The sequence below is a fragment of the Paractinoplanes ovalisporus genome (genome assembly GCF_016834655.1).
GTDB lineage: Bacteria > Actinomycetota > Actinomycetes > Mycobacteriales > Micromonosporaceae > Actinoplanes > Actinoplanes ovalisporus.
In genome coordinates this window covers 55,742-170,584 of record NZ_JAENHP010000003.1, presented here as the reverse complement: position 1 = coordinate 170,584, position 114,843 = coordinate 55,742, and the positions used below count along the sequence as shown (strand labels likewise).

Sequence of the window (114,843 nt, the reverse complement as noted above, 5' to 3'; positions counted from 1 at the left end):
AGGTACAGCGTGTAGATGAAGAAGATCGTGGTGAAGCCGGCGAAGTAGAGCAGGCCGATCAGCGACCCCAGGGCGTACGAGCGCACCCGGAACAGCCCCAGCTCGACCAGGGCCGTCCGGGTACGGCCGTAGTGCCGCTCCCAGGCCCAGAACGCGGCCAGCACCGCGACGCCCGCGACCACCAGCAGCCACTTGCCCGAACCGGGCCAGGAGCGCTCCTGCACCAACGGGAGCAGCACCAGGACCACGCCCAGGCCGAGCAGGCCCACCCCGGCCGGGTCCAGGCTCTCGCGCCGCTTCGCCTCGGTGGCGGCCGGGATCCAGCGGTGACCGAGCCAGACCGCGGCGATGCCGATCGGCACGTTCAGATAGAAGATCCAGCGCCAGCCCTCCTCCGGGCCGATCGCCGCGATCAGCACGCCGCCCAGCAGCGGCCCGACGGCGGTGGAGACGCCGATGGTGGTGCCGAGCAGCCCGAACGGACGTCCGCGCTCCTTCGGTTCGAACATCTGCTGGATCAGGCCGGAGACCTGCGGGTTGACGATGCCGGCGGCCGCGCCCTGCACGAGGCGGGCCACGATCAGCCACAGCGCCGACTGGGCCAGGCCGGCCGCCGCGCTGGCCAGGGTGAACAGGATCAGGCCGACGACGAAGGCGTTGCGCCGGCCCCGCGCGTCGCCGAACCGGCCGGCGGGAACCAGCAACAGGCCGAACGTCAGGGCGTAGCCGGAGAGCACCCACTGCAGCTCGGCCGGGCTCAGATCGAGCTGGTCGCGGATCGAGGGCAGGGCGACGTTGACGATGCTCACATCGAGCAAGGTCATGAAGCCCGCTACCAGGGCAACGGTGAGCGCTTTCCAGCGCATGGACGACTCGGTTGTCACGAGTGACCGATTCCCCGGTCGATAGGGCGGCAACCGGAGTTCTAGTGTGTGCCGCATGACGTCGTTCCGTGCCGGGTGACGAAACGACTGATACCCGTCCGTACGGTGAGATTTCGCGCGCTCACCGGCGGAGAGAACCGACCATTCACTCAGGCCGGGGCCCGGCCGCCCGATCAAGTTCGGGAGACAGGTGGACCAACCGGCGGAGGAGGGCCGATGACGACGCGAGCAGTTCGCGCCGCTTTCGGTGCGTGGATCGTGGTGCTCACCGCGATCTACTACGCCTTCCCCGACGCCCACCTGGTCACCTGGGCCCTGCTCGGCTACTCCAGCGCGGCAATGGTGCTGGTGGGGGTCCGTCTCAACCGGCCCTCCCGCCGCCTGCCGTGGTACCTGATCTCGGCCGCCCTGATCTTCTTCACCACCGGCGACTCGCTCTACAACTTCATCCTCTTCCTGGGCCAGGAACCGACCTTCCCCGGCCCCACCGACCTGCTCTACCTGGCCGTCTACGTGCTGCTCACCGGCGGCTTCCTGCTGTTCGTGCGCACCCGCGGCGGCGCCAGCAACCGGGCCGCCCTGCTCGACGCGCTCGTGCCCACGGTCGGCCTCGGCCTGCTCTCCTGGGTCTACTGGATCGCCCCGTTCACCCGCTCGCACGAGCTCAGCTTCCTCGAGAAGCTGGTCTCGATCGGCTACCCGTTCGGCGACGTCCTCACGCTCGCGCTGACGCTGCGCATGCTCACCAGCCCCGGCCGCAAGCCGCGGGCGCTGATGGCGATCGTGGTCGCCATGACCGGCCTGCTGATCAGCGACATCTTCTACGGCCAGAGCCAGCTCAACAGCGCCTGGTCGCTGGGCGGCCCGGTCGACCTCGGCTGGATCATCTTCTACGCCGTCATGGGCTGGACCGCGCTCATGCCCTCGATGACCCTGCTCACCGAGAAGCTCCCGCAGGCCGCCGCCACCGACCTGCGCACCGGCCGCCTGGCCCTGATGGCGACGGCCGCCCTGATCGCCCCGGCCGTCCTCTACGTCGAGTGGATCAACGGCCGCGAGGTCGAGGCGATCCGCGGCGGCGTGGTCGACGCCCCGGTCATCGCGGGCGCGGCAGCCCTGATGTTCCTGCTCGTGCTGGGCCGGGTCAACGGCCTGGCGGTCGCCCAGCGGCGGGCCCGGGCCCGCGAGCGCGCGCTGCACCAGGCCGGCGCGGCCGTGTTCGCCGCGACCACCGAGGCCGAGGCCGCGCAGGCCGTGCGCGAGGCCGTCGAGACGCTGATGCCCCCGGGCAAGCCGTTCCGCATGACCGTCACCACCCGGCCCGGCCTCGTCCACGAGCCCGGACTCCGCCTGCTCACCGCGGCCGAGCTGCCCGAGGGCGCCCCGGCCGGCGAGTTCGAGCATTTCCTGTACGTCACCATGCCCCTGCCCGGCCACGGTCGGGTCGGCGCCGGGCTGCTCGCCGGCGACGCCGCGGTGCTGCGCGAGATGCGGCCCACCCTCGAGGCGCTGCTCGGCCAGCTCGAGGTGGTGCTCCAGCGCATCGGGCTGACCGGTGAGGTCAACCGCCGCAACAGCGAGGCCTACTTCCGCACGCTCATCCAGAACGCGTCCGACGTCATCCTGATCGTCGACGGCGACGACGCCATCACCTACGCGTCCCCCTCGGCCGACACCGTGCTCGGCCACCCCGACCTGACCGGCACCCCGCTCTCGGCGCTGATCGCCATCAGCCACCACACCGCCCTGCTCGAGACCCTGACCGCGGTGCGGACCGGCCGCGACCAGGCCGAGGCGACCGACCTCGCGGTGCTCTGCGGCGACGGCCGGCTGCTGCAGATCGAGTGCACCGGCCGCGACCTGCGCGACGACCCGACCGTCCGCGGCCTGGTGCTGACCATGCGGGACGTGACCGAGCGCCGCCGCCTCGAGGACGACCTGTCCCACCTGGCCTTCCACGACGGCCTGACCGGGCTGGCCAACCGCGTGCTGTTCCGCAACCGGCTCGAGCAGGCGTTCTCGGTGGCCGAGCGCGACGACGCCACCATCGCCGTCCTCTTCGTCGACCTCGACGACTTCAAGGAGGTCAACGACACCCTCGGGCACGCCGTCGGCGACCAGCTGCTGGTCAGCGTCGGCGAACGGATCTCCGAGATCATCGGGCTGGCCGACACGGCCGCGCGCATGGGCGGCGACGAGTTCGCCATCCTGATCGAGCAGAGCAACGACGCCGCCCGGGCCGAGGAGCTGGCCGAGCGCATCGTCAAGGCCCTGGCCGTGCCGGTCGAGGTGTCCGACGGCCTCGGCGGCAGCCAGATCGTCAGCGGCGCGGCCAGCATCGGCGTCGCCACCAACCGCGACGCCGGCTCCGCCACCGAGATGCTGCGCCACGCCGACCTGGCTCTTTACCAGGCCAAGGGCGACGCCAAGGGCACCTGGCAGCGCTATCAGAGCGACCTGCACACGGCGATGGTGCAGCGCCTCGAGACCCGGGCCGCGCTGCACGAGGCGATCGACGGCGAGCAGTTCGCGGTCATGTACCAGCCGATCGTCGACCTCGGCACGGCCGAGACCGTCGGCGTCGAGGCCCTGGTCCGCTGGCAGCACCCGGCCCGGGGCCTGCTCGGCCCCTACCACTTCATCGAGGTGGCCGAGGAGAGCGGCGCCATCGTCGAGATCGGCCGGTGGGTGCTGCGGGCCGCGCTGACCGAGTTCGCCCGCCTGCGCGACCAGGAGCCGCAGAGCACGCTGCGCTACGTCAGCGTCAACGTCTCGGCCCGCCAGTTCCGCACGCCCGGCTTCGTCGACCAGGTGCGCCAGGCGCTCGCCGACAGTGGCGCCCGTCCGGAGTGGCTTCTGCTCGAGATCACCGAGAGCCTGCTGCTGCGCGACGCCGAGCAGGTGTGGAGCGACCTCGGCGAGCTGCGGGCCCTCGGCGTGCGGATCGCGATCGACGACTTCGGCACCGGTTATTCCTCGCTGAGCTACCTGCGGCAGATGCCGGTCGACGTGCTCAAGGTCGACAAGTCCTTCATCGACGACATCCTCGGCAGCGAGCAGCAGCGCGCGCTGGTCGACGCGATCGTCACGCTGGCCCGCAACCTCGACCTGGCCGTGGTGGCCGAGGGCATCGAGGACGAGGGTCAGCGGGCCGAACTGGCCGGGATGGGCTGCCCGTACGGGCAGGGTTACCTCTTCTCGAAGCCGGTGTGGCCGCACGAGATCGTCGCCCGGCCGCGCGCCGACGTATCGCTGCCCGATCTCTCCGCGGCCTGAATTTCGGCTTAATCACTAGCGGTCATGGGCGCCACACGGCAGGGTCTTAGGGGTGCTGGAGAATCCCGTGTGGGCCGCCCTCTCCGGGCCACAGGCCTGCTTCGCCGAGGCGTCCGGTGACGCCGCCCGTTTCCACTCCGACCTCGGTCCCTGGTGCGCCGTCGCCGACTTCGGCGACCGGCAGGCCTGGGCCGACCTGGCCGAGCTGACCGATCACGCGGTGCTCACGGCCCCGGCGATCCATCCGCCGGCGGGCTGGGAGACGGTGGTGGTGACGCCCGGGGTGCAGATGGCCGGGCACACCATGACCGGCGTGCGCGACCCCGAGACGGTCCGGCTCACCGAGACCGACGTGCCCGAGATGCTCGACCTGGTCGAGCGGTCCCAGCCCGGCCCGTTCGGCAAGCGCACGGTCGAGCTCGGGAACTACCTGGGCATCCGCCACGAGGGGCGGCTGGTCGCGATGGCCGGCGAGCGCTTCCGCATGCCGGGGTGGACGGAGGTCAGCGCGGTCTGCACCGACCCCGACTTCCGCGGCCAGGGTTATGCGGCCCGTCTGACCATGGCGGTCGCAGCCGGCATCCTGGAACGCGGCGATCTGCCGTTCCTGCACGTCGCGGCCGAAAATGCGGCGGCCATCCGGCTCTACGAGCGGCTCGGTTTCCAGATCGACCACGAAGTGGTGTTCGGCGCCTACCGCCGCACCGCCTGACCCTAGTCCCCCGGTGCCGTCGCGGCGCCGGGGGCCGACGCGCCGACCGCGGTGCGATCCGGAACGCGCATCCCCCGCCGTACGGCCGGGGTGCTCGCCAGCGCGACGATGGCCACCAGCATGACCAGCAGGCCCTGCCAGCCGCTCAGGCCCGTCGTCCAGGCGTTGCGCTGGGCGTCGGCGTCGGCTGCCACCAGGTCGAGGAAGCCGAAGACGATCGTGTTGTTGACGGCGTGGGCGGCGACCGCGGGCCAGATCGAGCCGCCGGCGAAGCGGAGCAGGCCGAGCAGCACCCCGAAGAAGACGCAGTAGATGACGAACGGCACGAACGACTGCCGCTCGTCGGCGCCCATCGAGAACCACGGTCCGAGGTAGAACGGCAGGTGCCAGACGCCGGCCACCGCCCCGATGAGGACCATGGCGGGCCACGGGCCGAGCCGGGAGCTCAAGCGGGTGAGCAGATAGCCCCGCCAGCCCCACTCCTCGCAGAACGCCAACGGCAGGATGAGGACGAGCTGGACCAGGCTGAAGCCGAGGGCCCGCAGCGCGAGGGCGCCGACACTTCCGTCCGGGCCGTAGGCCTCGCGAAGGGCCGAGAAGTCGGTGAGGTCGACCGGGAAGACACCGGTGGCCGCGTTCAGCGCGATCGCCACGACCTCCATGAGGATGAAGAGGCCCGCGGCGAGCAGGCAGAGTTTCCACCGGACGGGACCGATCGCCGTCGCTTGGCGGATGTTGCCCGGCCGCCACACGTAGCGCACGGCCACCCAGGTCGAGATCGCCACGCAGATCATCGCGACGAAGAAGAGCACCTGGCTGCCGGTCAGCTGCTCGACGACCCATACCGGCCACGGCAGGAGGAACACGAGCACGAGGAAGACGGTGACATCTCGGCGTGCGGGCATGCGGACCATTCTGACCGAACGCGATCGGTCGCAGGGGGATGGCATGCTACGGCCCATGGTTGACGCCGCCGAGTTCAAAGCCGATCTGCTCCGCTACCTGCAATACGCCCGCGACGCCCTGGTGTGGAAGCTGGACGAACTGTCCGACTACGACATCCGGCGGCCGCTGGTTCCCACCGGCACCAACCTGCTGGGGCTCGTCAAACACTGCGCGGCGCTCGAGGCGGGCTACTTCGGGGCCACGTTCGGGCGGCCGTTCCCCGAGCCGCTGCCGTGGATCGAGGAGGACGCCGAGCCGAACTCCGACATGTACGCCACCGAGGCCGAGTCCCGCGACGAGATCGTCGCGCTCTACCGGCGGGCGATCACGCACGCCGACGCGACCATCGAGGCCGTGCCGCTCGACGAGCTGGGCCGCGTCCCGTGGTGGCCGGACGGGCGGGCCGAGGCTTCGCTGCACCGGATCCTCGTGCACATGACGGCCGAGACGCAGCGGCACGCGGGGCACGCCGATCTCGTCCGCGAGCTGATCGACGGGGAGGCCGGGCTGAGCCCCACGGCCAGCAACATGCCGGAGGGTGATCAGCAGTGGTGGGTGGCCTACCGCGAACGGGTCGAACGGGTGGCTCAGGGCTTCCGCAAGGCCTGAGCCACGTCTTATTTGGCGGGCCGGTTCGACGGGCGCGGGCGGCGGGCCCGGCGCGGCAGCTGGACGCCGGCCAGCGTGCGCATCGCAGCCGGGCCCCGGGAACGCCTCGGCGCGGGGCCCGCGGCCGGGCGGCGGCGGAAGGCGTGCAGGTCGATCGTGTCCCGGGTCCGGGCGGGGTCGGGTTCGTCGCCGAGCCCGGCCGGGCGGGCGTAGACCGACTCGTCCTCCGCGTAGACCAGCTCCGGCTCCACTTCCTCCTCGTCGTCCACGACCGGCGGTTCGGCGGGACGGAAGACGGTGAACCGCTCGGCCATCGCCACCGCCCGCTCGGGGCTGGCCAGCACGAGCGCAGCGGCCACGTTGGCGACGAGGAACGGCAGGCTGATCAGCACGAGGCTGGGCGAGTTGCGCAGCGAGACGACGACCAGCACCGCGGCGACGACCGCGATGCCCACGGCCGCGGCGGTGCCGACGCGCCGGATCGACCAGCGGCCGAAACCGCAGAGCCGCAGCACGGCGGCCGCGCAGACCACGGCCAGCACGACGGCGACCAGCCAGGCGACCGCGTACGGCCAGAGGCGCTGCCAGGTGCCGTCCTCGTCACCGAAGACGAACATCAGGAACGGCACTCCGATGACCGCGACGACGAGCAGCACGACGGCATCGACGGTGAGCACGATGGCGGCCGCCGCGATCGTGTCGAGGCGGTGACCCCGCGCCTGCTCACCCATTTCCAGATCGACCATCGCCGTGCCCTCCCCAGGTCCGCCGCGATCACGGCGCCGCTGCACGGTAACGCATGGCCGGGCTCAGGGGCGCAGGGCCTCGAAGTAGTTCTTCATCGATGGGTAGTAGTCGTCGAACACCGGCTGGACCGAGCCGTCGCGGGCGGCGACCAGCATGTCGAGGTAGTACTCCCAGCCGGGGCCGACCTCGCCGACGCCCTCGGTGGTGTCGAGGTGATGGATCAGCCGCAGCTCGGTGCGGTCACCGGCGGCGGTCAGCAGTACCTCCAGGCGCCACCCGGCGGCGCCGGTGTCGTCGATGCCGGTGACGGCCAGGCGGTGCGGCGGCTCGCAGGCGTCGATCCGCATCTCCGTCCACGGGGCGCCTTCCTCGTACGCCAATTGGACCTTGATGATGTTGCCGGGGCCCGCCTCGCCGGTCCAGCGGCCGTACCAGCGGGCGCTGCGCTCGGGTTCGGTGACACTGGCCCACACGTCGTCCAGGCCGGCCTTGAACTCGCGGGTCAGGATCAGGTCGGGTCCGGTGGGCGTGGGGACGAGCCGTCCGGTGGGTGGGTTGGTCATGCGATGTCCTCCTGTCGGGTGGCGGCTTCGTGGCCGCGGTCGCTTTCCTGGCGGCGGTCCCGGCGGGTCCGGTGCACCTCGGTCTCGAGGGCGTCGAGGTGGCGGTTCCACCGGGCGGCCGCGGGTGGCTCGGCCGGGAAGCCGGCGAGCCAGGTGGTCAGCGCGGTCAGCGGCGTGACGTCGAGGCGGTAAAGACGTTCACGGCCGGTGAGGGTGTCGTGGACCAGGCCGCACTCGCGCAGGACACGCAGGTGCCGGCTCACGGCGGGGCGGCTGATCGGGAAACGCCCGGCGATGCGGCGCGCCGGCATCGGCCCGTCCCGGAGCAGCTCCAGGATCTCCCGCCGTACGGGGTCGGCGATCGCTGCCGCAACGTCGTCCACGCCGGGAAGCGTAACTCAGTGGTTACGCTTTAGCCAGGCCACCTCGTCGAAGGTGGCCGTCCCCGGGAGCACGCGCGGGGCCTAGGCTCGGCTGATGCTCGAGATGCGCGCACGGTTCCGGACCATGCACGAGGCGGGGCTGTTCGTGATGCCCAACCCGTGGGACGCGGGCTCGGCCCGGGTGCTCGAAGGGCTCGGCTTCCCGGCGCTGGCCACGACCTCGTCCGGGCTGGCGGCCACCCTCGGCAAGAAGGACCAGCAGGTCACCCGGGACGAGCTGGTGGCGCACGTGGCGGCGCTGACGGCGGTGATCGGGGTGCCGCTCAACGTGGACGCCGAACGGTGCTACGACGACGTGGCCGAGACCGTCTCGCTGCTCGCCGCGGCGGGGGCTTCGGGAATCTCGATCGAGGACTACGACCCGGGCCGGGAGAGCGTCGAGGCGCTGGAGGACGCGGCGGCCCGGGTGGCGGTGGCGAAGGAGGCCTGCGCGCGGCACGGGATCGTGTTGACGGCGCGGGCCGAGAACCTGCTCTACGGGCACGACGACCTCGACGACACGGTCGGGCGGCTGCGGGCCTATCGGGAGGCCGGGGCCGACGTCGTGTACGCCCCGGGGCTGCGGGCGCCGCAGGACATCGCGCGGGTCGTGGCGGAGGTGGCGGCGCCGGTCAACGTCCTGGCCGTCGAGGGGGCGCCGGCCATCGACGCCCTGGCGAAACTGGGGGTGCGGCGGGTGTCGACCGGCGGGGCGCTGGCCTGGGCCGCGTACGGCGGTCTGCGTGACGCCGCCCGCGAACTGCTGGAGAGCGGCACCACGACGTTCCGGGCGCGGTCACTGACGGGTGGCGAGATCGAGGCCATCGCCGACCGGCCTTAGAGCTGGCCGTGGTTCGGGGGCCGGGTGTCGTTGAGCTCCCAGGCCGCGAGGTGGTGGTACTTCCAGTCGACCGGGTCGTGGACGCTGTGGGTGCGGGCGTTGCGCCAGTGGCGGTCCAGGTTGTACTTGGACGCGGCGGAACTGGTACCGCACAGGGCGAACAACTCCGACCCGGCTTCCACGGCGACTTCGCTGCCGAACGCCTTCGCGGCGGCCACGGCCAGCGAGCCCTCGGCGGCGGTGGCGGCGTCGGCGGGCACGCGGCCGATGGTGTCCAGTGTGCGGGCGGCGTCGGCGAGCAGGGCCTCGGCGGCACGGACGCGGGTGGCCAGGCGGCCGTAGCGGTACATGACGTGCGGGTCCTCGGTGGCGCGGGTGGCTCCGGCCCGGACCGCCTCGGTCGACGGGCGGGCCTTCTCGCGCAGGTAGGCGCGGGTGTCGGCCAGGGCGCCGCCGGCGATGCCGACCTCGATGGCCGCGTGCACGAGCTGGGCCCGGGCGCCGAGCTGCTGCGGGACCTCGTACGCGCCGGCGTAGTCGAGCGCGAACTCGACCGGCACGCCGGTGAACGTGGCGGTACCGCTGATCGTGGCCCGCTGGCCGATGACGTCCCAGTCGGTGTCGACGGCCACTCCGGGCGCGTCACGCGGCACGAACGCCAGGACCAGGCGGCCGTCCTCACCGAGGGCGCTCACGGCGATCCAGGCGCTGGTCAGGGCGCCGGTCGTGTAGTACTTCGTGCCGGTGAGCACGCCGCCGGCGACCCGGGTCCGGAGGTCCTGGGCGTGTTGCCCGCCCCGCTCGGCCAGGGCGTTGCCGATACGGCGGCCGGCCAGCACGTCGGCGTAGAGGCGTTTGCGCAGGCCGTCGTCGCCGTGCACGGCCAGGATGTCGATCAGCAGGTAGTGGGCCTGCGGGACCTGGGCGATCGCGGGGTCGGCGGCGGCGATCAGGCGGGTCACCTCGGCCAGGGTGGACGGGCCGAGGCCGGGACCGCCGTCGGCGGACGGGATCGTGACGGCGAGCAGGCCGGAGGCGTCGAGCAGGGCGAGGGCGTCGGCCGGGATCACGGTGGCGCCGTTGCGGTCGCGTTCGGACGCTCCGGGAGCCAGGGCGGCGGCGAGTTCGGTGGCGGCGGCGACGGCGGCGTCATGTGTCGTGAGGAGGGGCACCTGGCCGAGCCTAGTGACACGTCCAGGGTGAGTTGCAATCGCGCGAACAGCCGCCCGTTCGGCCCGGACCACCGACTGGGTCGCGAGGCGCGGCGGGACCCGCTGGTGCTTCCGGGGGATTTCTGTCTCCGTACGAAATGGGGTCAGGCTTTCAGGAGATCGAGCGTGCGCTGGTCGGGACCGTCGTAGAAGTGGTCGATGACCTGCTGGAACGGCGCCGGGTCGTCGGCCGCGGCGGCGAACAGGGTCATCGAGGAGCGCAGCTTGAGATCGTCCGGGTAGCCGAACACGTCCGCGGCCGGCCGGTCGGTCTTCACCAGGATCCGGGTCAGTTCGACCAGGCGCGGGCCGAGAACGGGATGCGCGAGATATTCCTGGGCCTCGGCCAGGTCGCGCAGGGCGTAGTGCTGGGCGGTGGGGCTGGAACCGAGGCCGGCGAGCTGCGGGAAGACGAACCACATCCAGTGGGTGCGCTTCCGGCCGGCGGTCAGCTCGGCCTTCACATCGTCGTGGATGCCGTCCTGGGCCTGGACGAACCGGTCGAGACTCATGACGTTGCGCGTTCCCGGTCCGGCCTGTCGCAAACGCGCCTACTGTGAGTCGACCCCCCGCCGAATCCTGTGGAAAGAAGGCTCTCATGCGCGGGGTCACCACCAAACTCGCCACGGCGTCGCTGATCGCGATCGCCGCTCTCACCGTTCCGGCCGGGCCCGCCCAGGCCGCCCCGACCGGCCTGTTCATCAGCAGCCACGACGGCCGCTGCCTGGACGCCGACATCTCCACGCCGACCCACGACGGCACCAAGGTCCAGGCCTGGCAGTGCATCGGCGGCAACCGCAACCAGCAGTGGACGCACTACAGCGACGGCACGATCCGCAGTTCGTGGGACGGTCGCTGCCTCGACGAGGACATCGCCGGTGGCGTCCGCAACGGCACGAAGGTGCAGCTCTGGGCGTGCAACGGCTGGCTCAACCAGAAGTGGAACGTCAACGCGGACGGCACCATCACCAACCGGCACGACGGCCGCTGCCTCGACGAGGACATCGCGGGCGGCACCCGGAACGGGACGAAGGTGCAGGTTTGGGACTGCAACGGGTGGCTGAACCAGAAATGGCACCGATAACCGGCCGAAACGGTTGAGAATGACCTGGTGTCGGACGCCGAGTTTCTCGGGTACGCCGGGTCGCTAGCGGCCGGTGGCCTGCTGTTCCTGATCCTGGCCGTGTTCGGGCTCGGCCAGGGCATCATCCTGCGCGTCACCGACGTGCTGCTGGGGCTCGCGTTCCTCGGGTACGCCGGCTATCTGATGGTGGTCGCGCCCGAGTCGCCGTTCATGTCGTGGCTGGTCTTCATCACGCCCGCGGCCGGGCTGGCCGTCGCTCTGACCGCCCGGCGGCGGGCCCGCCGCAAGATCAAGCGCCTCGAGGAGGAGCACAGCGCCAAGCCGTACGCGGGCCAGGAGGCGGCCGTGAACGCGGAGAGGCTGCCGTATCCGTCGCCTCCCCCGCCGCTCGACCCGTCGTCGCCCGCGCCGCAGAAGCAGGCCAAGCCGGCCGGCAAGGCGGAGGGGCTGCCGTCGGGGCTGCCGTCCAGTCCTCCCCCGTCCGGGCTGGGTGCGCATCCGCTCGAAGCGTCACCGCGACCCGCTCGCCCCTCCGGGTTGCCGCAGCCGCACGCGGAGCCCCGGCCGTCGCCCTCGCCCTCACCGCATGCCGACCCGGGGTACCGGGCGCGGCACGGGGTGCAGAACGACGAGACCGCGCACCATGACTACTCGGGCGGGCGGCACCGCGCCGACGGGGAGTCCTGACTAGATTGGCCGGGTGGACTACCGCCGTACGTACCGATCCGCCGCCGTCACCCTCGTCGACCTGCTGAGCCGGGTGCCGGCCGACCGCCTCGACGGGGCCGGGATCGGCGACTGGAGCCTGCGTTCCCTCATCGGTCACACGATCAGCTCCGCGCTCGTGCAGGTGCCGTCGGTGCTCGCCAACCGCGCCGGGTCGGTCAACGTGGCCGCCGCGGAGGGCTATTTCGCTTTCGTACGGGATGTTCCGGCCGATGTCTACGCGGCCGCGCTCGCGGTGTCGGACGCCGACGCGCAGGAGTCCGCATCCTCCCTGGACGAGGCCGGTTCGCTGGCCGCCCGCGCCACCCAGGCCCTGGCCGCGGTCGAGGACGACGACGTGGTCGCGACGCCGGTCGGGGGCATGCGGGTCCGCGACTGGCTGCCGACCCGCACGTTCGAGCTGGTGGTGCACGGGACCGATGTGGCCGCCGCGGCCGGTGTGCCGGTGGAGTTCGAGCCGGCGGTGGTGGCGGAGGCGACGTTGCTGGCGGCCCGCATCGCGGTGGCGATCGGCGAGGGTCCGGTGCTGCTGCGGGCGCTGACGGGGCGTACGTCCCTTCCCAAGAAGTTTTCGGTGGTTCAGACCTGAGGATTTCCGGGCGGTCTCACCGAACTGCAACCGGACTGCACTTCTTCTCGTCACGTCCCGCCCGAAGAGGGGGATATGACCGACACGATGATTGTCGAGCTGGGCCTCGGTGCCATGACCATCGCGGCCAAGATGTGTGCCCCGGTGCTGCTGACGTCGCTCGCGGTTGGTTTCGCCATCTCGCTGTTCCAGTCGGTGACCCAGATCCAGGAAGCGACGTTGTCGTTCGTCCCCAAGGCGGCGGCGGTGTGCGCGGCGCTGCTGTTCTCGGGCAACTGGATGCTGCACGAGATGGTGAATTACACGACGCAGTTGTTCGGGCGCATCCCTGAGCTGATCGCGGCTTAGGCCCGCCGCGTCGCACCCTCTCAACGTGCGGCGCCCTGCCTTGCGCGGCGTCCCGTCTCGTTTCCTCAGGCCTCGGTTCTTCTCGTCCCTCAGGCGTCGGTTCTTCTCGTTCCTCAGGCCTCGGTTCTGATGATGAGCTCGCGCAGGCGCTGGAGGGCGTCGGCGCGAGCACCGGTCAGGGACGGCTCGTTTTCCACAGCGGCTTGCCGCACTCGTACGGGCCGGGGGTGTTGTGCGCTCTCGGCGGCGATCTCGTCGACCAGTTCCGTACCCCAGCGGCCGCCGATGACGATCAGCTCGGGGTCGATCAGCGTGGTGACGGCCGCGATCAGGCCACCGACCGCCGTGACGACCGCCGGTGGGCGCTGGTCACGCAGGCGGTCGACGTCGATCGCGGTGGAACCGGCGCGGCGCAGACCCAACACCCCGAAGACCTCGATGAGCGGCATCGCCTGCCCCTGCGGTCCCACGGTGATCAGGTGGGCGACCTCGCCCGACAGGCCGTGGTGGCCGCGCCGCACCTCGCCGTCGCTGACGATCGCGCAGCCCAGGCCCTCGTCGAGGAACACGTAGGCGAAGTCGTCGAGCGGGTTCGCCGCCCGCTCGGCCTCGGCCGCCCAGTTGACGTCGTTGTCCACATGGACGGGCCCGTCAACATGTCCACCCAGAACCGCGACCGGGTCGATCTCGCCCAGCAGGAACGGGGCGTCCGGCAGTTGGAGCAGGCGCCCGGTGTGGCGGTCCACCGGATCGGCCGCGCTCACCACAGCCAGCCGCGGCCGCCCCTCGATCATGCCGCCGGCCTTGACCAGCGCCTCGATGTTTTCCACAGCCTCGACCAGGGCCGCGGCCACGTCGTCGGGGCGGGCCGGGCGGCCCACGTCGGCCTGGGCGCGCGCTACCAGGTCGCCGTACGCGTCGACGCACTCGGCGACCACCCCCTCGGGGGCGATGCTGACCGCGAGGGCGGTGCCGACCTGGGGGGCGAGCGAGTAGTAAGAGCCGACACGCCCCTTGCCGCGGCCGCCGGGGGTGCGCTCCCCCGTGTCCACAACCAGGCCGGCCTCGGTCAGGCGGCGCACGCTCTCGCCGGCTGTGGGTTTCGAAACGCCGGTCTCGGTGGACAACTCGGCGCGGGTCAGCCGGCGGTGCCGCATCAACGCCCGCAACACGTGTTCGTCGGTCAGCGAGCGCAGCAGCACCTGGGAGGGCTTGGCCGGATCCACGGTGCCATTCTAGTCAGGGCCCTTGCCTAGAAGGGGGCCGGGGGCTTACGGTCGTTTCCAGTAAAGGGACATGACTAGAAGGAGGCCCGCCATGCCGCTCCCCCACTGGGAGGAGACGCCGACCGACCTGCCCGGCGCCGTCCGCGAGATCAAGGCCGCTCTGCGTGCGCAGATCGCGGCCTCCGGCCGTACGGTGGAAGAGGTTTTCGCCGTTGTCGAGCGTGACGTCGCCGCCGAGGTGGCCGAGATCGCGGCCGCCAAGGCCCGGGGCGAAGAGGTGTGGCCGGTCATCGCCTACGACGACATCGAGTCGGGGCGGGTCAGCGCGGCCGACGTCGCCCGGCTCCGCAAGCGGGGCTGCCTCGTCGTGCGCGGACATTTCCCTCGCGAACAGGCCCTCGGGTGGGACGCCGGGATCGTGCGCTACGTCGAGGAGAACAAGTTCTTCGAGAACTACCGGGGTCCGGGCGACGACTTCTTCGGCAGTGTCGGCTCCAAGCCCGAGATCTACCCGATCTATTGGTCGCACGCGCAGATGGAGGCCCGGCAGAGCGATCGGATGGCCCGGGTGCAGGCGTTCCTCAACAGCCAGTGGAAGCACACGTCGGACGACGGCACCCAGTGGTTCGACCCGGAGCGCGACTCGCTCTACCCCGACCGCATCCGCCGCCGGCCCGAGGGCGCCGACTCGGCCGGGCTGGGCACACACCTCGACCCCGGCACGCTCGACCTGTGGATGACACAGGCTTATCAACAGGCGTTCCGGCACCTGTTCGACGGCTCGGTGGAGCAGTACGACCCGTGGGACGCGGCGTACCGCACGTCGGGCCCGCAATATCCGGGGTCGACGATGTGCTCGGCGTTCCGCACGTTCCAGGGGTGGACGGCGTTGTCCGACATGAACCACGACCAGGGTGTGCTGCACACGGTGCCGATCCCCGGAGCGATGGCCTATCTGATGCTGCGGCCGTTGCTCAACGACGTGCCCGACGACGACATGTGCGGCGTGACGGTCAACCAGGTCTTCCCGGCCACCCACAAGTGGCACGACATGCTGATGGAGGCCCTGGCCGGCATCCCCGACGTGCGGGCGGGCGACTCGGTGTGGTGGCACTGCGACATGATCCACAGCGTGGCGCCGGTGCAGGACCAGCAAGGCTGGGGCAACGTCATGTACATCCCGGCCGCACCGTGGTGCCCACGCAACGAGACGTACGCGGCGTCGGTGCGCGAGGCGTTCCGGTCGGGTTCGAGCCCGTCCGACTTCCCGGCCGAACACTACGAGCGCGACTGGACGAACCGCTTCACCGAGGCCGATCTGAACGAGACCGGCCGCCGTGGCCTGGGCCTGGCGTCCTGACCGCGGCCATCTTCTCGCGCCCGCCCGACCAGCTGTCCATTCACCATGCCACTCTGATCGCGGCCCTGACCCAACGCCCGGCCGGCGAGACTTTGAACGCGCCTGCCCGCGTGACCGCGCCCCGGCGGGCGGGGGCGGGGGCGGGGCCGGCAGCTCCGCCAGCATGTCGGCCGCGAGCGCCGAGATCCCTGAGCACCAGCGGATGCGACACGACGATCGCGTCCTCGACCCGATCGGCCGCCTGGTCGGCGCCGCACCGGCGGCCGAACGGCCAATGCCTATCGGGCAGATAGGAATGCTATGCTCCTGCGGTTCCCGGCCGGACCGCACTGGAGCGAGGCGACCTGTGACACCCCCGAACGAGCGGGCTGCGGCCCTGATGCTGGCCGAACACGCCTTCGCGCCGGCCACGCCCGGCTTTGTCGGCGCCGCAGTCGATGTGCCGATGGCCCGGCCCCTCGAAGAGGGTACGCGTCTGCGGCACGGCTTCCTGGCCCCGCGGTCACCAGGGCCGGGGCTGGGGACCGTCAGCGGGCCACCCTCGCCGGGGCTCGAGGTGTGCATCGACCGCATGGCCGACGACCTCGCGGCCGCCGGGCCGGTGCTGGACGGTGTCGGGGACTACGGCGTGCGCGTCGCACTGGAGGCCGGGCTGGAGGGCGGCGGCCCGCTGGGACTCACCCGCCGGTGGGCGCTGGCCCATACGCTCGCGCCCGTTCTGGCCGCCGCCTTCGCCAACTCGCCCACGCTGGACGGCTGGCGCAGCGGCCGCCAGGCCCGCCACCGCCACCTGCCGGTGCTGCGGGCGGTGGCCGATCCGCGGCGGTCGTGGGCGGCGTACGTGCTGGAGCAGCCGGGCCCGTTCCGCGGCGCCCGCCACGATCACGAGCGCCCCGGGCTCGACGACCTGGCCCGGCATGTCGAGGCGCTCACCCCGCCCGTCGCGGCCCGTGGGCATCTGGAGATCGACGTGGCCGACCGGCCGCCCCGCGACGGCTGGAAGGTGGTCGTGGCGGTGACGGCGGTGCTGCTGGACGATCCGCGGGCGGCCGCGGCGACCGAGGAGATCACGGCGCCGCTGGCCGCCGAGGCGGGACTGTGGGAGCGGGCGGCCCGCGACGGGCTCAGCGACCCGGCGCTGGCCGTTGCCGCCCGGGAGTGCTTCCTGCAGGCGTACGGAACCCTGGCCCGGCACGGCACGGGCCGCGACCTGAGGGATCAGGTCGCGGAGTTCACCGAGCAATACGTGATGCGCGGCCGCTGCCCGGCCGACGACGTGCTGGAACGGACGGTCAGGCCCGCTCGCCGGTGATGTACTCCTCCAGGCTGGTGCGTTCAGCCTGGAGCTCGTCGATGCGGAACTTCACCACGTCGCCGATGCTGACCACGCCGTGCAGCTCGCCGGCCTCGATCACCGGCACGTGGCGGAAGCGCCGCTCGGTCATCAGCCGTTCGACGTCCTCGACGGCCGCGTCGCGTTCCACCGACCGCACCTGGGTGGTCGCGATCGCCGCCACCGGTTCCATGAGCACGGCGGCACCCCGGGCGGCCAGCGCGCGCACGACGTCGCGCTCACTGACGATGCCCTCGACCCGGGTGCCGTCCCTCGAGACGATCACCGCCCCGATCTTGTTCTCGGCCAGGACGGCCAGAAGCTCCGTCACGTCCGCCTCGGGTGACACCGTCACCACCCGCCCGCCCTTGACCCGCAGAATGTCACTGATTCGCATGACGCCGCCTCTCCCGTCCGAGATCCGCCGTAGCAAACCCCCACGGGACCTCGCAGCGCCGCGGGGCATATGCCTACTTGGCGTCATTCACGGCGTGATGTCAAGAGCCCGGCGGACGCGATGGCGACGGACGGCATCACGGTTGCCGCAGGCCGGGGAGCAGTACGCCTGTTTGCCGGTGCGGCTGAAATCCCCGTACGGGCGGTCGCAGCCCTCGGCGGCGCAGCGTCCGAGCCGGTGCATGCCGCGGCCGGCCAGGTGCAGGGCGGTGCCGACGCTGATCAGGGTGCGCAGCACCGAGGCGAGCGGCTGCCCGGGGTCGCGGTAGTGGATGTGCCAGCCGTCGTCGGCGTGGTTCGTGAGCCGGGGGTAGGCCGAGGCGAACCGGAGCAGGTCGTTGAGGCGCCGCGCCCGTTCCTCGGGATCGGTGGCGTCGATCACGGTCAGCCACTCCGCCAGGAACTCGGCCGTCGCCGCCCGGTCATACTTCGTCACCGGCAACTCGATGACCAGGTCATATTCCAGGCAGCGGGCGACCATCGCCTCGTCGGTGGCCGGTGGCTCGGTCACCAGCGAGAGAGCGAGCCGCACGGCATCCTCGCCGTAAGGGTTTAGATGCATAAAGGCATTACAGCAAGATCGGCGGCAATCGTGAAGGGGTTGTCGCCTTGGAATGGCTCTATGGGTTGGAATGGCAGCACGTCGCGCTGCTCCTGCTGGTCGCGGCCGCGGCGGGCTGGGTCGACGCGGTGGTCGGCGGGGGCGGGCTGGTCCTCGTCCCGGCGCTGATGCTGGGGCTGCCGGGCATGTCGCCGGTGACCGCACTCGGCACCAACAAGGTGGCCAGCATCTGCGGCACGACGTCGGCGGCCATCACGTACGCCCGCCGGACGACGATCGACTGGCGACTGGCCCTGCCGGCGGCGTTGCTGGCCGTGCTCTTCTCCGGCACGGGCGCGCTGGCCGCCTCGCACATCCCGGCCGAGTACTTCCGGCCGATCATCATGGTGCTGTTGTTGCTGGTGCTCGCGTTCGTGGTGGCCCGCCCCTCGTTCGGCGTGGTGGTGACCGAACCGAACCGCACGTGGCGCCGCCGCCTGGCCGCCGTGCTGCTGGCCGGCACCGCGATCGCGTTCTACGACGGCATCCTCGGGCCCGGCACCGGCACCTTCCTGATCATCGCGTTCACCGCCCTGCTCGGCCTCGACTTCGTCTCCAGCTCGGCCACCGCCAAGATTCTGAACGCCGGTACGAACCTGGGCGCCCTGCTCGTCTTCGCCTCGGGCGGCCACGTGCTGTGGAAGCTGGGCCTGGCCATGGCCGTGTGCAACATCGTCGGCGCCCGGTTCGGGGCGCATACCGCTCTCAAGCGCGGCGCCGGATTCGTACGGGTGGTGCTGGTGGTCGTGGTGGTGGCGATGGTGGCCCGGCTGGGGTCGCTCTACCTCTGAGCAACTTGGCGATAACGTCCCTTTCGCGAGGACTGTTCGCAATAGTGGGGGGACGGGTACCGCACGAGACGGAGTGGCGAAATGAGCACGCTGGCCCTGACCGAGCCGATCTCCCAGACCGCGGGCGGCCGGCGCACCTTCGACGACCTGAGCGTCAAGGTCAAGGTGCTCGCCGCGGTGGGCGCGGCCGCCCTGGTCGCACTCGTCGTCGGGATCATGGGGCTGTCGTCGCTGAACAAGGCGAGCGCCGCGGCCCAGCAGATCTATGTCAGCAACGTCGCGGGCGTCAAGGCCATCGGCGAGATCCGGACCTCGATCAGCTCCACCCGCAACGACCTGGCCCAGCAGGCGCTGTCGATCGACGCGGCCGGGACGCAGAAGTTCACCGAGGCCTTCCAGGACGACATCACCGCCTTCGACACCGCCTTGACCTCCTACCGCAGCACCGTCCCGGCCGCCGACGCCGCGGTGCTCAACCAGCTCCAGACGGACTGGAGCGCCTTCGTCGAGCTCGCCCGGACCCGCATGCTGCCGCTCGGCGAACGCAACGCCCTCTCCGACTGGGCCAAGCTGCGCGACAGCGAGGTGATCCCGATCCTCGACAAGGTGTTCGCGAGCGTCAGCGCCATGGAACAGGCCGAGAACGCGGACGCCGCCGCCAGCGCGGCCGCCGCCCACTCCAGCTTCACCAGGAACCGGGCCTGGTCGATCGCCGTCCTGGCGGTCGGCCTGACCCTGGCTCTCGGCCTCGGCGTCTGGGTCGCGCGGCGGATCGTCGGGTCGCTCACCCGGGTCACCGTCGTCTGCGACGGCCTGGCCGACGGCGACCTGACCCTCACTTCCGGCCTGACCAGCGCCGACGAGCCGGGCCGGATGGGCCGCTCGCTCGACACCGCGATGGCCCGGCTGCGGGCCACGGTCAGCACGATCGAGGCGTCCGCGGCGTCGCTGGCCGGCGCGTCCGACCGGATGACCGACACCGCCACCCACATCGCCTCCTCCGCCGAGGAGACCTCGGTGCAGGCCCAGGCCGTCTCGGCCGCGGCCGAGCAGGTCTCGCGCAGCGTCGACAGCGTGTCGGCCGGCGGTGAGCAGATGGGCGCCTCGATCCGCGAGATCTCGCAGAACGCGACCGAGGCGGCCCGGGTCGCCGCCGAGGCGGTCACCGTCACCGCCACCACGTCGGCCACCATGGGCAAGCTGGGCGAGTCGTCGGCCGAGATCGGCAACGTCATCAAGACCATCACCTCGATCGCCGAGCAGACCAACCTGCTGGCCCTGAACGCCACCATCGAGGCGGCCCGCGCGGGCGACGCCGGCAAGGGCTTCGCCGTGGTCGCCTCCGAGGTGAAGGACCTGGCCCAGGAGACGGCCCGCGCCACCGAGGACATCTCGGCCCGGGTCGAGGCCATCCAGGCCGACACCAGCGGCGCGGTCCTCGCGATCGAGGAGATCTCGCTGGTCATCGAGCGGATCAGCGACTTCCAGACCACGATCGCCTCGGCCGTCGAGGAACAGACGGCCACGACCGCCGAGATGAACCGCAGCGTCACCGAGGCCGCGCACGGCACGGGCGAGATCGCCAACAACATCACCGGCGTGGCCGAGGCGGCCCAGCTGACGAGCCAGGGCGTCAGCGAGACCCAGGAGGCCACGGCCGAACTGGCCCGTATGTCGTCCGAGCTGCGCAGCGTCGTCTCGGCGTTCCGGGTCTGAACGGCCGGCCCTTGCCGCCCGCGAATTCGCGCGGGACAATAACAAAAGGCGTCAAGCGAATACCGCGGAATGCCAACCGCCGGACAAAGAACAAGTGATTTCCCGACAGTTCCGGCGGGCATCTTTACCAGTTCAGACCCGTAATTCTTCCTGCGGCCGGAGCCTGTCCGGCTGCGAAGGTTTCCCGGTGTCCGGCACACCGGATGCGAACCTTCAAGGGGGGAAAACGCAGATGAGCAACAACGAGGCCCGTCGGCGCCGGCTGCTCCGATTCGCCACGCTCGCCGCGGCGGGCACGGCACCCGCGCTGATCCTGGCCGCCCCGGCCTACGCCGCCACCGGCGTCAACAAGGTCGGGAACACCATCACCGTCAACGCTCAGGTCAACCGGGCCAACAACATCACGGTCACCCGTACGGGCAATTTCTTCTTCGTCCGGGACGCCGGTGACCCGCCGGTCGCGGGTGCGGGCTGTGTCCAGGTGAACGCGGCGGTCGTGGCCTGCAACGCCAACAACGTCACCCTGATCCGGGTCAACGCCCGGGACCGCAACGACCGGGTCTTCAACAACACCGGCACCAACTCGGAGCTCAACGGTGGAGACGGTGTGGACACCCTGCTCGGGGGGAGCGGGGCCGACCGGATCAACGGCAACAGCGGCAGCGACCGGATGTCCGGTGGCGCCGGGAACGACCGCCTCGACGGCGCCCTGGGAGCCGACACCCAGACCGGCGGGCCCGGCAACGACATCATCATCGGTGGTCCGGGCAACGACCGGCAGCTCGGCGAGGCCGGCAACGACCGGCTGATCGGGCAGGACGGCAACGACGTCCAGTCCGGCGGGCTGGGCAACGACAGTCTGAGCGGCGACAACGGCAACGACACGCAGAACGGGGACGCCGGCAACGACACCCTCCTCGGCGGCAACGGCAACGACACGCAGAACGGTGGCGCCGGGAACGACATCGTCAACGGTGGCGGCGGGAACGACCGGCAGGACGGTGGACTCGGTAACGACCGGGTGGCCGGGCTGACCGGGGTCGACTTCGGCCGTGGCGGCGCCGGCAACGACACGGTCACCGGTGACGCCGGGAACGACCGGCTCCTCGGCGAGGCCGGCAACGACGTGCTGCGTGGCGGCGTCGGCAACGACGCGATCGTCGGCGGGGCCGGGGCCGACCTGCTGTTCGGCGACGCGGGCAACGACAACCTGAACAGCGTCGACGGCGTGCGGGGGAACGACCGCAACTTCGGCGGGCTGGGCACCGACCGCTGCGTCGCCGACCCGGTCGACTTCAAGAACAGCTGCGAGCTGTAGCTTTCCTGGTGACACGGGGTGGGGTGCCGGTCGGCGCTCCACCCCTCACTATTTGGCGCGGGCGCGCAGACGGTCCAGGTCGATGACCGTCACCGAACGGCGGCTGGTCTCGATGATGTTCTGCCGGCGCAGCACCCGCAGCGCCTTGGTCACCGACTCGCGCGACGAACCGGTCCACGCGGCCAGCTCGTCCTGGGTGAGCGGCAGCGTGATGCGTACGGCGTCGTCCTGCGAGGCCCCGAACCGCTCGGCCAGCTCGGCCAGGCGCAGCGCGACCCGGCCCAGGGTGTCGTAGGTGCCGAACTCGACCCGTTTGCGGTCGGCGTCGCGCAACCGGGACACGATCATCCGGACGATCCGCACCGCGGCGTCGGGGTGGCTGTTGAGGAACTGCAGGAAACTGGTGACGGTCACGACGTACGTATCCAGAGGTTCCAGCGCCGACACCGAGGCCGAGCGGGGTGCGCCGTCCAGCGCCGACATCTCCCCCAGCAGCGCGCCCGGCCCGCGGATGGCCAGCAGCACCTCGCCGCCCTGCTCGGTCAGCGAGAACACCTTGGCCCGGCCGCTGAGCACGAGGACCACGGTCGTCGACCGGTCGCCCTCGCTGAACAGGGTCGCCCCGGCCGGCCAGCGCCGACGCCGGCCCAGTCGCAGCAGGTCGTCCCGGTCGCCCGCGGACAGCAGGCCGGCGAACTCGCCGGGATCGCTGCGGATCAGCGGGCCCGTCTCAGTTGACATGGTCCCCTCCGGAGAAGCCGTGCAGGACGTACGCCGAGACCGGTTGCACCCGCCCCTTCACGATCAGCTCGCCGAGCGGGGTGACCAGCGCGCAGTCACCGATCCGGTCGCGTGTGGACGCGCCGATCACCACCTGGCCCGGCTCGGCTCGCGACTCGAGGCGGGCGGCCACGTTGACCGCGTCCCCCATCGCGTTGAAGTTGCGCAGCGCCTCTCCCCCGATGTTGCCGACCAGCGCCTCCCCCGTGTTGATGCCGACCCGGAACCGCGGCCACTCGGGCCGGCGGGCGGCGATCCGGTCCACCCCCTGCTGCATGGTCAGGGCGGCCCGGGCCGCGCGCAGGGCGTGGTCGGGTTGCCGGGCCGGGGCGTTGAACAGGGCCATCAGCGCGTCGCCGACGAACTGCACGACGGTGCCGTTCTCACCCAGCACGGCGTGCGTGGCCACGTCGAAGTAGCGGTTGAGCATCTCGACGATCTCGCCCGGCGACGAGAACTCGGAGAACGTGGAGAAGCCGCGCAGGTCGGCGAAGAGCGAGGTCACCTCGAGGACGGCGCCGCCCAGCGCGGCCTGGCTCGGGTCGGCGACCAGCGCGGTCGCCACGTCGGGCGACATGTACTGCCGGAACAGCACGTCGAGCGTGCGGTAGAGCCGGGCGTTCTCGAGCGCGATCGCGATCTGGGCGGCCAGCGAGGCGAGCAGGGCGGCATCACGCTCGGGCACCGGACCGCCGCGGTCGGCCACCAGCACCCCGGCCGGGTGTCCCTTCACGAGGAACGGCAGGTGGAGGGCCTGATCCGTGTGCGGTGCCCGCTGCGCCAGGGCGGCCTGGGCGCCGCGGAACATGTGGGCCGGCAGCGGTTCCCCACTTCCCGGTCCCGCCGCGAGCACAGGCGGGAAGACGAGCCGGTTCTCCTCGATCAGCCCGATCCGTACGGTGTAACGGTCGAACACGCACGCGACCCGCTGCACCGCCGAGCGCAGCAACTCGAAGTCGGCCACGACGACCCGCGCGTCCTGCCCGACGGCGACCAGCGCGCCCAGTTTGCGGATCTGATCGCGCTCGGCGGCCAGGGCGCCGGCCGCGCGCCCGAGCACGGCGGCCTGACCGTCGGTGAGCTCGAAGCGCCGCGCGACACGTTCGGTGGTGGCCGCCATCTGGTCCTCGGTGAGCGCGCCCCGCTCGCTTCCCTGCAGGGCGCCGACCAGACCTTCAAGCGCTTTCCCGTACGAGGCCCGCAGCTCCCGTACGGTGTCGTCGGTCCCCACCGAGGCGAACAGTCCGGCCGCCGCGCCCTCGTTGCGGAACTGCACCCAGGCGCTGTACGCGACGTAGCCGAACCCGGCCGCCATCAGCGCGTGCCACAGCCACCAGGAGGCGTGCCAGCTCGAGCCGGCGGCCATCGCCACGGCGGACTCGGCGAGCAGCACGTACGCGGTGACGACGGACAGCAGCATGACCGCCCGGCGGCGCCGGTAGAGAAGGTAGTACCGCACGGCGGCGTACGAGAAGAGGATGATGCCGGCCGCCCCGAGCAGGACGGCCGGGGTGGAACGGTCGCCGCCGGGGATCCGGTTGAGCGGCGGGTGGCCGGTCAGCGACACGATCGCCCACGCCGCGACGAGCGCCAGCAGCGCCGCGCGCAACCAGCCCGACCAGCGGAGCAGGCCGGCGCGGGTGCGTTCGGACAGGTCGGCCGCGCTGAGGGCGGCGAAGACGGCGGCCAGGGTGAGACCGACCGGGGAGGCGTACGCGAAACCGGCGTTCCGCGCGTCGAGCACGACCTGCGGGGTGGCGGCCGCGTGCAGCCCGAGGAACGCCGCCGCGACCAGGAACGAGAGCGCCACCAGCAGGAGCCGGGTGTCGGAGCGGCGGCGGGCGGCCTGGTTGATGACGATCGCAAGGCCGAGGCTGACCAGCGCGACGATCAGGACGAGCCAGAAGTGGGCCGGCTCGTGCTGCCAGTGGACGTCGGTGTCGGGCCGCGCCACAAGCAGCCAGAGCCCGGCCATCGGCGCGGCGAGATGGGCCGCCCACACGGTCACGCGTGCCGCCCCGCCGCGCCCACCAACCGGCTCCATCGGCTCGCCTCCCGACGATCCCGTGGACAACCCTAGTCGCGCCCACCCAAACCGGAGTGTCAGAAAAGAGCAGCCCACCGGCCGGTCCGAGAACTGAAGCGACCACCCGCACCACCACGCGGGTCCAGAAGCCACCCCACCCACGCCGCGCCAGCAAGCCGACCACCCGCACCACCACGCGGGTCCAGAAGCCACCCCACCCACGCCGCGCCAGCAAGCCGACCACCCGCACCACCACGCGGGTCCAGAAGCCCGCCCACCCACGCCGCGCTAGCAAGCCGACCATCCGCACCACCACGATGGGGGGTCCGGGGGGGCTTGCCCCCACGGCGTGGGGTCTGGGGCTCGGGCCCCAGGGCGGAATGCGAGAAGGCCCGGTCCACGCTTTCCGTGGACACGGGCCTTCTACCTGCGAGCGGACGACGGGATTCGAACCCGCGACCCTCACCTTGGCAAGGTGATGCGCTACCAGCTGCGCTACGTCCGCGTTGGGTAGAACCATACCGGATGGGGTTCGGTGGGTGTGCAGGCGCCCCCGGACAGTCACCTGGCTCATTGTTATCCGGTGCCGGGCTCTGAGAGCATCGTCGGCGTGGTGACCTCCTTCCCGGAGATCGGGGACCAGTTCGAGGAACTCGCGCAGGCGGCGTTCCACACCCTTGACGAGGCGCAGTTCGCTCGGGCCGTCACCTACGGCCGCGCCGAACCGGTTGCGGCCGGTGACCTGCTGTTCGACGCGGGTGACACCGACGGCGACCTGTTCCTGGTCGGGTCGGGCGAGATCGAGGTGTCCCGGGCCGCCGACCACGACGAGGTGTTCCTGCGGGCGGGCCCGCGCCAGTTCGTCGGCGAGCTCAACCTGCTGACCGGCCAGACCCGCATCCTCACCGGCCGGGTTCTGGCCGGCGGCGTGGTGCACCGGGTGCAGCAGGAGGAGTTCCGCCGGCTGATGGCCCAGGACGCCGAGCTCAGCGACGTGCTGCTGCGCTCGTTCCTGGCCCGGCGGCAACTGCTGGTGCAGCACGCCGGCCGCAACCTGGAGATCATCGCGGACGAGCAGACCAGCGTCGGGCTGGCCCTGCGCACCTTCCTCATCCGGCAGGACCTGCCGCACCGCTGGCTGCAACCCGACACCGCCGAGGGGCGCGACGCGGCCACCCGGGCCGGGCTCACCAGCGACGACCTGCCCGCGGCGCTCACCCCGCGCGAGACGATCCGGCAGGTCGAGCCGCGCACGCTCAGCCACCGGCTGGGGCTGACCTACCGCCGTACGCCGAAAGGGGTCGCCGACCTCACGATCGTGGGCGCGGGCCCGGCGGGTCTGGCCGCGGCGGTCTACGGCGCGTCCGAGGGGCTGGAGACCGTGCTGCTCGACGCGGTCGCGACCGGCGGGCAGGCGGCGGCCAGCTCGCGGATCGAGAACTACCTGGGCTTCCCGTTCGGACTCAGCGGCGAGGCCCTGGCCGCGCGGGCCGTCGTGCAGGCGCTCAAGTTCGGGGCGCACCTGGCCAGCCCGTGCGCGGTGGTGGGCATGCGGTCCACCGGGGACGGTCACGTGGTCACGCTGGTCGACGGCACCGAGATCCCGAGCCGGACGGTGCTGATCGCGACCGGGGCCGCGTACCGGAACCTGCCCCTGCCCCGCTGGCCCGAGTTCGTCGGGTCGGGCATCTACTACGCCGCGACCGACCTGGAGGCCAAGGCCGTGGCGGGGCTGCCGGTGACGGTGGTGGGCGGCGCGAACTCGGCCGGGCAGGCGGCGATCTATCTGGCCCGGCACGCCGGCCACGTGACCCTGGCCGTCCGCGGGCCCGACCTGGCCGCCGAAATGTCGAGCTACCTGGTCGAACGGATCGTGGCCGACCCGCGGATCACCGTGCGCACGTCGACGCAGGTGACGGCGCTGTCCGGCGGGCCACGCCTGGAGGAGGTCACGCTCACCGGCGGTGACGGCGACGAGCCGTGCGGATGTCACGGGCTGTTCTGTTTCATCGGGGCCAGCCCGGCTACCGGCTGGCTCAGCGGTGTCGCTCTCGACACCGACGGGTTCGTGCCGACCGACACCCAACTGGGCGACCGCTGGACCGGCGCCGGCCGTCCGCCGCTGCCGTTCGAGACCAGCGTGCCGGGCGTGTTCGCGGCCGGTGACGTGCGGCTGGCCTCGATGAAGCGGGTCGCGGCGGCGGTCGGTGAGGGCGCGAGCGCGGTGCGTTCGGTGCACCAGGCGATCGCCCTGTCCGCTGCCGCGGTGGCCGGTGCCGGGTAGCATTCGACCAATGCAACCGGACGCCACCATCCAGCACGAACCGGCCGACGCGGACGGCCTGGTCGTCGCCTCCCTCAGCGGGGAGCTCGACCTCGACCGCGCCGACGCCGTGCGGGATCGCCTGGCCGAGGTCGCCACCGATCCGAAGTGCCGCTATCTGCGGGTCGACGTCGCCGGGCTCGACTTCATCGACTCGTACGGGCTGGGTGCGCTGGTCAGCGCCCGCAACAGCGCCGCCGCCCAGGGCACGACCCTGACGCTGGCCGAGCCGTCGCCGCCGGTCCGCAAGGCGATCGAGGTCACCGGCCTCGGGCACGTCTTCGGTCTCTGACCTCACCCGGGGCCGTCTCTCACCTCTGCGGGCCGTCTCTGACCTCGTCTCGGGACCCCTCGGGACGGCGTCCCGCTTCCCTTTCGCCGTACGGGGGAAGAAAGCTCAACCCCCGCCTGCCGTGACCGATGGCAGAGCCGACGGTTCTGGGGTCTTTCGCGCGCAACCGACGCGCACCGTGACGGGCACTTGGCACGCACCCGACGCCCTGGAATCTCTTTCCCATGCCCGGCTGACAACGGCCGGACAACAGGGGGAGATCAGATGCTTCGTAAGTCCGTGTACTCGCTGGCCGCACTCGTCGCCGGGTTCGGCGCCGCGTTCGCTGCCGGCCCGGCCACGGCCCACGCCGCCACCACGCCGACGACTCCGGCCGCCAAGCCGGCCGCTCAGAAGTGCGTGACGGATGCGAAGCTGGTTCCGAACTGCGGCGTGCTGTGGGGCGCGGCGGCGGGTGGCTTCACCGGGAAGCCGCGCGACGAGGAGCACAAGGCGTGGGAGAAGCTCAGCGGTCGCACCGCCACCATCTTCCACACCTACCACAAGGGTGACGAGAAGTTCCCGACCGCCGCCGAGATCGCCATGGTGCGCGACCCCGCCAAGCCGCGGGTGCTGCTGCTCAACTGGCGCGTCGAGTACGGTTCGACCTGGGCCAACGTCGCCGCCGGCAAGCTGGACGCGCGCATCGACGCGTTCGCCGCGCGAGTGAAGGCGACCATGCCCGAGAAGTTCTTCCTGGTGCTCAACCACGAGCCCGAGGACGACGTGCGCACCGACGCCGCCTCCGGCATGACGGCCAAGGACTTCCGGTCCTCGTACCGGCACGTGATCGCGCGTCTGAAGTCCAAGGGCCTCACCAACATGATCAACGTGGTCGCCTACATGGGCAACGAGAAGTGGATGGCGCAGTCGTGGTGGAAGGACCTCTACCCCGGTGACGACGTCGTCGACTGGATCGGCCTGGACTCGTACGTGAGCTCGGAGCAGAACTACTACCACGCCGGCGTGTTCGCCGACCTGCTCGACCGCAAGGCCAAGGGCGGCGTCGGTTTCTACGACTGGGCCACCAAGAACCACGCCTCGAAGCCGATCATGGTCGCCGAGTGGGGCGCCTACCACCGCATCGGCAAGGTCGTCGACAAGGCCAAGCAGTTCAACAGCGTGCTGCCCGAGCTGGCCAAGCGCCCGAAGGTCAAGGCGATCGTGTACTTCGACACGAAGAAGGACCTGTTCGGCGACCGTGACATCAGCATCGACAGCGCGCCGTCCAGCCTCGCGGCGTTCCGCAAGCTGGCCGCCAGCCCGAAGTTCAACGTCCAGATCAAGCTGAAGTGATTGCCGTGGCCGTCCAGGATCCGTCCTGGGCGGCCACTTCTTTGTCTCTGGTCGTCACGTCGCGTTCCCGACCCGTTGATCTGCCGCGTCCGCTGACCCTCGTTGACGTGCCGCGTCGACTTTCCTCGTTGCTCATCTCTTGCATATCCCGTTGACGGAGTGAGTACTCACTCCGTACCGTCGTCGGTATGACTTCACCAGAACGGCGCCGAGCGCCCGGCATGACACCAGACCAACGACGAGAGACCATCGTCCAGGCCGCCCTCCCCCTCGTGGCGGAGCTGGGCGCGGGCGTGACCACCGCAAAGATCGCCCGCGCGGCCGGCATCGGCGAGGCGACCATCTTCCGCGTCTTCGAAGACAAGGAGGCCGTGCTGGCCGCCTGCACGGTAGCCGCCATGGACCCGACACGGGTGCTCGAGGAGCTGCGCTCCATCCCGCTCGACCAGCCCTTGAAGCAGCGCCTGGTCGACGCCGTGGACGCGCTCGACGCCCACCTGGGCCGCATGGGCGCGGTGATCGGCGCGCTACGTTCGACCGGCGCCCGCCCGGCCCCCACCAGTCCCGCCGCCCGCCAGATGTCGACCGGTCGCGAGTCTTCCCAGCAGGCGACCCGTGAGGCCGTACGCGAACTCTTCGAACCCGACCAGGACAATTTGCGCCTGCCCACCGACACCGTCACGAACACCTTCCTGGGCCTCTTCTACGGCCGTGGCCGCATGCCCACCCCCGTCGACGCCGAGGTCACCAACGACGACCTGGTCGACCTGTTCCTGCACGGCGCCCTGTCCCGATGACCCTGGCCCAGATCCTCGGCCCCACCACCCGCTCAATCATCCTGCACGGTTCCCTGACGGCCGGCGGTTTCCGCCCCGGCCGGAGCGACATAGACCTGCTGGCCGTGGTCGACAACCCGCTGACCGACACCCAGATCAAAGACCTCACTTCCCTCGTACGGGATTCCGAGCCGGACTTCTGGGCCAAGCTCGACCTGGGCCCTTACGCGCGGCCGGGCCAGGCCTCCGCAGCCAGGCTCGACTTGGCCCCTGACGCGCGGCCGGACTCGGATTCCGCAGCCGGACTCGACCTGAGTTCCGTGGCCGGGTTCGCCCTGGATTCCGCGGCCGGACTCGACCTGAGTTCCGTGGCCGGGTTCGCCCTGGATTCCGCGGCCGGGCTCGACCTGCACGTGGTGACCACGGAGGTGGCCCGATTTCCCACCCCCGACCCGCCGGTCGAGTTGTATCTCGGCCGCCACACGCACGACTGGGAGATCTCGCCCCGGGTGCCGCATGACCCCGACGTGGTGGCCGAGCTTTCGATGGCCCGAGCCGACGGCCGCGCCCTCACAGGTGCCGCTCCAACCGACATCCTCGCGCCCGTCCCGCCGGAGTGGGTGATTTCGCGAGGCCGCCACTGGCTACGTACCTGGCAGTCCCTGACGGACGACGTCGAACACCTGACGTTCATGCGCGAGACCGCCTACCGCATCTGGCACTTCGCCATCGACGGCAGGCACAGCTCCAAGCCCGCCGCCATGGCCTGGGCCCACGCCCGAGACCCGTCCCTCGCCCACGCCGACCTGGCCCGGGTGCTGGCAACGGTCCTCCACGAAACCGCCTGACCGTAGATCCGCGGGCCGGCCCGAGCACGCATCGCGCCCGGGCCGACCACCTCGGAGGCGTCAGCGGCGGCGGAACTCGTGGGACAGGACGTATTTGGCGACGCCGTTGCCGATCCGGACGCCCTGCACGTCGGCCTCGCGGTAGTGGACGCCGCCCCAGATGCGGGCCTCCACGACCTCGTCGAGGGCGGCCGAGAAGCTTGGGAAGTGGCGCGTGGTGCCGGAGTCGGCGCTGTACGCGCTGAACGGGATGGAGTCGCGGCCGAAGAACGACCTCATCGCGTACATGATGGTTGACGTCGAGCAGGTGTGGCCGGATGTGTAGTCGGGGAACGGCGGCGTGACGAGCAGCGGCATCCAGGCCGGGTCGGGTGCGGTGCGCGGGTTGCCGTCGTCGGCGGCCGACTGCACCGCGGTCACGGGGCGCCAGAAGTTCCAGAACTTCTTCTCGTTGAAGCACGCGATCAGCGAGTCGGCGTTGGCGATCTCGGCGATGGCGAAGAACCGCGCGGCCGGCAGCGTGCCGAGGTGCTGCCGCTCCGCGACCTGGCGCTTGATCTCCCACTCAGTGAGCCGCCGGTCGTGCCACCAGATGGCGGCCTCGGTCTGATCGGGCGTGCGGACCGTGCTGTTGACCGCGCCGATCGCCTTGACCTCGTTGAAGTCCCGGGCCCAGGCGGCGCCGGTGAGGGCGGGCGGTCCGGCCGTACGGAACATGTCGCCGCGCGGGATGACGAACGGGCGCAGGTCACCGACCCAGGCGCCGTCCGAGCCGAGCGTCGGCGGGGTGGGCCGCCACTGGCCGGGGGCGGTCGAGGCGTTCCAGGTGGCGTCGCCGAAAGCGCCGTCGCCCACGCGGGCGGCGATCATCGCGGCGGCCGCACGCTCACCGACCGTGATGCCCCGGTTCTTGGCGCCGCCGGCGGGCACCTTCGCGAGCGCGTCGGCGTACATCTCGTCGAGGGAGGCGGCCTGGGCCGGGAAGAGCGAGATCAGCACCCGGTACGCCGCGGCGGCCACTGCCGCATCGAGCGAGTCGCCGCGACGCGCGGGCGGCGCGGTCAGATAAGGCTCGTACGGCGTGCCGGAGATGGCGTTGACGGCGTCGTAGATCGCGCCGTGGACCATGGCGAAACTGCGCGGCGCCACGTACGGCGCCTGCCGGGCCACCTCGTAGATGGCCTGCTGGGCGTTGCTGTTCCAGAGCACGACCGGGTTGGGTGCGCCGGTCGCCGCGTGGGCCTGGGCCGGGGTGGGAGCCGCGAGAAGTGAAACCACAAGGACAAGGGCAGAAAAGAGTCGAGCCATGTCGATCCCCCCGTGGACGATTTCGCCTCCGAGCCTGGCCGAGCCTCCACCATGGACACAAGAGCGCGCTGAAAGGTCGGATCGATCCACTACCGTTGGCGCGTGCTCTCACCCGACGACGCCCTCCGCCGGCAGGACGAACTCCGCGAGCGGCTGGAGATCCCGTCCGGCCCGGTTCCGACTCCACCCGAGGTCGTGGGGCTCGACGTCACGTACGAGGAGGGCTCGGAACGGGCCGTCGCGGCGGCCGTGGTTGTCGACGTCGCCTCTCTCGTCGTCCGGGAGGTCGCGATCCATCGGGGAAAGGCCGATTTCCCGTACGTACCGGGTCTGCTCGCCTTTCGTGAGGTGCCGCTGCTGGAGGCCGTCATCGGACGGCTCTCGTCGCCCCCGGCGCTGGTGATGTGTGACGGCTACGGCCTGGCCCACCCGCGGCGCTTCGGTCTGGCCAGCCATCTCGGGGTGCAGCTCGGCATCCCGTCGTTCGGCGTGGCCAAGACCGCGTTCATCGGCTCCTTCGCCGAACCCGGCCCCGGGCGCGGCGAGTCCTCGGACCTGATCGACGACGGCGAGGTGATCGGCCGGGTGGTGCGCACGCAGTCGGGAGTGAAGCCGGTCTTCGTCTCGGCCGGGCATCGCATCGGGCTCGCCGACTGCGCCGCCCTCACCGTCCGGCTCAGTGGCCGCTATCGCATTCCGGAACCGACCCGCCAGGCCGACATCGAGTCGCGGCGAGCCCTTCGTGAATGGCGTTCCGACGCTCAATAGCCGACCATTTATCTAGGAATTACTCTCGCATTACACGACGCTTACACGGTCTCGGAAGAGTGAACGCCGACAGTTTTCCCACGAAGGCCGGAATCCCGCGTAATGCCGTCTTGAACTGCGGTAACGGCAATATGGACGGTTTCGCCACGGGCAAGATCACACCTCGTGCACAATGCATTCACAGGCGATACCTAAGGTGTTTTGGCACGTTGAGCCCTCGAAACCGACCGCGCCGGCCCGTGCGCGGCGGATGCACCGGGAGGCGGCATGGCGAGACGCGTCTTTCTTCATATCGGCGCGCCGAAGACGGGCAGCACGTACGTACAGAACGTGCTCTGGAACAACGTGGAGGCCCTGAGCAACGCGGGCATTCTGCTGCCGGGAAAGTTCTCGGCGCACGACGAGGCGATGGCCGACCTGCGCGGGCTGACCTGGCACGCGACCCCGACCTGGTCGTGGGACCGGCTGGCCGCGAAGACAGCCGCCTGGCCGGGCGACGTGGTGATCACGAACGAGGGCCTGGGCGCCGCGACACCGGCCCAGGCCGCGCGTGCGGTCCGCAGCCTGCAGCCGGCCGAGGTGCACATCATCGTGGCCGCGCGTGACCTGTGGCGGACGTTCCCGTCGATGTGGCAGCAGAGCATCCGGGCGCGGGGCGTGTGGAGCTTCGAAGACTTCATCGGCGCCGTCGAGCGGGGCAAGTTCGACGACTTCTGGGAGCACCACACGGCGAACCGCATGTTGCGCCGCTGGGGCGACCTGGTCCCCGCCGAGCAACGCCACCTGATCACGGTCCCCGGCCCCGGCTCCCCGCAGGACACGCTGTGGCGCCGTTTCGCCGGTGTCATCGGCATCCCGCCCGGCCTGTGCGACCTGGCCGTCTCCGCCGGCGCCAACACTTCCCTGGGCGCGGCCGAGGTCGAGGTGCTGCGCCGGGTGAACCGGGCCCTGGGCGACCGCTACCCGCATCGCGCCCCCTACCAGCGCGTGGTCCAGCGCCACCTGGTCGACGCGGTGCTGAAACAGCGCACCAACGAGGTCCGCTTCGGCGTCGGTCCCGAACGCGCCGAATGGGTCCTCGACCTGGCCGAACAGCAGATCAAGGAGCTGGACGAGTACCCGTGCGACATCGTCGGCGACCTGGCCGAACTGCGCCCGGTCGACGTCAAGCCGGTCCCCACCCCCGACCAGCTCCACCGCGACCAGGTGCTGGACGCCGCCATCGAGACCATCATCGGCATGATCGGCCACGCCGAACAGCTCAACCTCCTGCTCCCCCAGCCCCGCCAGAGCCCACTGGAGCGCCTACGCCGCCGAGCCGCCCGCAAGGTCAAGCGCGGCCTCAAGAAGGTGAAGCCCCCACAGGGCCTACAACTCTGGTAGCCGCCCCTCCGGTCGGCGCTGCTCCAGGCGGCACTGCTCCAGGCGGCACTGCTCCAGGTGGCGCTGCTCTGATACACGCTTTCTCCGGGCGGCACTACTCCGGTAGCCGCTTCTCTCGTCGGCGCTACTCCGGTAGGCGCTGCCGCCCCAGCCCGGAGACAACGCGCCCGGTCGGGAACGACAGCCGCCCGACCGGCACGATCCACTCGGCCCAGGCCGCCAACGGCTCCGGCAGATCGAGTCCGCTGTCCTTGGCGGCGCGAGTGACCTGGCCGAGCGCGGCGGCGAGCGAATTCCACTGCGCCGCCTCGACCGGCAGGAGCCGCAAGCCGTCCCGGTTGTGCCAGCCCGCGGCGTCCCGCTGCGGCACCAGCCCGGGCAGAAAGTCGGCCCACGAGCCGCGCGGGGCGCGCTCGGCCGCGCGGTGCAGGTGCGCGAAGAGCCCCGGACCGAGCGCGGGATAGGCCACCAGAGCCGAGAGCAGAACCAGACCGCACCGGTACGGATACACAGGCGGCCCGCCGTCAGCCCGGTCCACCGGGTGAGCAGGCGCCGCGCTAGCCGCCTGGCGTACCGGGTGAGCGGGCGGCCCACCAGCCGTCCGTTCCGTCGAGCGCCCCGGCGGCCGTCCGTTCGCTTGGCCCGCCGGCCCACTGCTCGACTGGTCCGCCAGGTCGCGCGCCCGCTCGTCCCGGCGCAGCGTGGTGAGCAGCCCATAGCTGTTCGCCAGTCGCTTGACCTGCCGTGGCGTGCTGATCATGTGCGGCGGCCCGACCAGGTCGAGCAGCCGGATCTCGTCCTGGTCCAGGGCAAACGGATCAACCCTTTCCACCGTGCGGGGTTCCGGCAGCCGGAGGACGTCGTCGGCCCGATTCGCAACATCGTCCGGGCTCGCGCCAGTAGTGCCGACGAGCGGCACCATAAGGGGATCCAGAACAGCAGCCGCAGCCGTCGCCTCGGTCGGCGCCGGTATCTCGGTTGGCTGATCGGCGCGCGTCCCGACCAGTCCGCGCAACATCCGGCGGTACCCACTCTCGTCAAGCGGCGGCAACGTCAGCACCACCTGGAAGATCTTCTCGAGGTATTGCGCCGGCGTAGACCGCCACAGCGACTCGTCGTCGAGATCCAGCGCGTGCGGCGGCCCGTCCTCGGCGGAGTCGTCGCCGAGGGCGGGCCGGTCGCCGAGGACGTCGCTGTAGTGCGCCGAGATCGCGCTGAGCAGCCAGCGCGGATCGACCGCGACCACCACGACGAACACATCGGCCGCGAGCAGCAGATGCACGGCCTCCAGCATCTCGACCACCCGTGCCGGTGGGCAGCGGTCGAGGTCGTCGATGTAGACGGCGATCCGGTCGATGCGGGGCAAGGAGTCACCGGCCGCGTCGACGTCGCTGCCGGCGCTCGCCAACAGCTCGGCCATGTGGGCGAAGTCCTGCCGGATGCGGCTCATGATGTCGAGCCGGGACCGGTAGTCGTCGCTCGCGTCCCGCCGGGCCACCAGCCCCGCGAGCTGACCGGCGGCCGTGAAGTCGCGCATCTGCTCCCGCAGCGTCTGCACCTCGGCGTCGGCGGCTTCGGCGGCCGCGGTCAACCGCTGACGTTGCTGCTCGCCGTACCGCAGCGCCGACTTCCAAGCAGCGCTCCCCCGCCGACGGGTCTCAGCCGCGAAGCCCCGGACCTCCCTGATCACACCGATGGCGGCGGCAACGCCGCCGAGGGCCGCGACCAACGAGCCGATCGGCGGGAGCCACCACACCACCCCGACAACCGCGAGCATCAACAGCGCGATCAGGGCGACCAGCCGGAGCAGCGTACCCAGACGCATTCCCCGGACGAGCCGCCACGTGACCCGACCCGTCCCCGCCATCGCCGCGGCAGCGCGAGCCGCCTGCGCGTAGACCTTCTCAGGCGAGTCACCAGTCAACGTCCGCAGCTCGGCGCGCTGATGCTCAGGAAGCGAATCCCACAACCCGGCTGGTTCGGCCAACGCGGCCCGCAGCTCGTCCCGGCGCGCCTCGGCCGCGGCCAGCCGTTCGGGAAGCCCGCGCTGCGCGATCAGATCGGCCGCCAGACGCGACTGCTGCCGCTGCTCGGTCTCGCTTCCCGTAGGCGCCGCCAGCTGCGCGAACAGCTCGGTGACCAGGCTCGCCCACAGATCGGTCTCGGCGTAGTGCCACGCGTTGAACCGCACCTGCCGCACATAGCCGTGCGTGAGCGTCTGCCCCGGCTTGGCGACCGCCTCCACCTGCTGCTGCAACAACCCGAGGAAGTGGCTCTTACCCTCACCCCAGTCAGCGAACAGCCCGATGGCGAGCGGTGGCCGCGCGCTGCGAGCGGTGATCAGCTCCGCGATCGCCCGCGCCTCCCCGGTCCGGTCCAGCTCGTCCACCGTCGTCGGCGTGTCCGACCGGTAATGAGGCAACGTCGCCCCGACCGGTTCTTCCCCGACGAGCTCCCAGAACTGGACGATGTCGGTGCCGCCGGTGGCCAGCACGGCAACGCCGTCGTGCACGGCGAAAGCGCCCCACGCCCGTCTGGTCCGCACGCCGGTGTCGATCTCGCTGAGCACGCTCGAGGACCGGGGATCCCAGATGCGGACCCGGCCGGCGTTGTCTCCGGTGACGACCAGCCCACGGCCTCCGATCTCGATCCACCGGCCCCAGACGACCGTTCCCGCGGCGCGCACCAGTCGCGTCTCCAGCAGCGTCCGGGTATCCAGGCTGGACGGCTCGGGTGTGACGGTGCGAAGTAGGGGCATTTTCCACAGGTCGGACCGGTCGGCCAGGTCCCAGAACCTCACGACACCGTCCTCGCCTGCGGAGGCGAGGATCACCCGGCCGTCCGCCGATCCCCAGGCACCCCAGGTCACGGCTCCGGAGTCGACCTGAAGCCGCTCGGGCTCGCGGTCGGCGAACGGGTACCACAGCAGGATTTGCCCATCGTCCGCGCCGGCTGCGAGGACAGCCTGCCCGTCGAGCGTTCCCCAGCTTCCCCAACCAAGCGCGCCGGCATGGGGAGCCGGCAGGACACGCGACCCTTTCCCCGGGTATTTCACGTCGAAGAGCCGCACCCCGGTGTCGAATCCGCCGGTGGCCAGGTAGGGCTGATCGTCGACCGTGGCCGACACGCCCCAGAGGACGGGAGCCCGGTGCACCTCGGTGAAGGTGTTCGTCTGGGTCCCGCCACCGAACGGGTGGAGCGTCACGCTTCCGTCGTCCCGGGCGGTCGCGAGGAATCGGCCGCCGCCCCCGACAACCCAGCCACCCCAGGTCACCAGGCCACTCTTCGTCTCCAAAGCCTCCATCTGCACCCGCGAGCCCAGCCGCCATTCCCGGACCCAGCCGTCGCGCCCACCTGTGATCAAGCCGGTCCGCTCGGGCTCCGAACTCCAGATGCCCCAGAGCGTCTCGGACCGGTCGAGCTCGCTCATCGCATAGTCCAGCAGCGGAAAGTGGGCCTCCTGCGCGGAGAACTCCGAGAACCGCAGGCCCCCGTCGGTGTCGCCCATCGCCAGGACCGGCTGGCCGTCGACCGGCCCCCATGTCCCCCACACGATCGGCGGCCCGGACCAGCTCAGCGGCTCTCGCCAAGGCACCAACCGGTAGCTGCGAGGGCCTGGGGCCGATGTGGACTCGGACATGCGAAGAGTCTGGCAGCGGGGTCCGACAGAGCGACCCCGCCAACCGGACTGACCTTTAGAACGGGTAGGCGGCCGGCTGGCTGCGCACAGTGATCCACCGCGTCTCGGTAAACGCCTCAATATTGGCCGCAGCTCCGCCAAAACGAGACCCCGTACCCGAGGCGGCCACCCCACCGAACGGCGCATTCGCCTCGTCGTTCACAGTCTGGTCATTGATGTGCACGATCCCGGTCGGAATCAGATCAGCCAACTCGACCCCACGCATCGCATCCCGGGTCACAATCCCCAGCGACAGCCCATACTCCGACTCCCCAGCCAGGGCCACCGCCTCCTCCAGACTCCCGAAACGGGCCACCGGCGCCACCGGCCCGAAGATCTCCTGCGCGAACGCCGGCGTAGACGCGGAAGCCCCCGCCAGCACAGTCGGCCGATAGAACAACCCTTCGTACGACCCACCCGCAGCCAGCCGCACGTCACCACCGACGCTGGACGTAACCAGGTCGTGGATCTTGTCGCGCTGCCCCGCGTCGATGACCGGCCCCAACGCGACCTGATCACGGGCCGGGTCACCGACCGGCAACTTCCCCGCCTTGTCGGCCAGCCGCTCCACGAAGTCGTCGTACAGGCTCTCGTGCACCAGGTGCCGCCCGGTGGTCATGCAGATCTGCCCCTGGTGGAACCAGCTCCCCCACGCGGCCAGGTTCACCGCGGAATCCACGTCGGCATCCGACAGCACCACCAACGCCGAGTTGCCACCCAGCTCCAGGTGGGCCCGCTTGAGGTGCTTCCCGGCGAGCTCCCCCACGCGGCGTCCGGCCCCGGTCGAGCCGGTGAACGAGATGACCGGCACCCGCGGGTCGGTGACCAGGGCCTCGCCCACATCAGCGCCGCCGGGCAACACCTGGAACAGCCCGTCGGGCAGGCCGGCCTCCTGGAAGATCCGGGCCAGCACGAGGCCGCCCGTCACCGCCGTACGGGGATCGGGCTTCAACAACACCGCGTTGCCGAGGGCCAAAGCGGGCGCCACCGACCGGATGGCCAGGATGATGGGCACGTTGAACGGCGCGATGACACCGACGACACCGACCGGATAGCGGCGGATCATCGACAGGCGCGGCTCGCCCGAGGGGATCAGTTCTCCGTACGGGCGGCCGGGCAGTGACGCCGCCTCCCAGCATTCCTGTTCGGCGGTATGCACGGCGAACCCGGCCATCCCGGGGATCGCGCCGACCTCGCGGACGTTCCACCACGAGATCTCCTCGGCGTGCTCGGCCCACAGCGCGGCGGCCTTGCGCAGCACGGCGGCCCGCGCGAAGTGCGGCTGAGCAGCCCACTCCTTCTGGGCGGAGGCGGCGGACCGGGCAGCGGCCTCGACGTCGGCGGGCGTGGCCAGGGTGATCCGGCCCAGCACACCGCCGGTGGCGGGCTCGGTCACGTCGACGGTCTCGCCGCTGCCGGCACGCCAGGCGCCGTCGGTGAAGAGCAGGTCGTTCCAGCGGTTCTCGTCCAGCAGCACCATGCCGCCGACCCTAGGCACGCGTTTCCCACTTATCAACGCGGTGTTTCAACTATTCGAACGGGGACCCAGAACGGTAGCCCAGCTGGTGCGAGATGTCGGCCGCCGTGCGCAGCAGCGGGCCCGAGAGCTTGGCGACCACCGAGTCGACCGAGGCGGTCCAGGTGGTCAGGTGCACCGCGATGTTGATCGCCGCGACCACATGGCCGGAGCGGTCGCGGATCGGCGCGGCCAGCGACCTCAACCCGGGCGCGAGCTCCTCGTCGTTGACCGCCATGCCGGCCTGCCGCACCTGGGACAGGGCGGACACCAGCTGTTCCCGTACGGTGATGGTCCGCGGCCCGCGCCGGGCCAGGTCCATGCGGTCGAGCAGCGGCCGCAGCGCCGCCGGATCGCGGTAGGCCAGCAGCACCTTGCCCATCGACGTGCAGTAGGCCGGCAGCCGCGACCCGACGTGCAGGTTGAGGTCGACCGCCACGCCCGCCTGCCGCCGGCTGCGGCGCCGCTCGACATAGACGATGTCGGCCCCGTCGAGCACGGCCATGCTGGCCGCGCAGCCGGTCTCGTCCGAGAGGGTCTGCAGGTGGGCGGCGGCCACGCCGGTGATCTCCATCGAGCTGATCGCGGCGAACCCGAGGTCGACCACGCGCGGGCCGAGCGAGTACTTGCGGGTGTCCGGGTCCTGCTGCAGGAAGCCGAGCCCGGCCAGCGTCGCCACGTACCGGTGGGTGGTGCTGCGGTTGAGGTCGACCGCGCGGGCCAGGTCGGCGATGCCCAGCACGGGGCCGTTCTCGGCGAACTCGGTGAGGATGCGCAGCCCACGCTCGAGCGACTGCGACGTGGAAGCGGCCGGGGGCGTCGTCATGCGTGCACTCTTTCAGCGGTCGTTCCAGTTATTCGAACACTCGATTGACGTGTGACGCAAACCACTCCTACCGTCGCGGTCCACAAGGGAGGCACATATGGAGATCCATGCCACCCGGCGCGATCTGCTCCGCGCGACCGGCCTCGGCCTTACCGGAACCATGCTGTCGGCCTGCGGCGGCCTGGGCAGCGACAACAGCAGCGACGAGAACACCGGCACCCTGAAGATCGGCTTTGTCAGCCCCCGGACGGGCGCCGCGGCCGGCTTCGGCGAACCCGACGCGTACGTGCTCGACCTGGCCCGCAAGGCGCTCGCGGGCGGCCTCACGGCGGGCGGCACGAAATACTCCGTACAGATCCTGGACCGGGACAGCCAGTCCAACCCGCAGCGCGCCGCCCAGGTCGCCAACGACCTGATCAACTCCGACGCGGTCGACCTGATGCTCACCACCTCGACCCCCGAGACGGTCAACCCGGTCTCCGACGCGAGCGAGGCGGCCGGCGTGCCCTGCGTGTCCACGGTAGTGCCGTGGGAGGCCTGGTATTTCGGGCGCGGCGCGAAGCCCGACGAGAAGAACGCCTACAAGTTCACCTACCACTTCTGCTTCGGCGTCGAGCAGTTCCATTCCATGTACGCCCACGAGTGGCCCCAGGTGCCGACCAACCGCAAGGTCGGCGTGATGTGGCCCAACGACTCCGACGGCAACGCCATCCGGGCCGCCCTCGGGCCGCTGCTCGAGCAGGAGGGCTTCACGATCGTCGACCCCGGCGCCTACACCAACGGCACCAACGACTTCTCGGCCCAGATCGCCCGGTTCAAGGCCGAGGGCTGCGAGATCTTCAACTCGTTCCCGATCCCGCCCGACTTCGCCACGTTCTGGCGGCAGGCCGCGCAGCAGGGCTTCCGGCCCAAGATCTGCCAGGTCGCCAAGACCGGCCTGTTCCCGTCGCAGATCGAGGCGCTCGGCGACCTGGGCATCGGGGTGGCCGGCGGCGCCTACTGGACCCCGACCTATCCGTACGCGTCGTCGCTGACCAAGGCGGGCGGAAAGTCCCTGGCCGACGGCTACCGCACCGCCACCGGCAAGCAGTGGAACCAGCAGCTCGGGCCCAGCCTGGCCCTGTTCGACGTGGCCGCGGCCGCGCTCACCGCCACCGGCAACCCGAAGGACCGGGCCGCCGTGGCCAGGACGATCGGCACGCTCGACGTCGAGACCCCGGTCGGCCGGCTGCGCTGGGGTCAGGGCCCGAACGCCAACGTGGTCGCGACCCCGATCCTCGGCGGACAGTGGATCAAGTCGACGGACAGCCGCGACAAGGTCGAGTTCGTGCTGGTCGAGAACTCGTCCGACCCGAACGTGCCGACCGCGGCCAAGCTCCAGCAGTACGGCCGCCGGTGACCGCCGTTCTGGAGGGACGCGACCTGAGCGTGCGCTACGGCGACCTGCCGGTGCTGCGCGACGTCGGCTTCACGGTCGCGCCGGGCGAGGCGGTCGGCATCGTCGGGCCCAACGGCGCCGGCAAGACGACCCTGCTCAACGTGCTGGCCGGGGCGGTCCGGCCGACCGGCGGCACGGTGCGCTTCGACGGGCGGGACATCACCCGGGCCCGGCCCGACCAGCGGGCCCGGATGGGCATCGGGCGGGCGTTTCAGATCCCGCGCCCGTTCGGCGGCATGACCGTGCTCGAGAACGTGGTCGTCGCCGCCACCCACGGCGCGGGACTGCGCGGCCACGCCGCCCACCGCCGCTGCGCCGACGTCCTCGACGAGTGCGGGCTGACCACGCTGGCCAACCGGCGCGCCGAAAGCCTGGGGCTGCTGCACCGCAAGCGGCTCGAACTCGCCCGCTGCCTGGCCACCGGGCCGCGGGTGGTGCTGCTGGACGAGATCGGCGGCGGGCTCACCGACGCCGAGGCCGCGGAGCTGGTCGCCGCCGTGCGGCAGGTGCGGTCGGCCGGCACCGCGATCGTCTGGATCGAGCACATCGTGCACGTGCTGGTGCAGGTCGTGGACCGGCTGATCTGCATGGACACGGGCCGGGTCATCGCCGACGGGGAACCGGCCCGGGTGCTCGGCGACGCCGTGGTCATCGACGCCTATCTGGGGAGGACGTCATGACGCTGCTGCGGGTGACCGGGCTGCATGCGCGGCACGGATTGCTGGCCGCCGTCCGGGGCGTCTCGTTCGACGTCGACGAGGGTGAGGTCGTGGCGCTGATCGGGGCCAACGGCGCCGGCAAGACAACCCTGCTGCGCACGATCGCGGGGGCGCATCCCGCGGCGGGCGGCGTCATCGCGTACGCGGGGAAGGATCTTGAAGGTCTGCCCGCGCACCGCCGCGTCGCGCTCGGCATCGCGCTGGTGCCCGAGGGCCGGCGCCTGTTTCCCGAGCTCACCGTGCGCGAGAACCTGACCGTGGCCGGCCGCCCGGGCCGGTGGCAGCTGGAGACGGTGCTCGACGCGTTCCCCCGGCTGCGGCCGCTGCTCGACCGTCCGGCGGCGAAACTCTCCGGCGGTCAGCAGCAGGCCACCGCGATCGCCCGGTCCCTGATGACCAACCCGCGGCTGCTGCTGGTCGACGAGGTCTCGCTCGGCCTCTCCCCGCAGGCGGTCGACGAGGTGTACGACATGATCGCGACGCTGCGCGGGCTGGGCACCACGCTCGTGCTGGTCGAGCAGGATCTCGGCCGGGCCCTGGCCGTCGCCGGTCGCGTGATCTGCCTGCTGGAGGGCCGGATCACGCTCGAGGCGCCGGCCGCCGGGCTGACCCGCGACCGGGTCGTCCAGGCCTACTTCGGCTTCGCGAGGACGCCATGACCTGGGTCAACGCCATCCTCCAGGGGATCTTCCTGGGCGGGCTGTACGCGCTGTTCGCCTGCGGCCTGTCGCTCATCTTCGGGGTCATGCGGATCATCAACCTGGCCCACGGCGACCTGGCCGTGCTGGGCGCGTTCCTGGTCTGGTCGGTCACCGTCACGGCCGGCGCCGACCCGTTCGTCGCCCTGCTGCCGGTGCTGCCGGTCATGCTGGTCCTGGGCTATCTGCTGCACCGCACCGTGCTCGCCCGCAGCCTGCGCGGCGGCCCGCTGACCCCGCTGCTCACCACGTTCGGGCTGGCCATCGTCATCCAGAACGGACTGCTGCAGGCCTACTCGCCCGACGTCCGCTCGCTCGGTGGCGCGGCCGGCGGGCTGGCCACCGGCAGCTGGCGGCTCACCGACCAGCTGTCGGTGTCGTACCTGGGCCTGCTGGTCCTGGTCGTCGCGGTGCTCGTGCTGGGCGGCCTGCACCTGCTGTTGCGGCGCACCCGCTTCGGCCGCGAGATGCGGGCCACCGCCCAGGACCCGGACACGGCGGCCCTGGTCGGGATCCCCGCGCAGTCCGTGTACGCCAAGGCCACCGCGATCGCCGTGGCCACCGCGACCCTGGCCGGGGTGTTTCTGGCGGTGCGGTCCACGTTCGACGCGTCCAGCGGCCCGACCCAGCTGATCTTCGCGTTCGAGGCGGTGGTGATCGGCGGGCTCGGCTCGATCTGGGGCACGCTCACGGGTGGCATCGTGCTCGGCGTCGCCCAGACCCTCGGCGCCACCGTCGACCCGCAGTATTCGATCCTCGCCGGCCACCTGGTGTTCCTGGCCGTCCTCGCGAGCCCGCGCGGGCGGGCGGTGATCAGGTGACCGGGCCATGGCAGGTCGTCCGCTCGGGGCGGGCGACCCGGCTCGCCACGTCGGGGCTGAGCGCATTCGGGCTCCTGCTGTTCGCCGTCCCGTTCCTGTTCCGCACCGACGTCGTCCAGCAGCTCACCACCCTGTGCACACTGGTCATCCTGGCGTCGATGTGGAACGTCCTGGCCGGGTACGGCGGTCTGGTGTCGGTCGGCCAGCAGGCGTTCCTCGGGTTCGGCGCGTACGCCACGGTGTTCCTCGCCCAGCGCGACGTGCACCCGTACGTGGCCGTCGTCCTCGCCGCCGGGCTCTCCGCCGTGCTCGCGGTCGCGCTCGCCCCGCTGCTGTTGCGGCTGCGCGGCGGCCAGTTCGCGGTCGGCACGTGGGTCGTCGCCGAAGCCCTGGCCCTGCTGGTCGCGCTCGACGAGGACCTCGGCGGTGGCACCGGCGTGTCGCTGCGCGGGCTCAACGCGTACGCCCCGGACTGGCGCCGCGCCTACACGTACTGGCTGACCCTGGCCTTCACGCTGGCGCTGCTGGTCGCGGTGTTCGTGCTGCTGCGACGCCGTACGGGGGTGGCGATCCAGGCCGTGCGGGACGACGAGGACGCGGCGGCCGCGCTCGGGGTCCGCGCCGGCCCGCTCAAGTTCGCCCTGTTCGTGCTGGCCGGCGTCGGCTGCGGCGCGGCCGGCGCGCTCACCCTGGCCAACACGCTGTTCATCCAACCGCAGTCCATCTTCGGGGTGCAGTGGTCGGCCTACCTGCTGTTCATGGTGCTGGTCGGCGGGATCGGCAGCTTCGAGGGCCCGATCCTGGGCGCGGTCGTCTTCTTCCTGCTGCAGGACTGGTTCGCCCAGTTCGGCGCCTGGTACCTGATCGGGCTCGGGCTGGTCGCGATCGGCTTCGCCCTGTTCCGGCCGCGCGGGCTGTGGAGCCTGGCCGGCGATCGCCTGCCGTTCCGGCTGCTCCCGGTCGGTTACGCTCTGCGCGAGCCGCCGGCCACAGGGCGACTCGGCGGGAGCCGTCGAAGCGCGAGCCGTCAGTGAGTCAGTGACAAGGCCAGGAGCAGCGACGTGACCCTTAAGGTGTCGCACCACATCGGCGGCGCCGAGGTGGGCCCGGCCGGCGGCGGCTGGCACCCCGACTACGACGCCTACACCCGCGCGGTGCTGGCCGAGGTCGCCTCGGGTGACGCCGACGACGCCCGGGCCGCGATCGAGGCCGCGCACGCCGCGTTCCCGGCCTGGGCCGCCATGCCACCCACCGAACGCCAGGTCATCTTCCTGCGCGCGGCCGACGCCCTGGCCCGCCGGGCCGACGAGGTGCTCGGCCTGCTCGCGGCCGAGACCGGCTGCGGCCCGGTCTTCGGGCACATGCAGCTCGACTTCTGCCTGGCCCTGCTGCGCCAGGCGGCCGGGCTGGCGCACGCCCCGATCGGCCAGATCCTGCCGACCGATCTGCCCGGTTCGCGCGCCCTGGCCGTTCGGCGGCCGGTGGGGGTGGTCGCGGCCATCGCCCCCTGGAACGCGGCGCTCAGCCTGGCCGGCCGGGCCGTGGTCGGGCCGCTCGCGCTGGGCAACACGGTGGTGCTCAAGCCCTCCGAGGAGTCACCCGTCACCGGGGGCACGCTGTGGGCGTCGCTGCTGACCGAGGCCGGGCTGCCCGCCGGCGTGCTCAACGTGGTGACCCACGCCCCGGGCGACGCCGGCGTGATCGCCGAGGAGCTGGTGACCCATTCCCTCGTACGCCGGATCAGCTTCACCGGCTCCACGGTGACCGGCCGCCGCCTGGCCGAACTGGCAGCGCGGCACCTCAAACGCCCGGTCCTGCAGCTCAGCGGTCACAACGCGCTGATCGTGCTCGCCGACGCCGACCTCGATCTGGCCGTCGACGCCGCGGCCTACGGCGCGTTCGTGCACCAGGGCGAGATCTGCATGTGTGTGCGCCGGATCCTGGTCGAGGAGCCGGTCGCCGCCGAGTTCACCCGCCGCTTCGTCGCCAAGGTGTCCACGCTTGCGGTCGGTGACCCCCGCGATCCCCGTACGGTGGTCGGGCCGTTGATCAATGAATGGGCGTTGAGCCTGGTCGCGCGGCGGGTCGACGAGGCCGTCGCCCTCGGGGCCCGGCTGCTGACCGGCGGCGAGGCGGCGCCCCCGTGCTACCCGCCGACCGTGCTGACCGACGTGCCGCCCGAGGCCGAGATCGCGTTCGAGGAGACGTTCGGCCCGGTCGCCCTGCTCGAGACGGTCGCGTCGGCCGACGAGGCGGTCGACCGTGCCAACGCCTCCCGCTTCGGCCTGACCGCCGGCATCATCTCGCGCGACACGTACGGCAGCCTGGACCTGGCCCGCCGCCTCGAGGTCGGCATCGTGCACCTCAACGACCAGACCGTCAACGACGAGCCGCAGATGCCGTTCGGCGGGCTCAAGGACAGCGGGTGGGGACGGTTCGGCCTGCAGTTCGCGGCCGAGGACTTCACCGAACTTCAATGGATAACGATGCGCGACAAAGGCCGAAGTTATCCGTTCTGAACCTTGCGCGGCTCCCGCCCGTATCCCGGGGCGTGCCCGTACCTGTTCGCCGCGTTCTGCGTGTCTCGCTCACCGTCGCCGCCGCCGCTCTGATCGTCGCCGCGCTGGTCGTGCCCGACGCGATCGCCCGGCCCAAGGAGGGCGCCTTCCTGCCAGGCGCATTCCTGCGGTTGCCGATCGAGGTCATTCTCGGCGGGGCGGTTGTGTTCGCGCTTCCCGTACGGTGGCGGAGGCCGTTCGCGGTGCTGTTCGGGCTCGGCGTCGGCGCCCTCGTCATCCTCAAGATCGCGAACGCCGGTTTCCGCAGTGTGCTGGGCCGCAAGTTCGACCCGGTGATCGACACTCCCCTGCTGCGCGACGGGTACAACGCGCTGACCGAGACCGACGGCAAGACATACGCCAATCTGGTCGTGGCCGGAGCCGTCGTCGGTGGTGTCGTGCTGCTGGCCGCTCTGGTCTTGGCGTCTTTGCGGCTGGCGCGGCTCGCTCGTTCTGTTTCCGCGCGCCGCACCCTGGTGGGACTCAGTGCTGTCTGGGTGGCACTCGCCCTTTCCGGGGTCACCATCTTCCCCAACGCGCCGGTCGCCTCCGACTCGGCGATCGCGCTGCTCAAGTCCACGGCCAGGCAGGTGCCGGCCACCATCCGCGACGAGCGGCAGTTCGCCTCGGCGGTCAGCCACGACCCGTACGCCGCCACGCCCGCCGCCGACCTCGTGTCGGGTCTCAAGGGCAAAGACGTGATCATCGGCGTCGTCGAGAGCTTCGGGCACAGCTCGCTCACCGACCCCGGCATGTCGGCCATCGTCAACCCGGCCCTGGCCGCCTCGGACGAGCGCCTGCGAAAGGCGGGATTCCACGCCCGTACGGGATGGCTCACGTCCTCCACCTATGGCGGGGGCAGCTGGCTGGCGCACGGCTCGTTCCAGTCCGGGCTGTGGATCACCTCGCAGCAGCGCTACGACGGCATGGTCAAGGGTGACCGGCTGACCCTGACGAGGGCCTTCAAGGACGCCGGCTGGCAGACCGCGGGCATCGAACCCGGCAACACCAAGGACTGGCCCGAGGCCGGGTTCTACGGGTACGACCAGGTTCTCGACTCGCGCACGATGGGCTACAAGGGGCCGGACTTCGGGTGGTCCCGGATGCCCGACCAGTACGTGCTCGACACGTTCCAGCGCAAGGTCAACGCCAAGGCCACCAAGCCGCTGATGGCCGAGATCACGCTCACGTCCAGCCACGAGCCGTGGACCCACGTGCCGTCGATGGTCCCGTGGAACCAGATCGGCGACGGCAAGGTCTACGAGCCCCAGGTCGCCGACGCACCGCCGCGCTCCGAGTTGTGGGCCGACAAGGTCAAGACCCAGCTTTCGTACGCTCGGACGCTCGCCTACTCGGTGGAAGCCCTCACCACATGGGCCGCCGACTACGGCGACAAGGACACGGTCCTGATCATGTTCGGCGACCACCAGCCGATGTCCCGCATCACCGGCCCCAACGCCAGCCACGACGTCCCGGTCTCGATCATCGCCAAGGACCCGCAGGTGCTGGAGAAGATCGCCGCCTGGAACTGGACCGACGGCCTCAAGCCGGGCAACGCCCCGGTCTGGCGGATGGACGAGTTCCGCGACCGGTTCTTCGCCGCCTACGGACGTGCGGACGGGGTCGCCCTCGGCCCCCGCTGACCCCGCAGAGGGACATCGGCTCCAGAGTGGAATCGTGCCCCTACGATGACGCGACATGACGTCGATCCGGCAGGCGCTGAGCAACGCCCACCATTCGGGCGTGTTCGAACTGCACGACCAGCGCCTGCGGACCTGGCCGCGCGAGCTGCTGGACATCCCTGCGCTCGGGACCATCAGCGTCTAACCTCTCCGGTCTGACGGACCTCGACCTCGGACTCAACCCGCTCGGGGGGACCGGGGACCTGCCGTTACCCGCCGGTATCAGGACCCTCATCCTGACCGCCACCGGTCTGAACAGCGTGCCCGAAGCGGTTCGCGAGCTTGATGAGTTACGCCTTCTCAGCCTCAGTTCGATGGGTGGACCCCTCGACCGGGAGATGTACCTGCTGCACCCCGAGTTCCTGGGGCCATCCGGAACCCGATTCAGCGCCGGGCCACCGGTCGACCGGGCAAAGATCAAGAGTTTGCCGCCGTGGCTCTTCAAGCTTCCGAACCTGGAGTGGCTCGATCTCGCCGACCAGGGCCTCCGGACTCTGCCGGAGTCGATCGGCGCGATGCGACGGCTGCGCGGTCTCAACCTGGCCGGGAACGATCTGCACCACCTGCCGACGGCGCTGTTCCAGCAGAGCACGCTCGAGGTGTTGAGCGCGGCGGACAACAGGCTGGAGGCGCTACCGGGCGACCTGCCCAACTTCTCCGGACTCCGCTACGTCAACCTGATCGGCAACGACCTCCCATTGCCCCCGGAAGTTCTGCAGGACCCCACCTCGGTGAGCACGATCTGGGACTACATCGTCCGCACGCGGGAGGACCGCCGGCCGCTCGACGAGGCGAAACTCCTGGTCATCGGGGGAGGGTTCCGTCGGGAAGAGTTCGATCATCCGACGGCTCACACGCGGCGACTTCGACCCCGACGAGCGCAAGACCGAGGGGATCGACGTCACCCGGTGGGATCTCGACGTGGACGGCACGGACATCGCGGTCAACCTGTGGGACTTCGGCGGGCAGGAGATCATGCACGCCACCCATCAGTTCTTCCTCACCCGGCGCAGCGTCTATCTCCTGGTCGTCGACGCGCGGCAGAGCGAGGAACAGAACCGCATCGAGTATTGGCTGAAGCTCATCCAGGGCTTCTCTGGCGGCTCCCCGGTCATCCTGGTCGGCAACAAATGCGAAGGCTTCGAGCTCGACATCGACCACCGCGGCCTGCGCACGAAATACCCCGACATCGTGGACATCATCGAGACCTCGTGCGCGAACAATGTCGGCCTCGACGCGGTCCGCGATTCGCTACGCCAGTCACTCGGCACGCTTCCCCACGTCCGCGACGAGTTGCCCACCTCGTTCTTCGCCGTCAAGGAACACCTGGAAAAGCTCGACGCCGACTATCTGCCGTTCACCGCGTACGAAGAACTCTGTCGCGACAAAGGCGTCGACACCTCGGCGTCGCAGGAACTTCTCATCGGCTTCCTGCACGACCTCGGCACGGTTCTGTGCTTCCGCACGGACCGCCGGCTGCGTGACACCAACATCTTGAACCCGAGCTGGGTCACGGGCGGCGTCTATCGTCTGCTCAACTCGCATGCCGCGGCTCAGGAGAAGGGGCTGCTGCGCTGGCCGGTCATCGACGGCATCCTCGACGACGACCGCTACCAGCCCGACAAGCGGCAGTTCATCGTCGAGATGATGAAGAAGTTCGAGCTCTGCTACGAGTCGGACGACATCTTCCTGATCCCAGATCTTCTGACCAAAGAGGAGCCCGACACGGGAGCGTGGGAGGACACGCTCGACTTCACCGTTCGATACGGCGTGTTGCCGTCCAGCATCATCGGCCGCCTCGTCGTCCGGCTGCATCCCATGATCAGCCAGGGCACAGTCTGGCGTACCGGCGTCGTGCTGAGGCTCGATGGCAACCGGGCCCTGGTGAAGGCCGACCGTGAGGACGCCACGCTTGTCATCAGGGTGGCCGGCCCGGCCAACGGCCGTCGTGGGCTGCTGACCGCCATCCGGGCCGAGCTCCGGAAGATCGAGAAGACGATCCCGGGTCTGGCTGGTGAGGAACAGGTGCCGGTTGCCGGCCATCCCGGAGTCTGGGTGCCGTACAAGCATCTGCTCAACCTGGAGTCGGTCGGCCGCGACACCGTGGTGCCCCAAGGGCTGGTCGAGGAGTTCCCGATCGCCCGCCTGCTCGACGGCATCGAAACCAAGGCGGACCGCCGGCCGACCCGCGGCACGCCCGGCTCAGGGCTGCCGACAGCGGCGGGCGAACTGCCAGAGGCGGCGGAGCGCCCGGAGGATACGAAGGGTCGGTTCCGTTTCCTGGGGCTGCCGAAGTTCGGCGGCATCATCGCGCTGTCAGCCTCATCGTCGCGTTGCTCGGCACGTTGGTCGGCTATCTCTCCTTCCGTGGCGATGAACGTGAACGCAACACGCCCGACCACCCCGCCCCGACGGCGACCGCCCCCACGCCCGGTCCCTCGGCGAGCTGAAGCCGGATCCGGCCTCCGACGAAGAACGCCCCGGCGACCGCCACAAAGGGCCGTCGCCGGGGCGTTCTGCGCGCCTGGCTGGGACTCAGGCGCGTAGCACCGCCACTCCCCTGGCGGTGAGAGTGCGGACATCACCGCCGAGGGCGCTGATGTCGACCGGTTCCTCGGTGCGGTTGATGACGAATCGGGTGTTCCCGCGAACGGCCAGCTCAACCTGGCCACGCAGAGCTTCCGGCAGTTCGCTGGTGACGCCGGCCCGCGCGAGCAGGTCGCCGAGGACCGGCACCAGGCCGTCGGGACCCAGGCGGGTCGAGACGTACGCGGCGGAGCCCGATCCCACCGTACGGCGGGTGATCGCGGCCCGCCCGGCCTGGTCGCCCGTCTTGTAGGAGGCCAGTACGGTCGTCTCTTCGCTGGTCACGTCGATGCGGTCGGTCCACAGGGTGCCGGTCAGGCCGTTGTCGAGCTCGGCCGTGTCGCCGTCGAGCAGCGGGCCGAACTCCTCGATGCGTACGCCGAGCAGGTCGCGCAGCGCGCCCGGGTAGCCGCCGAGCCAGGCGTGGTCGTTCTCGTCGACGATCCCCGAGAAGTACGTGGTGATCAGGTGCCCGCCGGACGAGACGAACTCCGACAGCCGCAGGGCGAGCGTCGACGGCACCACGTGCAGCACCGGCGCCACCACGACGTCGTAGCCCGACAGATCGGCCGCCACGGGCACGACATCCGCCCGTACGCCGAGGTCGAGGAACGCCGTGTACCAGTCCAGCGCCTCCTGGCGGTAGCGCAGCTGCGCACTCGGGTGCGAGTCCTGCTCGACCGCCCACCACGAGGTCCAGTCGAAGAGGACGGCCGCCTTCGCCGGCGTACGGGGAAGGCCCGCGACATCGGACAGCGAGCGCAGACGAGCCCCGAGGTCGGCCACGTCCTGGAACAGCTGCGAGGACGTGCCGGCGTGCGGAACCATCGCCGAGTGGTACTTCTCGGCCCCGGCCTTGGACTGCCGCCACTGGAAGAAGCAGACTGCGTCGGCGCCGTGGGCGACGTGGGTGAGCGAGTCGCGGGCCAGCTCGCCCGGCTTCTTGGCCAGGTTGATCGGCTGCCAGTTGACCGCGCTGGTCGAGTGCTCCATCAGGAACCACGGCTGCCCGCCGGCGATGTTGCCGGTCAGGTTGGCCGAGAACGACAGCTCGTCCAGGGTCTGCCGGCCGGGCAGGCGGTAGTGGTCGTTCGACACGAAGTCGACCTCGGCCGCCCAGTCCGCGTAGTCCATGCCCTTGGTCTCGCCCATGACCATGAAGTTGGTCGTGACCGGGATGTCCGGCGTGATCTCGCGCAGGATCTCGCGCTCGGCCACCAAATAGTCCTTGAGCGCGTCGGACGAGAACCGCTTGAAGTCGAGCTGCTGACCCGGGTTGGGGTGGGTCGCGGCCTGGCGCGGGGGCAGGATCTGCTCGAAGTCGGTGTACCACTGCGACCAGAAGGCGGTGCCCCACGCCTCGTTCACCGCGTCGATCGTCGTGTAGCGGGCGCGCAACCACTGCCGGAACGCGGCCGCGGCGTCGTCCGAATAGTCGTAGACGTTGTGGCAGCCCAGCTCGTTGCTGACGTGCCAGGCCACGACGGCCGGGTGGCTTCCGTAACGCTCAGCCATGGTCCGGACGAGCCGCAGCGCGTGCTCCCGGAAGATCGGCGAGGTCGGCCGCCACTGCTGACGGCCGCCCGGCCAGATCGTGTTGCCCTTCTGATCCACCGGCAGAATCTGCGGGTACGCGGTGGTCAGCCACGGCGGCGGCGAGGCCGTCGCCGTGGCCAGATCAACCGCGATCCCGTTGGCGTGCAACAGGTCGATCGCCTCGTCGAGCCAGCCGAAGTCGTACCGGCCCTCGGCGGTCTCGAGCTTGGCCCACGAGAAGATGGCGAGCGAGACGATGGTGACGCCGGCCTCGCGCATGGCGCGCACGTCGTCGTCCCAGACCTCGCGGGGCCACTGCTCGGGGTTGTAGTCCGCGCCGTACTCGAGACGGGCGTCTCCGGACCGGCGCAGCCAACGGGGGTGTGACACAGAATCTCCCAGAAGGTGGAGCTGTTACTTGACGGTGAAGCCCTGCTCGTTGCCGTACTTGGCGGACTGGTCCTGCCAGGCCTTCAGACCGTCGGCCAGGGTGGTGTTCGAGACGTACGCCTTGCCCGCGGTGTCGTTGAAGACGCTGTTCGAGTAGACCTGGAAGGGCAGGTACGACCAGCCGGTGACGACCTGCTGGGCCGACTTGGCGAAGATCTCGTTGGCCTTCTGACCGCCGAAGTACTCGAACTCGTCGGCCAGCCAGGCCGGGTCGGCCAGGGTCTTGCTGGTGGCCGGGAAAGCGCCGCCGTCGACACGGATCTGCACGCCGTCACCGTCGTTGGCGAACTTCAGGAAGCCGTACGCGAGCTCCTTGTTGGCGCCCTTGTCCATGACCGAGAGGGCGCTGCCGCCGTTCTCGGCGCTGGCGTTGGCGCCGGCGGTCCACTGCGGCAGCTCGGCCGCGCGCCACTTGCCGGAGCCGGCCGGGGCGCTGGTGACGAAGTTGGCCGGCATCCAGGCGCCGGTCGCGACCGTGGCGATCGAGCCGTTGCCGATGCCCTGGAACCACCCGTCGCTCCACGAGCTGACCGGCGCGAGCAGCTTCTCGCTGATCAGGGCCTGCCACACCTTGACGAACTCCTGCGAGCCGGCGTCGGTGAAGTTGATCGTGACGTTGGTGCCGTCGACGGTGTACGGCTTGCCACCCGCCTGCCAGATGAGGCTGGTGGTCAGGCCGGCGTCGCCGGTGTCGTTGGTGATGTAGGCCTTGGGGTCGGCCTTGTGCAGCTTGCGGGCGGCCTCGAGGTACTCGGTCCAGGTCTTGGGGACCTCGATCTTGTACTTGTCGAAGACCTCCTTGTTGTAATAGAGCGCCATCGGGCCCGAGTCCATGGGCAGGCCGTAGACGCCGCCCCCGGAGTTGACCGAGTTCCACGGGCCGGGGTTGAAGTCGGCCTTCAGGCTTTCGGCGCCGTACGACTTGAGGTCGGTGAGCGCCTTGCCGATCGCGAACTGCGGCAGCGCGTAGTACTCGATCTGCCCGACGTCCGGCACACCCTTGCCGGCCGCGATCGCGTTCTGCAGGGCGGTGTACTGCTTGTCGCCGGTGCCCGCGTTGACCAGGTCGACCTTGACGTTCGGGTACTTCTCCTGGAACTTCGTGACGACGTCCTTGAGGGTGGGCTCCCACGCCCACACGGTCAGGGTGCCGCCCTTCTCCAGCGCCGCGGTGACGTCGGCGTCGGAGACGGTGGAGCCGCCGGACGAGCCGGACGAGGACGAGTCGTCCCCGCCGCCACAGGCGGTGAGGGCGAGGACGGCGGCCGAGGCCACGGCCGCCACCTTCAGAAATCGGGACATGGGTGAAGCCCTTTCGGAGCGGGAGGGTGAGTTATTCCTTGACGGAGCCGGCGGCCAGGCCGGACTGCCAGTAACGCTGCAGCGAGAGGAACGCCGCGAGCAGGAGCACGACGGTGATGAGCGAACCCGTGATGACCAGGTTGAAGACGGCCTCGCCACCGGCCGTGGCGGCCTGCGCGTTCCAGGAGTTGAGGCCGACGGTGAGCGGATACCAGTCCGGGTTCTTCAGCATGATCAACGGCAGGAAGTAGTTGTTCATGGTCGCGACCATGGTGAAGAGCAGGGTCGTGATGATGCCGGGCATCAGCAGCGGCACGCTCAGCTTGAAGAGCGTGCGGAACTCGCCGGCGCCGTCGACCCGGGCCGCCTCGAGCATCTCGGTCGGCACCGCCTGGGCGGCGAAGGTCCACATCAGGTACAGCCCGAACGGCGAGATCAGCGACGGGATGATCACGGCCCACGGCGTGTTGGTCAGGCCCATCTTGCTGAACATGAGGAACGTCGGCACGGCGAGCGCGGTCGGCGGCACGGCCACCGCGCCGATGACGATCGCGAAGACGGCCTTCTTGCCCACGAAGTTGAACTTGGCCAGCCCGTACCCGGCCAGCAGGGCCAGGAAGGTCGCCCCGCCCGCGCCGACCAGCACATAGATGGCGGTGTTGCCCAGCCAGCGCAGATAGATGCCGTCGTTGTAGGTGAACGTGTCGGCGATGTTGCTGAACAGGGCGAACTTGCCGTCGTCGAACCAGAGCCCGAACGAGCTGAACAACCCGTCCTGCGTCTTGGTCGAGTTGATCACCAGCCAGGCCAGCGGGAACAGCGAGTACAAGGCCATCACGGCGGTGAGCACGGTCAGCAGGACGCTGCCCTTGCGCCGCTTTTTCGATGACAAGGTCACAGGCTTTCCCGTACGGGATGAGGACCGCACTGGGGAGGTTGTCGTCGTCATCAGAGGTCCTTCGTCCCGCGCAGCTGCACCACGTAGGCGACGATCATGGTGATCACGGCCATCACGACCGCGATCGCCGCGGAGTAGTTGATCTGCTGGCCCGAGAAGGTCAGCGAGTAGGCGTAGTAGTTCGGCGTGAAGAACGTGGTGATCGCGTTCGGCGCCAGGTTGCGCAGGATGGCCGGCTCGTTGAACAGCTGGAAGCTGCCGATGATCGAGAAGATGGTGGCGATGACCAGCGCGCCCCGGATGGCCGGCAGCTTGATCGAGCGGATGATCCGGACCTGGCCGGCGCCGTCGATCGCGGCCGACTCGTAGAGCGACTTCGGCACGACCTGCAGGGCCGAATAGAAGATCAGCATGTTGTAGCCGACGAACTGCCAGGTCGTGATGTTGCCGATCGAGGCCAGGATGAGGCTCGGCTTGAGCGGGTCGGGCAGCGAGATCCCGAGCGCGTCGTTGATGCTGCCGACCAGGCCGAACTGCGAGCCGTAGATGAAGCCCCACATCAGCGCGGCGACGACGGCCGGCACCGCGTACGGCAGGAAGATCGAGACCCGGAAGAAGCTCTTGCCGTAAAGCCGGCCGCTGTCGAGGGCGAGCGCCACCAGCAGGGCCAGGAACAGCATGATCGGCACCTGGACGACCAGGAAGAGCCCGACCCGGCCGACGCCGGACCAGAACTGCGCGTCCTGCAGCGCCTGCGTGTAGTTGTCCAGGCCGACGAACGCGTTACCGCCGATGAGCCGGTTGCGGTAGAGGCTCAGGTAGATCGCGTAGACGATCGGAGCCAGGAAGACCAGCGCGAACACGATCATGAACGGGCCGACGAACTTCCAGCCCTGATAGGAGCGGCGTACGCGCCTCGTCGCCGGCGGCGGTGCCGCGACCTGTGGAACTGCCATCTGCCGTCATCCTGTTCTGGCGTTCACCGTGAGTTCTGTTTGCGTAAACATTGCACCTGATCAACTGTGTTCGACAATGTTTCGTCAGGTTCACTGGTGTGATGTTTGCGTAAACATGAGGGTGATAGTTTCACCACGTGCAGGGATCGTCAAGCAACCGCCCCCGGGGCGTTTCGATGGCCGACGTGGCTCGTCTAGCTGGGGTCTCCTCCCAGACCGTCAGCCGCGTCTCGAACGGACACCCCAGCGTGGTCGAGTCGACGAGGCGCCAGGTTCTGAACGCGATGCAACAGCTGGGTTATCGGCCCAACAGTGCGGCACGTGCACTTAAACGGGGTGAGTTTCGTACGATCGGCGTCATTTTGTTCACCTTGGCGACCACCGGCAACAGCCGAACGGTCGAGGCGATCGCCGCTCAGGCCGCCCAGGAGGGCTACGCGATCACGCTGATCCCGGTTGCGATGCCGACCCAGGACGGCGTGCTCGGCGCGTTCACCCGCCTCGGCGAGCTGGCCGTCGACGGCGTGATCGTGATCATGGAAGTGCACCTGCTCGATGCGGCCAATCTGACGCTCCCGCCGGGCGTGCAGGTCGTGGTCGTCGACTCCGACGCCGGCGACCGCTACCCGGTGGTCGACACCGACCAGGCCGACGGCGCCCGGCAGGCCGTACGCCATCTGCTCGACCTCGGCCACGAGACGGTCTGGCACGTCACCGGCCCGGCCGAGTCGTTCTCGAGCGAGCGCCGGGCCGCGGCCTGGCGCGACGTGCTGACCGAGGCGGGCCGGCCCGTCCCGCCGGTCCAGCGCGGTGACTGGTCGGCCCTGTCCGGTTACGAGGCCGGTCTGCAGCTGGCCGCCGAACCGTCCTGCACGGCCATCTTCTGCGCCAACGACCAGATGGCGCTGGGCGTGCTGCGGGCCCTGCACGAGCGCGGCCGCCGGGTTCCCGACGAGGTCAGCGTGGTCGGCTTCGACGACATCCCGGACGCCGCTTCCTACCTGCCCCCGCTCACCACCGTGCATCAGGACTTCGCCGAGGTGGGCCGTCGCTGCGTCCAGGGGCTGCTCGACCAGATCCGCCGCCACAGTCTCGAGCCGGGCACGGTGCTGGTGCCGACCACGCTTGTCGCGCGCGCCAGCACCGCCCCGCCGCCGGTCTTCCAGTAGATTCCCGGGCATGCCACCGACCGCCGGCCTGCCCCAGGCGCCCGGCGTCTACCGGTTCCGCGACGCCGCGGGCAAGGTTCTCTACATCGGGCGGGCCACCCAGCTGCGCAGCCGGGTCGGGTCCTACTGGGGTGACCTGCGCGACCGCCCCCGCCTGCGCCGGATGGTGCCGCAGGTGGCCCGGGTCGAGGCGGTCGTGTGCGACTCCGTCCACGAGGCCGCCTGGTTCGAGCGCAACCTGCTGGAACGCTCGAAGCCGCGCTGGAACCGGACCCGCGGCGGCCAGGAGGTGCCGGTCGGCATCCGGCTCGACCCCGACGGCCCCAAGGTGGTGCACCTGCACGCGCCGGGAGCGGCCGAGTTCGGGCCCTATCTCGGCGGCAGCCAGGCCCGCCTGGCGGTGTCCGGGCTCGACCGGGTGCTGCCGCTGCGCTACACCGCCGAGCGGCTCGAGGGCGGGCTGCGCGACCTGGCCCGGATGCGGGGCGTGACCACGCTCGACCGGCCGGCGTTCCGGGCGACCATCGCCGCGGTGCTCCGGCGGGGGGTGGACGAGACTCACGCCGTACGGGAAAGCCTGGCTCTTCTGCGGGATCGGGCGTCGCAGAACCTGGCCTTCGAGCTGGCCGGGCGGATCCAGCAGGAGATTGAGGCCCTGGACTGGATCGTCGCCGACCAGAAGGTGTCGCAGCTCGTGGCGGGGGCGGACCACGACGCGTACGGCTGGTCCGACGGTCTGCTCGTGCGTTTCCGGATGCGCGCCGGGCGGCTCGACGGGTGGGAGCAGCGGCCGAGTTCACACGCCTCGGCCCAGCGGTGGCTGGAGCTGACCCCGCCCGAATGGCGGGCGTTCGCCGACCGCAACGCGGAGCTGGCCCGCCGCTTACACTGACCACTGTGGATACCGTTGGGACGCTTCTGACCCGCCTGATCGGGGACAGATCGGTGACGGCCGTGGCCGCCCGCGCCCACATCTGGCCGGGCCGTCTCCGCAAGTGGATGTCGGGCGCGGCCGTGCCCTCGACGAGCACGCCGCTCACGGCCGTCGGCAATGTGTGCGGCGCGAACGAATGGCAGCTGGGCGAGCTCGTCGACGCCTGGTACGTGCAGACCCACCCGCCGATCGAACTGCGGCACGGCGGCTTCGTCTTCCACGACGACCGGCGGGCGGCGCCGGGCGTCCGGCCCGACGACCTGTGCAACGCGGCCCTGCACGCGGTCTGGCGGCGCACCGGGCAGCTGTTTCCCGACCCCGGCCAGGATTTCCGGGGCGCCGTGCGGGCGCTGCGCGACTGGCAGCTCGGGCGGCTTGTCGCCGACGACGAGCTGCGCGAGGAGATCCGGCGCGAGCTGGCCCCGGAAGCGCCCCGGTCCGCCGACCCCGACGCGCTGGAGCGGCGGATCGGGGCCGAGATCGCGGTGGGATACGAGCAGGGGCGGTCCCGGCGGGCGCTCGACCTGATCGGGGCCGGCCTGCTGCACCCGGACGAGGGGATGCGGTCCCGGGCGCGGGAACTTCTCACGACCACCCCGCCGCCCCCGCTCGACGAAGCGGAACGACAAGCCGTCCTGGCCACCGCGGCGGGCGGCACAACTCCGGAATGGGCACACGCCGTGGCGCCGGCCGACCGGGAGGTGGTGGAGCACGGGATCCGGGAGTGTTACCGCCTGGCCGGTCTGGACGGACCGGAGTCGATCGTGTGGGTCGACTCGCCCTACACCGGCGTTCTGCTGCGCCGGCTGGCCGAACCGCTCTATGACACCACACTGTGGAGCCGCAACGACCGCATCCGCGACGTCGAGACCGTGACCATCCGCTACGCCGACGACCTGCGCCTACGGATGCAGCGGGAACTCAACCACCTGCTCGGCCGCCAAGGCCACGACCCGGCCCCGCGCGGCCCGCTGGCCCCGCTCAGCCAGCAACTCCGGCTGACGGGACGACCCGACCTGGTGGCGACCGATCCGCAGCGCGCGCGGCAGGCCCTGGTGGAGGCGGCCGCCCGGCTGCCCGGGCCGCGTCCCGCCCTGGGCGACGGCGACCCGCTGCCGGCCGACAACAACGACCGGTACTTCCATCTCGGCGGGCAGGGCGTCGCGTCGTGGATCGGTGAGTCGTCCCGGCTGGTGGAGGGGCTGCAGGCGGCCGGCGCTCCGCTCGGCGACCTGCCGTCCCGCTTGGCCGCCTATCGCGACGCCAACACCGCGGGCCCCTGGTGGCCGGGGTCGCGGCTGGTGATCGTCAGTGAGCGCCCGGTCTCGATCGACCCCGGGCCGGTGCGCTGGACGGACGGAACGACATTCGGCAACTGACTTTACAGTTGCCCTTGTATTAAGCGCTGTCGATGCCTCAAGCTGAGGGCCCGTCCCCCTCTCATCCCCAGAGGTCTCGCCATGCGTCTGCTCAAACGCGCCCTCGTCCTGGCCTTACTGGCCGTCGCCGCCCTGGCCACCCCCGCCCAGGCGGCCGAACCGTTCAAGGTGCTCGCCTTCTACAACGGCACCTGGGACGCCGCCCACATCGACTTCGACAAAGAGGCCCGCGAGTGGTTCCCGCGGGCCGGCGCCCAGAACGGTTTCACCTGGGAGGCCACCACCGACTGGAGCCGGCTCAGCGCGACCGGGCTGGCCGGGGTCAAGGTGGTGATGTTCCTGGACGACGCTCCCCCGGCCGACCGGCGGGCCGCGTTCCAGCAGTACATGCAGAACGGCGGCGGCTTCCTCGGCTTCCACGTCAGCGCGTTCACCACCAACGCCAACGAGTGGAGCTGGTACTACAACACGTTCCTGGGCTCGGGGAACTTCGCCACCAACACGTGGGGCCCGACCGCCGAGACCCTGCGGCTGGGGACCCACCCGACCACGGCCGGTCTGCCCGCGACCATCGGTTCGGCGGTCAGCGAGTGGTATTCGTGGAGCCGTGACCTGCGGCAGAACCCCGACATCGACATCGTGGCCTCGATCGACGCGTCCAGCTTCCCGGTCGGCACCGACCCCAATCAGCAGTGGCGCAGCGGCTTCTATCCGCTGATCTGGTCCAACCGCAACTACAAGATGGTCTACACGAACTTCGGCCACAACGCGATGAACTACGAGACCAACACCCGTACGTCGTCCACGTTCGCCAGCGCCCAGCAGAACCAGTGGCTGATCAACGCAATCCTGTGGCTGGGCGGCGGCTCCTCGTCACAGCCGCCTCTCACGTGGCAGCCGCTGGTCAACAAGGGCAGCGGCAAGTGTGTCGACGCCCGCTCGGCCGGCACCACGAACGGAACGGCCATCCAGCAGTACGCCTGCAACGGTTCGACGGCCCAGCAGTTCCAGCTGGCCGACACGACGAACGGCTACGTCCGCATCAACGGCCGCGGCAACCCCGCCCAGGCGCTCGACGTCACCAACGTGTCCACGGCCGACAACGCGCCGATCCAGACCTGGACGTACGGCGGCGGCGCCAACCAGCAGTGGCTCCCGGTCGACGAGGGCGGCGGTTATTACCACCTGGTCAACCGCAACAGCGGCAAGTGCCTCGACGTCCCCGCCGCATCCACCGCCGACAGCATCCAACTCGTCCAGTACACGTGCAACGGCACGGCTGCGCAGAGTTTCCGCCTCACCCGCTGACCTTCTATGGTGACGCCATGGCCGCCTTCGAGTCCGTCGCCCCGATCATCCCCGTGAGCGACCTCGAGGCGGCCCTGGCGCGCTACCGATCGCTGGGTTTCACCACCCGCTCGTACGACGGCTCCGAGCCCTACGGTTTCGTGGACCGCGACAACGTCTCCCTGCACCTGACCGAGTCCCCCGGCCACGACCCCCTCACAACGGCGTCGATGGTCTACCTCTACGTCAGCGACGCCGACGCCGTGCACACCGAGTGGTCCGGCGCCGAGGGCCGTCTCTCCCCACCGCGCGACACGCCGTGGGGTTTGCGCGAGTTCGCCTACGTAGACCCCGACGGCACCCTCCACCGCGTCGGCTCCCCACTCCGCTAGGGGTTCACCCCTGCACTGTCGGCACCACGGCCTCTTCGCCTTCACTTCAGTGGTCACCGCAGTTCCTCGAACGAGGATCGCTTCCCTGAACTGATTGCCGGAAACGCCATGTGGGATTTCCTGTCCGACCTGTTCGGCGCCCTGTCGAACGGACCAGGCTATTTCCTTGTCGTCGGATCGATTCTGTGCGGCGTCACCGCCTTCCTGCGCAACGCGCACAACAAAGGAATCGACGGGTGGGACGTCATGCTGATTCTCGGCCTGGTCGGGGCGTCCGCGATCTACTGCTTCGTGGTTCTGCTGGTGCTTTCCCACCCTCATCCCTGACCGAGGAAGGCCGCCATGCAACCCCAGGAACCCCTGACGATCACCACCGAGGAGCTCAAGGCGCTGATCGACGCGGTTCTGCGCGTCGAAATCGCGGTAACCCGGCTGGAACTCGCGGTCGGTAACATCCGCCCCCGCCGCGCGATCACCCCGGCGCACCGGACGCCCCCGCTCCCGGTCCCGCACGCCGAACGCGTCGCGTTACGTGACGCGCTGGCCGCCAACAAACTCGAGATGACTCTCGGCCTGGTGGCCGGAATCGTCGCCCTCACCCTCGTGATCGCCACCCTTTTCACCAGGACGTCGATATGAGCCGCAGCAGCGCCGCCTTCTGGGTCGTGTTCGGATTTCTCATCAGCATCGTCGACGCCTGGCTGTCCATTCAGTCGATGGCCGGAATGATGCACGCCGTCACCGTGATGGGTTATGTCTTCGCGGCGATCGTCGGCGTCGCGCTGACCGCCTTCGCCGTCCTCCTGCCGATCATGATGGCGGCCCACCGCAACGCGCCCGTCCTGCTCGTCTGCGTGTGGGTCGTCCTCACGGTGGCCGACGTCGGCACCAGCGTCGTCGGGGTGATCTGGTACGTGCGGCTCGGCCACCCACTGACCGTGCCGGTCGACCTGACCGAGTTGCACTACGCGCCGGCGAACTGGATGACCACTCTCGGATACATCGCCTCGGTGCTGATCGTCGCGTGGTGCTGCGCCCAGTTCGGCCGCGCGCTGCTGGCGCTGCGGAAGTCCTAGACGTCGGGCGCGGTGGCGTATCCGTTGCGGATCGCCCACCGCGCCAGCGCCCACCGGAAGTCCCCGCGCCGCGGGCCGCCGCAGCATCTTGACGGCGACCGTCAGGGGCGACGCCAGCCCGCCGTGGTAACGCGCCCGCCAGGTGACGCCCTCGCCGCCGGTGATTCCGGTGGCCGACCATCGGCGGGCACCGACCGTATTGCCCGGGTATCGGGCCTCGTGATTGAGTGGGGGCGCCACGACACTCTGGGGGTTCCTCGTGTGGGCGGCGGGCACCTTTCTCGGCAGTCTTCCCTCCGAGGTGGCCAGGGCTCTGGTCGCGCGCAGCGTAAGGCGGTCGTTCGCGGCCGGGCGGGTGCTTCTGCGCGAAGGCGCCCGCGACTCGCACGTTTTTCTTGTGCTCAGTGGATTCGTGAAGGTCAGCACGGCCGCCGACGGGGTCGAGACGTTGCTCGGGATCCGGCTTCCGGGTGAGGTGGTCGGAGAGATCGGGGCACTGACCGGTGTGCCGCGCACCGCCACCGTCAGCGCGTCGGGGCCGGTGCTCGCGGGGCAGGTGCAGCGGGGCGACTTCGAGGGCTTTCTGCGGCAGCGGCCCGACGCGGCGGCGCTCGTGGCGGCGGCGGTGGCCCGGCAGCTGCGGTGGGCGAACCGGCGGCGTACGGACATCGCGGCCTTTCCGGCTCCGATCCGGCTGGCGCGGGTGCTCTCCGAGATGGCCGAGGTCTGCGGCCGGGAACGGGACGACGGCTCGGTCGAGCTGCTGGTGCCGTTGAGCCAGGCCGATCTGGCCGCCATGGTGGCGATCGCGCAGGCGACCGTGCACAAGGCCCTGCACGAGCTGCGCGACCGGGGGCTCATCACCACCGGCTACCGCCGGATCGTCATCACCGACCCGGAGAAGTTACGCCACATCGCGGAACCGTGAGCGGAACTGTGAGCGGTCCTGTGAGCGGAACTGTGAGCGGTCCTGTGAGCGGAACTGTGAGCGGTCCTGTGAGCGGAACTGTGAGCGGTCCTGTGAGCGGAACTGTGAGTCGGAAAGCCGCAATCCCCTACCAGTAGCCAATCCTCGGGCCGCCGCACCTACACGATCGGGTAGGGACGACACCCGGACCGAGGAGGGGCGATGTTGTTCGGACGCGACGAGGAGCTGCGGCAGATCGCCGCCGTGCTGGAGAGCCCGCGCGGGGGGCGGCTCCTGGTGCTGGCGCTGGAAGGGCCCCGGGGCAGCGGCCGCACCCGGCTGCTCGACGAGACCGCCCGGCTGGCCCGGCAGCGCGGCATCACCGTGTTCGCCGAGCCGGAGTGGGCCGGGGCGGTCGGTTCGCGGCAGGTGCTGCGGACGGTCGGCGACCGCCCGGGCTCGCTGCTGTTCCTCGGCGACCACCCGCGCCGCATCGACCCGCGCGCCTGGGCCGTGCTCGACCTGCTGGCCGAGACCACGCCGACCCTGGTCGCGCTGACCGGGCCGGCCGAGGGGGCGGTGCACCTGCCGGCGGCCGACGTGCACCGGATCCGGGTCACGCCGCTCGCCCCGGCCGCGCAGGCCGAGTTCGTCGCGCAGCTGGCCGGCGCCCGGCCCGGCCCGCAGCTGGTCGACCTGTGCCGGGTCGCGTCGGGCCGGCCGGGCTGTCTGCGCGAACTGGTGCGGGGGCTGGACGAGGAGGGGCTGCTGCACATTGCGGGCGGCTGGGCGGTGGTGCGCGCGGTCCGCCTGCCCCGGCGGTCCGAGGCCGCGCTGCGCGGGCAGGTGGCGTCGGTGTCGCCGCCGGCCCGGCATCTGCTGCAGGCGGCCGCGACCCTCGGCGAGTCGTTCCCGCTGATGCGCCTGGCCCGCCTGATGGGTGTGGGGCCGGTGACGATGCTGCCCGCCCTGGAGGAGGCGCTGGCGTCGGGGTTGCTCGGCGGCGACGGTGAACTGCTCGCGTTCGGCCACGAGCTGGTGCGGGCGGCGGTCGAGGCGACTCTGCCCCGCCCGGTCGCGGCGGCCCTGCGGGTGCGGCCCGACTGGGAGTTGCTGAGCCCGCGCGAACGGGAGGTGGCGGAGCTGGTGCGGCAGGCGCTCACCAACCGCCAGATCGCCACCCGCACCGGGATCAGCGCCCACACCGTCAACTACCACCTGCGGCAGATCTTTCAGAAGCTGGGGATCGGGTCCCGGGTGGAGCTGGTGGCACTCTGGCCCACTGATTGAGGTCGCGGACGCGCTGTGAAGGCCCGTCCGGCAGGTGGTAGTCCCGGGCCGCGGCCAGCCCGGCCGCCGCCACCCGGGCCACCCGCGCCGGCCGGGCGCCCGGATAGCCGCCGAGGTCGGCCGCGAGCGCCTCGGCGTCCTCCAGGGCCTGACACGCCCCCTGGGCCACGAACGGCAGCATGGGATGGGCGGCGTCGCCGACCAGCAGGATCCGGCCCCGGCGCCACGCCGCCCGCGGCCGGTCGAACAGCTCGTGCCGCTGGAACGGCCCCACGAGCAGGTCGCGGGCCGCCGGATGCCAGCCGTCGAACGCTTCCAGCAGCGGCACGTCGGTGGGCACGACCGCGACCACGTTCATGCTGCCGTCACCGAGCGGATAGCTCACCAGGTGGCTGCCGGGCCCGAGCCGCACGACGACCCGGTCGAGAGTCGCCGGGACGACGGCTCGGTAGGCGGTGAATCCGCTGGGGCGCAGGCGATCCGAGACCACGGCCCGCCGCACCACCGACCGCAGCCCGTCCGCCCCGATCACCGCGTCGGCGGTCATCCGCGTCCCGTCCCCGAGCGACACCACGACGTGGTCGCCCCGGTCGTTGACGCCCGTGCACCCGACCCCGGGGCGCACATCCACGCCGGCCAGCAGCTGCCGGTGCAGCACCGACCGGCGCAGCGTGTAGTAGGCCTCGCCCAGATCGACCGAGGCGATCAGCGAGTCGTCCCGCCAGCGCCGGATCTGCCGCTCGACCGGCCGGGCGGCCGGACGCAGCACCACGCCGAGCCGTTGCAGCACAGCGGCCCCGTTGGGTGCGATCTGAATTCCGGCGCCGTCGGAGAACGAGGGCGAACGTTCGAGCACGACACAGTTGACGCCACGCCGGGCCAATGCGGCCGCTACGGCCAGCCCGCCGATGCCGGCCCCGACCACCACGATGGTCATCAGTAGTACTCCAGGGCCTTGTCCCAGTCCTCGCCCTCGCGGAACAGACTGCGCGGCTTCATCACCTCGGGCTCGGCGGTCAGCAGCCGCGACGGCACGAGCGAGCCCGGTGGCAGCGCCTCGACCGAGGCGTCGATCCCATGCGCCCTCGTGACGGCGTCCCGGAGTTCGGATGCACAAGCAGAGGGGCCCTCAACCTGAACGTGCAACGCCGATCCCGAAGCCCGGGCCCGCCAGAACAGCACCCCGTACTCCGCGGGCAGCCCGAAGACCAGGTCCTCGACGTCCCCCTGGGTCAGGCCGCTGGGCGCGGTCCAGGCCGAGCGTCCCAGGACCCGTACGACGGGAAGCGCCCAGCCACACGCACAGTCCACGTCGGACACCTCGACCGCGTCCTCGAGGTTGTAGCGCAGCAACGGCATCGCCTCGCGATAGAGCGGCGTCACCACCAGCTGCCCCCGCCCGGTCGGCGTGGTCTCGCCGGTCACCGGGTCGTGCACCTCGAACACGGCCCGGTCGGCCCACAGGTGCAGCCGCCCGGCGGGGCATTCGCCGGCCAGGCTCCCGGTCTCGGTGGCGCCGTACTCCTCGACCACCGGCGCGTTCCAGATCTCCGCGATCCGCGCCTTCTTGGCCGGCCCGAGCGGGTCACCACCCACGAACAGGGCCCGCAGCCTCGGAAAGTCGGCTTCCGGCCGCAGCCCGCGGGCGTGCGCGGCGGCCGCCCAGATCAGCGTCTCGGTCGCCAGCGACCAGGTCAGGGTCACGCCGAGGTCGTGCAGGACCCGGACCACTTTCGCGTACGGCATGGCGAGTGACCGGTTGTCGGCCGGCACCACGGTCGCGCCCCGGGAACGGGCGGCCGCCTGCGCCAGGTGACCGGTGATCATCAGCGCGTACGGCGTACGGACCATGAACGTGTCGTCCGGGAAGATGCCCACGTGTTTGCGGGCGTACCGGTCGATCAGGTCCTGCCAGTCGCCCGGCGTGTAGTAGGAGGCGGTCGGTGTGCCGCTGCTGCCGCTGGACTCGTGGTAGGTCGCCACCTCGGCCCGGTCGACCGCGAGCATGCCGAACGGGTACGCCTCACGCAGGTCCCGTTTGGTGGTGAGCGGGCAGTCGGCCAGATCGGCCGGAACTCCACGCCGCGCGTAGAACGGCGATCGCGTCGCCGCGTCGAGGGCGCGGCCGAGCCGGGCCTCCTGGATCCGCCGCAGGCCCTCCCGATCGGTCCAGTCGCCGAGCCGGGGCAGCCCGGTCACGGTCGTGTCCATGACGCCTCCCATCCGAGCACCCGGCACGCGTTCGCGCCGAGAACGGCCTCCCGGTCCGACGGGCCGAGGCCGAGGGCGGCCACCTTGCACAGCTCCACCTCCGGTGCCTGCAGCGGGTATTCGGTGCCGAACAGCACCCGGGCCGCGCCGAGCCGGGTGACGGCCAGCCGCGCGGTGACGGTGAGGCAGCCGGAGATCTCGGCCAGCACGTTGGGCCGGCCCTCGACCGTGTGCAGGCCGGCGATGTCGAGGCCGGTGTGCCCGCAGTGCCCCCACACGAACGTCACGCGCGGGAACCTGGCGGCCAGCCGCACGAGGTCGGCCGGTCGGGCCCCGGGCTGGGCCACCGTCACGACATAGACGGGATGCCGCGCGGATTCGGCGATCGCGACCAGTTCGGCGACGGCCGGATCGTCCAAACGTCCACCGTGGACGGCCGGTGAGATCTCCAGACCCCGGAAGTCAAAGGCGTGTTTCCCGTACGCCTCCACGTCCCGTACGGGATCAGCGAAGTAGAACGGAAGCAGCCGCCCGGCCGACCGTTCGCACGCCCGGAGCACGCCCTCGTTGTCGGCCGCCGCCTCGGTGCGCCCGCCGTCGTCGAGCTGCCGCGCCAGCCGGTCGAGCGGAAGCAGCCCGCCCGCACAGACCGCCGCCCGGTCGATGCCGGCCGCGTCCATCACCGCCAGCAGCCGCCCCGGCTCGGCGTCACCCGGCTTGATCCGCGCGTGGAAGTCGACGACGGTCATAGCTCGTGGCACAGTTCGTCGATCGGGTAGCCCACATGGCGTTCCCGGCCGGGGAGGTGGCCCAGAATCTCGTCGCCGGCCCCCAGTTCGGTCGTGTTGAGCACCGCGCCGCCCGGCCCGAGCACCCGCACGTGCCAGTCGTCCTGCACGATCAGGTTGACCGGCCCGCCGTCGGGGGCGGTGGCGTCGATCGCCAGCAGCGGGCGGGTCTCGATCTTCACCCGGCCCACGGTCACTTTCCGCGTACGCCCGTCCGCGCCCACGGCCAGCACGCTGTCCCCGGCCGACAGCTCGCTCAGATAGCGGGTGTGTTCCCCGTCGGCCAGCGTGTACGACATGATCGCGCCGGCGTTGACGCGGAACGGCCGGGTCGGCATGTAGGGCAGCGGGTGGGTCTCGCTGACGCACAGCATCAGCGCCCGGGCCCACGAGCCGACCAGGATCCCCTCGTCGGGCCGCAGCAGGGCGCAGGTGTCGACGCAGGCCCGTTCCCCGGTGCCGACGTGCCGGATGCCGGTCACCGTCATCGTCACCAGATCGAGCTTGGGTGAAGGAGCGCGCACGAGACCGGCCAGCCGGGTCGGGTCGCCGGGCCGGGGCGCGGTAAGCATGACGCCGTCAGGCCCGCGCTCGAGCACGCTCAGCTGCACGACCGCGTCGTCCACGCCGGCCGCCGCCGTGACGATGGTGCCGGCCGAGCGGTCGCCGGCGGCCAGGACGATCTCCATCGGGATGTTGGTCGGGTCGGCGAAACTGAGCAGGGTCACCCCGTCCCCGCGTACGGCGTCGCAGGCCCGCTCCAGGCTCGCGCGGTCGGTGACGTCGTGCCGTTCGCCGAAGCGCACGCCCGGATGCCGCCCGGTGTCGACCGTCGTGCCCGGCCCGAGCAGCACCAGGTCGGCCGGGCCGAGGTCGTCGGGCAGCCGCTCCCCGGCGGGGACCAGCACCCGGGTCACGGTCGGGGGCAGCCCGGCCAGGTCGGCCGGGTCGGCGGCCACGACGGCGTCGAACCGGTGGTGCACGGCCTCCTCGACCACGGCCCGCTTGGCGTCGCCGGCGGCACGCACGTCGAGCCAGCACAGCTTCGGGTTCACCGCACACCGGCCGGGGTCCGGTCGCCGTGCGCCAGGGCGGACAAGCGGCGGGTGACCGCGCCCGGGTCGTCCGCGGTGAAGACCGTGCGGCCCACCGCGAGCCCGGCCGCGCCCGCCCGCAGGGCCGTCTCGAGGACTTCGAAGGAGGCGTGGCCCCCGGCCGCCAGCACCGGCACCGGGCAGCCGGCGGTGATGCGGGCGATCGCCGCCGGGTCGTCGGGCAGGGCCGTCTTGACCAGGTCGGCGCCGAGCTCGGCGCCGACCGCCAGCGCGTGGGCGACCAGCTCGGGGTCGCGGCCGTCGGTGATGCCGGGACCCCGCACATACATCATGGCCAGCAGCGGGACGCCCCAGCGGTCGCACTGCTCGGCGGTGCCGGCCAGGTGGGCGATCTGCCGGTCCTCGGTGCGCGAGCCCACGTTGACGTGCACGCTGACCGCCTCAGCCCCGAGCCGCAGCGCCTCGGCGACGGTGGCGACCGGGTATTTCGCGTCGGGGTCGGAGGCCAGGCCGGTGCTGGCGTTGAGGTGCAGGATCAGCGACATCTCGCGGAAGCGGTCGGGGCGCACCCGCCGTACGGCGCCCTTGTGCAGCACCACGGCGTCGGCGCCACCGTCGGCGAGGCGGGCCAGCAGGCCGTCGAGCGTGCCCCGGTGCGCCAGCGGGCCGCCGCTCATCGCGTGGTCGAGCGGCACCACCAGCAGGCCGGACGGGTGCCGGTGCAACCGCCGCAACCGCAGGCGGCGGGCGAAGGATCCGTGGGCGTGCATGCCAGGGACGCTGCCACGGCCCGGTTCGCGGCCCAACCGCACGAACGAGTAGGCCGCCCACTCACGTGATCCGGCCCGGTCCCGCGCAACCCGGATCGCCTGTCACCCGATCGGGTGAAGTCCAGTCACCGATTCCGGTCGGATCGTCCTTGACGGACGGACCCGACCGGTGGGTTCCCGGGCTCGTCAGGAGCGCGGGCCGGGTGAGCGCCGGCGCCCGTGCGGGTGACCGGCGGCCCGGCGCCGGCCCGATCGCGGCGGTGGCCCGGCCCCGGCCTCGATCCATAGAGTTCCATGCGAGTCACCGCTCACGGGACGCGCCGTGGTGACCTCGCCTTCCTTTGATCGATTGGATTTCCGGCGGTCGGCTACGGCAGGGTTCCATCCGGACACCCCTTGGCGGAGGGAGACGGGTTTGCTGCAGCTGCATGCGGCCGGCCACCGGAGCGGTGGTCGCCCATGACCGACCGCATCGTCGGCCGTGACCATGAGCTCGGGCTGCTCCACCGGGCGCTCGACGACACCCGCAAGGGCGCCGGCGGCTGGCACGTGATGCTCGGGCCGCCCGGCATCGGCAAGTCGAAGCTGCTGCGTGCGGCGGGTGACTACGCGTTCGAGAACGACATCGCGGTGGCCGCCCGCGAGGCGTTCCGGCACGACATGGCGGCCCCGCTGGTCACCATCGCCGGGGCGTTGCAGGCGTGCAGCCCGCCCGCCGGCGACTTCGCGTGGATCTCGGCCGGCGACACCCGCGAGAACGACAACTACGCGCGCATCTACCGGCTGCGCGAATCCCTGGAACGCTACGCGGTCCAGCGCCCGCTGCTGATCGTGATCGACGACGCCCACTGGATGGACGAGCTGAGCGCGCTGGCCGTGCGGGAACTGGTGCCTGCGCTCGCCTCGACGCCGGTGCGGTGGCTGCTGGCCGGCCGTTCGCAGGAGACCACCGGCGCCGGCGCCCAGACGTTGACCTGGCTGGCCGAGCGGGGCGACCCGATCCTTCTCGACGTGCTCGGCGACGCCGACATCGAGCGGCTCTGCGAGGAGGCGCTCGGCGCCCGGGTCGACGCCACCGTGCTGGCGCTGGTGGCCGGTTGCGGCGGCAACCCGCTGCGCGTCGAGCAGCTGCAGTCGGCGCTGCGCACCACCGGGCAGATCGTCGTCGCCGACGGCATCGCCACCGTGGTCGGCGACGACCTGCCGTCCAGCTTCGTGGCCACCGTCCGCGACATCATGCAGGTGCTCTCGCCCGAGGCGCAGTGGCTGCTGCGCGCCACTTCGGTGCTCGACCGTCCGTTCGACCTCGAGACCGCGGCCCGGCTGATGGGCAACGAACCGGCCGGCCTGTTCGAACTGGTCGACGAGGTGACCGCCTCCGGGATCCTGGTCGAGGACAAGGACGGCCTCACGTTCCGGCACGACCTGGTGCACCAGGCGGTGCGCAGCACGCTCGGCGCGGCCCGCTCCCAGCATCTGCACCAGGCGGCTGCGGCCCTGGCCCGCGAACACGGCCGCCCGACCGCCGAGGTCGCCGGGCATCTGCTGCACAGCGGACGCCGGGGCACCGCCACCGCCGTCATCCTGCTGCGCGAATCGGCCGCGGCGGTCGCCACGAACGCGCCCGGCGCCGCCGCCGACCTGATGCTGCAGGCGCTGCACGCCCTCGACGAGACCGACCCGGGCCGCACCGAGCTGATCGCCGACGCGGTCGGGCTGCTCGCCTCGGCGGCCCGGGTCGCGCAGGCCCAGAAGCTGGGCGAGCAGGCGCTGCGGGCCGGCCTGGAACCGCGCACCAAGGCCACGCTGCAACTCGGGCTGGCCGAGGCGTCCAAACACGCGGGGCAGAACCGGCGGGCCGCCGAATATGCCGAGGACGGCCTGAGCCAGCCGGTCATCCCGCCGCCGATGCGGGCCCGCCTGCACGCCATCCTCGCCCACGCCACGTTCTATCTGGACGACTACCGCGCGGCCGACCAGGCCGGGGCCGAGGCCGACCGGATCGGCCGCGAGCACGAGCCCGGCGCCGCCGTGTTCGGCCTGACCGCCCGCAGCCTGGTCGCGCAGGCCGAGGGGCGCCTCGACGACGCCTACGGGCATGCCACCACCGCCACCGACCTGGCCGACCGCGCCGGTGGCGCCGCCGTGCAACGTCACCCCCGCATCTGGCTGGCCAACGCGCTCACGTCGCTCGACCGCTTCGACGAGGCGGCCAAGGCGATCCGCCGCGGCCAGCAGGAGGCCCAGGCGCTGGGCACCGCGTGGGCCCAGCCCCTGCTGCACTACTACGCGGCCGCGCTGCTCGCGGCCCGGGGCCGTCTGGACGACGCGGCCGCCGAGGCCGACGCCGGGGTGGCGCTGGCCGAGCAGCTGACCGCCTACCAGCTGACCGTTCCGCTGCTGGGCACGCTGATCCGCCTGGCCGTCATGCGCGGCGACCTCGTCCAGGCCCGGGCCTGCCGCGAACGGATGGACGAGCTGGCCGCCACCGGCATCACCGCGCCCCCCGAAGACGTCGAGTGGCCGGTCGCGACGATGCTGGCCGCCGAGGGCTCGGCCGCCGAGGCCGTAACCCTCATCGCCCGCGTCTACGACGGTCTGACCGAACGGCCGACCCTGATCGCGCAGGACCCGGCGGCCGCGCCGGCCCTGGTCCGGATCGCGCTCGAGGCCGCCGACCGGGGCCGCGCCACCGCCGTGGTCGATGCCGTGGCCGCGCTGGCCGCCCGCAACCCGGGCTCGCACGCCCTGGCCGGGGCGGCCGCGCACGCCGCCGGGCTGCTGCGCCGCGAACCGCAGCTGCTGCGCCTGGCCGTCGAGCAGTTCCGCCTGGTCGAGCGGCCACTGGCCCTGGCCGCGGCGCTGCACGACCTGGCGGCGCTGCTCCGCGGCTCCGACCGGGCCGCCGCCAAGGCCTGCTACGACGAGGCCCGGGAGTTGTTCGCGCAGGCCGGAGCGGCCGGCGCCGAGCAGCGGCTGGACGAGGAGCTGGGCCCGTGGCGCGGAACGGGCACCCCTGACCCGGTCGAGGCCGGGCCGCCGGAGTGCCTGCCCCAGCTGTCCAGGGCCGAGCGTCAGGTCGCGCTGCTGATCGCCTCCGGCATGACCAACATCGCGGCCGCCCGGCAGCTCCACCTCTCGCCCCACACGGTGGACAGTCACCTGCGCAAGGTCTTCCAGAAGCTGGAGATCCACAGCCGGGTCGAGCTGGCCGTGGTGGTCGCGCGGGAATGTCCCCCGTAATCCCGGATACACGTGATGCCGGTTCCGGCCCCTTGACCCGAGCATGGCGGTAGTGGTTGCCGCCATAACCAACGGGGATATCCAGGAGTCGTCGTCATGCCCGAATCTCGTACGCCCGTGCTTGTCGTCGGGGCCGGTCTGGCCGGCTGTGTGCTCGCGCTGGAACTGGCCCATCACGGTGTGCCCAGCATCGTGGTCGAGCGGGCGTCCAAACCGCCCCGGCATCCCGAGCTCAACCTGGTCACCGGCCGCGGCATGGAGCTGCTGCGGCGGCTCGGGCTGGCCGACACGGTGCGCGCGGCCGGCGACGACGCCGACAGCCCGGCCGCGGTGGTGTGGAGCCGGGCCATCGGCGAGACCCCGGTGCTGGTCAACGCGGTGCCGTCGGCCAACGAGCTGCGGCGGCAATACGCCTGCGACCGCAACGGCAGCGCGCCCGTGGAGCCGTACGTGCTGCTCACGGGGGCCGGGCTGACCACTCGGCTGCGGGATGCCGTACGCGGGAACCGGTTGATCGATCTGCGCGAGGGCTGGACCTTCACCGATCTGCGCCTCGAGGCCGACCGGACGGTGGCGACCGTGCTCGACGCGGCCTCGAGGGTGCGGCACGAGATCGAGGCCGGATACCTCGCCGGCTGCGACGGGGCGCAGAGCACCGTGCGGCGGTGCCTGGGCGTGCCGCTGGAAGACGCGATCACCCCGGCCCGGCACTGCACGGTCACCTTCCGTAGCGAGAGCCTGCAGCACCCGTACCCGGGCCTCTCGATGATCATCGCGGACGGGATGGCGCTGAGCCGGCGGGCCGGCAACGACCTGTGGATCGGCCATCTGCCGCTGGAGGAGGAGGACACCGACGTCAGCGACCCGGCGGCCCTGCTCAACCGGCGGCTCGGCATCCAGGCGTCGGAGATCGTCGGGGTCACCCCCTGGCAGGAGACGCTGGGGGTGGCCGGCACCTACCGGCGCGGCACGGCCTACCTGGTCGGGGAGTCGGCCCACCGGTTCCACCCGCCGAGCGCCACCGTGGACACCTGCCTGGCCGACGCGGTCGACCTGGGCTGGAAGCTGGCGGCGTCGGTGGCCCGCTGGGGTGGACCCGGCCTGCTCGGCAGCTACGAGGGTGAGCGGCGCCGCGAGGCCATGCTGGAACGCGAGACCCTGTCCCGGTCGCTGGAGGCGCGGCAACGGTTCGGCCGCCTCGCCGCCGAGGGCGCCTCCACCGCCCAGCTGGCGGCCGTGCTGCGACGGGAGGCGCCGCACATGAACCCGGCCGGCACCACGGCGAGCCACCACGCCACCTCCACGGTGGTGTGGCACGACAACGCGGGCGCCGGCACCCGCCTGCCCGCCGTCCGGCTCTCGGGCGGCGAGCTGCTGTTCGACCTGCTGGGCCCCCAGTTCACGCTGATCGACCTCACCCACGGCCTCCACGGGCGGCCGCTGGTGGCCTCGGCCGTCGCCCGCGGCATCCCGGTCACGCACCTGCCGGTCGACGACGACCCGCTGCGCGCCGACTGGCGCAGCCGCCTCGTTCTGGTGCGGCCCGACCACTTCGTCGCGTGGCGCGCGCCCGAACGGCCGTCCGACTGGGACGCGATCCTCGACGTCGTCACGGGACACCGCGTGCAGGACCACGTGAACACGTGATGGTGCCGGACGCGGTCGTCCCGCGACCCTCGTAGGGCGCGGGTCCGGACACACCCGCGCCCCGGGATCGAGCGAAAAGGACACAGCGCGATGACGACGGCACCAACGGCCCCGCCGCCGGCCTTTCAGAGCTTCGACGAGACCGCCGTGAACCGATGGGTCGACCGCCTCTCCGGCAACACCTCACCGCGCCGCAACCACTGGAAGACCAAGGAGATCTACTTCCGGGCCGCTGCCCGCCTGCTCGAGGCCGGGCCCCGCGCCACGCTGACCTGGAAGAGCATCGTGGAGGCGGCCGGCGACAAGGGCTGCCGCAGCACGTTCTACGAGGTGGCCGGCGCCCGCGCCCGCCACCGCATGGTCGACGAGCTGATCAGCGACGGCGGGTCCGACGCGATCCAGATCGCCCTGCGCTACCTGCGTACCGACCCGGTCGAGCAGCTGATCGACGAGACCAAGGTGTGGTCGTTCTGGCCCTGGCGGCAGCAGCTGCTGCGCACCCTCACCACCGGCATGTCGGCCGAGGTGATGGAGAGCGAGCTGGTCGCGGCGGTGGCGTCCTGGGCCCGGCGTTACCCGGCCCTGGCGGCGGCGGTCGGGTTCACTCCCCCGGCCTGCGCGGCCGAAGACCTCACGCTGATCCACCAGGGACGCCTCTCGGGCACTCAGGCGGCGGCCCGGCTGACCGAGGTCGTCCAGGCCGCCTGCGCCGGCTGAGCTTCACACCGCGCCGTCGCCGGTCCACAGCCAGGCGGTCGCCCGGAAGGTCTTGGCGCCCGCCTCGACCGACCGGAACTCGTCGGTGGTCAGGCCCGGATAGCCCTCGGCGACGACATCCTGGAAGATCCGGTCGGTGACGATCGCGACCACATCGGCGTCCGGATGGTCGACCATGGCCTGACGCAGCGCCGCGCTGTCGAGCAACCGGCCGAGGCCGATGATGGTGTTGCCGCCGAAGCCGAGGTGCGCGCGGGTGAACGGGCCGGATCCGGCCGACAGCCGCATCCGGATGCGCTCGCCGGGATGCTCGGCGTTGTCGGCGCTCGTCTGCGCCCGCCAGCCGTGCAGCAGCCGGGGAAGAGCGACATCGGCCCGTACGTGCGCCGGCAGCACGACCATCATGCCGTCGCCGGCGAACTGGGAGTCGGTGGCTTTGAGGTCGAGCCCGAGACCGGCGAGCACCCGGTCGGCCACGGCCGCGACCCGCCGCTGCACCTCCAGCTGCTGGGGCGTGCTGCGCGAGCTGTAGCTCACCACGTCGACGCCGAAGGCGACCCGGTGCACGGGCCCGTCCGGCTCGGAGCGGACGACTTCCGGGCGGCGGCGTGCGCGAACTTCCTGCAACAGTTCCCGGCCCAGAGGCGGCAGGCCGGTTCCGCCGTCGCTCCAGGCGAACCGGCTGAGCGCGGCGTCCTGCCGGAGACCGGCCAGCAGCACCAGCCGCCGGGGTGCGGTCGTCCCGGGCGGCGTGGTCTCCCAGAGCACAAAACGGTGCCGGGTGGACCAGTTCTCCCACCACCCGTCCGCGTCGTCGGCGCGGGGCGGCACCTCGGCCCGCAGGTCGACGGTCAGGGCGTCGTCCGACTTGGCCAGCAACAGGGTCGCGCCGCCGAGCTCGGGTGCCTCCCCGCCCAGCAACCGAAAGAGGCGGCCGAACCGGAGCCAACTGTCCCGGCCGGCGGAGGCGCCGAACGACACGTTGAACGTGTCCTGTTCGAGGCGGGCGATCACCTGGAACTCGCCGGCGTCGTCCTCCATGATCGCCAGTGCCCGGTCCGGCCCGGTCACGACCCCGGGCGGCAGGGTGGCCGGCAGGACGGTGCCGCGGAGGGGCCGGGTGCGCCCGGTGTCACGGCAGGCCGTCCAGAAGCGGTGCAGGGCGGCGACGCTGTCCGGTTCTTGGAGCGGCGCGAAGAGGTGCGCGACGAACTCCGGCTCCACGAGCCGGCCCGGACGATGCATTACCGGACTGTAGCCAGGGCCCGGCCCGCCCGGTCTCCCCCGAATCAACGACCCGTTCCGGCTGCCGCAGCGAGCAAAGCGGCGGGAGACGCGTTCAGATTCCGGCCACGATGGCGTCGACGATCTCGGCCAGGGCGTACTCGTTGAGCCCGTTGCCGGCCCGCGACGGCAGATGCACGGTGTCACGCCAGGCGGCCGCGATCCCCTCCCACGGGCTCGTCACCGGCGCGACCAGCAGCAGGTGGGACGACTGGCTGGTCCACACCGCCGCCAGCTCGTCGAACGTCGGCGGCGCGACCGACGGATACGCCGCCGCGGCCCGTCCGACACCGAGCGGGTGCGCCGACGCGTCGGTCAGCACCACCACCAGATGGCGGCGCGGCCGATGCCCGTACGCCCAATCGGAACTCATCGCCACCGCGAGCGCCTCCAGCCCCGACTCGGGCTCGTCGCCGCCCCCGCCCGCCTCCAGCCCGCGCACCGCGGTCTCGAACTCGGCGGCCTGCCCCGGCATGGTGAAGAACCCGGACTCGACCAGGGCGTCGGCCGGGTTGTCGCGGAAGTCGCGGTAGGCCACCAGCCGTACGCGCAAGGCTCCGATCGCCTTGCCGGTGGCCGCGGCCGCCTCCTCGATCCGCCGCCGCAGCGTCAGCACGCCCTCCTTGAGACGGTCGACGATCGGGTACATGCTTCCGGTGACATCGATGCAGAACACGATGTCGACCGCGTAGGCGTCCGGCTCCCGCACAGTATTGCTCCTTCCCCGAGCAAACCATGCGCTACCGGAACCCGGACCGCACCGGCCGGACGGCCTAACCGTTCCGCGAGATGTAGTCGGAGGGGCGGAGGCGGGCGACGCGACGGCGATATTCCGAGGCCATCCCGGGCCAGTTGGTGACCACCCGGCCGGCCGCGTTGCGGTACCAGCTGCGGCACGACGCCCACACACTGCGGGTCAGGCGCTGCTGGATCTCCTCGTCGTAGGCGGCGGCCACCTCACGGCGTACCTCCAGCGGGTTCGCACCCGAAGCGAGGCGGCGCACGGCCTGCACCAGGTAGGCGGCCTGGTGCTCGATGAAGTAGAGCACCGACGTGTTGCCGGTGTTGGTGTTCGGGCCATAGACGAGGAACAGGTTGGGAAAGCCGGGCACGGTCAGGCCGAGGTGCGCGTACGCCCCGGCGGCCCACTCGTCGGCCAGCGCCCGACCGTCGCGGCCCGTGACCCGGATGCCGGCCAGGAAGTCGGTCGCGGCGAAACCCGTGGCGTAGACGAGCAGGTCACACTCGTGCACCTGGCCGTCCGCCGTGCGTACGCCGGACGGGGTCGTCTCCAGGATCTTCTCGGTCACCAGCGAGACGTCGGGGCGGGTCAGCGCGGGCAGCCAGTCGTTGGTGAACAGGACCCGTTTGCAGCCCATCGGATCGACCGGGGTCAGGCGGGCCCGCAGGTCGGCGTCGCGCACCTGCAGACGGCGCTGCACCCGGGAGGCGGTGCGGACGAGCGCTCCGGCGACGCGTCCGCCCGTGATGGCACGCCCGGTCACCACGGTCATCGCCCACACACCGGCTCGCGGCAGCAGCATCAGGGACGGCATTTTCCCGTACGCGTAACGACGGCCCCGCCCGTAGCGGCGATCGGGGCGAGGCAGTGTCCACGGGGGTGTGCGCTGGAAGACGGTGATGTGCGCGGCCCGGCCGGCGATGGCGGGGACGAGCTGGATGGCGCTCGCTCCGGTGCCGATGACCCCGATGCGGGCGCCGTCGACCGGCAGGTCGTCGCGCCACCGTGCGGTGTGGACGACCGGGCCCTCGTACGAGCCGGGGATCGCGGGCAGCACCGGGTTGCCGAGCTGGCCCACCGCCGGCACGAGCACATCGGCCTCGTACGTGGTGCCGTCCGCGGTCTCGACCCGCCAATGGCCGCCGGTCCAGGTGGCGGACGTGACGGCGGCGTTGAGGCACACACGGCCGGTCACGCCCAGCCGGTCGGCGGTCGCGCGCAGGTAGGCCAGAATCTCGTCGTGCGCCGGGAAACGACGGGACCAGCGCGGGTTCGGGGCGAACGAATAGGAGTAGAGCGGCGCCGGCACGTCGCAGGCGCAGCCGGGATAGGTGTTGTCACGCCAGACGCCACCGGTCGACGCGGCCCGTTCCAGCACGACCACGTCGTCGAAGCCGGCCTCGAGCAGGGCGGCCGCGGCCGCGATCCCGCCGAAGCCGGCCCCGATGACCACGACGCGCGGGCTCATGACTGCCTCCCCGGGGTGCCGGCACCGCCCGAACGTAACAAGCTGTTGGCGCATTGCCAATAGCGCTCAACCGGCTTCGATCAGCAACCTCGCACAGGTCGCCGGGTCGTCACCGAACGGCAGGTGGCCGCAGCCGGAAAGCCGTACGTGCCGGGCCTGGGGAAGCAACCGCCGGGCGCGCGCCGCCTGACGGTAGGGCAGCACCAGATCGCGTGTCCCCCACGCGACCGTGACCGGAATACCCTCGCCGGCGCCGCCCGGAAAGCGCCAGGAGCCCAGCGCGCGGCAGGCGCCGTCGAACCCGGGCGCGGCGACGAGGGCCCGCGCGTCACCGAGACAGTCGGCCGGGTCCAACCCGGACGGCTTGGCATAGAAGATTCCGCACAGTGCGCCCCGCCCGGCCCGGGTCCCCATCAGGGCGGGCAGGGCCGGTCCAAGTGTGGCGCCACCCCGGCGGGCCGCGCTCACGACGCCCTGACACCACCTCGCGCCGGCCTGGCCATAGAACCCGACCGGGGCGAAGGCGGTCACCGAGCGGGCGATCCCGCGCCGCCCGAGTTCGAGCGCGACCGCGCCGCCGAGCGAGCTGCCGCCGACCGCGGGCCGGGTCAGGCCCAGCTCGTCGAGCAGCCCGGTGACCCGGTCGGCCAGGTGCGGCACATCCCCCGGCCCGCCGTCGGCCGGAGTGTCCCCGAAGCCCGGCAGGTCGACCGCGATCACGTCGAAGTGCGCGGCCAGGGCCGGCAGGACCGGTTTCCACACCTGCCACCGGCTGCCCAGCCCGTGGATGAGCACGAGCGCGCCGCCCGCGCCCTGCCGGTGATATCGCACCGCCCATCACCTCCTTGTTGACATGCCGCCAACAGCGGTGTCACCGTACGCCATGACGTTCGACTACGACGTCCTCGTTGTCGGGTCCGGCTTCGGCGGCAGCGTCAGCGCGCTGCGCCTGACCGAGAAGGGCTACCGCGTGGGCGTCCTCGAGGCGGGCCGCCGCTTCGCCGACGACGAACTCCCGCCGACCTCGTGGCGCCTGCGCCGCTATCTCTACGCGCCCGCGCTGCGCTGCTTCGGCATTCTGCGCCTGACCCTGCTCGACAACGTGCTGATCATGTCAGGCGCCGGCGTCGGCGGGGGCTCGCTGGGATATGCCAACACGCTCTACGAACCGCCCGGCCACTTCTTCGACGACCCGCGCTGGTCGGGGATCACGGACTGGAAGTCGGAGCTGGCCGCCGCCTATGACCAGGCCCGACGCATGCTGGGCGTCGCCGAGAACCCCTTCGAGACACCGTCCGACCGGGCGTTGCAGGCAGTGGCCACGCGGCTCGGGGTCGAAAAGACCTTCCGCCGTACGCCGGTAGGGGTCTACTTCGGCCCGAAAGGCGGCGACCCCTACTTCGGCGGTGCCGGCCCTTCCCGGTCGACCTGCACGTTCTGCGGTTCCTGCCTCACCGGGTGCCGGGTCGGCGCCAAGAACACCCTCGTCAAGAACTACCTGCACCTGGCCGAGGGGGCCGGCGCGACGGTCCACCCGCTGACAACCGTGGACGCCGTTCGCCCCCGGTCCGGCGGCGGATTCACGGTGCGCACCCACCACACCGGAGGCGTACGGCGTCGCACCTTCACCGCGGCCGAGGTCGTCTTCGCCGCCGGGGCGCTCGGCACCCAGCGTCTGTTGCACCGCCTGCGCGACCGGGGCAGCCTGCCGAACATCTCGCCGCACCTGGGCGAGCTGAGCCGCACCAACTCCGAGTCCATCCTGGGCGCCCGCGCCCGCCGCCGCGACGCCGACTACAGCCGGGGCGTGGCCATCACGTCCTCGATGCACGTCGACGCCGACACCCACATCGAACCGGTCCGGTACGGGCGGGGCAGCAACCTGCTGGCCCTGCTGGCCACAGCGCTGGTCGACGACACGCCGGGCGCCCGCTGGAAGGCCGGCCTGCGGGAACTGGTCCGCGGCCGCCGCCACCTGCGGTTGCTCGCCTCACCGCGGCGCTGGTCGGAGCAGACGATCGTGTTGCTGGCCATGCAGTCGCTGGACAACTCGATCACCGTGCACCGCCGCCGGGGCCGGCTGCGCACCCGGCAGGGGGTCGGCTCCCCCAACCCCGACTGGGTGCCGGCCGCCCACCGGGTGGCCCGCGAGGTGGCGGCCGAGATCGACGGTGTCCCGCTGGGCGCGGTAACCGAACTGATCGGACGGCCGGTCACCGGGCACTTCCTGGGCGGTTGCGCGATCGGGACGGTCATCGACCCGTACCACCGGCTACTGGGCCACCCCGGGCTGCACGTGATCGACGGGTCGGCGGTCGCGGCCAACCTGGGCGTCAACCCCTCCCTGACCATCACCGCGATGGCCGAGCGGGCGCTGTCACTGTGGCCCAACCGCGGGGATGCCGATCCGCGGCCGGCGATGGGGGCGGCCTATTCGCGGCTGCCGGCCGTTCCGCCCCGGGCTCCCGTCGTCCCGGCGGCCGCCCCCGCCGCGCTGCGCCTCTGAGCTTCCGCTCCCCTGCACCGCCGGCGCTTTGGCGCCACTACTCCGTGGGTGCGTCGGCTCCGCTACTCCGTCGGCGCTCTCAGGTCCGCTGCTCCGTCAGCGCTTTTGTTCCGCTATCCGTCGGCGGCTTCTGCTCCACGACTCCGGCGGCGGTCGCTCCTCAGCTACTCCGCCGGCGATTTCTGCTCCGCTGCTCCGCCAGCGGCTTCTGCTCCACGACTCCGGCGGCGGTCGCTGCTCAGCTACTCCGCCGGCGATTTCTGCTCCGCTGCTCCGCCAGCGGCTTCTGCTCCACGACTCCGGCGGCGGTCGCTGCTCAGCTACTCCGCCGGTGGGCGGAACAGGTCGCACTGAGTGCCGCGGGCGGCCTGGGCGACCGTCCACCCGCCGCAGAGCCGCACCGGCGGCTTGACGCCCCGGAACAGGTAGGACGTCTGGACCCGGACGTTCGTACGGCCCGGTCCGCACTGCCGGCCGAACGTGTCCCACTCGACGCCGTCGGTGGGCCCGCTACGGGCGACCTGGATCACGGCGCACCGGAACGGGCTGTGGCCGACCAGGGTGCCGGTGATGCGGAACGGTGGAACCGGCCGTTCCGGATTGCTCATCATCTGGGCGTAGGTGCCGTGCCCGACCACCCCGCTGGTGGACAGCCGGAAGTTGGTGGTGGTGGCGGCCGCGGCCGGGGCGGCGGCGACACCGAGGCCGATGCCCGCGGCGACCACACCACCGAGCGCACGGTGAACGAGAGAGCGCACTGTCTGCTGCTCCTTGTGAAAAGGTGACGGCGACCCGGACGGGCCTCCAAGAAACAGAACGCAGCAGGGCACCCCGGGGAAATGATCTAGTCAGGCCGGGCTCCCGAACCACCGGCTCAGCGCCGTCTCGAGCGACCTCTGGTCACCGCCGGCCCAGGCCACGTGCCCGTCCGGCCGCAGCAGCACCGTCGGCGTCTCGCCGTCGAACCGGTCGACCCGGTCGGTCCAGCCGTTCACCGACAGCTGTCCCGTCCCGTCGAGCAGCAGGCCGCGGCCGCTGCGCATCACCTCGTACAGGCGACCGCTCTTCAGACTGATGTCGCGCAGCCGCCGCCCGATCAGCGCGTCTCGCCCGCCCGGACGCGCACCTGGGTCGTCACCCGCACCTTGGGTCTCACCCACGCCCGGCCCCTTACCCGCGCTCTGACCCGCGCCTGGGCCCTCACCCGCGACCGGGGCCTCACCTGCACCCTCGCCCGGGGCCCCACTCAGGCTCTCGTCCTGGCCGAAGTCGTATCGGATGCTGATCGCCGTGATCATTCCGATCAGGAAGCGGTTGACGTCGTTGAACTCGACCAGCCGCGTCAGCAGGGCCCGAACCGCCCGCGGCCCCGGCTCGTCGGTCGTCAGCAGCATCTGCGCCCGGGTGTTCTCCAGCACGCCGGCCGCGACCGGATGCCGCTCGGCGTGATAGCTGTCCAGCAGATCGACCGGCGCCCACCCGTGCACGGCCGCCGCCAGCTTCCAGCCCAGGTTGAACGCGTCCTGGATCCCCAGGTTGAGCCCCTGCCCACCCATCGGCGGGTGGATGTGCGCCGCGTCCCCGGCCAGAAAGACCCGCCCGACCCGATAACGCTCGGCCTGGCGGGTGGAGTCACCGAACCGGGAAAGCCAGCGCGGTGAGTGGATGCCGAAGTCGGTCCCCGCGTACTTGCGCAACTGCTCCTGAAATTCCTCGAAGTCCGGCGTGACCGTCCGGTCCTCGACGACATCCCGGGCCGGAACCACCACCCGGAACACACCCGGCGTCCCCGACGGCCCGACCCCGAACCGTTTCTCGGTGCGGCGCACCCTGGTCATCACTTCGAGCACGTGTTCGGGCGGGTCCGCCACTTCCATCTCGCCCAGCAGCGTGTCGGCTCGCGACGGCTCACCCGGAAAACCCACCCCGAGCAATTTCCGTACGGTGCTACGCCCGCCATCACAGCCGACGACGAACTGGGCCCGCAATTCCTCGTCGCCGAGCCGGACGGTCACGCCGTAGTCGTCCTGCTCGAGCCCCACGACCGCGCGGCCACGCCGGATCGTGGCCCCGGCCGCGGCCGCGTGGTCGGCCAGCAACCGGTCTGTGATCGTCTGCGGAATGCCCAGCACATAGCCGTGCTCGGTGTCCAACCCGTCCGGAGCGGGTGCCTCGATCCCCGCGAAATAACCCCGCAGCGGATGCCGTTTCCCATTCCGCAGAAACGTCTCCAGCAGGCCCCGCTGATCCATGATCTCGATGCTGCGGACGTGAAGCCCCAACGACCGTACGAAGTCCGCCGGCGCTTCCTCTTTCTCCAAGACAACCACGCCCACACCGCGGAGGCGCAATTCCCCGGCCAGCATCATTCCCGTCGGACCGCCACCGACCACAATCACATCGATCATGTTTCTCCCCGAGCTGGGCCCGTTGTCCATTCCGGTCGCCCGTCATTCCGGCGCTGCCGTTCCGGCCGCCATCAATCCGGCGCCACCATTCCGACTGCCGAGTGTGCGCCACGGCCATGGCCTTGCCGCAAGCCCCGGGGTGCGATATAGCTTAGAAGCGGCAGGGAGCTGGTCTCCTTGCCATTCGCGTTCCTGGAGAGTTCCGCCCTCCTGCGGCACCGCCCCTTCCACGGCACCGCTCCCTCCACGGCACTGCGCCTTCTACGGCACCGCCCTTCTCCGGCACCGCGCGTTCTGCGACACCACGCCTTCCACGCCACCGCCCTACTGCTGCACCGCGCCTTCTACAGCACCGCCCTACTGCGGCACCGCTCCCTCTGCGGCACCGCCCTTCTACAGCAGCGCCCCCGCCACGGCACCGCCCCTTCTATGGCACCACCACGAGACGGCTGCCCTTGAGGTCGGTGCGTTCCCAGGCGGCCTCGATGTCGCTCAGGGGAACCGTCACCAGGTCGAAGGTGAGCTCCCCGGTTGCGTCCACGCCACGATCTGGCCGTACGCCTCGTTCATGGACCGCGGGTCGAGCCCTCTCGCGGCGCCATAGATTTCCACCCCCGAGGTACGCAGGCTCTCCGCCGCCAGGTCGAGCCCGGCGCCGGCCGACTCGCCGATCTGGACCAGCCGGGTCGGTTTCGGGAAGGCGAACGTCTTCGGCACCAGCGATCGCAGCAGGATCTCGGTCGGCCGCCCCCAGAGGTAGTCGAGCACGACGTCGTAGCCGTCCCCTTTGGCGTCGAGGTAAGCCTGCGCCAGGACGTCGTCCAGCACGGCAGTGTTGATCACCGCATCGGCGCCCAGGGACCGCAGCCGGTCGTCGTCGCGGCCGGTGGCGACGACGCGCCCGGCGCCCAGCAGCCGGGACACCTTCACCGCCAGCCGCCCCGCGACCCCGGTGGCACCCTGCACGAGCACGGTTTCGCCCGGCACGAACCCGGCCGCGGTCCGGGCCGACATCGCGGTGATCGCCGTGCCCAGCACCGTCGCGGTCGCCGGATCGATCCCCTCCGCGACCGGCACGTACGAACCTTCGGGCACAACCGTCTTCTCGGCCAGCGCACCGTAGGGCAGGCGCGGGTTGCCGAAGCCGACGAGGGTGCCGTCCGGCAGCGTGCCCACGCCGTCGAAGGCGGGGATCGCCGGCAGCTGCGCGGTGTAGTTCCGGCTCGCGTAGTGGGTGCCGGCCGCAATCCGTTTGTCGACGGTCTCGACCGCGACCGCCCTCACGTCGATGACCACCTCGCCGTCGCCCGCCACGGGATCGGGAAAGTCTTCATAGCGCGGAACACCGCCGATCTCGTGCAGCACCGCCGCCTTCATCAGGGCTCCCGGTGGAAGAGGGCCGCTATCCGGCGCTGCCAGGCCGGGAGGAACCGCGGAGGGCGGCCCGCCGAGTGATTCCGGCGCAACGCCCGGCCCTGCAAAGCCCAGCCGTGCAACGCCCGACCCTGTAATGCCCGACCCTGTAATGCCCGACCGTGCAATGCCCGACCGTGCAGCGCCCGACCGTGCAGCGCCCGGCCCTGCAACGCCCGACCGTGCAACGCCCGGCCCTGCAACGCATCGCCCTGCAACGCACGGCCCCGATGCCCATGGTGGAGCGCCGGCCCCTCGACGTGGGCGGGAACTCCGGGAATTCGATGTGTCGCCCGGTGCAGCAGATCGCCGAGCGCCCCTCTGTTGATCATCCTGACCTCGCTCTCTATCGGTGATAGAGGGAATCTAGCACTGATAGAGTGCGGGCGGAGGTGCCAAGTTGGCGTTGGATCGACAGCGGATCGTCACCGAGGCCGTCGCGCTGCTGGACGCCGAGGGTCTCGACGGCGTGACCACCCGCAAACTCGCCGCGCGGCTGGGCGTGCAGTCGCCGACCCTCTACTGGCACCTGCCCAACAAGGCGGCCCTGGTCACCGCGATCGCCGACGCGATCCTCGACCAGGAGTTCGGCGACATGACACCGCCCGGGCCCGATCAGCCCTGGCCGCAGTGGCTGAGCGACCTGGCCGGACGGCTGCGCCGGGCCCTGCTGGCCCATCCCGACGGCGCCCGGGTCGTCTCGACCGCCCAGCTCTCCCGCACCATGGCCGCGATCTCCGAGCTGGCCATGAGCACGCTGGTGCAGCGCGGAATCCCGCTGCGCGAGGCCCGCGTCATCGTCCTGACCGTCGAACGCTTCACGGTCGGTCACGTCCTCGAGGAACAGGCCCCCCGCCCCGGCCCGGAGTCACTGAAGGACTTGGACATGGACGCGTTCACCGCGCGGCACCCGATCGTCGTGGCCGCCGTCACCGAATACTTCCGACCGGGCGTGACCGTCGACGACCTGTTCGCCGACTGCCTCGAGGTGGTCATAGCCGGAGCCGTGGCGCGAACCTAGGCCCCGTTTCGAAGACCAGCCAGGACACGGTTTCACCAGTGGTCCGCTGATCGCCGTGATCCGGCTCGGCGTGATCGCGCAGCCCGGTCGCTCCTCCCCAGCTCCCACGTGTCGATGCGGTCGTGACGTCGTAGGTGGAGGTCGAGCAGCTCCCGGCGGCGGTGGGGGCCATCAGCCGACGATAGCCCCGCTCAGGCGGCGCGACGGCCCGGTCAGGCGCAGCGCCACGGTTCGAGCGGCGCCGGGGCGGCCAGGAAGGAAGGTGAAAGGCCAAGGCGGTCCAGCGTAAGCCGTACGGCGTAATGGATCTCCCCGACGGTCAGGGTGCAGCCCCGGGCGTCAGCGGCGGAGTGGAGCTCGTAGAGGGCCCGCACGCCCGCGACGTCGATGAACCGCAACGCGCTCAGATCCAGGCTCAGCACGGCCGGCCGATAGCGGTCCACGATGTCGACGATCCAGCCGCGCAGCCACGCGCTGTTGCCCACGTCCAGCTCCCCGGTGATGCTGATGCTCACGAAGGCGGCGCCGGAGGACGTGGTGCGGACGTGCAGTAGCGACGGCGTGTTGTCGACGGTCATGCGTTCCATCCTCGCGGGCGCCGCCGGGACGCGGAATCGGTCACCTTACCGATTTAGCTGCCGCGCCGCGCGGCCACCCAGGCTGCAATTTGCGTACGGGCATTGAAGTCCAGCTTGGTCAGGATGTGCTCGAGGTGCGTGTTGGCGGTTCGGCGGCTGATCACCAGACGGTCCGCGATCTGCTGGTTCGTCATGCCGGCCGCGACCAGCTCGGCCACTTCACGTTCCCGGCGGGTCAGCGGCGCCCAGTCGGGTGCGGTCTCCGCCCGTACGGGCTCCGGCCCCTCCCCCAACGCATAGGCGACCCCGGCTTCGAAGTCGAACGCCGCCCCCTCGGCCACCAACGCGTCGAAGCGGTCGTCGCCCAGGGTGTCGCGCGCCTGCTTCTCCGACCACACCCGGGTCGCGCTCAGGTCGGGCGAGCCCATCTGCGGCAGGCCGACCGACTCCCACAGCCGGTGCGCGATCCCGAGCAGCCGGGCCGTCCGTTCCGGATCCCCCAGCGCCGACGCCGCCCAGGCCAGACTGTCCATGGCCATCGCGTTGCCGCCGTGGTCGCTGAGCCGCCGTTTGATGCGCAGCGCGGCCCGGGCGTGCTCGACCGCGGCGATCGGCGAGTCCCGCGTCATCTCGATCACCGAGCGCACGTACTCCGCGTACGAGCGGGCCCACAGCTCCCCCAGTCGTTCGCACTTCTCGAAGTGCGACTCGGTCACGGCCACCGCCCGGTCGAACTCGCCCTGGAAGACCAGCGCGATGGCTGAGGCCGAGAGCGCGACGAACAGCCCGATGCCGGGATCGCCGCCGTGCGTGTGCAGGTGGACGGACTCGTCGAGCACGGTCAGCGCCGAGCCCGGGTCGCCGCGCAGGGCCAGCGAGATGCCGGTGACATAGGTGATCCAGCCCTGGGCCACGATGTCGGCGTCCGGGCGGCAGCGCTCCACGTACTCGGCGGCCATGTCCATGTCGCCCTGCAGCGCGCAGATCCAGGCGCAGGCCCAGAGCGCCTTGGTCAGCACCGGTCCGGGCGAGGGCTCCCGCGCGAAGGCCCGTTCCAGATAGTGCCGGCCCTCCCGGGGGTGGCCGCACGCGAACCAGAAGTACATCAGGGAGGTGGCCAGGTCGAGGCCGGCGTCGTTCTCGTACGGGTCGGACAGGCAGAAGTCGAGCGCCGTACGCAGGTTGGGCAGTTCCCGGCTGAGCCGCTCGTACCACTCGGCCTGCCCCGGGCCGCACCACTCGGCGTCGAACCGGTGCGCGAGGGCCAGGTAGTGGTCACGGTGCCGGCGGCGTGTCTCGCGCTCCTCGCCCGCGGTGCGCAGGATCTCCACCCCGTACTCACGAATGGTGTCGAGCATGCGATACCGCGCGCCCGGACCCTGCCCGTCGAGCACGAGGATCGACTTGTCGACCAGCCCCGCCACCAGTTCCAGGTTCTCGCCGCACACGCGCCGGACGGCGTCCAGGTCGAACCCGTCGGCGAACACCGAGGCCCGCGCCCACACCTGACGTTCGCCCGGGCTGCACAGGTCGTAACTGCCGTCGATCGCCGTACGCAGGGACTCGTGCCGCCCACCGCCGGCGCGGCTGAGCAGGCGTGACTCGTCGGTGTACCAGCCCTCGGCCAGCTCGGCGATCCGCTCGACCGGGAGCACGCGGGTGCGTACGGCCGCAAGCTCGATGCCCAGCGGGATCCCGTCGAGGCGGCGGCACAGCCGGACCACCGCGTCCTGATTGTCCGGGTTGAGGGTGAACCCGGGGGCGGCCGCGGCCGCGCGCTCGGCGAAGAGCATGACCGCCGCGTCCAGCTCCCGGTCGGCCGGCGACGAGGCCGGGTCGGGCACGGGCAGCGGGGGCAGCAGGAACACGTGCTCGCCGTCGACGCCGAGCGGCTGCCGGCTGGTGGTCAGCACCTGCAGCCCCGGGGCCGCCCGCAGCAGGGTCTCGACCAGCGACGAACACGCGCCGACCAGGTGCTCGCACGTGTCCAGCAGCAACAGGATCCGGCGCGAGGCGAGGTAGCCGGCCAGGCCGTCGAACTGCGGGCGGGCCGTCCGGTCCTGCACGCCGAGGGCCTGCCCGACCGCCTCGGCGATCATCTCGGGGTCGGCGATCATGGACAGGTCGACCAGCCACACCCCGTCCGGGAAGGCGCGCTGAACCTCGGCCGCGACCCGGACCGCCGTACGGGTCTTGCCCACCCCGCCGATGCCGGTGATCGTGACCAGCCGGGAGGTGGACAGCAGCCGCTTGAGTTCGGCCCGCTCGCGGTTGCGGTCGACAAAGCTCGACAGTTCCGCGGGCAGGTTCCCCCGGAGCCGCCTCGACTGCACTGTGCGAGCGTCCATCGACGTACCGTAAGCACATACCAAGCGCCTCGCCCACGGGCGTCAGCAGTTCGAGTGATGTCGGATTTCCGGAGGGGTCAACGGGTGCTCGAGGGTCTTGACGCCGTGAACTGGTCCGATTTAGCCCACGCGTACGGTTCGGCGGCCGACGTGCCCGCCCAGTTGCGCGCCCTGCTGTCATCCGATCCGGACACCCGTATGCGCGCCCTGTGGGCCTGCTACGGCACCATCGTCCATCAGGGATACCGCTACGAGGCGGCCGTGCCCGCCGTCCCGTTCCTGCTCGAGATCGTCGCCGGGGGTCCGGCCGAGACCCGCAAGGAGCTGCTGGAACTGCTGCTCACCCTGGCCGTCGGCTATGACGAGGCGTGGCTGCCCGAGGGTTTCTCGCGGGCCCGGGCCCGTCCGGTCGAGCTGGCCTGCTACGACGCCGTCGCCGCCGGCATCCCGCTGTTCACCGGCTTGCTGCGCGACGACGACCCGGCCGTACGCCGGACGGCCGCGGCCCTGCTGGGCTGGTTCCCGGCTTCGAGCGTGGGTGGGTTCCCGGCTTCGAGCGTGGGTGGGTTCCCGGCTTCGAGCGTGCCCGCGCTGACCGCCCTGATCACCGACCCCGATCCCGAGGTCGCGGCCACGGCGGTGCTGGCGCTCGGCCTTCTCGGCGCCGGCGGTCCGGTCACGGCCGCGTTCGGTTCGGCCGATCCCACCGTACGGGGTGCGGCCGCGATCGCCCTGGCCCGCCTGCACCGGGCGGCGGCTCCCGCGGCGGTCACGGATGAGCTGCTGCGCTGGTCGAGCGGTTCGGCCGGCCCGCTCCGCACGAAGATCCCGTACTACGAGGGTGACCTGAGCGGCTACGCCACGCTCGCCCTGCGCCAGGTTCTGCCCGACGACTCCGAGGCTGCGTTCGAGGCCCTGCTCGGCCGCCTGCCCACGGTGTCGGGATTGGCCGCGCTGCCGGTCGTCGGAGAGGCGCTGCGGCGGGCCTTCCTGGCCGGGCCGATCGCCCCCGACACCCCGTACGCCTCCCTGACCCCGCGCCAGCAACGCCTGGTGCGGACCTTGGCCGACAGCCCCGCCACGTGGCAGGTCGAGGGCAGCACGTTCGCAAGCCTGTGCCTGATGATCGCCGAATACCACCTGCCCAGCACCCACCAGGCGATGGACGCCTACGCCCGCCTTTTCTAGGCCCGTACTTTCTCGGCTCGCACTTTGGGCTCGCACTTTTGGGCTCGCACTTTGGGCTCGCACTTTCTGGGCCCGCCATCGCGGCCTGGTGGGCAGGCTCTACTCTGGGCCGTACATGATCGACGATGTTCTCTTCGACGACGGACAGGTTCGGGTCACGGCCACGACGGTGACATCCCGCGGGCGGACCCTTGAGCTACGCGAACTGAGCGACCTGCACACCGAGCACGGGCCCTCCGACGGCCACGAGTGGATCCGCTGGCCGGTGGCTCTGCTGGTCTTCGTGCTGCAGACGATCGCCATCCTCCTCATAGCGGGCGGCAACGTCGGGTTGGTGCTGCTGCTCGCCTTCACGGTGCCGACCTCGACCTCCTACTTCATCGCCGCGGCGATCACGTCGCGGTTCCGGTTCCGGCTTCGCCGCAGGCACTGGTTCCACGCCTTCTGGGCCCAGCATCAGGACGAAGAGCTGGTCCTGTTCACCGGCTATCACCGCGAGACCTACGAAAAAGCCGCTTCCGCCGTACGGCTGGCTCGCCGTGACCTGCTGGCCCGCGAGGAGGGCGCATGGTTGTGGCCCAGCGGCAACCCGACGGTCGTACGCGCGTTCCGTGGCCACACCGGCCGGGTCACCGCGCTGGCCCTTCTGCCCGGTGACCGCTTCGTGTCGGGAGGGCAAGACGGCACCGTACGGGCATGGAATGTGGAAACCGGCGCGCAGCTGCACCAGTTCGACGGATCGTCATCGGTGACCGCGCCTGATGCCCCCGACGATTCGTCGCCGCCGACCGCCCCTGATGCCGCCGACGGTTCGTCACCGCCGACCGCGCCTGATGCCGCCGACAGTTTGCCGCCGCCGACCGCGCCTAATGCCGCCGACAGTTTGCCGCCGCCGACCGCGCCTAATGCCGCCGACAGTTTGCCGCCGCCGACCGCGCCTAATGCCGCTGACAGTTTGTCGCCGGTGACCGCGTTGGTTGCCGCTGATGGTTCGTCGCCGGTGACCGCACTCGTCGTCGCCGACGGTCGGTGGGTGGTGGCCGCGTTCGAGGGCGCGGGACTGCGCTCCTGGGATGCCGAAACCGGCGACCCGCTCCACGAGCTGCCCGCCGACGTGACCGCGATGACGACAGACGCCGCGCACCACATCGTGACCGGCGACAGCAACGGCCGCGTACGGGTGTGGAACCCGTCAACCGGCAACGTCATCCTGGACTTCACCGCGCACACCGGCCGGATCACCGCGATCGCAATCCAGCCCGGCGGCATGATCGTCACGACCGGGCCCGGCCGCGCGCTACGCACCTGGGATCCCACCACCGGCGAGCGCCTCACCGACAACGGCACGCTCCTGGAATCGCCCATCGTCGCCCTGCCGGTGATTCCGGCGCCGGTCTGGCACGACCAGATCGTCGCGGTGGCGGGCGACGGCACCGTCGAGCGTACGAGCCCCGGCACCGGCTGGGTTCATCCCGTCCGGGCCGGCCGCACGTCGGTCACCGCCGCCGCCGTCCTGCCCGCCCCTGACCTCAGACACCTGATGATCACCGCCGGTCACGACCGCGAGCTGCGGGTCTGGCAGCCCCTGAGCGGCCTGGAGGTCCGCCGCCTGCCCTTCCCCGACGCCGTGGTGACCAGCATCCTGGTCCTCCCCGGCGGCGCCGACCGCCCCCGGCTGCTGACCGCCGGCGTCGCCGACGAGATCCACCTCTGGTCGCCCCCAGCCTGACCCCCGGCCGTCCGCCTTCCGTGGTCTTCCGGCGCACCACGCCCGAACCCTGGGCAGGCACTCCCTCCAGCGCACCGTGACTGGGCCGCATCGCCGTGCCTGGTGATCGGCCGGGCCCTAGCATGGCCTGCATGGGGCGTGAATGGCTGGCCGACGCGGTGATGTACGAGATCTATCCCCAGTCGTTCGCCGACTCCGACGGCGACGGCGTGGGTGACCTGCGCGGAGTCATCGACCGCCTCGACCACATCGCCTCGCTGGGCGTGAACGTCATCTGGTTCAACCCGTGTTTCGCGTCGCCGTTCGTCGACGCCGGCTACGACGTGTCCGACTACCTCACGATCGCCCCGCGCTACGGCACCAACGCCGACATGGCCGAACTCGTCGCCAAGGCCCGCGAACGGGGCATCCGCGTCCTGCTCGACCTGGTGGCCGGCCACACGTCGATCGAGCACCCGTGGTTCCAGCGTGAGCTCGCCGCCACCGGTCCCTCCCCCGAGGGCGACCGTTACATCTGGTGCGAGCAACTTCCCGAACGCTCGTGGACCCGCGACATGCCCGGCACACCGGCGTGGGTGCCTTCTCCCGGCCCGCGCCCCGGCTGGTATCTGAAAAACTTCTACGACGAGCAGCCCGCCCTCAATTTCGGCTGGGTCGGCCCGAACACCGACGAACCGTGGCGCGACGCGATCGACGCCCCCGGCCCGAAACGCAACCGCCAGGCGCTGAAGGACATCATCGCGTACTGGCTGGATCTCGGGGTTGCGGGTTTCCGCGTCGACATGGCGTTCTCGCTGGTCAAGGACGAGGAGCTGACCCAGGGGTACGCCGAGACGGTCGCGCTGTGGCGCGAGATCCGCGAGTGGCTGGACGTCGACCACCCCGACGCGGTCCTGATTCCCGAGGGCGAGGAACCCCGTGCGGGCGGAAAACCGGCCTTCGACGCCGACTTCTTCCTGGTGATCCACGATGCGCACGCGAGCCTGTTCAACAACCAGTCGGCCGGCCGCCTGCCGTTTCAGGAGCCCCGCGAGCCGTTCTTCGACGCCGAGGGCAGGGGCAGCACACGCCCGTTCCTCGATGCCTGGGCCAACGCCCGCGCCGGCCATCCCGACCGCCCGATCATCCTGGCCACCGCCGACCACGACTTCAACCGCCTGTGCTGCGGCCCCAGAACACCCGACCAGCTACCACCGGCGCTGGTGTTCCTGTTCACGTGGGGAAGTGTCCCGTGCCTGTACTACGGCGACGAGATCGGCATGCGCTACCTCCCGGGCCTGCCCGACGTGGAGGGTTCGATCTGCAATCCCGGCTACAACCGTGCGGGTTGCCGAACCCCCATGCAGTGGGACAACACCCCGAACGCGGGCTTCTCCACCGCCCCCGCCAACCGCCTATACCTGCCCATCGACCCCTCCCCCGACCGCCCCACCGTGGCCGCCCAGCAACACGACCCCACGTCGACGCTCACTTTTGTCCGCCGCGTGATCGCCCTACGCCACGCCACCCCCGCCCTGGGCACCCGAACATCAACCCGAGTCGTCTCCGAGGGCTACCCCTTCGCATACATCCGCAACGACTCCCACCTGGTAGTCCTGAACCCGCGCCGCGAGCCCGCCACGCTCCCCTTCACCGCCCCGGCGACCCCCCTGCTGGCATCCGGAGTCGAGCCCACCACAGACGGTTTGCACGTGTCCGCCTTCGGCTACGGCATCTTCGCCACCTCCGCGTAGTCCCGCATGCGATCGGCCGAATACGGCAACCCGTATCCACTGACCATCAGCGAGAAGTTGCCGAATGAGCCACCGGCGAGCTGCCACGTCTCGGGTGAGTGGGCCAGGGCGCGCACGAGCCTCTGCTGCCGCTCGGTCAGTTCACCGAACGGCGTCTCCTTGGCGACCGGCCCCGTCCCGAAGGCCCGGCGCAACGCCTCGGCGACAACCGGCAGCGCCTCGACACCGGAAACCGACGCAATGCGGTCGAGCAGAGAGCTGAACGCGACGTCGGAATCGTCCGGCAGCACCAGCCGCAACGACAGCGACGCATAGCCGGAGAGGTTGCCGTCATAGAACGGAACCTCCGAGCCCGCGCCCGCGGCCGACAAGCGCAACAAGGCGTCAACCACCTCCGGCCGCGCTTCCAGCCCATGCAACCGCGCGAGCCCGACGGCCGCAGCACCCCGCACCAGCTCCCGCGTCCCACCGAACGCGGCCGCCAGCGCCTCACCCGCGAACGCCCCCGCCGCCGGCACCGCAGCCCCGCCCGGCCCAGCGCCCGTTGGCTCGGTCGTGGGCGGCTGGCCGGCGCCGATCAACCCTAGGGACAGCGCGGCCGTGGCGGCCACCGACTCGTCGGCGTCGATCACCGACCAGACCAACGCGGCCGCAGACTCACCGGCACGCTCGGGGAACCAGCCCAGGGCGCAAGCGGCCATGCGCCGCACGGCGGCGTCATCGTCTTCGAGCAGGCCGACGAACAGCGGCACGCCCTCGCCCACGGCGTCGTAGACACGCAGGTCGACGCAGGCCTGCAACCGGTTCTGATCGTCGGGCCCGAGGGTGTCGATGTGATCCCACCCGCCGCCACCCGCCGCCAGCAGCGCGGCGCCGGCCGCGGCCGCCTCGCGGTGGTCGGCGACCGGGAAGCCGGCCGGCAGCCACGATTCGTCATAGCCGATCGCGAGCGCCACCAGCAGCTCGAGCAGCTCGGCCCGCTCGGGCGTGGACGGATCGCCGAGCAGTTCGAGCAGGAACGGCACCGCGGCCACGCTCGCCTCGTAACGGGTTCCCTGGTGGAAGATGTTGCCGTAGCTGTCGTGGCGCGCTTTCCGCCGCACCTCGGGGTCGTCGGAGGACAGCGAGCGCAGTTGATCGGGCACGTCTTCGGCAGTGCCGTACGCGTGATGGAGGCTGGACCAGGGCACGTCGTTCATTGCTTCGAACACGCCGCGAACCTACCGCTCCCCTACGACATTTTTCGGCGCCCGAGTCCCCCGGCTCCACCGCGACCGGGGTCGCGTCCGGGTCGGCGACGACGGCAACACACCGCCCGCAGACACGAACCGCCTCCGCCACCCCGGACACCGGCGACCGGGACCTCGGCGATCGCGTCCGGGTCGGCGACGACGGCAACACACCGCCCGCAGGCACGAACCGCCTCCGCCACCCTGGACATCGGCGACCGGAACACAGGCCGCCGAACCTGACGTGGGCGACGGTCAGCGCACCCAGAAGGAATCCGGGAAGGCTTCGACGTCCGACGCCGACTGTTCGATGTAGCCCGCGACCGGCCGCAGCGCGATCGCGGCCTGGTCCCCCGCGTCGGCCATCTCACGCATCACCTGAGCCTGCCGCCGCGCCCGCCGCACGATCACCCCGCCGAAGGCATGGCGGTCCCCTTCATAGCCATAGGAATCCAGCAACAGGTGGAGGCGGCGCGACCGGTCCGTGCTGTCGTGGAAGCCCAGCCCCTCCGCCACACTCGGCGGGCACAACGGCACCCACCAGAGCGCGGCGAACGCCAGGTCGAACTCCCTCGTCGACGGACCCGCCGTGTCCCAGTCGAAGAACCCGGTCAGCCGGTCACCGTTCACGACCGCGGCGTTGTAAGGAGCCGCGTCCTGATGCCCGACGATCAGCCCGGGTTCCATGGTGCGCCCCGCGAACCACCGCTCGTCCGCCGGCGGCACGAACCCGGCCGTCAGGTCGTGCACACGGCGGAGCCACTGCCCGACCTGCGTGAGCATCCCGTCGGTGAACGCCCACTCCGGCCACGGATAGCGGCCGCCGGCCGTCTCTCCGGGCAGGAACGTGAGCATCTCGCGCCCCTGGTCGTCGAACCCGAGCGCCCGCGGGGCACCCTCGAACCCGGCCGCCTCCAGGTGCCGCAGCAGGGCATGCACCGTCGGCGTCCACGGCGACGCCTGTTTGTGGACGACATCGCCGATCCGCGCGGCACCAACGGTGTTGCCGCCCGCCAGAACCTCTTCGGCCATGGGTGGTTTATAACCGCCACCCGGCCGCGGCGACACCGATTATCGCGGGGCGAGCAGATCTTCGATCACCTGACGGGCCGGGATCGCGGGACGCCCCAGCACCTTCTCCAGCGTCGGGTCGGTGACGGCGAACTCGCCCCGGCGGGCCGCCCGGAACATGCCGAGCGTGAACTCGGCCGCCGCCTCCGGCATGCCCGCCGCCACCGCGGACGCCTTCCAGTCGTCGTCGCCGACCACCACATGCTCGATCATGCGCCCGGCCACCTCGCTCGCCTGCTCGGCCACGGCGGCGAAGTCGAGCATGTCGGGCGCGGTCAACGGCGGCGTCGCCCCGTCGAACAAACCCTCGGAAGCGAGCGCGGCCGCGGCCACGCCGGCCAGGTCGTCGTGGGCCGTCCACGAGAACGGCCCGTCTTCGGGGACCACCAAGCGGCCGGTCTCGACAGCCGCGCCGAGATAGAACCCGAGCGTCGTGGCGTAGAAGCCGTTGCGCAGAGAGGTGAACGGCACGCCGGCAGCCGCCAGGTGATCCTCCGTCGCGGCGTGGGTCAGCTGGGGCGCGAACAGCGAGTGGTGCGACGCCGCCTGGTGGCTGGTGTAGAGGATCCGGCGGGCCCCGGCGGAACGGGCGGCGTCGATCGCGGCCCGGTTGGCCGGGACGGCCGCCGCGCCGCGGATGGAGGCCGACACGATCAGCACCTGATCGGCGCCCTCGAAGGCGTGGCTCAAGGTCTCGGGTTCGAGGAAGTCTCCCCGTCGCACCCGGACACCCCGATCGGCGAACCGCTTGGCCTGGGCTACGTCGCGCACGCTGACGCCGACCTGCTCAGCGGGCGCCAGCGAGAGCAACTGCTCGACGATACGTGAGCCGAGCTGTCCGCCGGCCCCGGTGATGACGATCATGATGAGCTCCTTGTTTCCGTCGTTACGCCGAACACGTTATCACTGTTCCTTCCATGGATAACAAGGTGCTGTTATCATCGCTACATGCAGGTTCGGGACGACACACGCTCGGCGATCGTCGAGGCGGCCACACAGATCCTTCGCGAGCAGGGCGCCCGCGGGGTGACCACCCGCGCGGTCTCCCAGGCGGCCGGGGTCCAGGCGCCGACGATCTACCGACTGTTCGGCGACAAGGAAGGCCTGATCGACGCGGTCGCCGAACACGTGATGGCCAGCTACGTCGCCGCGAAATCCCAGGCCGCCACCGACGACGACCCGGTCGCCGACCTGCGCGTCGGCTGGCAGGCACACGTCGAGTTCGGCCTGGCCAACCCCGGGCTCTACGCGTTGCTGAACGCTCCGGGCCGGGTCTCGCCGGCGACCGCGACCGGCATCGAGGTGCTGCGCCGGCGGGTGCACCGGCTGGCCACGGCCGGCCTGTTGCGGGTCGACGAGGCCCGCGCCACCGACATGATCCACGCGGCCGGCAGCGGAACGGTCCTGGCGCTGTTGCAGACACCGGCCGAGGCTCGCGATCCCGGCCTGGCCGACGCCATGTTCGAGGCCGTGGCGACCAGAATCCTCACCACCGCACCCTCCACCGCCGACACCGGCACCACCGCGGTGGCCGTCACCTTCCAGACGGCCCTGCCCGACCTGCCGGCCCTGACCGAGGCCGAACGGGCGCTGATGGCCGAGTGGCTCACCCGCTCCCTGACCGAGATGCGAGGCGGCTGGGAGGTCAACCACATCCGAGGCCGTCCGCGATGACCCGAGACGACGCAGACAGGAGCCCGGCCGCGTTCGAAGACTCCGGCGACGAACCTGGACCGCAGACGGAAGGCGAGCTGCGACGAACCGGAACACCGCAGATGCGAGGCGAGCCGTGTCTGATGGCTCCCGCGACCAGCCGGGACAGCGCAGATGGGAGGCCGGCTGTGTTCGAAGACTTCAGCGATGAGCGGGTCGATGTCGGCGAGGTCGAGCTGCGGGTGCGTCACGGTGGACAGGGACCGCCGCTGCTTCTGATCCACGGCCATCCCCGTACGGGATCGACGTGGCACCGGGTGGCTCCGAGGCTCGTGGAAGCGGGCTTCACCGTGGTCTGCCCCGACATGCGCGGTTACGGCCGGTCGGGCAAGGCCGAGGTGCGCGGCGACCACTCACAACAGTCGAAGCGGGCGGTCGCCGGCGACATGGCCCGGCTGATGCGGGCCCTCGGCTTCGAGCGGTTCGTCGTGGCCGGGCACGACCGCGGGTGCTATGTCGCGCTGCGGCTGGCCCTGGACCACCCTGACGCCGTACGGAAGCTGGTTGTCATGGATGGTGTGCCGATCAGCGAGGCCCTGGCCCGGTGTGACGCGCGCTTCGCCCGGGCCTGGTATCACTGGTTCTTCTTCGCGCAGCCCGAGAAACCGGAGCGGGCCATCAACGCCGATCCCGACGCCTGGTACAAGGGCACGCCGGAACTGATGGGCGCCGCCAACCACGCCGAGTTCCGGGCGGCGACGCGCGACCCTGACACCGTACGGGCGATGCTCGAGGACTACCGAGCGGGTCTGGGCGTCGACCGTGACCACGAACTGCACGATCGCGCCGAGGGCCGCCGGGTGACCTGCCCGACGCTGTTCCTCTGGTCCACGCGGGACGACATGGAGGAGTTGTACGGCGACCCGCTCGCGATCTGGCGCGATTGGGCCGCCGATGTCCGGGGCGTGCCGATCGAGTCCGGCCACCACATGGCCGAGGAGAACCCGCAGGCGGTCGCCGAGTCGCTGATCGACTTCCTCACCGACGGGCACCCGCCCGCCCGACGGACAACGCCGCGTACTTCCTAGCGGCTGGCGCCCGCCGCACGCTGCTCAACGGCCGCGGCCCACCCGTCGGAAAACTCCGAGCGCTTCCTAACGGATGGCGCCCGCCGCACGCTGCTCAACCACCCGCCGGATGCCTCCGAGCGCCTCCTGACGGATGACGCCCGCCGGACGTCGCTGCGTGCTTGTCAGCGGCTGGCGCCGGCCCGGCGCTTCGTCCAGACGTCGAACGCCACCGCGGCCAGCAGCACGGCTCCCTTGACCAGCATGACCTGCTCGCTGGGGGCGCCGATCAGGCTCATGCCGTTGTTGATGACGCCCATGATCAGGCCGCCCGTGATGGCGCCGACGACTTTGCCGACGCCGCCCTGCACGGCGGCGCCGCCGATGAACGCCGCGGCGATGGCGTCGAGCTCGAACTGGTCGCCGCCCGTCGGGTTGGCCTGGTTGAGCCGGCCCGCGAAGATGATGCCGGCCAGGGCCGACAGCACGCCCATGTTGACGAAGATCCAGAAGACGACCGACTTGACCTTGACGCCGGAGAGCGTGGCCGCCTGCAGGTTGCCGCCGACCGCGTAGATCTGGCGGCCGAACACGGCCCGGTTGGTCAGCAGCGAGTAGCCCAGCACGAGCGCGGCCAGCAGCACGAGCACCCACGGCAGGTTGCGGAAACGGGCCAGCTGCACGACCACGAACATGACCACGAAGCCGGCCACGACGATCTTCGCCACGAACAGCGGGAACGGCTCGACGGCCTGGCCGTACTTCACCCGACCGGCCCGCGACCGCCACTGCGTCACGACGATCCCGGCGACGGCCGCGACCCCGACCAGCAACGAGACCAGGTCGGCGCCGCCCAGAGCCCCGAGACCGATGTTGCCCAGATAACCGTCGGTGAAGCCGTTCGACAGCGTCCGCACCTCGTCGGGGAACGGGCCGATGCCGCGGTTGCCGAGGATGTTGTAAGTGACCGCCCGGAACAGCAGCATGCCGGCCAGCGTGACGATGAAGGCGGGGATCCCGAAGTACGCCACCCAGTAGCCCTGCCAGGCACCGATCGCCGCCCCCACGAGCAGCGTGATCAGCACGGCCAGGGGCCACGGGATGTCGTGGTTGACCATCAGGACGGCCGCGACCGCGCCGCTGGCGGCCACGATCGAGCCCACCGACAGGTCGATGTGGCCCGCGATGATCACCAAGATCATGCCGATGGCCAGGATCAGGATGTACGAGTTCTGGACGATGATGTTGCTGATGTTCTGCGGGGCGAGCATGTCGCCGCCGGTGAGGATCGTGAACAGGAGCACGATCGCCGCGAACGCGATGTAGATGCCGCTCTGCCGCAGGTTGATCGAGAAGCGCCGGCCCCCGCCCGTACCGGATTCGGGAATCGAGGTCTTGGCGACGTCAAGGTCGAGGCTCACCGCGGTGCCTCCGAAGTCATGAGGGTCATGAGCCCTTCCTGGGTGGCCTCGGCCCGCGGCACCTCACCGGTGATCCGCCCGGCCGAGAGGGTGTAGATGCGGTCGCAGAGCCCGAGCAGCTCGGGCAGCTCGCTCGAGATCAGCAGCACCGCCTTGCCCTCGTCCGCGAGCCGGTTGATGATCGTGTAGATCTCGTACTTGGCGCCGACGTCGATGCCGCGGGTGGGCTCGTCGAGGATCAGCACGTCGGGGTCGGTGAAGATCCACTTGGACAGCACGACCTTCTGCTGGTTGCCGCCCGAGAGTTTGCCGGTGATGCTCGAGACGCCGGGCGCCTTGATGTTCAGGCTTTTCCGGTACGAGTCGGCGACCCGGTATTCCTCGTTGTCGTCGACCCAGCCCCGCCGCGCGAGTTTGCGCAGGGCGGCGGCCGAGACGTTGCGTTTGATGTCCTCGATCAGGTTGAGCCCGTAGCGTTTACGGTCCTCGGTCGCGTACGCGATGCCGTGCGCGATGGCCTCGCCGACGGACCGCAACCGGATCTCCCGGCCGTCCTTGAAGATCCGCCCGCTGATCCCGGTGCCGTAGGCCCGGCCGAAGATGCTCATGGCCAGCTCGGTGCGCCCGGCGCCCATCAGCCCGGCCAGCCCGACGATCTCGCCCCGGCGCAGCGTGAAGCTGGCCCCGGAGACGAGCAGCCGGCCGTGCTGGGTCGGGCTGTGCACGGTCCAGTCCTCGACCCGCAGGATCTCGTCGCCGATCGTCGGCTCGTGGGGCGGGAACCGGTGGTCGAGGTCGCGCCCGACCATGCCGCTGATGATGCGGTCCTCGGTCAGGCCGGCCGCCTCGAGCGTGGTGATCGTCCGGCCGTCGCGCAGGATGGTCACCCGGTCGGCGATCTCGAGAACCTCGTTCAGCTTGTGCGAGATGATCACGCAGGTGATGCCCTCGTCACGCAGGCCGCGCAGCAACCCGAGCAGGTGCGCCGAGTCCTCGTCGTTGAGCGCCGCGGTGGGCTCGTCGAGGATGAGCAGCTTGACCCGCTTGGACAGCGCCTTGGCGATCTCGACGAGCTGCTGCTTGCCGACGCCGATGTCCAGCACCGGCGTAACCGGGTTCTCGCGCAGGCCGACTCGCCGCATCAGCTCGGCGGCGGCCGCGTTCGTACGGTTCCAGTCGATCAGGCCACGCCGGGACTGTTCGTTGCCGAGGAAGATGTTCTCGGCGATCGACAGGTTGGGCGCGAGCGCGAGCTCCTGGTGGATGATCACGATGCCGCGGTGCTCGCTGTCGCGGATGCCGTGGAACCGGCACTCCTGACCCTCGAACTCGATCTCACCGGTGTAGTCGCCGTGCGGGTAGACGCCGGAGAGCACCTTCATCAGGGTGCTCTTGCCGGCGCCGTTCTCCCCGCAGATCGCGTGGATCTCGCCGCGGAGCACCTCCAGGTTGACGTCGTCCAGGGCCCGTACGCCCGGGAAGGTCTTGGAGATGCCCCGCATGCGCAGGATGGAGTCGGTCATCAGTTGAGCTGGGACTCGGTGTAGTAGCCGGTGTCGATGAGTTCCTTCTTGTAGTTCGCCTTGTCGACGATCACCGACTCGAGCAGCATCGACGGGACGACCTTCTTGCCGTTGTCGTAGTCCGTCGTGTTGTTGGTCTGCGGCGTCTGCCCCTTGAGAACGGCGTCGGCCATCGCGACCGTGGTCTTGGCCAGCTCGCGGGTGTCCTTGTAGATCGTCGAGTACTGCTCGTTACGGATGATCGACTTGACCGAGGCCTGCTCGGCGTCCTGCCCGGTCACGACGGGGTAGGGCTGCGCGGCGGTTCCGTAACCGTTGCTCTTGAGCGCCGACAGAATGCCGATCGACAGTCCGTCGTACGGGGAAAGCACCCCGTCGACCTTGGCGCCCGAGCGATAGGTGGAGGTCAGCAGGTTCTCCATGCGGTCCTGAGCCGTCTTGGCCTGCCAGCGCAGGATCGCGACCGTCTTGAAGTCGGTCTGCTTGCTCTTGACGACCAGGGTGCCGTCGTCGATCTTCGGCTTGAGCACGCTCATCGCGCCGTTGAAGAAGAACGTGGCGTTGTTGTCGTCGGGTGAGCCCGCGAACAGCTCGATGTTGAACGGGCCCTTGGCCTCGCCCGCCGAGCCGTCCTCCTTGAGCACCTTCAGACCCGTGAGCAGCGACGTCGCCTGCTGCACACCGACCTTGAAGTTGTCGAAAGTGGCGTAGTAGTCCACGTTCGGGCTCTCGCGGATGAGCCGGTCGTACGCGATGACCGGGATGTTGTTGGCCTTCGCGTTCTCGAGCTGGGTGGTGATCGCGGTGCCGTCGATCGACGCGATGATCAGGAGCTTGGCGCCCTTGGTGATCTGGTTGTCGAGCTGCTGGGTCTGGGTCGGAATCTTGTCTTCGGCGTATTGGAGGTCGACCTTGTAGCCGAGCGCTTCGAGCTGCTTCTTGAGGTTGTCACCGTCGCTGATCCACCGCTCCGAGGAGCGGGTGGGCATGGTGACACCGATCAGGGCGCCCGTGGTGTCGCCGGTGCCGGCTTGCTGGTCGACAGTCTTCTCACTGGAACCACATGCGGCCAGGGAAGTGGCGAGCACAGCGACGGACATCACCGCGCCCATCCTGGACAGTCTCATGCGGAACTCCTTGGGGTGCGTCGGAGCGGGAGTGCGGTCGAGTGTGAACGGTCACACGAACGGGTGTCAACCGTTCCGAGCAACGTTGCCGACATTTGGTCGAAACGTTGTTATCGATAACAGCCAGGTCTCGACGGCGCCCCGGCATGATGGGATGAACCGATGAACCCCGTCGATGCGACGCCCCGGGAGGTGACGCCTCCGCTGATCGACACGCTGTTGCTCGACGTCGACGGCGTGCTGCAGTTCCCCCGCGCCGCCTTCGTGGCCGCCATCGAGCACGACTACGCATGGAAGTCGGGCTTCCTGGCGTTCCAGCACGAGCTGATCAACGACCCGGCCGAGGCGCGGGCCCTGGTCGGCGACGGCGAGCTGATCAGGACAGTTCCGGCTATGTGGCCGGCGCCCGCGCGGCCGGAATCGCGGCCGTGCGCTATCGAAGCAACGCGCACTTGATGAGCGAGTTGAGCGCTCATGGACTGCTTACCGCCTGAAGTGCAGTGGGTTCAGACCCCACGATGTGTCGTCCGGCACCGACTACGCTCCCGGGCATGACGGCACATGACCGCCAGTCGGTGGCGAGGACTGACGGCGACAGCGTCCCGGATTCGAGTCGGGCGTGGCAGGAGCTCACCGCGGACTACGAGCAGGCGCGCGCCCGGGAAGACTCCCTGGACCGGCTGGTCGAGTGGCCGGCCGAGCGGGACATGCTCGGCGATGTCAGCGGCCGCTCGATTCTCGACCTGGGCTGCGGCAACGGCGGCAAGCTGGCCGAGCTGCTCCGCGACGGCGCGGTCGACTGCGCCGGCGTCGATGTCGCGGGAAACTTCATCACTCCCCCGCCGACCGGCGCCGAGCTGATCCGGGGCGATCTGTCCGACCCGGAATCGTTACCCGAACTGCGTGGCCGCACATTCGACCGGATCCTGTTCCTGCAGTCGTTCGGCTACGCCAAAGACCCCGTACACACCTTGCGGGCCGCGCGGTCGATGCTGAATCGGGACGGTTTCATCCTGCTCACGAGAACGCAGCCCATCCGCTACGCCGTGGAACGCGCCGAACAGAACGGAACCACGGTGGGCGAGGAATACTTCTCTACGGCCGACTACACATACCGCACCGGCTGGAACGACCACATCGCGCTGACAAAACGCACCTACACCATGTCCGACCTGCTCAACGTGTTCAGCGCGGCCGGCCTGTGGATCGAGACCGCCGACGAGCCCCGGCTCAGCGCCGAAGCCGCACGCCGTTACCCGCACAAGCAGGCGTGGATGAACAAATACCTGGGAATCCTGATCTTCAAGCTGCGACCCCTCGCTCCGCGCTCGTAAGACCGGCCTCGACAAGCAACCGTTCTCCTTGATCAGCTCCGATAGCCTCCGCCCATGACCTTTGCTGTCGGCGATGATGTGCTCTATCGGGACTACCGGGGGAACGGACAGCTCATCGGCGTCATGCCGCAACGGGTCATCGCCGATGACGAGCGGGGCATCCTGACCTGGCGGCCCATCGGCACGCCTTGGCTCTTCCGCCGCACTGCCGACGGCCGTGACCGGCGCGAAATCCCCTTTCACGCGCGCCACACCGTCGAGTGGCGGCTCGCGTCACTGACCTGGACCGGTCTGCATGTCCTGCACCTGTTCCGGCCCGACCACGCACATTCCGTGTGGTCGATGTTCAACCCCGACTTCACGCTCCATTGCTGGTACGTCAATCTCGAAGCACCACCCGCACGGTGGGCCGACGACGACCTGGCCGGCGTCGACACATCCGACCACGCCCTCGACATCGTGGTCATGCCGGACCGGCAGTGGCAGTGGAAGGACGAGGGCGAATACCTCGAACGCGTCGGTCACCCCGACTACTGGACCGCCGACCAGGCCGCCGACATCCGCGCCGAGGGCGAGCGTGTCATCAAAGACATCGAAGCTGCCGCGTTCCCCTTCGACGGCGCGTGGCTCGACTTCCGGCCCGACCCGGCCTGGCCGGTGCCCGCCTTACCCGCCACGGGCTGGGACCGGCCGAGCGCCATCAATGAGCTCATCTGAACGGTCCGGCGTGGTCTCCTTGCCCCATGACGATCACGCTCGTTACGCGCTTCCCGGTCGACGACGCCACGCTGAGCACGCTGCACGCGCGAGCGTTCGGCGGCGATCCGGCGGTGGTGACGCCATGGGCGGCACGCCTCTCGCGACACGCAATGACCTGGGTCGGCGCTTTCTCCGGAACGCGGCTCGTGGGCTTCGTCCAGGTCTGCTGGGACGGCGGCACTCACGCGTTCCTGCTGGACACCGCCGTCGACCCGGCCGAGCAGCACTCCGGCATCGGAACGGCCCTGGTCGAGGCCGCCACCACCGAGGCACGGGCCGCGGGCTGCGAGTGGCTGCACGTCGACTTCGAGCCGCATCTGAGGCACTTCTACCTGGACCGATGCGGCTTCCGCCCAACCGACGCCGGCCTGATCCCTCTGTGACGATCCGCCGGCACCGAACGTCGCGGCCGTGCTCGCGGCCTGCCTCACGACCCCGTCCACCGTCGGGGTGACGTTCGAACTGCCGCCCCGACAACCGGTCATCCCCTCATGTTCGACCAGTCCGCAACGAGCATCCCGCCCATCCACAACGAGCACCCCTCATGCTCGAGTCATCCACAACGAACATCCGCACAAAGCCTGCGCTGCCTGCGAGCAATTCGCGCAGAGACAGCCAAACGCGCAAACATCGAGCCGCCAAACGAACAACCCGCGCACGAACAGCCGACCTCCGAACACCAACCGCGCGACATCGACCCGCCCACGAACCACATCCCATTTCGGGTTACCGTCGGCATCCCCCAGGTCGGGCCCGGCCGCCGAGCGTCGGTCTCCGCAGTTCCCAGGACGATTCCGGTGCGCAGAAACGCTCAACCGCGCAACACCGAACCACCCCACGGGTGCCTGTCGGACGGACCGTGGGTCGCTGCTGGGACGGCGCTGCGGTTACACACCGACGCCGCGGAAGCCGTCTGCTGTGTAGCGGGCGATCATCCCGAGTTGGCCCATCCGGATCGGGCGGACGGCCGGGCCCGGCGGGATCGGGAGGCCGCCTGCCGACCGGATCGGGTTGTCGCCGACCGGTGGCGGGGGCGGGGGCAACGGCTTCGCCGGGCAGAACAGGTAGTGACGGATCACCGCGGGGAAACGGTTGAACAGCAGGTTGCGCGGCCTCTCCCAGGTGATGCCGGCGCGCTCGGCCACCGCCCGTACGGTGGCCTCGGTTTTGAGGTTGGCGAAGCCCGACGCCTGGTAGGGCAGCACGTGATGCACCCGGTGCGGGCTCAGGCCGGCGCTCAGCCACAGGTCGATCCAGCGGTTGCCGACGATCGTCAGGTCGTAGCTGAGGCAGATCTGGTTGGCCGCCCAGTCGTCACGCAGTGCCACCGGAATCACCGAGAGGTCGTCGGGCGCGTCGTCTTCGAAGTCGTGGCTCGACACGACCAGGAACGTGTTGAACCACAGAGTGAGGAAGAACTGCACGAACCAGGCCAGCCAGTGCCCGGTCACCACGCACGCCACCAGTTCGACGAGGAGCCACGCCCGGACGAGCCAGAAGTCGGCCCGGATCGCCGCGTTGCCGCCGCTCTGCTCGAAACGCGCGATCTCGCGCGCCCGCATGGACAGACCGAGCAGGCAGATGCCCAGTTTGTGCACCGTGTAGCCAGGGACGCGCAGCAGCGGATGCAGCCGCAGCATGCCGTCGAAGAACGTCTTCTTCACGTCGGCGCCGGAACCCATGTAAGGGTGGTGCAGCAGCACATGCCCGTCCGTGCCGATCAGGCTCGTCCCCACGTAGTTGATGTCGAACAGCGCCTTGCCCAGCGGCGTCTGCAGGCGACGCTTGTCGTTCCAGCGCCGGTGCAGGTGGTAGTGCCCGGCGCCGGCCAGCGAGGTACGGGTCAGCACCATCACGATCACGAACGTCCAGGCCGGCGCGAACCCACCCACGAACAGGGCCAGCATCGCCACGTGGGCCAGGCCGATCGCCCCCGTGACCAGGTCGAACCGGCGGTCGAGCCGTTTCAGGTCGCGCTTGGAGAACTTCGCGTTCACCGCCGTACGGATGTCGGCCAGCAGGCTGCCCTCGTCGGCGTAGTCGAGCCGGGGCAGGTCGCGGGCGGCGTCGAAATCGGGTTCGAGCAGGAACGGCGGCACGCCCAGTTTGGGCAGCACGTCACTTTCGGTGAAGCCCTCGATCTCGTACCGGGAAAGGAACTTCCGCAGCCGTACGGGGTCACGGTGGTAGGTGTGGATGAGCGCGCTGATGTCGCGGCCCTGGCTGGGACCGAACCACGTCGCGCCGCCCGGGTGGATCTTCGCCCATTCGGTGAGGTCGTACGCGCGGCCGTCGACGATCCAGAACGGACGTCCTTCGGGCAGAACCGTGCCGGTGCGGGGTGAGCTGCGCACGTCGTCGGTCATGGCTGGGCCTCCCGCCCGGCGGCGAACTCGATCAGCGCCGCCTCGATCTGCGCCCCCGGCCCCATCGTGATCATCACGCCGTGCTCGCCGGGCCGGGCCGAACCCTCGTCGAGCAGGCGTTCCAGGCTGACCAGGAAGCTGCCGCTGGAGATGTTGCCGAAGTCGCGCAGGACCGACCGGGTGTGCCGCACGGCGTGTTCGGTCAGGCCGAGGCTGCGCCGAGCGCCGTCGATCACCGCGCCGCCGCCGGTGTGCAGCACCCAGTGGCTGATCGATTCCGGTCGGAGCCCGTTGCGTTCCAGCAATCGGCCGACGGGCTTCGAGACATTGTCTCCGATGACGTACGGGATGTCGCGGTCGAGATGAAAACTCCACTTCCCCACGTCGTCGTTCCAGTCGAAGCGCATGGCATCCCACCGGTCGGGCATGCAAAAGCTTTCAAAATCGCGCACGTACGGCCGGATTCCGCTCGCCTCACTGGTCACGACCGCGGCCGCGGCGCCGTCACCGAAGAGGCTGTTCACCATTCCCGTACGCGCGCTTTCGTCACGCACGTACATGGCAGAATTGATTTCGCAGCAGACGAGAAGAGCGACCCGTCCCGGGTGGTTGCGCACCCATTGCACAAGAGGGTTCATGCCGTTGAGGCCGGCATTGCAGCCCATGCCGACCACGTCGGCGCGCAGCAGCGCGGGGTGGAAGCCGAGCTCGCGGGAGAACAGCGAGCTGAGCCCGGGCACGAGGAAGCCGGTGGAGGTGACGCAGAGCAGATATCCCACGTCGGACGGGGTGAGGGCCGCCGCTTTGAGGGAGGACGCGATCGCCCGGCCGCCGATCTCGAGGGCGCCGCGACGGAACTTGGCGTGCAGCTCGGCGGGCGACTCGTCGGGGACACGACCGGTCACCGGATCGGCCGGCGGCAGGAACAGACGACGGCTGCGGATGTGCGGGGCGGCGAGCAGTTTGCGGGCCACCGGGTTGTCGAGGCCGAGCAGCGCGCCAACCTCGTCCTGCGAATACGAAACGTCCGGAAATGCGCTTGCGACCGAAGCGATCACCGCATGACCCGGACCATTATTGATCATCCAAACGCCCCCGCTTGACTGGTTCGGCGAGAACGCTATCGAATGCCGGACAGGCCCGCCACCCCGCCTTTCATAGCGGCATTTTGGCTCGTATTCGCGGCGTTATCCGGACTATCTGACGTCTGTTAATGTCCGCTCGTGCAGCGCTACCTCACGACCGAAGAGGACAGTGCCCGCTGGCACGGTTTCCCGTTCCGCCCCGGCGACATTGTGATCAGCACCCGCCGCCGCACCGGCACGACCTGGCTGCAGACGATCTGCGGCCTGCTGATCTTCCAGACCCCCGAGCTGCCGGCCCCGCTGTGGCACCTCTCGCCGTGGCTCGACCACCAGATCGAGCCCGTCGCGCACATCCACGCCCGCCTGGCCGCCCAGCCGCACCGGCGCTTCATCAAGACCCACACCCCGCTCGATGGTCTCCCCTATCACCCCCAGGTGACGTACGTGGTGAGTGGCCGCCACCCTCTCGACGCGCAGGTCTCCCTGTTCCACCACCTGGCCAACCACCGCGGCGCTCCGGCCCTCGACCCACGCGCCGCACTGCTGCACTGGATCGGAACCGACGAGGGCCCCGAGTCGCTGCCCGCCGTGCTGCACCACGCCACCGACGCCTGGCAACGACGGGGACTGCCCAACGTGGTGCTGATGCACTACGACCAGATGGCCGCCGACCTGCCCGGCCAGATGTATTACTTGGCGGCTCGCCTGGGTATCGCCGTCCATCCGCAGCTGTGGCCCCTGCTGATCGAGTCGGCGGAGTTCTCCCGCATGCGCGACCGGGCCGGCCACCTCGTCCCGAACTTCTTCAAGGACACACGCGCGTTCTTCCGCCGAGGCACCTCAGGCGCGGCCGCCGAGCTGTTGACCGCCCCCGAGTTGGCCGCCTACCACCGCCGAGCCGCCGGCTTGGCCCCACCAGACGTCTTGACGTGGTTGCACGGCGCCCAGCCGGCCCCGACCGGTTCAGAGGCGCCACACATCGAACGACCGCCGACCGGCCCCGACCGGACCGGGAGCGCCGCCGCACGCTGATGGAACGCCCCGCTGAACCAGGAGCGCCGCCGCACACTGACGGAACCCGGTGCTGGACCAGGAGCGTCACTGCGAAGGTGGATGGCGTGGCGGGATCACTGGGCCGCCCTTCGGATGGCGGCTGTGGCCGCGGCTCGCAGTCTTGCTCGGCGGGCCCGGCGCGCGCGTAGAGCTGATGGCGGGACCGGCGGACGGGACGGCAGCGAAACGGGGCGGGACACGGGCTTCGGGTCGGTGTTCATGGCAGGGACGCTAGGGTCTGTTTCGTAGCTGGGGTGGGAGCGAGGCGCGGTCCAGATTTCGTCTGGTGGTGGCCCGTGGAAGCCCGGCTCCCGGTGTTGGAACCGGGCTTTCGCGGGACGCCGCCAGGCGGAATCTGGGCCTCGACGCAGCCCCGCTCCAGCTGCGAAACAGACCCTAGCCCTGGGGTACGACAAAAACGGGCGACCGCCAGAGCCCACCGGATCGGCGGTCATGGTGACGGAAATGGGGTCCCGCTGGAGGGGGGACGTGAGGCAGACTCGCGGGCATGTCTGTCATGGCCCGCACTGTTGACGACCTGACCGCGTACGCGAGAAGGAACCGCGTGAAGTACCTGTTCTTCTGGGGGCACCAGCCGGAACGGGACGGCAGCGCGGGTGCGGGGTGTCTCAGCCAGTGGTGGCCGTCGCGTTTTGTCGCCGAGGGGCACGAGTTCGCCAGCGCCGAGCACTACATGATGTGGCGCAAGGCGGTTCTGTTCTCCGATGATGCCATGGCCGAGCGGATTCTGGCGGCGCCGCACCCCAAGGTGGCCAAGACGCTGGGTGGGCGGGTCAGCCACTTCCGGCAGGACGTGTGGGACGCGAACCGCTTCGAGATCGTTGTCAGCGGCAACCGCGCCAAGTTCGGGCAGGACGCCGAGTTGCGTGACTACCTGTTGACCACCGGCGAACGGGTTCTGGTCGAGGCCAGCCCGCTCGACCGCATCTGGGGCATCGGGCTGAGCCGCGACGACCCGGCCGCCAGCGACCCGGGACGGTGGCGGGGCACCAATCTGCTCGGGTTCGCGCTGATGGACGTACGGGACGAGCTGAGAGCCGCGGCGGAACGCTGAGGAACGTACGGGAAAGGGGTTGAGGTGTCGTGGCTGATTTCGTCGTTCGGAAGTGGGAGCTTGCGCACTACCCGGGCGACCAGGCGCCCCCGCACGTTCATCACCGTGGGGACGAGGCGTTCTGTGTGCTGCGCGGGCGCCTCGAGGTTCTGGTGGGCGACGACCGACGGATTCTCGAGGCCGGCGACCACGTGACGGTTCCGGCCGGCACCGCGCACACGTTCGCGACCGTCGATCCGGACGGTGTGGACATGCTGGCGATCATGACGCCCGAGGTGGACGAGCTGGTCGGCGCGCTGCACGCGGCGGCGAACGACGAGGAGCGGGCCGCGGTCTGGGAGCGCTATCACTCGTCGCCGGTGTAGCCCGCCGTCACCAGCAGGCCGGGGATCAAGCCGGCGCCGTGGAACTGCAGCAGGCGCAGCAGAACGGGTGAGCAGCCCACGATGTTCATGCGTCCGTACGCGGCCGCGGCGTGCAACAGCACCCGGGCCGCCGCGGTGTCGGCGAAACGGAGCGCGGTCGCGTCGATCGTCACGGCCGGGCGCCCGTCGCGCATCACGAACGCCTCCTCGACCATGGCCTTCAAGGCGTGCCGGTTCGACATGTCGGCCTCGCCGGAGAGCCACAGCCCGTACGGGCGCTCGGTCCGCCGGATCCGGAGCGAGGTGTCGGGGTCGAACGGCAGCAGCGGACCGGCCGCCCCGGGGTGCGCGAGCGCGAGACGTCGCAGCAGCAGAGGGTCGAAAAGCCGTTTGTCGTACGTGCATATGCCCATCACATAACCGTCGGTGAAGACGGTGTTGACCCGCGCCTCGTACCACTCGATGCGTTCGGCGCCGGGGATGCGCCGCCGGGCCCAGTTCATGTCGCCGACCACGCGCAGACCGAGATAGCCCTCGGCGCGGCTGCGGGCCTTCTCGACCTGCCAGTGCGCGAGCACGCTCTCGGGGTCGAACGATCCGCCGGCGAGATAGCTGCCCTCGGGCGTGGCCGCCTGCAACTGCCCGGAGGCGAGGGCGGCCTTGACTCCCGCGCCACGGCGTTCGAGTGCGGTCAGAATGCGGTCGGGCTCGGCGCCTGAATAGACGACTTTGTGCCGCGAGAGCAGACCCTCGTGCAGGACGGCGACGATTTCGGACTGCCGGATGTCATCGTCGTCGACGGTCCAGCAGACGTGGTCCCCGAGTTCGAGTCGTTCGAGGAGTGCCAGCCCCGCCACTGCCTTGTCCCTTCGCGCGTGCGCCGCTGTTTCTTGCGCAGCAACCAGCCCGCAAGGTGCCGTTCACCGTACGCTTCGAACCGCTTCCGGGGCGTTACCTCGGACGAGTGACTTCGTCATCTGAAACTCACTCGTTCCGGTTACCGGCGAGGGCGAGAAAGCGAGGGCCGGCGCGCGGGCGGAGACGGAGACGGCGGCAGGCGCGTGCGCAACGCTCTCACGTCCGGCTACACCGCTCCGCCCGGTCGGAAGTCACGGAAAGTTCACTGTCGGCCCGCTGAGACCGAGCCTGCACATGCCCGGTTCGCGGCGGTGACGCCTGTCATTAACCCTCCCGCCGCCGGGCCGCCCTAATCTGCGGCCCAGCCGGCGGAAATGCCCGGCCCGACACGATAAGCAGGTAACCACGACATGGACGTCAGCGTCGTCATCCCGACGTGCAACCGGCCGGACCTGGCCAGCCGGGCGGTGCGCAGCGCCCTGGCGCAGACGCACCGCGACCTCGAGGTCATCGTCGTGATCGACGGCCCGGACGACGCCACCGGGACGGCACTCAAGGAGATCGGCGACGACCGTCTGCGCGTGCTGACCCTGCCCGTACGCGGAAAGGCCCCGAACGCCCGCAACCAGGGTGTCAAGGCCGCCCAGGGCCAGTGGGTGGCGCTGCTGGACGACGACGACGAGTGGATGCCCGGCAAGATCGAGGCGCAGCTGGCACTGGCCGCCACCGCCGGCAAGGCCAGCCCGATCGTGGCGACCCGCATGATCAGCCGTACGCCGCGGGCCGACACCGTCATGCCGCGCCGGCTTCCCGAGGCGGGCGAGCCGCTCAGCGAATACCTGACCGTGCGGCGCGGCCTGTTCTACGGCGACGGCTTCATCCAGACCTCCACGATCATGGCGCCGACCGAGTTGCTGCGGCGGGTGCCGTTCACCGTGGGGCTGCGCCGCCAGCAGGAACTCGACTGGACACTGCGGGCCCTGCAGCACGACGACGTCGAACTGCTCTACGCCCCCGACGCCCTCGTGCTCTGGCACCAGGACGAGAACCGCGACCGGATCAGCCTGCACAACCCGTGGCAGGAGCAGCTGGCCTGGGTACGGGCCAGCCGGCACCTGTTCACTCCGCGTGCGTACGCCGCCGTCACGATGAGTGTGATCAGCTCGATGGCCGCCCCGACGCGCGACCCCAAGGTGTTCCGCGAGCTGCTGAGCGAGGCGCGCACCCACGGCAAGCCGGGCCCGATCGACTACATGACCTTCCTGCAGATCTGGGCTTTGCCACCGAACGTCCGTCACCGCGTACGGGACCTGGTTGTGGGTGGAAAGAAGAAGGCGCATGCCTGAGCGCAAGGTCGCGATCTGGCGCAGCGCGATGATCTCGGCGTCCGAGACGTTCATCCGCAACCAGGCCGACTCGCTGAGCCGGTGGCAGCCGGTCTACGTGGGCGCGACGAAAACCGACTCCGTGCTGGCCCGCGACACCGACGTCATCACGTTCTCCGACCCGCGGGCCTTTCTCCGGCTCCGGCTGCTGGGCACGTCTCCGCAGCTGCGGCGGCGAATCGGGCAAATCGCACCGGATCTCGTCCACGCCCATTTCGGCGGCGACGGCTGGCTGGTCAGCGGCGAAGCGGCCCGCGCGGGCATCCCGCTCGTGGTGACCCTGCACGGCCACGACGTCACCCGCCAGCCCGAGAGCACCGGCGCCAAGGGTGTCCGCTACCGCCGCAACCTGCGCAGCGTCTTCGACCGGGCGGCGAGCCTGATCGCGGTCTCCGACGTCATCCGGCAGCGAGCGATCGGCTGGGGCGCCGACCCGGCCAAGCTCCGCGTCCACCACACCGGCGTCCCCATCCCGGCCACGGTGCCCGACGTGCCGAAACGCTGGGACGTCGCATTCGTGGGCCGCTTCGTCGAGAAGAAGGGCGCCGACGACCTGATCGCCGCCCTGGCCACGCTCGACGCCAAGGCCCTGTTCATCGGCGACGGCCCGCTTCTTGAGCAGATGCGCGCGTACGCCGGTGAGCTGCGCGTCGACGCGACCTTCGCCGGAGCGCGGCCGGCCGCCGAGGTGTATCAGCGGCTGGCCGAGTCGCGCCTGCTGGCGGCCCCCTCCCGTACGGCCGCCGACGGTGACAGCGAAGGCCTGCCGACCACGATCGTGGAGGCGATGGCGCTCGGCCTGCCCGTGGTCTCGACCCGCCACAGCGGCATCCCCGAGGCGGTCACCGACGGCGTCACCGGCCTGCTCGGTGACGAGGGCGACCGGGGCGCGCTCACGGCCAACCTGCGCAAACTCCTCGACGATCAAGACCTTCAGACCGCTTACGGTACGGCGGCACGCGCGCGAGCCGAAGCGGACTTCGACGTCGTGAAGCAGAGCCACCGCCTCGAAGACATCTACGACGGGCTGACGGGGCAGCGCAGCTAGGCCCGTCGATGTAGCGTGCGCCGGTGGATCTTCAGTACACCCCTGTGCCGCCGGTGAGACCCGAGTGGAACGGCAAGACGAACGGCTTCTCGATCGCGGCGCTGGTGCTCGCCCTGTTCGGCTGCACCGGCCTGCTCAGCATCATCTTCGGCGTCATCGGCCTCGCCCAGAGCCGGCGCAACGGCGACAAGCGGGGCAAGGTCTTCGCGATCATCGGGCTCAGCATCTGCGGCTTGTGGATCGCCGGCATCGCCACCGCGATCGGCGTGGCCGTCGCCCGTGACGTGGCCGACGGGCCGGACCGCGACGCCAGTGGCGCGATCCGGGACGAACGCAGTATCCGGCTGGGCGACCTGCGGGCCGGGGACTGCGCCAAAGACCTGGAACAGCAGCGCGGCACCCGGATCGACGTGCTGCCCTGCGCGTCCGCCCACACCAGCGAGGTGTTCGCGACGTTCCCCGAGCCGAAGACCGAGGGCCTCACCCAGGAGGTCGCGGAGGCCGGCTGCGAGCAACGCTTCCCCTCGTACGCGGGAAGGAAGTTGCCCGAGGATGCCGAGTACTTCCTCTTCACGGTTCGCCTCTCGGACGTGACCCTGTCGGCCGACTACGGCGTGGTCTGCTTCGCCCACCAGCTGCGCGGCTCGGCGACCGGCTCGATCCGCGGCTGAGCGAACCCCTTCACCGCCAGCCGGACACCGAGAACGAGCGTCAGTTGCCGCGGGTTCGGCGGACCACTGCGCGGACTGCGCGTTTTCCGGCTCGCAGGCCGCCTACCAGGCTGGTGGCGGCGCGGCCGGGGGCGGTGGCGGAGAGCAGAGCGTTCATCTGGCGGACCCGCTTCACCTCGGCCTCGCGGTGGAGCAGCATCTTCTCGTACCACTCGTGTTTGGCCTTGGCCTCGGAGAGTTCGCGGGTCAGGCGTTCCCGATCGGACAGCAGGTCGGCTGTCGAGGGCGTGGCGGGGTGGTCGGCGGGTGGAACCTCGGCGGGGTCCAGCTCGCGGCCGGTCATTCCGGCCAGTACGGCTGTCAGTTCGGTCTCGTCGGCCTGGATCGGCCACAAGTGGGCGTAACCGCCGGCGATCGCGGTGGAAGCGAAGGCTCGCAACGCTTTCAACGGGTCGCCGGGCGATGCCAAGGGAACGAGAGCCCCGCTGGATTCTTGGACGGAGGTGAGCACCACCCGGTCGGCGGGGACGCCGGCGGACGGGCCCGACTGCCACGTTGTCAGCAGGGCCCGCATGGCGGGGAGGTCCCGGCGCTGGGCGGCGGCCAGCAGGTGGTCCTCCAAAGTGCGGCCCTGCGGCAACGAGGAGACCGTCACCGGCTCGGCGTTGATCACCAACTCGGGGAAAGAGGAAGTGGTGGCCTCGCCGGACGTGGCCACGACAATCCAGGCTGGAGCGAGCTCGACGGTCAGGCCGTTGCGACAGGCGGTGGACGCCAATCGCACAGGGTCGATCAACGCGGCGGGATCGGAAGCCGCAACCCTGGGGAAGGCGGCCGCGATGGCGGCCGAAAGCGCGCCCGACGGTGAGTTCAGGGCTGTACGGCCTAGCAGCACCGAAGGTGACGACAGTGAGGGATACGCGGCGTAGTCGTGGGTGATGTCCAGGCCTGCGGACTCGAGGCGGGCCAGCAGGCGGGCGTGGCCGGCCGGGCGATGCGGGTCGCGGTCGTCGGGGACGGTCCAGTCGGTGTCGGCGGGTGGGGTGGGCCGGGCGGCCAGACGGTGGACGCCGAACAGGTTCTCCATGCCGAGCAGCAGCCGGCCGCCGGGGGCCAGCACGGCCCGGAGCTGGGTCAGCGTCTCGTCCCAGGAGAACGGCGGCGCCTCGGCGGAATGCAGGCGGTCCAGGCCGTCCAGGGCGATCACG

General features: G+C 70.8%; 104 protein-coding genes, 1 tRNA gene and 1 pseudogene (2 of these 106 only partly in view). 61 read left to right on the top strand and 45 right to left on the bottom strand.

The window, feature by feature from the left end; genetic code table 11:
• A protein-coding gene (locus JIG36_RS10925) for an MFS transporter (RefSeq protein WP_203375988.1) crosses the window boundary here: on the bottom strand, positions 1-866 show its 5' portion. The gene continues 565 nt to the left of window position 1, outside the view; 866 of the gene's 1,431 nt are visible here — the first part of the coding sequence; its start codon is at positions 864-866; its stop codon lies off the left edge, out of view.
• A gap of 234 nt (positions 867-1,100) precedes the next feature.
• Between JIG36_RS10925 and JIG36_RS10920 the strand changes: the two genes are divergently transcribed.
• Both JIG36_RS10920 and JIG36_RS10915 read left to right on the top strand, forming a co-directional pair.
• A complete protein-coding gene (locus JIG36_RS10920; RefSeq protein ID WP_203375987.1) occupies positions 1,101-4,160 on the top strand; it encodes a putative bifunctional diguanylate cyclase/phosphodiesterase in 3,060 nt (1,019 codons plus the stop codon).
• A gap of 52 nt (positions 4,161-4,212) precedes the next feature.
• Positions 4,213-4,872 carry a GNAT family N-acetyltransferase gene (locus JIG36_RS10915; protein WP_203375986.1) on the top strand — a complete coding sequence of 220 codons (660 nt, stop codon included), beginning with the start codon at positions 4,213-4,215 and terminating at the stop codon, positions 4,870-4,872.
• 2 nt (positions 4,873-4,874) lie between these two features.
• On the opposite strand, the gene JIG36_RS10910 is transcribed toward JIG36_RS10915, so the two are convergent.
• Positions 4,875-5,777 carry a CPBP family intramembrane glutamic endopeptidase gene (locus JIG36_RS10910; RefSeq protein WP_203375985.1) on the bottom strand — a complete coding sequence of 301 codons (903 nt, stop codon included), beginning with the start codon at positions 5,775-5,777 and terminating at the stop codon, positions 4,875-4,877.
• A gap of 55 nt (positions 5,778-5,832) precedes the next feature.
• Here JIG36_RS10910 and JIG36_RS10905 point away from each other — a divergent pair, with 55 nt between their 5' ends.
• On the top strand, positions 5,833-6,426 hold the full coding sequence (locus JIG36_RS10905; RefSeq protein ID WP_203375984.1) for a DinB family protein: 594 nt from the start codon (positions 5,833-5,835) through the stop codon (positions 6,424-6,426).
• A gap of 8 nt (positions 6,427-6,434) precedes the next feature.
• Here the strand turns inward: JIG36_RS10905 and JIG36_RS10900 are convergent, their stop codons facing one another.
• The 3 genes from JIG36_RS10900 to JIG36_RS10890 all read right to left on the bottom strand — a co-directional run bounded on the left by JIG36_RS10900 (position 6,435) and on the right by JIG36_RS10890 (position 8,119).
• On the bottom strand, positions 6,435-7,172 hold the full coding sequence (locus JIG36_RS10900; RefSeq protein ID WP_203375983.1) for a hypothetical protein: 738 nt from the start codon (positions 7,170-7,172) through the stop codon (positions 6,435-6,437).
• A 63-nt stretch (positions 7,173-7,235) separates the two neighbouring features.
• Positions 7,236-7,736: an SRPBCC family protein gene (locus tag JIG36_RS10895; RefSeq protein ID WP_203375982.1), complete on the bottom strand. Its 501-nt coding sequence runs from the start codon at positions 7,734-7,736 to the stop codon at positions 7,236-7,238.
• The gene (locus JIG36_RS10890; protein WP_203375981.1) at positions 7,733-8,119 is read right to left on the bottom strand and encodes a metalloregulator ArsR/SmtB family transcription factor; all 387 of its coding nucleotides are present in this window, start codon (positions 8,117-8,119) and stop codon (positions 7,733-7,735) included. Before JIG36_RS10890 ends, JIG36_RS10895 begins: the two co-directional genes overlap by 4 nt.
• 94 nt (positions 8,120-8,213) lie before the next feature.
• Here JIG36_RS10890 and JIG36_RS10885 point away from each other — a divergent pair, with 94 nt between their 5' ends.
• Positions 8,214-8,999, top strand: a complete 786-nt coding sequence (locus tag JIG36_RS10885) for an isocitrate lyase/PEP mutase family protein (protein ID WP_203375980.1) — start codon at positions 8,214-8,216, stop codon at positions 8,997-8,999.
• On the opposite strand, the gene JIG36_RS10880 is transcribed toward JIG36_RS10885, so the two are convergent.
• Complete coding sequence (locus tag JIG36_RS10880) at positions 8,996-10,171, bottom strand: acyl-CoA dehydrogenase family protein (protein ID WP_203375979.1); 1,176 nt, start codon at positions 10,169-10,171, stop codon at positions 8,996-8,998. The genes JIG36_RS10885 and JIG36_RS10880 overlap by 4 nt on opposite strands.
• 143 nt (positions 10,172-10,314) lie before the next feature.
• Entirely contained in the window at positions 10,315-10,722 is a 408-nt protein-coding gene (locus tag JIG36_RS10875; protein ID WP_203375978.1) for a DUF1810 domain-containing protein, read from the bottom strand.
• 86 nt (positions 10,723-10,808) lie between these two features.
• Between JIG36_RS10875 and JIG36_RS10870 the strand changes: the two genes are divergently transcribed.
• The 4 genes from JIG36_RS10870 to fliQ all read left to right on the top strand — a co-directional run bounded on the left by JIG36_RS10870 (position 10,809) and on the right by fliQ (position 12,957).
• Complete coding sequence (locus tag JIG36_RS10870) at positions 10,809-11,294, top strand: ricin-type beta-trefoil lectin domain protein (protein WP_203375977.1); 486 nt, start codon at positions 10,809-10,811, stop codon at positions 11,292-11,294.
• Between the two features lie 27 nt (positions 11,295-11,321).
• Positions 11,322-11,981: a hypothetical protein gene (locus JIG36_RS10865; protein ID WP_203375976.1), complete on the top strand. Its 660-nt coding sequence runs from the start codon at positions 11,322-11,324 to the stop codon at positions 11,979-11,981.
• Between the two features lie 13 nt (positions 11,982-11,994).
• Positions 11,995-12,609 carry a maleylpyruvate isomerase N-terminal domain-containing protein gene (locus JIG36_RS10860; protein ID WP_203375975.1) on the top strand — a complete coding sequence of 205 codons (615 nt, stop codon included), beginning with the start codon at positions 11,995-11,997 and terminating at the stop codon, positions 12,607-12,609.
• Positions 12,610-12,684: 75 nt separating this feature from the next.
• On the top strand, positions 12,685-12,957 hold the full coding sequence (fliQ, locus tag JIG36_RS10855) for a flagellar biosynthesis protein FliQ (RefSeq protein ID WP_203375974.1): 273 nt from the start codon (positions 12,685-12,687) through the stop codon (positions 12,955-12,957).
• 113 nt (positions 12,958-13,070) lie between these two features.
• Here fliQ and JIG36_RS10850 read toward each other — a convergent pair whose 3' ends face one another.
• Positions 13,071-14,183, bottom strand: a complete 1,113-nt coding sequence (locus tag JIG36_RS10850; RefSeq protein ID WP_203375973.1) for an ROK family transcriptional regulator — start codon at positions 14,181-14,183, stop codon at positions 13,071-13,073.
• Positions 14,184-14,274: 91 nt separating this feature from the next.
• Between JIG36_RS10850 and JIG36_RS10845 the strand changes: the two genes are divergently transcribed.
• Positions 14,275-15,543, top strand: coding sequence for a YbiU family protein (locus JIG36_RS10845; RefSeq protein ID WP_203375972.1), 1,269 nt, complete (start codon positions 14,275-14,277; stop codon positions 15,541-15,543).
• Positions 15,544-15,889: 346 nt separating this feature from the next.
• The gene (locus JIG36_RS10840; RefSeq protein ID WP_307872662.1) at positions 15,890-16,855 is read left to right on the top strand and encodes a glutamate-cysteine ligase family protein; all 966 of its coding nucleotides are present in this window, start codon (positions 15,890-15,892) and stop codon (positions 16,853-16,855) included.
• Here the strand turns inward: JIG36_RS10840 and JIG36_RS10835 are convergent.
• Both JIG36_RS10835 and JIG36_RS10830 read right to left on the bottom strand, forming a co-directional pair.
• Entirely contained in the window at positions 16,836-17,273 is a 438-nt protein-coding gene (locus JIG36_RS10835) for a CBS domain-containing protein (protein WP_203375970.1), read from the bottom strand. The genes JIG36_RS10840 and JIG36_RS10835 overlap by 20 nt on opposite strands.
• Before the next feature lie 87 nt (positions 17,274-17,360).
• Positions 17,361-17,894, bottom strand: coding sequence for a CGNR zinc finger domain-containing protein (locus JIG36_RS10830; protein WP_203375969.1), 534 nt, complete (start codon positions 17,892-17,894; stop codon positions 17,361-17,363).
• Positions 17,895-17,941: 47 nt separating this feature from the next.
• On the opposite strand from JIG36_RS10830, the gene JIG36_RS10825 reads away from it, so the two are divergent.
• The 3 genes from JIG36_RS10825 (at position 17,942) to JIG36_RS10815 (ending at position 21,758) form a co-directional block, all read left to right on the top strand.
• Positions 17,942-18,724, top strand: a complete 783-nt coding sequence (locus JIG36_RS10825) for a TSUP family transporter (protein ID WP_307872661.1) — start codon at positions 17,942-17,944, stop codon at positions 18,722-18,724.
• An 81-nt stretch (positions 18,725-18,805) separates the two neighbouring features.
• The gene (locus JIG36_RS10820) at positions 18,806-20,440 is read left to right on the top strand and encodes a methyl-accepting chemotaxis protein (RefSeq protein WP_203375968.1); all 1,635 of its coding nucleotides are present in this window, start codon (positions 18,806-18,808) and stop codon (positions 20,438-20,440) included.
• 232 nt (positions 20,441-20,672) lie between these two features.
• Positions 20,673-21,758 carry a calcium-binding protein gene (locus JIG36_RS10815; RefSeq protein WP_203375967.1) on the top strand — a complete coding sequence of 362 codons (1,086 nt, stop codon included), beginning with the start codon at positions 20,673-20,675 and terminating at the stop codon, positions 21,756-21,758.
• A gap of 48 nt (positions 21,759-21,806) precedes the next feature.
• On the opposite strand, the gene JIG36_RS10810 is transcribed toward JIG36_RS10815, so the two are convergent.
• The 3 genes from JIG36_RS10810 to JIG36_RS10800 form a co-directional block, all read right to left on the bottom strand.
• Positions 21,807-22,499, bottom strand: a complete 693-nt coding sequence (locus tag JIG36_RS10810) for a Crp/Fnr family transcriptional regulator (protein ID WP_203375966.1) — start codon at positions 22,497-22,499, stop codon at positions 21,807-21,809.
• Positions 22,489-24,546: an adenylate/guanylate cyclase domain-containing protein gene (locus JIG36_RS10805; RefSeq protein WP_307872660.1), complete on the bottom strand. Its 2,058-nt coding sequence runs from the start codon at positions 24,544-24,546 to the stop codon at positions 22,489-22,491. Before JIG36_RS10805 ends, JIG36_RS10810 begins: the two co-directional genes overlap by 11 nt.
• Before the next feature lie 450 nt (positions 24,547-24,996).
• Positions 24,997-25,069 (bottom strand) — tRNA-Gly (locus JIG36_RS10800).
• A 78-nt stretch (positions 25,070-25,147) separates the two neighbouring features.
• On the opposite strand from JIG36_RS10800, the gene JIG36_RS10795 reads away from it, so the two are divergent.
• The 5 genes from JIG36_RS10795 (at position 25,148) to JIG36_RS10775 (ending at position 30,138) form a co-directional block, all read left to right on the top strand.
• Positions 25,148-26,848, top strand: a complete 1,701-nt coding sequence (locus tag JIG36_RS10795) for an FAD-dependent oxidoreductase (RefSeq protein ID WP_307872659.1) — start codon at positions 25,148-25,150, stop codon at positions 26,846-26,848.
• A gap of 10 nt (positions 26,849-26,858) precedes the next feature.
• Positions 26,859-27,179, top strand: a complete 321-nt coding sequence (locus JIG36_RS10790) for an STAS domain-containing protein (protein ID WP_203375965.1) — start codon at positions 26,859-26,861, stop codon at positions 27,177-27,179.
• Positions 27,180-27,443: 264 nt separating this feature from the next.
• Positions 27,444-28,514, top strand: coding sequence for a glycoside hydrolase family 26 protein (locus JIG36_RS10785; protein WP_203375964.1), 1,071 nt, complete (start codon positions 27,444-27,446; stop codon positions 28,512-28,514).
• Between the two features lie 188 nt (positions 28,515-28,702).
• On the top strand, positions 28,703-29,311 hold the full coding sequence (locus JIG36_RS10780; protein WP_203375963.1) for a TetR/AcrR family transcriptional regulator: 609 nt from the start codon (positions 28,703-28,705) through the stop codon (positions 29,309-29,311).
• Positions 29,308-30,138 carry a nucleotidyltransferase domain-containing protein gene (locus JIG36_RS10775; RefSeq protein WP_203375962.1) on the top strand — a complete coding sequence of 277 codons (831 nt, stop codon included), beginning with the start codon at positions 29,308-29,310 and terminating at the stop codon, positions 30,136-30,138. Before JIG36_RS10780 ends, JIG36_RS10775 begins: the two co-directional genes overlap by 4 nt.
• 60 nt (positions 30,139-30,198) lie before the next feature.
• Here the strand turns inward: JIG36_RS10775 and JIG36_RS10770 are convergent, their stop codons facing one another.
• Positions 30,199-31,416, bottom strand: coding sequence for a vanadium-dependent haloperoxidase (locus JIG36_RS10770; protein WP_307872658.1), 1,218 nt, complete (start codon positions 31,414-31,416; stop codon positions 30,199-30,201).
• 132 nt (positions 31,417-31,548) lie between these two features.
• Between JIG36_RS10770 and JIG36_RS10765 the strand changes: the two genes are divergently transcribed.
• Together JIG36_RS10765 and JIG36_RS10760 are read left to right on the top strand one after the other, a co-directional pair.
• Positions 31,549-32,214, top strand: a complete 666-nt coding sequence (locus JIG36_RS10765; protein WP_307872657.1) for an endonuclease V — start codon at positions 31,549-31,551, stop codon at positions 32,212-32,214.
• A 267-nt stretch (positions 32,215-32,481) separates the two neighbouring features.
• The gene (locus tag JIG36_RS10760) at positions 32,482-33,597 is read left to right on the top strand and encodes a hypothetical protein (RefSeq protein ID WP_203375961.1); all 1,116 of its coding nucleotides are present in this window, start codon (positions 32,482-32,484) and stop codon (positions 33,595-33,597) included.
• Positions 33,598-33,721: 124 nt separating this feature from the next.
• Here JIG36_RS10760 and JIG36_RS10755 read toward each other — a convergent pair whose 3' ends face one another.
• From JIG36_RS10755 to JIG36_RS10745, 3 genes are read right to left on the bottom strand one after another with little or no spacing between them, the layout of a single operon-like run.
• Positions 33,722-37,237 (bottom strand): P-loop NTPase fold protein, encoded by a 3,516-nt coding sequence (locus tag JIG36_RS10755; protein WP_203375960.1) that lies wholly within the window; start codon positions 37,235-37,237, stop codon positions 33,722-33,724.
• Between the two features lie 55 nt (positions 37,238-37,292).
• Positions 37,293-38,756, bottom strand: a complete 1,464-nt coding sequence (locus JIG36_RS10750; protein ID WP_203375959.1) for a benzaldehyde dehydrogenase — start codon at positions 38,754-38,756, stop codon at positions 37,293-37,295.
• Positions 38,757-38,805: 49 nt separating this feature from the next.
• Positions 38,806-39,618 carry an IclR family transcriptional regulator gene (locus JIG36_RS10745; RefSeq protein ID WP_203375958.1) on the bottom strand — a complete coding sequence of 271 codons (813 nt, stop codon included), beginning with the start codon at positions 39,616-39,618 and terminating at the stop codon, positions 38,806-38,808.
• 97 nt (positions 39,619-39,715) lie between these two features.
• Here JIG36_RS10745 and JIG36_RS10740 point away from each other — a divergent pair, with 97 nt between their 5' ends.
• From JIG36_RS10740 to JIG36_RS10700, 10 genes and pseudogenes are all read left to right on the top strand, one after another.
• On the top strand, positions 39,716-41,017 hold the full coding sequence (locus tag JIG36_RS10740) for an ABC transporter substrate-binding protein (RefSeq protein ID WP_203375957.1): 1,302 nt from the start codon (positions 39,716-39,718) through the stop codon (positions 41,015-41,017).
• Positions 41,014-41,736, top strand: coding sequence for an ABC transporter ATP-binding protein (locus tag JIG36_RS10735; RefSeq protein ID WP_203375956.1), 723 nt, complete (start codon positions 41,014-41,016; stop codon positions 41,734-41,736). The genes JIG36_RS10740 and JIG36_RS10735 overlap by 4 nt, the downstream gene beginning before the upstream one ends.
• A complete protein-coding gene (locus JIG36_RS10730) occupies positions 41,733-42,434 on the top strand; it encodes an ABC transporter ATP-binding protein (protein WP_203375955.1) in 702 nt (233 codons plus the stop codon). Before JIG36_RS10735 ends, JIG36_RS10730 begins: the two co-directional genes overlap by 4 nt.
• Positions 42,431-43,294: a branched-chain amino acid ABC transporter permease gene (locus tag JIG36_RS10725; protein WP_203375954.1), complete on the top strand. Its 864-nt coding sequence runs from the start codon at positions 42,431-42,433 to the stop codon at positions 43,292-43,294. The genes JIG36_RS10730 and JIG36_RS10725 overlap by 4 nt, the downstream gene beginning before the upstream one ends.
• Entirely contained in the window at positions 43,291-44,328 is a 1,038-nt protein-coding gene (locus JIG36_RS10720; RefSeq protein ID WP_307872656.1) for a branched-chain amino acid ABC transporter permease, read from the top strand. The genes JIG36_RS10725 and JIG36_RS10720 overlap by 4 nt, the downstream gene beginning before the upstream one ends.
• 27 nt (positions 44,329-44,355) lie before the next feature.
• Positions 44,356-45,813, top strand: a complete 1,458-nt coding sequence (locus JIG36_RS10715; RefSeq protein WP_203375953.1) for an aldehyde dehydrogenase family protein — start codon at positions 44,356-44,358, stop codon at positions 45,811-45,813.
• A 32-nt stretch (positions 45,814-45,845) separates the two neighbouring features.
• Positions 45,846-47,495: a sulfatase-like hydrolase/transferase gene (locus JIG36_RS10710; RefSeq protein WP_203375952.1), complete on the top strand. Its 1,650-nt coding sequence runs from the start codon at positions 45,846-45,848 to the stop codon at positions 47,493-47,495.
• A 55-nt stretch (positions 47,496-47,550) separates the two neighbouring features.
• Complete coding sequence (locus JIG36_RS53210; RefSeq protein WP_268919581.1) at positions 47,551-47,679, top strand: hypothetical protein; 129 nt, start codon at positions 47,551-47,553, stop codon at positions 47,677-47,679.
• A gap of 692 nt (positions 47,680-48,371) precedes the next feature.
• Positions 48,372-48,611, top strand: a pseudogene (locus tag JIG36_RS54625) (P-loop NTPase family protein); the annotation flags it as partial.
• A 114-nt stretch (positions 48,612-48,725) separates the two neighbouring features.
• On the top strand, positions 48,726-50,081 hold the full coding sequence (locus JIG36_RS10700; protein ID WP_203375951.1) for a COR domain-containing protein: 1,356 nt from the start codon (positions 48,726-48,728) through the stop codon (positions 50,079-50,081).
• Here the strand turns inward: JIG36_RS10700 and JIG36_RS10695 are convergent.
• From JIG36_RS10695 to JIG36_RS10680, 4 genes are read right to left on the bottom strand one after another with little or no spacing between them, the layout of a single operon-like run.
• Complete coding sequence (locus JIG36_RS10695) at positions 50,070-52,046, bottom strand: beta-galactosidase (RefSeq protein WP_203375950.1); 1,977 nt, start codon at positions 52,044-52,046, stop codon at positions 50,070-50,072. The two genes, JIG36_RS10700 and JIG36_RS10695, sit on opposite strands and share 12 nt — an antisense overlap.
• Positions 52,047-52,070: 24 nt before the next feature.
• Positions 52,071-53,408 carry an ABC transporter substrate-binding protein gene (locus JIG36_RS10690; protein WP_203375949.1) on the bottom strand — a complete coding sequence of 446 codons (1,338 nt, stop codon included), beginning with the start codon at positions 53,406-53,408 and terminating at the stop codon, positions 52,071-52,073.
• 31 nt (positions 53,409-53,439) lie between these two features.
• Positions 53,440-54,300, bottom strand: a complete 861-nt coding sequence (locus JIG36_RS10685) for a carbohydrate ABC transporter permease (protein ID WP_438870718.1) — start codon at positions 54,298-54,300, stop codon at positions 53,440-53,442.
• 56 nt (positions 54,301-54,356) lie between these two features.
• A complete protein-coding gene (locus tag JIG36_RS10680) occupies positions 54,357-55,262 on the bottom strand; it encodes a carbohydrate ABC transporter permease (RefSeq protein WP_203375947.1) in 906 nt (301 codons plus the stop codon).
• A 176-nt stretch (positions 55,263-55,438) separates the two neighbouring features.
• Between JIG36_RS10680 and JIG36_RS10675 the strand changes: the two genes are divergently transcribed.
• The 10 genes from JIG36_RS10675 (at position 55,439) to JIG36_RS10630 (ending at position 63,696) form a co-directional block, all read left to right on the top strand.
• On the top strand, positions 55,439-56,431 hold the full coding sequence (locus JIG36_RS10675; RefSeq protein ID WP_203375946.1) for a LacI family DNA-binding transcriptional regulator: 993 nt from the start codon (positions 55,439-55,441) through the stop codon (positions 56,429-56,431).
• 10 nt (positions 56,432-56,441) lie between these two features.
• Complete coding sequence (locus JIG36_RS10670; RefSeq protein WP_203375945.1) at positions 56,442-57,323, top strand: GIY-YIG nuclease family protein; 882 nt, start codon at positions 56,442-56,444, stop codon at positions 57,321-57,323.
• Positions 57,324-57,328: 5 nt separating this feature from the next.
• Positions 57,329-58,744, top strand: coding sequence for a hypothetical protein (locus JIG36_RS10665; protein WP_203375944.1), 1,416 nt, complete (start codon positions 57,329-57,331; stop codon positions 58,742-58,744).
• Between the two features lie 81 nt (positions 58,745-58,825).
• On the top strand, positions 58,826-60,052 hold the full coding sequence (locus JIG36_RS10660) for an RICIN domain-containing protein (RefSeq protein WP_203375943.1): 1,227 nt from the start codon (positions 58,826-58,828) through the stop codon (positions 60,050-60,052).
• Between the two features lie 17 nt (positions 60,053-60,069).
• On the top strand, positions 60,070-60,423 hold the full coding sequence (locus tag JIG36_RS10655; RefSeq protein ID WP_203375942.1) for a bleomycin resistance protein: 354 nt from the start codon (positions 60,070-60,072) through the stop codon (positions 60,421-60,423).
• Positions 60,424-60,531: 108 nt separating this feature from the next.
• A complete protein-coding gene (locus JIG36_RS10650; RefSeq protein WP_203375941.1) occupies positions 60,532-60,750 on the top strand; it encodes a hypothetical protein in 219 nt (72 codons plus the stop codon).
• 15 nt (positions 60,751-60,765) lie between these two features.
• Positions 60,766-61,062: a hypothetical protein gene (locus JIG36_RS10645; RefSeq protein ID WP_203375940.1), complete on the top strand. Its 297-nt coding sequence runs from the start codon at positions 60,766-60,768 to the stop codon at positions 61,060-61,062.
• The gene (locus JIG36_RS10640) at positions 61,059-61,499 is read left to right on the top strand and encodes a hypothetical protein (RefSeq protein WP_203375939.1); all 441 of its coding nucleotides are present in this window, start codon (positions 61,059-61,061) and stop codon (positions 61,497-61,499) included. Before JIG36_RS10645 ends, JIG36_RS10640 begins: the two co-directional genes overlap by 4 nt.
• 301 nt (positions 61,500-61,800) lie before the next feature.
• Positions 61,801-62,427, top strand: a complete 627-nt coding sequence (locus JIG36_RS10635) for a Crp/Fnr family transcriptional regulator (protein ID WP_307872654.1) — start codon at positions 61,801-61,803, stop codon at positions 62,425-62,427.
• A 201-nt stretch (positions 62,428-62,628) separates the two neighbouring features.
• The gene (locus JIG36_RS10630; protein ID WP_203375937.1) at positions 62,629-63,696 is read left to right on the top strand and encodes a helix-turn-helix transcriptional regulator; all 1,068 of its coding nucleotides are present in this window, start codon (positions 62,629-62,631) and stop codon (positions 63,694-63,696) included.
• Here the strand turns inward: JIG36_RS10630 and JIG36_RS10625 are convergent.
• From JIG36_RS10625 to JIG36_RS10605, 5 genes are read right to left on the bottom strand one after another with little or no spacing between them, the layout of a single operon-like run.
• Positions 63,614-64,633, bottom strand: coding sequence for an FAD-dependent monooxygenase (locus JIG36_RS10625; RefSeq protein ID WP_203375936.1), 1,020 nt, complete (start codon positions 64,631-64,633; stop codon positions 63,614-63,616). The genes JIG36_RS10630 and JIG36_RS10625 overlap by 83 nt on opposite strands.
• Positions 64,633-65,907, bottom strand: coding sequence for a phenylacetate--CoA ligase family protein (locus JIG36_RS10620; RefSeq protein WP_203375935.1), 1,275 nt, complete (start codon positions 65,905-65,907; stop codon positions 64,633-64,635). Before JIG36_RS10620 ends, JIG36_RS10625 begins: the two co-directional genes overlap by 1 nt.
• Positions 65,892-66,656: an amidohydrolase family protein gene (locus JIG36_RS10615; protein WP_203375934.1), complete on the bottom strand. Its 765-nt coding sequence runs from the start codon at positions 66,654-66,656 to the stop codon at positions 65,892-65,894. Before JIG36_RS10615 ends, JIG36_RS10620 begins: the two co-directional genes overlap by 16 nt.
• The gene (locus JIG36_RS10610) at positions 66,653-67,750 is read right to left on the bottom strand and encodes a 3-dehydroquinate synthase II family protein (RefSeq protein WP_203375933.1); all 1,098 of its coding nucleotides are present in this window, start codon (positions 67,748-67,750) and stop codon (positions 66,653-66,655) included. Before JIG36_RS10610 ends, JIG36_RS10615 begins: the two co-directional genes overlap by 4 nt.
• The gene (locus JIG36_RS10605; RefSeq protein ID WP_203375932.1) at positions 67,747-68,520 is read right to left on the bottom strand and encodes a 2-amino-3,7-dideoxy-D-threo-hept-6-ulosonate synthase; all 774 of its coding nucleotides are present in this window, start codon (positions 68,518-68,520) and stop codon (positions 67,747-67,749) included. The genes JIG36_RS10610 and JIG36_RS10605 overlap by 4 nt, the downstream gene beginning before the upstream one ends.
• Before the next feature lie 459 nt (positions 68,521-68,979).
• Here JIG36_RS10605 and JIG36_RS10600 point away from each other — a divergent pair, with 459 nt between their 5' ends.
• From JIG36_RS10600 to JIG36_RS10590, 3 genes are all read left to right on the top strand, one after another.
• Positions 68,980-71,763, top strand: a complete 2,784-nt coding sequence (locus tag JIG36_RS10600; RefSeq protein ID WP_203375931.1) for an AAA family ATPase — start codon at positions 68,980-68,982, stop codon at positions 71,761-71,763.
• 96 nt (positions 71,764-71,859) lie between these two features.
• A complete protein-coding gene (locus tag JIG36_RS10595; RefSeq protein WP_236046623.1) occupies positions 71,860-73,410 on the top strand; it encodes an FAD-dependent monooxygenase in 1,551 nt (516 codons plus the stop codon).
• Between the two features lie 90 nt (positions 73,411-73,500).
• On the top strand, positions 73,501-74,127 hold the full coding sequence (locus JIG36_RS10590) for a hypothetical protein (protein ID WP_203375930.1): 627 nt from the start codon (positions 73,501-73,503) through the stop codon (positions 74,125-74,127).
• Between the two features lie 3 nt (positions 74,128-74,130).
• Here the strand turns inward: JIG36_RS10590 and JIG36_RS10585 are convergent, their stop codons facing one another.
• From JIG36_RS10585 to JIG36_RS10570, 4 genes are all read right to left on the bottom strand, one after another.
• A complete protein-coding gene (locus JIG36_RS10585) occupies positions 74,131-75,372 on the bottom strand; it encodes a CATRA conflict system CASPASE/TPR repeat-associated protein (RefSeq protein ID WP_203375929.1) in 1,242 nt (413 codons plus the stop codon).
• Between the two features lie 94 nt (positions 75,373-75,466).
• Positions 75,467-76,120 (bottom strand): vWA domain-containing protein, encoded by a 654-nt coding sequence (locus JIG36_RS10580; protein ID WP_203375928.1) that lies wholly within the window; start codon positions 76,118-76,120, stop codon positions 75,467-75,469.
• 64 nt (positions 76,121-76,184) lie between these two features.
• Complete coding sequence (locus tag JIG36_RS10575) at positions 76,185-77,621, bottom strand: flavin-containing monooxygenase (protein WP_203375927.1); 1,437 nt, start codon at positions 77,619-77,621, stop codon at positions 76,185-76,187.
• 66 nt (positions 77,622-77,687) lie between these two features.
• Complete coding sequence (locus tag JIG36_RS10570; protein ID WP_203375926.1) at positions 77,688-78,452, bottom strand: alpha/beta fold hydrolase; 765 nt, start codon at positions 78,450-78,452, stop codon at positions 77,688-77,690.
• 52 nt (positions 78,453-78,504) lie between these two features.
• On the opposite strand from JIG36_RS10570, the gene JIG36_RS10565 reads away from it, so the two are divergent.
• The gene (locus tag JIG36_RS10565) at positions 78,505-80,127 is read left to right on the top strand and encodes a GMC family oxidoreductase N-terminal domain-containing protein (RefSeq protein ID WP_203375925.1); all 1,623 of its coding nucleotides are present in this window, start codon (positions 78,505-78,507) and stop codon (positions 80,125-80,127) included.
• Positions 80,128-80,447: 320 nt separating this feature from the next.
• Here JIG36_RS10565 and JIG36_RS10560 read toward each other — a convergent pair whose 3' ends face one another.
• From JIG36_RS10560 to JIG36_RS10550, 3 genes are all read right to left on the bottom strand, one after another.
• Complete coding sequence (locus JIG36_RS10560) at positions 80,448-80,885, bottom strand: hypothetical protein (RefSeq protein WP_203375924.1); 438 nt, start codon at positions 80,883-80,885, stop codon at positions 80,448-80,450.
• 90 nt (positions 80,886-80,975) lie between these two features.
• Positions 80,976-82,535, bottom strand: a complete 1,560-nt coding sequence (locus JIG36_RS10555) for an FAD-dependent monooxygenase (RefSeq protein WP_236046622.1) — start codon at positions 82,533-82,535, stop codon at positions 80,976-80,978.
• Positions 82,536-83,039: 504 nt separating this feature from the next.
• Positions 83,040-83,912: a quinone oxidoreductase family protein gene (locus JIG36_RS10550; RefSeq protein WP_203375923.1), complete on the bottom strand. Its 873-nt coding sequence runs from the start codon at positions 83,910-83,912 to the stop codon at positions 83,040-83,042.
• A gap of 173 nt (positions 83,913-84,085) precedes the next feature.
• Between JIG36_RS10550 and JIG36_RS10545 the strand changes: the two genes are divergently transcribed.
• Positions 84,086-84,304 (top strand): hypothetical protein, encoded by a 219-nt coding sequence (locus JIG36_RS10545; protein WP_203375922.1) that lies wholly within the window; start codon positions 84,086-84,088, stop codon positions 84,302-84,304.
• 44 nt (positions 84,305-84,348) lie between these two features.
• Entirely contained in the window at positions 84,349-84,969 is a 621-nt protein-coding gene (locus tag JIG36_RS10540; RefSeq protein WP_203375921.1) for a TetR/AcrR family transcriptional regulator C-terminal domain-containing protein, read from the top strand.
• Positions 84,970-85,181: 212 nt separating this feature from the next.
• Here JIG36_RS10540 and JIG36_RS10535 read toward each other — a convergent pair whose 3' ends face one another.
• The gene (locus tag JIG36_RS10535; RefSeq protein WP_203375920.1) at positions 85,182-85,547 is read right to left on the bottom strand and encodes an STAS domain-containing protein; all 366 of its coding nucleotides are present in this window, start codon (positions 85,545-85,547) and stop codon (positions 85,182-85,184) included.
• Positions 85,548-85,600: 53 nt separating this feature from the next.
• Positions 85,601-87,895, bottom strand: coding sequence for an ATP-binding protein (locus JIG36_RS10530; protein WP_203375919.1), 2,295 nt, complete (start codon positions 87,893-87,895; stop codon positions 85,601-85,603).
• 84 nt (positions 87,896-87,979) lie between these two features.
• On the opposite strand from JIG36_RS10530, the gene JIG36_RS10525 reads away from it, so the two are divergent.
• The 3 genes from JIG36_RS10525 to JIG36_RS10515 all read left to right on the top strand — a co-directional run bounded on the left by JIG36_RS10525 (position 87,980) and on the right by JIG36_RS10515 (position 92,545).
• Complete coding sequence (locus JIG36_RS10525) at positions 87,980-89,083, top strand: HEAT repeat domain-containing protein (protein ID WP_203375918.1); 1,104 nt, start codon at positions 87,980-87,982, stop codon at positions 89,081-89,083.
• Positions 89,084-89,198: 115 nt separating this feature from the next.
• Positions 89,199-90,812: a DUF6232 family protein gene (locus tag JIG36_RS10520; RefSeq protein ID WP_203375917.1), complete on the top strand. Its 1,614-nt coding sequence runs from the start codon at positions 89,199-89,201 to the stop codon at positions 90,810-90,812.
• Positions 90,813-90,943: 131 nt separating this feature from the next.
• Positions 90,944-92,545, top strand: coding sequence for an alpha-amylase family glycosyl hydrolase (locus tag JIG36_RS10515; protein WP_203375916.1), 1,602 nt, complete (start codon positions 90,944-90,946; stop codon positions 92,543-92,545).
• Here the strand turns inward: JIG36_RS10515 and JIG36_RS10510 are convergent.
• The 3 genes from JIG36_RS10510 to JIG36_RS10500 form a co-directional block, all read right to left on the bottom strand.
• Positions 92,518-93,756: a HEAT repeat domain-containing protein gene (locus tag JIG36_RS10510; protein ID WP_203375915.1), complete on the bottom strand. Its 1,239-nt coding sequence runs from the start codon at positions 93,754-93,756 to the stop codon at positions 92,518-92,520. The two genes, JIG36_RS10515 and JIG36_RS10510, sit on opposite strands and share 28 nt — an antisense overlap.
• A gap of 273 nt (positions 93,757-94,029) precedes the next feature.
• Positions 94,030-94,806, bottom strand: coding sequence for a phosphotransferase (locus tag JIG36_RS10505; RefSeq protein ID WP_203375914.1), 777 nt, complete (start codon positions 94,804-94,806; stop codon positions 94,030-94,032).
• A gap of 39 nt (positions 94,807-94,845) precedes the next feature.
• Positions 94,846-95,709: an NAD(P)H-binding protein gene (locus JIG36_RS10500; protein WP_203375913.1), complete on the bottom strand. Its 864-nt coding sequence runs from the start codon at positions 95,707-95,709 to the stop codon at positions 94,846-94,848.
• 84 nt (positions 95,710-95,793) lie between these two features.
• On the opposite strand from JIG36_RS10500, the gene JIG36_RS10495 reads away from it, so the two are divergent.
• Both JIG36_RS10495 and JIG36_RS10490 read left to right on the top strand, forming a co-directional pair.
• Positions 95,794-96,519, top strand: a complete 726-nt coding sequence (locus JIG36_RS10495) for a TetR/AcrR family transcriptional regulator (protein ID WP_203375912.1) — start codon at positions 95,794-95,796, stop codon at positions 96,517-96,519.
• A gap of 167 nt (positions 96,520-96,686) precedes the next feature.
• Positions 96,687-97,586: an alpha/beta fold hydrolase gene (locus tag JIG36_RS10490; protein WP_203375911.1), complete on the top strand. Its 900-nt coding sequence runs from the start codon at positions 96,687-96,689 to the stop codon at positions 97,584-97,586.
• A 164-nt stretch (positions 97,587-97,750) separates the two neighbouring features.
• On the opposite strand, the gene mmsB is transcribed toward JIG36_RS10490, so the two are convergent.
• From mmsB to chvE, 3 genes are read right to left on the bottom strand one after another with little or no spacing between them, the layout of a single operon-like run.
• Positions 97,751-98,986 (bottom strand): multiple monosaccharide ABC transporter permease, encoded by a 1,236-nt coding sequence (mmsB, locus tag JIG36_RS10485; RefSeq protein WP_203375910.1) that lies wholly within the window; start codon positions 98,984-98,986, stop codon positions 97,751-97,753.
• The gene (gene mmsA / locus JIG36_RS10480) at positions 98,983-100,509 is read right to left on the bottom strand and encodes a multiple monosaccharide ABC transporter ATP-binding protein (protein ID WP_203375909.1); all 1,527 of its coding nucleotides are present in this window, start codon (positions 100,507-100,509) and stop codon (positions 98,983-98,985) included. Before mmsA ends, mmsB begins: the two co-directional genes overlap by 4 nt.
• Complete coding sequence (gene chvE / locus JIG36_RS10475) at positions 100,509-101,636, bottom strand: multiple monosaccharide ABC transporter substrate-binding protein (RefSeq protein ID WP_203375908.1); 1,128 nt, start codon at positions 101,634-101,636, stop codon at positions 100,509-100,511. The genes mmsA and chvE overlap by 1 nt, the downstream gene beginning before the upstream one ends.
• 162 nt (positions 101,637-101,798) lie before the next feature.
• Between chvE and JIG36_RS10470 the strand changes: the two genes are divergently transcribed.
• The 4 genes from JIG36_RS10470 to JIG36_RS10455 all read left to right on the top strand — a co-directional run bounded on the left by JIG36_RS10470 (position 101,799) and on the right by JIG36_RS10455 (position 104,112).
• Complete coding sequence (locus tag JIG36_RS10470) at positions 101,799-102,092, top strand: hypothetical protein (RefSeq protein WP_203375907.1); 294 nt, start codon at positions 101,799-101,801, stop codon at positions 102,090-102,092.
• 95 nt (positions 102,093-102,187) lie between these two features.
• A complete protein-coding gene (locus tag JIG36_RS10465; protein ID WP_203375906.1) occupies positions 102,188-102,970 on the top strand; it encodes a class I SAM-dependent methyltransferase in 783 nt (260 codons plus the stop codon).
• Positions 102,971-103,024: 54 nt separating this feature from the next.
• Entirely contained in the window at positions 103,025-103,687 is a 663-nt protein-coding gene (locus JIG36_RS10460; RefSeq protein ID WP_203375905.1) for a DUF402 domain-containing protein, read from the top strand.
• A gap of 26 nt (positions 103,688-103,713) precedes the next feature.
• Positions 103,714-104,112 (top strand): GNAT family N-acetyltransferase, encoded by a 399-nt coding sequence (locus tag JIG36_RS10455; protein WP_203375904.1) that lies wholly within the window; start codon positions 103,714-103,716, stop codon positions 104,110-104,112.
• A 504-nt stretch (positions 104,113-104,616) separates the two neighbouring features.
• Here the strand turns inward: JIG36_RS10455 and JIG36_RS10450 are convergent.
• On the bottom strand, positions 104,617-106,095 hold the full coding sequence (locus tag JIG36_RS10450) for a fatty acid desaturase (protein WP_203375903.1): 1,479 nt from the start codon (positions 106,093-106,095) through the stop codon (positions 104,617-104,619).
• Positions 106,092-107,153, bottom strand: a complete 1,062-nt coding sequence (locus JIG36_RS10445) for a type III polyketide synthase (RefSeq protein WP_203375902.1) — start codon at positions 107,151-107,153, stop codon at positions 106,092-106,094. The genes JIG36_RS10450 and JIG36_RS10445 overlap by 4 nt, the downstream gene beginning before the upstream one ends.
• A gap of 165 nt (positions 107,154-107,318) precedes the next feature.
• Here JIG36_RS10445 and JIG36_RS10440 point away from each other — a divergent pair, with 165 nt between their 5' ends.
• The 3 genes from JIG36_RS10440 to JIG36_RS10430 all read left to right on the top strand — a co-directional run bounded on the left by JIG36_RS10440 (position 107,319) and on the right by JIG36_RS10430 (position 109,673).
• Positions 107,319-108,212 (top strand): sulfotransferase domain-containing protein, encoded by an 894-nt coding sequence (locus JIG36_RS10440; RefSeq protein WP_203375901.1) that lies wholly within the window; start codon positions 107,319-107,321, stop codon positions 108,210-108,212.
• Between the two features lie 529 nt (positions 108,213-108,741).
• Complete coding sequence (gene ybiA, locus JIG36_RS10435; RefSeq protein ID WP_203375900.1) at positions 108,742-109,308, top strand: riboflavin biosynthesis intermediates N-glycosidase; 567 nt, start codon at positions 108,742-108,744, stop codon at positions 109,306-109,308.
• 29 nt (positions 109,309-109,337) lie between these two features.
• Positions 109,338-109,673 carry a cupin domain-containing protein gene (locus JIG36_RS10430; protein WP_203375899.1) on the top strand — a complete coding sequence of 112 codons (336 nt, stop codon included), beginning with the start codon at positions 109,338-109,340 and terminating at the stop codon, positions 109,671-109,673.
• Here the strand turns inward: JIG36_RS10430 and JIG36_RS10425 are convergent.
• Positions 109,655-110,530 carry an MEDS domain-containing protein gene (locus JIG36_RS10425; protein ID WP_203375898.1) on the bottom strand — a complete coding sequence of 292 codons (876 nt, stop codon included), beginning with the start codon at positions 110,528-110,530 and terminating at the stop codon, positions 109,655-109,657. The two genes, JIG36_RS10430 and JIG36_RS10425, sit on opposite strands and share 19 nt — an antisense overlap.
• A gap of 411 nt (positions 110,531-110,941) precedes the next feature.
• On the opposite strand from JIG36_RS10425, the gene JIG36_RS10420 reads away from it, so the two are divergent.
• Genes JIG36_RS10420 through JIG36_RS10410 form a run of 3 tightly spaced genes read left to right on the top strand, consistent with a single transcriptional unit; the run spans position 110,942 to position 113,635 of the window.
• Positions 110,942-111,877 (top strand): glycosyltransferase family 2 protein, encoded by a 936-nt coding sequence (locus JIG36_RS10420; RefSeq protein WP_203375897.1) that lies wholly within the window; start codon positions 110,942-110,944, stop codon positions 111,875-111,877.
• Positions 111,870-112,964 carry a glycosyltransferase gene (locus tag JIG36_RS10415; protein ID WP_203375896.1) on the top strand — a complete coding sequence of 365 codons (1,095 nt, stop codon included), beginning with the start codon at positions 111,870-111,872 and terminating at the stop codon, positions 112,962-112,964. Before JIG36_RS10420 ends, JIG36_RS10415 begins: the two co-directional genes overlap by 8 nt.
• Positions 112,965-112,987: 23 nt before the next feature.
• On the top strand, positions 112,988-113,635 hold the full coding sequence (locus tag JIG36_RS10410; protein ID WP_203375895.1) for a DUF4190 domain-containing protein: 648 nt from the start codon (positions 112,988-112,990) through the stop codon (positions 113,633-113,635).
• 40 nt (positions 113,636-113,675) lie between these two features.
• Here JIG36_RS10410 and JIG36_RS10405 read toward each other — a convergent pair whose 3' ends face one another.
• Positions 113,676-114,843, bottom strand: partial view of a class I SAM-dependent methyltransferase gene (locus tag JIG36_RS10405; RefSeq protein WP_203375894.1) — the 3' portion only. The gene runs 272 nt beyond the window's last position; the window shows 1,168 of its 1,440 coding nt (coding positions 273-1,440); its start codon lies off the right edge, out of view; the stop codon is at positions 113,676-113,678.

Coding starts and splice junctions, on each gene's coding strand:
- JIG36_RS53210 (WP_268919581.1), top strand. CDS start 47,551: ATGACGTCGATCCGGCAGGCGCTGAGCAACGCCCACCATTCGGGCGTG.
- JIG36_RS10460 (WP_203375905.1), top strand. CDS start 103,025: ATGACCTTTGCTGTCGGCGATGATGTGCTCTATCGGGACTACCGGGGG.
- JIG36_RS10820 (WP_203375968.1), top strand. CDS start 18,806: ATGAGCACGCTGGCCCTGACCGAGCCGATCTCCCAGACCGCGGGCGGC.
- JIG36_RS10845 (WP_203375972.1), top strand. CDS start 14,275: ATGCCGCTCCCCCACTGGGAGGAGACGCCGACCGACCTGCCCGGCGCC.
- ybiA (WP_203375900.1), top strand. CDS start 108,742: ATGTCTGTCATGGCCCGCACTGTTGACGACCTGACCGCGTACGCGAGA.
- chvE (WP_203375908.1), bottom strand. CDS start 101,636: ATGAGACTGTCCAGGATGGGCGCGGTGATGTCCGTCGCTGTGCTCGCC.
- JIG36_RS10830 (WP_203375969.1), bottom strand. CDS start 17,894: ATGCATCTAAACCCTTACGGCGAGGATGCCGTGCGGCTCGCTCTCTCG.
- JIG36_RS10500 (WP_203375913.1), bottom strand. CDS start 95,709: ATGATCGTCATCACCGGGGCCGGCGGACAGCTCGGCTCACGTATCGTC.
- JIG36_RS10450 (WP_203375903.1), bottom strand. CDS start 106,095: ATGACCGACGACGTGCGCAGCTCACCCCGCACCGGCACGGTTCTGCCC.
- JIG36_RS10455 (WP_203375904.1), top strand. CDS start 103,714: ATGACGATCACGCTCGTTACGCGCTTCCCGGTCGACGACGCCACGCTG.
- JIG36_RS10605 (WP_203375932.1), bottom strand. CDS start 68,520: ATGCACGCCCACGGATCCTTCGCCCGCCGCCTGCGGTTGCGGCGGTTG.
- JIG36_RS10565 (WP_203375925.1), top strand. CDS start 78,505: ATGACGTTCGACTACGACGTCCTCGTTGTCGGGTCCGGCTTCGGCGGC.
- JIG36_RS10585 (WP_203375929.1), bottom strand. CDS start 75,372: ATGCATCGTCCGGGCCGGCTCGTGGAGCCGGAGTTCGTCGCGCACCTC.
- JIG36_RS10870 (WP_203375977.1), top strand. CDS start 10,809: ATGCGCGGGGTCACCACCAAACTCGCCACGGCGTCGCTGATCGCGATC.
- JIG36_RS10555 (WP_236046622.1), bottom strand. CDS start 82,535: ATGATCGATGTGATTGTGGTCGGTGGCGGTCCGACGGGAATGATGCTG.
- JIG36_RS10755 (WP_203375960.1), bottom strand. CDS start 37,237: ATGTCCGAGTCCACATCGGCCCCAGGCCCTCGCAGCTACCGGTTGGTG.
- JIG36_RS10590 (WP_203375930.1), top strand. CDS start 73,501: ATGACGACGGCACCAACGGCCCCGCCGCCGGCCTTTCAGAGCTTCGAC.
- JIG36_RS10515 (WP_203375916.1), top strand. CDS start 90,944: ATGGGGCGTGAATGGCTGGCCGACGCGGTGATGTACGAGATCTATCCC.
- JIG36_RS10810 (WP_203375966.1), bottom strand. CDS start 22,499: ATGTCAACTGAGACGGGCCCGCTGATCCGCAGCGATCCCGGCGAGTTC.
- JIG36_RS10895 (WP_203375982.1), bottom strand. CDS start 7,736: ATGACCAACCCACCCACCGGACGGCTCGTCCCCACGCCCACCGGACCC.
- JIG36_RS10575 (WP_203375927.1), bottom strand. CDS start 77,621: ATGAGCCCGCGCGTCGTGGTCATCGGGGCCGGCTTCGGCGGGATCGCG.
- JIG36_RS10905 (WP_203375984.1), top strand. CDS start 5,833: ATGGTTGACGCCGCCGAGTTCAAAGCCGATCTGCTCCGCTACCTGCAA.
- JIG36_RS10640 (WP_203375939.1), top strand. CDS start 61,059: ATGAGCCGCAGCAGCGCCGCCTTCTGGGTCGTGTTCGGATTTCTCATC.
- JIG36_RS10875 (WP_203375978.1), bottom strand. CDS start 10,722: ATGAGTCTCGACCGGTTCGTCCAGGCCCAGGACGGCATCCACGACGAT.
- JIG36_RS10670 (WP_203375945.1), top strand. CDS start 56,442: ATGCCACCGACCGCCGGCCTGCCCCAGGCGCCCGGCGTCTACCGGTTC.
- JIG36_RS10495 (WP_203375912.1), top strand. CDS start 95,794: ATGCAGGTTCGGGACGACACACGCTCGGCGATCGTCGAGGCGGCCACA.
- JIG36_RS10660 (WP_203375943.1), top strand. CDS start 58,826: ATGCGTCTGCTCAAACGCGCCCTCGTCCTGGCCTTACTGGCCGTCGCC.
- JIG36_RS10520 (WP_203375917.1), top strand. CDS start 89,199: ATGATCGACGATGTTCTCTTCGACGACGGACAGGTTCGGGTCACGGCC.
- JIG36_RS10535 (WP_203375920.1), bottom strand. CDS start 85,547: ATGACCGTCGACAACACGCCGTCGCTACTGCACGTCCGCACCACGTCC.
- JIG36_RS10420 (WP_203375897.1), top strand. CDS start 110,942: ATGGACGTCAGCGTCGTCATCCCGACGTGCAACCGGCCGGACCTGGCC.
- JIG36_RS10630 (WP_203375937.1), top strand. CDS start 62,629: ATGTTGTTCGGACGCGACGAGGAGCTGCGGCAGATCGCCGCCGTGCTG.
- JIG36_RS10815 (WP_203375967.1), top strand. CDS start 20,673: ATGAGCAACAACGAGGCCCGTCGGCGCCGGCTGCTCCGATTCGCCACG.
- JIG36_RS10615 (WP_203375934.1), bottom strand. CDS start 66,656: ATGACCGTCGTCGACTTCCACGCGCGGATCAAGCCGGGTGACGCCGAG.
- JIG36_RS10780 (WP_203375963.1), top strand. CDS start 28,703: ATGACTTCACCAGAACGGCGCCGAGCGCCCGGCATGACACCAGACCAA.
- JIG36_RS10675 (WP_203375946.1), top strand. CDS start 55,439: ATGGCCGACGTGGCTCGTCTAGCTGGGGTCTCCTCCCAGACCGTCAGC.
- fliQ (WP_203375974.1), top strand. CDS start 12,685: ATGACCGACACGATGATTGTCGAGCTGGGCCTCGGTGCCATGACCATC.
- JIG36_RS10750 (WP_203375959.1), bottom strand. CDS start 38,756: ATGGTGCTGCTGGACGAGAACCGCTGGAACGACCTGCTCTTCACCGAC.
- JIG36_RS10740 (WP_203375957.1), top strand. CDS start 39,716: ATGGAGATCCATGCCACCCGGCGCGATCTGCTCCGCGCGACCGGCCTC.
- JIG36_RS10530 (WP_203375919.1), bottom strand. CDS start 87,895: ATGGACGCTCGCACAGTGCAGTCGAGGCGGCTCCGGGGGAACCTGCCC.
- JIG36_RS10650 (WP_203375941.1), top strand. CDS start 60,532: ATGTGGGATTTCCTGTCCGACCTGTTCGGCGCCCTGTCGAACGGACCA.
- JIG36_RS10920 (WP_203375987.1), top strand. CDS start 1,101: ATGACGACGCGAGCAGTTCGCGCCGCTTTCGGTGCGTGGATCGTGGTG.
- JIG36_RS10595 (WP_236046623.1), top strand. CDS start 71,860: ATGCCCGAATCTCGTACGCCCGTGCTTGTCGTCGGGGCCGGTCTGGCC.
- JIG36_RS10725 (WP_203375954.1), top strand. CDS start 42,431: ATGACCTGGGTCAACGCCATCCTCCAGGGGATCTTCCTGGGCGGGCTG.
- JIG36_RS10465 (WP_203375906.1), top strand. CDS start 102,188: ATGACGGCACATGACCGCCAGTCGGTGGCGAGGACTGACGGCGACAGC.
- JIG36_RS10835 (WP_203375970.1), bottom strand. CDS start 17,273: ATGCGAATCAGTGACATTCTGCGGGTCAAGGGCGGGCGGGTGGTGACG.
- JIG36_RS10775 (WP_203375962.1), top strand. CDS start 29,308: ATGACCCTGGCCCAGATCCTCGGCCCCACCACCCGCTCAATCATCCTG.
- JIG36_RS10655 (WP_203375942.1), top strand. CDS start 60,070: ATGGCCGCCTTCGAGTCCGTCGCCCCGATCATCCCCGTGAGCGACCTC.
- JIG36_RS10600 (WP_203375931.1), top strand. CDS start 68,980: ATGACCGACCGCATCGTCGGCCGTGACCATGAGCTCGGGCTGCTCCAC.
- JIG36_RS10620 (WP_203375935.1), bottom strand. CDS start 65,907: ATGGACACGACCGTGACCGGGCTGCCCCGGCTCGGCGACTGGACCGAT.
- JIG36_RS10505 (WP_203375914.1), bottom strand. CDS start 94,806: ATGGCCGAAGAGGTTCTGGCGGGCGGCAACACCGTTGGTGCCGCGCGG.
- JIG36_RS10760 (WP_203375961.1), top strand. CDS start 32,482: ATGGCGAGACGCGTCTTTCTTCATATCGGCGCGCCGAAGACGGGCAGC.
- JIG36_RS10730 (WP_203375955.1), top strand. CDS start 41,733: ATGACGCTGCTGCGGGTGACCGGGCTGCATGCGCGGCACGGATTGCTG.
- JIG36_RS10550 (WP_203375923.1), bottom strand. CDS start 83,912: ATGAAGGCGGCGGTGCTGCACGAGATCGGCGGTGTTCCGCGCTATGAA.
- JIG36_RS10790 (WP_203375965.1), top strand. CDS start 26,859: ATGCAACCGGACGCCACCATCCAGCACGAACCGGCCGACGCGGACGGC.
- JIG36_RS10645 (WP_203375940.1), top strand. CDS start 60,766: ATGCAACCCCAGGAACCCCTGACGATCACCACCGAGGAGCTCAAGGCG.
- JIG36_RS10910 (WP_203375985.1), bottom strand. CDS start 5,777: ATGCCCGCACGCCGAGATGTCACCGTCTTCCTCGTGCTCGTGTTCCTC.
- JIG36_RS10900 (WP_203375983.1), bottom strand. CDS start 7,172: ATGGTCGATCTGGAAATGGGTGAGCAGGCGCGGGGTCACCGCCTCGAC.
- JIG36_RS10785 (WP_203375964.1), top strand. CDS start 27,444: ATGCTTCGTAAGTCCGTGTACTCGCTGGCCGCACTCGTCGCCGGGTTC.
- JIG36_RS10625 (WP_203375936.1), bottom strand. CDS start 64,633: ATGACCATCGTGGTGGTCGGGGCCGGCATCGGCGGGCTGGCCGTAGCG.
- JIG36_RS10680 (WP_203375947.1), bottom strand. CDS start 55,262: ATGGCAGTTCCACAGGTCGCGGCACCGCCGCCGGCGACGAGGCGCGTA.
- JIG36_RS10470 (WP_203375907.1), top strand. CDS start 101,799: ATGAACCCCGTCGATGCGACGCCCCGGGAGGTGACGCCTCCGCTGATC.
- JIG36_RS10690 (WP_203375949.1), bottom strand. CDS start 53,408: ATGTCCCGATTTCTGAAGGTGGCGGCCGTGGCCTCGGCCGCCGTCCTC.
- JIG36_RS10885 (WP_203375980.1), top strand. CDS start 8,214: ATGCTCGAGATGCGCGCACGGTTCCGGACCATGCACGAGGCGGGGCTG.
- JIG36_RS10745 (WP_203375958.1), bottom strand. CDS start 39,618: ATGACGACGCCCCCGGCCGCTTCCACGTCGCAGTCGCTCGAGCGTGGG.
- mmsA (WP_203375909.1), bottom strand. CDS start 100,509: ATGACCGACTCCATCCTGCGCATGCGGGGCATCTCCAAGACCTTCCCG.
- JIG36_RS10415 (WP_203375896.1), top strand. CDS start 111,870: ATGCCTGAGCGCAAGGTCGCGATCTGGCGCAGCGCGATGATCTCGGCG.